This is a genomic window from Planosporangium spinosum, from assembly GCF_049999945.1.
Classification (GTDB): Bacteria; Actinomycetota; Actinomycetes; order Mycobacteriales; family Micromonosporaceae; genus Planosporangium; species Planosporangium spinosum.
The window spans coordinates 1-115,343 of record NZ_JBLYUB010000001.1 but is presented as its reverse complement, the minus strand read 5'-3'; the positions used below and the strand labels follow the sequence as shown (position 1 = coordinate 115,343).

97 protein-coding genes and 3 pseudogenes (1 of these 100 running past the window's edge) are annotated in these 115,343 nt (G+C 71.7%); 51 read left to right on the top strand and 49 right to left on the bottom strand.

The features are described 5' to 3' along the window. Positions 1-45, top strand: partial view of a hypothetical protein gene (locus ACNTMW_RS00500; RefSeq protein WP_426631275.1) — the end only. 156 nt of this gene lie to the left of the window's left edge; only the last 45 of its 201 coding nucleotides appear in the window; its start codon lies beyond the left edge, outside the window; the stop codon is at positions 43-45. 92 nt (positions 46-137) lie between these two features. Here the strand turns inward: ACNTMW_RS00500 and ACNTMW_RS00495 are convergent, their stop codons facing one another. Beyond that, the gene (locus ACNTMW_RS00495) at positions 138-1,592 is read right to left on the bottom strand and encodes an alpha/beta hydrolase (RefSeq protein WP_426631274.1); all 1,455 of its coding nucleotides are present in this window, start codon (positions 1,590-1,592) and stop codon (positions 138-140) included. A gap of 165 nt (positions 1,593-1,757) precedes the next feature. Here ACNTMW_RS00495 and ACNTMW_RS00490 point away from each other — a divergent pair, with 165 nt between their 5' ends. Then, a complete protein-coding gene (locus ACNTMW_RS00490) occupies positions 1,758-2,516 on the top strand; it encodes an SAM-dependent methyltransferase (RefSeq protein WP_426631273.1) in 759 nt (252 codons plus the stop codon). A 69-nt stretch (positions 2,517-2,585) separates the two neighbouring features. Here ACNTMW_RS00490 and ACNTMW_RS00485 read toward each other — a convergent pair whose 3' ends face one another. From ACNTMW_RS00485 to ACNTMW_RS00475, 3 genes are read right to left on the bottom strand one after another with little or no spacing between them, the layout of a single operon-like run. Further along, the gene (locus ACNTMW_RS00485) at positions 2,586-3,398 is read right to left on the bottom strand and encodes an aminoglycoside 3'-phosphotransferase (RefSeq protein WP_426631272.1); all 813 of its coding nucleotides are present in this window, start codon (positions 3,396-3,398) and stop codon (positions 2,586-2,588) included. A gap of 12 nt (positions 3,399-3,410) precedes the next feature. After that, positions 3,411-3,695, bottom strand: a complete 285-nt coding sequence (locus tag ACNTMW_RS00480) for a DUF427 domain-containing protein (RefSeq protein ID WP_426631271.1) — start codon at positions 3,693-3,695, stop codon at positions 3,411-3,413. A gap of 36 nt (positions 3,696-3,731) precedes the next feature. Beyond that, on the bottom strand, positions 3,732-5,063 hold the full coding sequence (locus tag ACNTMW_RS00475) for a cytochrome P450 (RefSeq protein ID WP_426631270.1): 1,332 nt from the start codon (positions 5,061-5,063) through the stop codon (positions 3,732-3,734). A 115-nt stretch (positions 5,064-5,178) separates the two neighbouring features. Between ACNTMW_RS00475 and hmpA the strand changes: the two genes are divergently transcribed. Continuing rightward, positions 5,179-6,417 carry an NO-inducible flavohemoprotein gene (hmpA, locus tag ACNTMW_RS00470; protein ID WP_426631269.1) on the top strand — a complete coding sequence of 413 codons (1,239 nt, stop codon included), beginning with the start codon at positions 5,179-5,181 and terminating at the stop codon, positions 6,415-6,417. 225 nt (positions 6,418-6,642) lie between these two features. On the opposite strand, the gene ACNTMW_RS00465 is transcribed toward hmpA, so the two are convergent. Next, positions 6,643-7,215, bottom strand: a complete 573-nt coding sequence (locus tag ACNTMW_RS00465; RefSeq protein ID WP_426631268.1) for a hemerythrin domain-containing protein — start codon at positions 7,213-7,215, stop codon at positions 6,643-6,645. A 137-nt stretch (positions 7,216-7,352) separates the two neighbouring features. Between ACNTMW_RS00465 and ACNTMW_RS00460 the strand changes: the two genes are divergently transcribed. Together ACNTMW_RS00460 and ACNTMW_RS00455 are read left to right on the top strand one after the other, a co-directional pair. Then, a complete protein-coding gene (locus tag ACNTMW_RS00460; protein WP_426631267.1) occupies positions 7,353-7,751 on the top strand; it encodes a ChaB family protein in 399 nt (132 codons plus the stop codon). Between the two features lie 256 nt (positions 7,752-8,007). Beyond that, on the top strand, positions 8,008-9,372 hold the full coding sequence (locus ACNTMW_RS00455; RefSeq protein ID WP_426631266.1) for a M14 family zinc carboxypeptidase: 1,365 nt from the start codon (positions 8,008-8,010) through the stop codon (positions 9,370-9,372). A gap of 6 nt (positions 9,373-9,378) precedes the next feature. Here ACNTMW_RS00455 and ACNTMW_RS00450 read toward each other — a convergent pair whose 3' ends face one another. From ACNTMW_RS00450 to ACNTMW_RS00405, 10 genes and pseudogenes are all read right to left on the bottom strand, one after another. Next, a complete protein-coding gene (locus ACNTMW_RS00450) occupies positions 9,379-9,918 on the bottom strand; it encodes a hypothetical protein (protein WP_426631265.1) in 540 nt (179 codons plus the stop codon). A gap of 94 nt (positions 9,919-10,012) precedes the next feature. Next, positions 10,013-10,240, bottom strand: a complete 228-nt coding sequence (locus tag ACNTMW_RS00445) for a preprotein translocase YidC (protein ID WP_426631264.1) — start codon at positions 10,238-10,240, stop codon at positions 10,013-10,015. 112 nt (positions 10,241-10,352) lie between these two features. Beyond that, positions 10,353-10,748, bottom strand: a pseudogene (tnpA, locus tag ACNTMW_RS00440) (IS200/IS605 family transposase); the annotation flags it as partial. 113 nt (positions 10,749-10,861) lie between these two features. After that, positions 10,862-12,094, bottom strand: coding sequence for a styrene monooxygenase/indole monooxygenase family protein (locus ACNTMW_RS00435; protein WP_426631263.1), 1,233 nt, complete (start codon positions 12,092-12,094; stop codon positions 10,862-10,864). Between the two features lie 22 nt (positions 12,095-12,116). Further along, on the bottom strand, positions 12,117-12,695 hold the full coding sequence (locus ACNTMW_RS00430) for a GTP-binding protein (protein WP_426631713.1): 579 nt from the start codon (positions 12,693-12,695) through the stop codon (positions 12,117-12,119). Positions 12,696-12,702: 7 nt separating this feature from the next. Continuing rightward, positions 12,703-13,047, bottom strand: coding sequence for a DUF742 domain-containing protein (locus ACNTMW_RS00425; RefSeq protein ID WP_426631262.1), 345 nt, complete (start codon positions 13,045-13,047; stop codon positions 12,703-12,705). Between the two features lie 27 nt (positions 13,048-13,074). After that, complete coding sequence (locus ACNTMW_RS00420) at positions 13,075-13,539, bottom strand: roadblock/LC7 domain-containing protein (protein WP_426631261.1); 465 nt, start codon at positions 13,537-13,539, stop codon at positions 13,075-13,077. Next, entirely contained in the window at positions 13,536-14,984 is a 1,449-nt protein-coding gene (locus ACNTMW_RS00415) for a sensor histidine kinase (protein WP_426631260.1), read from the bottom strand. The genes ACNTMW_RS00420 and ACNTMW_RS00415 overlap by 4 nt, the downstream gene beginning before the upstream one ends. Positions 14,985-15,270: 286 nt before the next feature. Then, positions 15,271-16,155, bottom strand: a complete 885-nt coding sequence (locus ACNTMW_RS00410) for a methyltransferase domain-containing protein (RefSeq protein ID WP_426631259.1) — start codon at positions 16,153-16,155, stop codon at positions 15,271-15,273. A 136-nt stretch (positions 16,156-16,291) separates the two neighbouring features. After that, positions 16,292-17,041 (bottom strand): TetR/AcrR family transcriptional regulator, encoded by a 750-nt coding sequence (locus ACNTMW_RS00405; RefSeq protein WP_426631258.1) that lies wholly within the window; start codon positions 17,039-17,041, stop codon positions 16,292-16,294. Between the two features lie 286 nt (positions 17,042-17,327). Between ACNTMW_RS00405 and ACNTMW_RS00400 the strand changes: the two genes are divergently transcribed. Continuing rightward, positions 17,328-18,605 (top strand): MFS transporter, encoded by a 1,278-nt coding sequence (locus tag ACNTMW_RS00400; RefSeq protein WP_426631257.1) that lies wholly within the window; start codon positions 17,328-17,330, stop codon positions 18,603-18,605. Between the two features lie 237 nt (positions 18,606-18,842). Here ACNTMW_RS00400 and ACNTMW_RS00395 read toward each other — a convergent pair whose 3' ends face one another. After that, a complete protein-coding gene (locus ACNTMW_RS00395) occupies positions 18,843-20,438 on the bottom strand; it encodes a hypothetical protein (protein ID WP_426631256.1) in 1,596 nt (531 codons plus the stop codon). A 279-nt stretch (positions 20,439-20,717) separates the two neighbouring features. On the opposite strand from ACNTMW_RS00395, the gene ACNTMW_RS00390 reads away from it, so the two are divergent. Continuing rightward, complete coding sequence (locus ACNTMW_RS00390) at positions 20,718-21,221, top strand: GNAT family N-acetyltransferase (RefSeq protein WP_426631255.1); 504 nt, start codon at positions 20,718-20,720, stop codon at positions 21,219-21,221. A gap of 61 nt (positions 21,222-21,282) precedes the next feature. Further along, a complete protein-coding gene (locus tag ACNTMW_RS00385) occupies positions 21,283-22,587 on the top strand; it encodes an NAD(P)/FAD-dependent oxidoreductase (protein WP_426631254.1) in 1,305 nt (434 codons plus the stop codon). A 19-nt stretch (positions 22,588-22,606) separates the two neighbouring features. Here the strand turns inward: ACNTMW_RS00385 and ACNTMW_RS00380 are convergent, their stop codons facing one another. Continuing rightward, positions 22,607-23,497, bottom strand: a complete 891-nt coding sequence (locus tag ACNTMW_RS00380) for an alpha/beta fold hydrolase (protein WP_426631253.1) — start codon at positions 23,495-23,497, stop codon at positions 22,607-22,609. A 97-nt stretch (positions 23,498-23,594) separates the two neighbouring features. On the opposite strand from ACNTMW_RS00380, the gene ACNTMW_RS00375 reads away from it, so the two are divergent. Beyond that, the gene (locus ACNTMW_RS00375; RefSeq protein ID WP_426631252.1) at positions 23,595-24,107 is read left to right on the top strand and encodes a MarR family transcriptional regulator; all 513 of its coding nucleotides are present in this window, start codon (positions 23,595-23,597) and stop codon (positions 24,105-24,107) included. A gap of 10 nt (positions 24,108-24,117) precedes the next feature. On the opposite strand, the gene ACNTMW_RS00370 is transcribed toward ACNTMW_RS00375, so the two are convergent. From ACNTMW_RS00370 to ACNTMW_RS00360, 3 genes and pseudogenes are all read right to left on the bottom strand, one after another. Continuing rightward, positions 24,118-24,756 (bottom strand): DnaJ C-terminal domain-containing protein, encoded by a 639-nt coding sequence (locus ACNTMW_RS00370; protein ID WP_426631251.1) that lies wholly within the window; start codon positions 24,754-24,756, stop codon positions 24,118-24,120. Positions 24,757-24,885: 129 nt separating this feature from the next. Then, positions 24,886-24,990 (bottom strand): annotated as a pseudogene (locus ACNTMW_RS00365) (MerR family transcriptional regulator); the annotation flags it as partial. Between the two features lie 159 nt (positions 24,991-25,149). Beyond that, positions 25,150-25,872: a phosphatase PAP2 family protein gene (locus tag ACNTMW_RS00360; RefSeq protein WP_426631250.1), complete on the bottom strand. Its 723-nt coding sequence runs from the start codon at positions 25,870-25,872 to the stop codon at positions 25,150-25,152. A gap of 230 nt (positions 25,873-26,102) precedes the next feature. Here ACNTMW_RS00360 and ACNTMW_RS00355 point away from each other — a divergent pair, with 230 nt between their 5' ends. From ACNTMW_RS00355 to ACNTMW_RS00345, 3 genes and pseudogenes are all read left to right on the top strand, one after another. Beyond that, positions 26,103-26,471, top strand: a complete 369-nt coding sequence (locus ACNTMW_RS00355) for a DUF6401 family natural product biosynthesis protein (protein ID WP_426631249.1) — start codon at positions 26,103-26,105, stop codon at positions 26,469-26,471. Between the two features lie 234 nt (positions 26,472-26,705). Further along, positions 26,706-28,856 (top strand): right-handed parallel beta-helix repeat-containing protein, encoded by a 2,151-nt coding sequence (locus ACNTMW_RS00350; protein ID WP_426631248.1) that lies wholly within the window; start codon positions 26,706-26,708, stop codon positions 28,854-28,856. A 278-nt stretch (positions 28,857-29,134) separates the two neighbouring features. Next, a pseudogene (locus ACNTMW_RS00345) lies at positions 29,135-30,253 on the top strand (polysaccharide pyruvyl transferase family protein); the annotation flags it as partial. A gap of 138 nt (positions 30,254-30,391) precedes the next feature. Here ACNTMW_RS00345 and ACNTMW_RS00340 read toward each other — a convergent pair. From ACNTMW_RS00340 to ACNTMW_RS00320, 5 genes are all read right to left on the bottom strand, one after another. Further along, the gene (locus ACNTMW_RS00340) at positions 30,392-32,218 is read right to left on the bottom strand and encodes a glycoside hydrolase family 3 protein (RefSeq protein ID WP_426631247.1); all 1,827 of its coding nucleotides are present in this window, start codon (positions 32,216-32,218) and stop codon (positions 30,392-30,394) included. Positions 32,219-32,422: 204 nt separating this feature from the next. Beyond that, positions 32,423-34,471 (bottom strand): glycoside hydrolase family 44 protein, encoded by a 2,049-nt coding sequence (locus ACNTMW_RS00335; protein WP_426631246.1) that lies wholly within the window; start codon positions 34,469-34,471, stop codon positions 32,423-32,425. 188 nt (positions 34,472-34,659) lie between these two features. Further along, positions 34,660-35,799, bottom strand: a complete 1,140-nt coding sequence (locus ACNTMW_RS00330) for a glycerophosphodiester phosphodiesterase (protein ID WP_426631245.1) — start codon at positions 35,797-35,799, stop codon at positions 34,660-34,662. A 297-nt stretch (positions 35,800-36,096) separates the two neighbouring features. Then, positions 36,097-36,807, bottom strand: a complete 711-nt coding sequence (locus ACNTMW_RS00325) for a dienelactone hydrolase family protein (protein WP_426631244.1) — start codon at positions 36,805-36,807, stop codon at positions 36,097-36,099. Then, positions 36,804-38,063, bottom strand: a complete 1,260-nt coding sequence (locus ACNTMW_RS00320) for a phosphoribosyltransferase (RefSeq protein WP_426631243.1) — start codon at positions 38,061-38,063, stop codon at positions 36,804-36,806. Before ACNTMW_RS00320 ends, ACNTMW_RS00325 begins: the two co-directional genes overlap by 4 nt. Before the next feature lie 185 nt (positions 38,064-38,248). On the opposite strand from ACNTMW_RS00320, the gene ACNTMW_RS00315 reads away from it, so the two are divergent. After that, a complete protein-coding gene (locus tag ACNTMW_RS00315) occupies positions 38,249-38,710 on the top strand; it encodes an SPW repeat protein (RefSeq protein ID WP_426631242.1) in 462 nt (153 codons plus the stop codon). A 112-nt stretch (positions 38,711-38,822) separates the two neighbouring features. Next, positions 38,823-39,029 (top strand): RNA-binding S4 domain-containing protein, encoded by a 207-nt coding sequence (locus ACNTMW_RS00310; RefSeq protein ID WP_426631241.1) that lies wholly within the window; start codon positions 38,823-38,825, stop codon positions 39,027-39,029. Positions 39,030-39,081: 52 nt separating this feature from the next. Here the strand turns inward: ACNTMW_RS00310 and ACNTMW_RS00305 are convergent, their stop codons facing one another. The 4 genes from ACNTMW_RS00305 to glnA form a co-directional block, all read right to left on the bottom strand. Beyond that, positions 39,082-40,182: a lytic polysaccharide monooxygenase gene (locus ACNTMW_RS00305; RefSeq protein WP_426631712.1), complete on the bottom strand. Its 1,101-nt coding sequence runs from the start codon at positions 40,180-40,182 to the stop codon at positions 39,082-39,084. Between the two features lie 413 nt (positions 40,183-40,595). Next, positions 40,596-43,532 carry a glycoside hydrolase family 48 protein gene (locus ACNTMW_RS00300; RefSeq protein ID WP_426631240.1) on the bottom strand — a complete coding sequence of 979 codons (2,937 nt, stop codon included), beginning with the start codon at positions 43,530-43,532 and terminating at the stop codon, positions 40,596-40,598. An 883-nt stretch (positions 43,533-44,415) separates the two neighbouring features. Next, entirely contained in the window at positions 44,416-45,939 is a 1,524-nt protein-coding gene (locus ACNTMW_RS00295) for a cellulose binding domain-containing protein (protein WP_426631239.1), read from the bottom strand. Positions 45,940-46,525: 586 nt separating this feature from the next. Further along, a complete protein-coding gene (gene glnA / locus ACNTMW_RS00290) occupies positions 46,526-47,950 on the bottom strand; it encodes a type I glutamate--ammonia ligase (protein WP_426631238.1) in 1,425 nt (474 codons plus the stop codon). Positions 47,951-48,159: 209 nt separating this feature from the next. On the opposite strand from glnA, the gene ACNTMW_RS00285 reads away from it, so the two are divergent. The 7 genes from ACNTMW_RS00285 (at position 48,160) to ACNTMW_RS00255 (ending at position 56,215) form a co-directional block, all read left to right on the top strand. Further along, a complete protein-coding gene (locus tag ACNTMW_RS00285) occupies positions 48,160-49,173 on the top strand; it encodes a LacI family DNA-binding transcriptional regulator (RefSeq protein WP_426631237.1) in 1,014 nt (337 codons plus the stop codon). Positions 49,174-49,571: 398 nt separating this feature from the next. Next, the gene (locus tag ACNTMW_RS00280) at positions 49,572-50,870 is read left to right on the top strand and encodes an ABC transporter substrate-binding protein (RefSeq protein WP_426631236.1); all 1,299 of its coding nucleotides are present in this window, start codon (positions 49,572-49,574) and stop codon (positions 50,868-50,870) included. A 107-nt stretch (positions 50,871-50,977) separates the two neighbouring features. Further along, entirely contained in the window at positions 50,978-51,943 is a 966-nt protein-coding gene (locus ACNTMW_RS00275) for a carbohydrate ABC transporter permease (protein ID WP_426631235.1), read from the top strand. A 10-nt stretch (positions 51,944-51,953) separates the two neighbouring features. After that, on the top strand, positions 51,954-52,796 hold the full coding sequence (locus ACNTMW_RS00270; protein ID WP_426631234.1) for a carbohydrate ABC transporter permease: 843 nt from the start codon (positions 51,954-51,956) through the stop codon (positions 52,794-52,796). Continuing rightward, a complete protein-coding gene (locus ACNTMW_RS00265; RefSeq protein ID WP_426631233.1) occupies positions 52,793-54,217 on the top strand; it encodes a GH1 family beta-glucosidase in 1,425 nt (474 codons plus the stop codon). The genes ACNTMW_RS00270 and ACNTMW_RS00265 overlap by 4 nt, the downstream gene beginning before the upstream one ends. Positions 54,218-54,338: 121 nt before the next feature. After that, positions 54,339-55,031 (top strand): lytic polysaccharide monooxygenase auxiliary activity family 9 protein, encoded by a 693-nt coding sequence (locus ACNTMW_RS00260; protein WP_483428536.1) that lies wholly within the window; start codon positions 54,339-54,341, stop codon positions 55,029-55,031. A 143-nt stretch (positions 55,032-55,174) separates the two neighbouring features. Beyond that, positions 55,175-56,215 (top strand): LacI family DNA-binding transcriptional regulator, encoded by a 1,041-nt coding sequence (locus ACNTMW_RS00255; RefSeq protein ID WP_426631232.1) that lies wholly within the window; start codon positions 55,175-55,177, stop codon positions 56,213-56,215. A 61-nt stretch (positions 56,216-56,276) separates the two neighbouring features. Here the strand turns inward: ACNTMW_RS00255 and ACNTMW_RS00250 are convergent, their stop codons facing one another. Both ACNTMW_RS00250 and ACNTMW_RS00245 read right to left on the bottom strand, forming a co-directional pair. Further along, on the bottom strand, positions 56,277-57,680 hold the full coding sequence (locus ACNTMW_RS00250; RefSeq protein ID WP_426631231.1) for a pectate lyase family protein: 1,404 nt from the start codon (positions 57,678-57,680) through the stop codon (positions 56,277-56,279). Positions 57,681-57,784: 104 nt separating this feature from the next. Beyond that, on the bottom strand, positions 57,785-58,984 hold the full coding sequence (locus ACNTMW_RS00245; RefSeq protein WP_426631230.1) for a Gfo/Idh/MocA family protein: 1,200 nt from the start codon (positions 58,982-58,984) through the stop codon (positions 57,785-57,787). Positions 58,985-59,200: 216 nt separating this feature from the next. Here ACNTMW_RS00245 and ACNTMW_RS00240 point away from each other — a divergent pair, with 216 nt between their 5' ends. From ACNTMW_RS00240 to ACNTMW_RS00220, 5 genes are read left to right on the top strand one after another with little or no spacing between them, the layout of a single operon-like run. Then, the gene (locus ACNTMW_RS00240; RefSeq protein ID WP_426631229.1) at positions 59,201-60,235 is read left to right on the top strand and encodes a LacI family DNA-binding transcriptional regulator; all 1,035 of its coding nucleotides are present in this window, start codon (positions 59,201-59,203) and stop codon (positions 60,233-60,235) included. Positions 60,236-60,263: 28 nt separating this feature from the next. Further along, complete coding sequence (locus tag ACNTMW_RS00235; RefSeq protein ID WP_426631228.1) at positions 60,264-61,592, top strand: ABC transporter substrate-binding protein; 1,329 nt, start codon at positions 60,264-60,266, stop codon at positions 61,590-61,592. Between the two features lie 22 nt (positions 61,593-61,614). Next, entirely contained in the window at positions 61,615-62,592 is a 978-nt protein-coding gene (locus ACNTMW_RS00230; RefSeq protein WP_426631227.1) for a carbohydrate ABC transporter permease, read from the top strand. Next, positions 62,589-63,455, top strand: a complete 867-nt coding sequence (locus tag ACNTMW_RS00225; protein WP_426631226.1) for a carbohydrate ABC transporter permease — start codon at positions 62,589-62,591, stop codon at positions 63,453-63,455. Before ACNTMW_RS00230 ends, ACNTMW_RS00225 begins: the two co-directional genes overlap by 4 nt. 5 nt (positions 63,456-63,460) lie before the next feature. Continuing rightward, a complete protein-coding gene (locus tag ACNTMW_RS00220) occupies positions 63,461-64,075 on the top strand; it encodes a hypothetical protein (RefSeq protein WP_426631225.1) in 615 nt (204 codons plus the stop codon). A 16-nt stretch (positions 64,076-64,091) separates the two neighbouring features. Here the strand turns inward: ACNTMW_RS00220 and ACNTMW_RS00215 are convergent, their stop codons facing one another. After that, entirely contained in the window at positions 64,092-64,964 is an 873-nt protein-coding gene (locus ACNTMW_RS00215) for a DUF6807 domain-containing protein (RefSeq protein ID WP_426631224.1), read from the bottom strand. Positions 64,965-65,549: 585 nt separating this feature from the next. Between ACNTMW_RS00215 and ACNTMW_RS00210 the strand changes: the two genes are divergently transcribed. From ACNTMW_RS00210 to ACNTMW_RS00195, 4 genes are all read left to right on the top strand, one after another. Next, positions 65,550-67,337: a glycoside hydrolase family 6 protein gene (locus ACNTMW_RS00210; RefSeq protein ID WP_426631223.1), complete on the top strand. Its 1,788-nt coding sequence runs from the start codon at positions 65,550-65,552 to the stop codon at positions 67,335-67,337. Positions 67,338-67,598: 261 nt separating this feature from the next. Further along, the gene (locus ACNTMW_RS00205; RefSeq protein WP_426631222.1) at positions 67,599-68,726 is read left to right on the top strand and encodes a pectinesterase family protein; all 1,128 of its coding nucleotides are present in this window, start codon (positions 67,599-67,601) and stop codon (positions 68,724-68,726) included. Between the two features lie 160 nt (positions 68,727-68,886). Continuing rightward, a complete protein-coding gene (locus ACNTMW_RS00200; RefSeq protein ID WP_426631221.1) occupies positions 68,887-70,542 on the top strand; it encodes a cellulase family glycosylhydrolase in 1,656 nt (551 codons plus the stop codon). Positions 70,543-70,625: 83 nt separating this feature from the next. After that, positions 70,626-73,367, top strand: coding sequence for a cellulose binding domain-containing protein (locus ACNTMW_RS00195; RefSeq protein WP_426631220.1), 2,742 nt, complete (start codon positions 70,626-70,628; stop codon positions 73,365-73,367). Positions 73,368-73,431: 64 nt separating this feature from the next. Here ACNTMW_RS00195 and ACNTMW_RS00190 read toward each other — a convergent pair whose 3' ends face one another. Next, a complete protein-coding gene (locus ACNTMW_RS00190; RefSeq protein ID WP_426631219.1) occupies positions 73,432-73,776 on the bottom strand; it encodes a DUF1330 domain-containing protein in 345 nt (114 codons plus the stop codon). 127 nt (positions 73,777-73,903) lie between these two features. Here ACNTMW_RS00190 and ACNTMW_RS00185 point away from each other — a divergent pair, with 127 nt between their 5' ends. Next, the gene (locus ACNTMW_RS00185; protein WP_426631218.1) at positions 73,904-74,578 is read left to right on the top strand and encodes a hypothetical protein; all 675 of its coding nucleotides are present in this window, start codon (positions 73,904-73,906) and stop codon (positions 74,576-74,578) included. A gap of 79 nt (positions 74,579-74,657) precedes the next feature. On the opposite strand, the gene ACNTMW_RS00180 is transcribed toward ACNTMW_RS00185, so the two are convergent. Next, entirely contained in the window at positions 74,658-76,457 is a 1,800-nt protein-coding gene (locus tag ACNTMW_RS00180) for a DEAD/DEAH box helicase (RefSeq protein WP_426631217.1), read from the bottom strand. A gap of 139 nt (positions 76,458-76,596) precedes the next feature. Between ACNTMW_RS00180 and ACNTMW_RS00175 the strand changes: the two genes are divergently transcribed. Next, positions 76,597-77,610 carry an LLM class flavin-dependent oxidoreductase gene (locus ACNTMW_RS00175; RefSeq protein ID WP_426631216.1) on the top strand — a complete coding sequence of 338 codons (1,014 nt, stop codon included), beginning with the start codon at positions 76,597-76,599 and terminating at the stop codon, positions 77,608-77,610. 292 nt (positions 77,611-77,902) lie between these two features. Then, positions 77,903-79,831, top strand: a complete 1,929-nt coding sequence (gene asnB / locus ACNTMW_RS00170; protein WP_426631215.1) for an asparagine synthase (glutamine-hydrolyzing) — start codon at positions 77,903-77,905, stop codon at positions 79,829-79,831. On the opposite strand, the gene ACNTMW_RS00165 is transcribed toward asnB, so the two are convergent. Further along, complete coding sequence (locus tag ACNTMW_RS00165) at positions 79,794-81,236, bottom strand: MFS transporter (protein WP_426631214.1); 1,443 nt, start codon at positions 81,234-81,236, stop codon at positions 79,794-79,796. The two genes, asnB and ACNTMW_RS00165, sit on opposite strands and share 38 nt — an antisense overlap. Before the next feature lie 132 nt (positions 81,237-81,368). After that, positions 81,369-82,286: a TIGR03619 family F420-dependent LLM class oxidoreductase gene (locus ACNTMW_RS00160; protein WP_426631213.1), complete on the bottom strand. Its 918-nt coding sequence runs from the start codon at positions 82,284-82,286 to the stop codon at positions 81,369-81,371. Between the two features lie 116 nt (positions 82,287-82,402). Between ACNTMW_RS00160 and ACNTMW_RS00155 the strand changes: the two genes are divergently transcribed. Beyond that, positions 82,403-83,254, top strand: coding sequence for a Rieske (2Fe-2S) protein (locus ACNTMW_RS00155; RefSeq protein ID WP_426631212.1), 852 nt, complete (start codon positions 82,403-82,405; stop codon positions 83,252-83,254). A 356-nt stretch (positions 83,255-83,610) separates the two neighbouring features. Further along, positions 83,611-83,769, top strand: coding sequence for a hypothetical protein (locus ACNTMW_RS00150; RefSeq protein ID WP_426631211.1), 159 nt, complete (start codon positions 83,611-83,613; stop codon positions 83,767-83,769). A gap of 282 nt (positions 83,770-84,051) precedes the next feature. On the opposite strand, the gene ACNTMW_RS00145 is transcribed toward ACNTMW_RS00150, so the two are convergent. Together ACNTMW_RS00145 and ACNTMW_RS00140 are read right to left on the bottom strand one after the other, a co-directional pair. Then, complete coding sequence (locus ACNTMW_RS00145; RefSeq protein ID WP_426631711.1) at positions 84,052-84,366, bottom strand: divalent metal cation transporter; 315 nt, start codon at positions 84,364-84,366, stop codon at positions 84,052-84,054. Between the two features lie 28 nt (positions 84,367-84,394). After that, positions 84,395-85,585 carry an IS110 family RNA-guided transposase gene (locus ACNTMW_RS00140; protein ID WP_426631210.1) on the bottom strand — a complete coding sequence of 397 codons (1,191 nt, stop codon included), beginning with the start codon at positions 85,583-85,585 and terminating at the stop codon, positions 84,395-84,397. Between the two features lie 501 nt (positions 85,586-86,086). Here ACNTMW_RS00140 and ACNTMW_RS00135 point away from each other — a divergent pair. From ACNTMW_RS00135 to ACNTMW_RS00120, 4 genes are all read left to right on the top strand, one after another. Beyond that, a complete protein-coding gene (locus ACNTMW_RS00135; protein ID WP_426631209.1) occupies positions 86,087-87,538 on the top strand; it encodes an MFS transporter in 1,452 nt (483 codons plus the stop codon). After that, on the top strand, positions 87,535-87,702 hold the full coding sequence (locus tag ACNTMW_RS00130) for a hypothetical protein (RefSeq protein WP_426631208.1): 168 nt from the start codon (positions 87,535-87,537) through the stop codon (positions 87,700-87,702). Before ACNTMW_RS00135 ends, ACNTMW_RS00130 begins: the two co-directional genes overlap by 4 nt. A gap of 169 nt (positions 87,703-87,871) precedes the next feature. Further along, a complete protein-coding gene (locus ACNTMW_RS00125; RefSeq protein WP_426631207.1) occupies positions 87,872-88,621 on the top strand; it encodes a class I SAM-dependent methyltransferase in 750 nt (249 codons plus the stop codon). A 276-nt stretch (positions 88,622-88,897) separates the two neighbouring features. Then, positions 88,898-89,101: a cold-shock protein gene (locus ACNTMW_RS00120; RefSeq protein ID WP_426631206.1), complete on the top strand. Its 204-nt coding sequence runs from the start codon at positions 88,898-88,900 to the stop codon at positions 89,099-89,101. A 172-nt stretch (positions 89,102-89,273) separates the two neighbouring features. Here the strand turns inward: ACNTMW_RS00120 and ACNTMW_RS00115 are convergent, their stop codons facing one another. Continuing rightward, positions 89,274-89,909: a response regulator gene (locus tag ACNTMW_RS00115; RefSeq protein WP_426631205.1), complete on the bottom strand. Its 636-nt coding sequence runs from the start codon at positions 89,907-89,909 to the stop codon at positions 89,274-89,276. Positions 89,910-90,145: 236 nt separating this feature from the next. On the opposite strand from ACNTMW_RS00115, the gene ACNTMW_RS00110 reads away from it, so the two are divergent. After that, positions 90,146-90,841, top strand: a complete 696-nt coding sequence (locus ACNTMW_RS00110) for a CBS domain-containing protein (RefSeq protein WP_426631204.1) — start codon at positions 90,146-90,148, stop codon at positions 90,839-90,841. Positions 90,842-90,870: 29 nt separating this feature from the next. Beyond that, positions 90,871-91,332 (top strand): cyclic nucleotide-binding domain-containing protein, encoded by a 462-nt coding sequence (locus ACNTMW_RS00105; RefSeq protein WP_426631203.1) that lies wholly within the window; start codon positions 90,871-90,873, stop codon positions 91,330-91,332. A 19-nt stretch (positions 91,333-91,351) separates the two neighbouring features. On the opposite strand, the gene ACNTMW_RS00100 is transcribed toward ACNTMW_RS00105, so the two are convergent. Then, entirely contained in the window at positions 91,352-92,251 is a 900-nt protein-coding gene (locus ACNTMW_RS00100; RefSeq protein ID WP_426631202.1) for a universal stress protein, read from the bottom strand. Further along, complete coding sequence (locus tag ACNTMW_RS00095) at positions 92,248-93,135, bottom strand: universal stress protein (protein ID WP_426631201.1); 888 nt, start codon at positions 93,133-93,135, stop codon at positions 92,248-92,250. The genes ACNTMW_RS00100 and ACNTMW_RS00095 overlap by 4 nt, the downstream gene beginning before the upstream one ends. A 249-nt stretch (positions 93,136-93,384) precedes the next feature. On the opposite strand from ACNTMW_RS00095, the gene ACNTMW_RS00090 reads away from it, so the two are divergent. From ACNTMW_RS00090 to ACNTMW_RS00075, 4 genes are all read left to right on the top strand, one after another. Then, positions 93,385-94,404 carry a hypothetical protein gene (locus ACNTMW_RS00090; RefSeq protein WP_426631200.1) on the top strand — a complete coding sequence of 340 codons (1,020 nt, stop codon included), beginning with the start codon at positions 93,385-93,387 and terminating at the stop codon, positions 94,402-94,404. 98 nt (positions 94,405-94,502) lie between these two features. Continuing rightward, positions 94,503-95,930, top strand: a complete 1,428-nt coding sequence (locus ACNTMW_RS00085; protein WP_426631199.1) for a GAF domain-containing protein — start codon at positions 94,503-94,505, stop codon at positions 95,928-95,930. Between the two features lie 153 nt (positions 95,931-96,083). Then, positions 96,084-96,353 carry a DUF1876 domain-containing protein gene (locus ACNTMW_RS00080; protein WP_426631198.1) on the top strand — a complete coding sequence of 90 codons (270 nt, stop codon included), beginning with the start codon at positions 96,084-96,086 and terminating at the stop codon, positions 96,351-96,353. Positions 96,354-96,469: 116 nt separating this feature from the next. After that, complete coding sequence (locus ACNTMW_RS00075; protein ID WP_426631197.1) at positions 96,470-96,952, top strand: universal stress protein; 483 nt, start codon at positions 96,470-96,472, stop codon at positions 96,950-96,952. 16 nt (positions 96,953-96,968) lie between these two features. On the opposite strand, the gene glgC is transcribed toward ACNTMW_RS00075, so the two are convergent. After that, positions 96,969-98,201, bottom strand: a complete 1,233-nt coding sequence (glgC, locus tag ACNTMW_RS00070; protein WP_426631196.1) for a glucose-1-phosphate adenylyltransferase — start codon at positions 98,199-98,201, stop codon at positions 96,969-96,971. 71 nt (positions 98,202-98,272) lie between these two features. On the opposite strand from glgC, the gene glgA reads away from it, so the two are divergent. Continuing rightward, complete coding sequence (gene glgA, locus ACNTMW_RS00065) at positions 98,273-99,484, top strand: glycogen synthase (RefSeq protein ID WP_426631195.1); 1,212 nt, start codon at positions 98,273-98,275, stop codon at positions 99,482-99,484. A gap of 3 nt (positions 99,485-99,487) precedes the next feature. Here the strand turns inward: glgA and glgB are convergent, their stop codons facing one another. From glgB to ACNTMW_RS00045, 4 genes are all read right to left on the bottom strand, one after another. Further along, on the bottom strand, positions 99,488-101,605 hold the full coding sequence (gene glgB, locus ACNTMW_RS00060) for a 1,4-alpha-glucan branching protein GlgB (protein ID WP_426631194.1): 2,118 nt from the start codon (positions 101,603-101,605) through the stop codon (positions 99,488-99,490). Positions 101,606-101,615: 10 nt separating this feature from the next. After that, the gene (locus tag ACNTMW_RS00055) at positions 101,616-103,007 is read right to left on the bottom strand and encodes a maltokinase N-terminal cap-like domain-containing protein (protein ID WP_426631192.1); all 1,392 of its coding nucleotides are present in this window, start codon (positions 103,005-103,007) and stop codon (positions 101,616-101,618) included. Further along, a complete protein-coding gene (gene treS / locus ACNTMW_RS00050) occupies positions 103,004-104,707 on the bottom strand; it encodes a maltose alpha-D-glucosyltransferase (protein WP_426631191.1) in 1,704 nt (567 codons plus the stop codon). Before treS ends, ACNTMW_RS00055 begins: the two co-directional genes overlap by 4 nt. Before the next feature lie 180 nt (positions 104,708-104,887). After that, complete coding sequence (locus ACNTMW_RS00045) at positions 104,888-106,855, bottom strand: alpha-1,4-glucan--maltose-1-phosphate maltosyltransferase (RefSeq protein WP_426631190.1); 1,968 nt, start codon at positions 106,853-106,855, stop codon at positions 104,888-104,890. Between the two features lie 134 nt (positions 106,856-106,989). On the opposite strand from ACNTMW_RS00045, the gene pgm reads away from it, so the two are divergent. Beyond that, positions 106,990-108,636 carry a phosphoglucomutase (alpha-D-glucose-1,6-bisphosphate-dependent) gene (gene pgm, locus ACNTMW_RS00040; protein WP_426631710.1) on the top strand — a complete coding sequence of 549 codons (1,647 nt, stop codon included), beginning with the start codon at positions 106,990-106,992 and terminating at the stop codon, positions 108,634-108,636. A gap of 38 nt (positions 108,637-108,674) precedes the next feature. On the opposite strand, the gene ACNTMW_RS00035 is transcribed toward pgm, so the two are convergent. Then, the gene (locus ACNTMW_RS00035; RefSeq protein ID WP_426631189.1) at positions 108,675-109,109 is read right to left on the bottom strand and encodes a hypothetical protein; all 435 of its coding nucleotides are present in this window, start codon (positions 109,107-109,109) and stop codon (positions 108,675-108,677) included. 184 nt (positions 109,110-109,293) lie between these two features. Between ACNTMW_RS00035 and ACNTMW_RS00030 the strand changes: the two genes are divergently transcribed. Together ACNTMW_RS00030 and ACNTMW_RS00025 are read left to right on the top strand one after the other, a co-directional pair. Beyond that, positions 109,294-110,082, top strand: a complete 789-nt coding sequence (locus tag ACNTMW_RS00030) for a pyrimidine reductase family protein (protein WP_426631188.1) — start codon at positions 109,294-109,296, stop codon at positions 110,080-110,082. Between the two features lie 35 nt (positions 110,083-110,117). Then, entirely contained in the window at positions 110,118-110,339 is a 222-nt protein-coding gene (locus tag ACNTMW_RS00025; protein WP_426631187.1) for a hypothetical protein, read from the top strand. Between the two features lie 15 nt (positions 110,340-110,354). Here ACNTMW_RS00025 and ACNTMW_RS00020 read toward each other — a convergent pair whose 3' ends face one another. Beyond that, on the bottom strand, positions 110,355-111,731 hold the full coding sequence (locus ACNTMW_RS00020; protein WP_426631186.1) for an NAD(P)/FAD-dependent oxidoreductase: 1,377 nt from the start codon (positions 111,729-111,731) through the stop codon (positions 110,355-110,357). Positions 111,732-112,179: 448 nt separating this feature from the next. Here ACNTMW_RS00020 and ACNTMW_RS00015 point away from each other — a divergent pair, with 448 nt between their 5' ends. Continuing rightward, a complete protein-coding gene (locus tag ACNTMW_RS00015; protein ID WP_426631185.1) occupies positions 112,180-112,911 on the top strand; it encodes a class I SAM-dependent methyltransferase in 732 nt (243 codons plus the stop codon). 34 nt (positions 112,912-112,945) lie between these two features. Here ACNTMW_RS00015 and ACNTMW_RS00010 read toward each other — a convergent pair whose 3' ends face one another. After that, positions 112,946-113,923 (bottom strand): LysR family transcriptional regulator, encoded by a 978-nt coding sequence (locus tag ACNTMW_RS00010; RefSeq protein ID WP_426631184.1) that lies wholly within the window; start codon positions 113,921-113,923, stop codon positions 112,946-112,948. 70 nt (positions 113,924-113,993) lie between these two features. On the opposite strand from ACNTMW_RS00010, the gene ACNTMW_RS00005 reads away from it, so the two are divergent. After that, the gene (locus ACNTMW_RS00005; RefSeq protein WP_426631183.1) at positions 113,994-115,073 is read left to right on the top strand and encodes a YeiH family protein; all 1,080 of its coding nucleotides are present in this window, start codon (positions 113,994-113,996) and stop codon (positions 115,071-115,073) included. Positions 115,074-115,343: the final 270 nt, after the last annotated feature.

The following is a 115,343-nucleotide window of genomic DNA, read 5'->3' as shown; positions in this document are numbered from 1 at the left end:
GAGCGGGACGGCGAGGAAGCCGGGCCACCGAAGAGTGGTCGGTGATCTGACCGTCCGACGTAGATCTTGGGGCGCCGGTACCGGGGTGCGACTCACCAAGATCTACAAAGCGCGACGGCGCCGCCGTAGGCCGCCGTCTACGCCAGGATACCGCCGACCGGTACCGCCTTCGCCGCAGCGCACCGGGCGCCTGGCGGGGGCAGGACGAGATCGATCAGGTACCGGTCGACCGCGGCGATCGTGCACCCGGTGCGCAGGTACGAGCCGTGTCCCCACCCTTCGTAGGTCACCAGTCGGCCCCGCTTACCGAGTTGCGTGGCGACGTTGGTCGCCCAGTCGTACCCGGTCCGTGGATCGTGAACCGCGTTGAGCAGGAGCAACGGGGTGCCGCCACCTGTGACGTGGTGGAGCCGGTGCGGCGGATTGTGTACCGGCGTCGGCCAGCCGAGACACGCCTGTACGGCGAACAGCCCCGCGCCGTACCGCACGTCCGGCGCGGTGGTCGCGGCCAGGCGTACCAGCCCGGCGTACTCCTGGTAATCACGCACGGGCACCGGCCAGTCGGCGCAGAAGACCGCCGAGGCCATCGGCGGAACCGTCACGTCCGGCCGGCCCCCGTCACGCAGCTTCCTGATCTCCTCCGCCAACCCGGCCCAGTTCGGCCCGCTCAGCTTGACGAGCGGTAGTGCCGCCACCTCGAATGCCGTGGTCGGCGCGTACTCGCCACGGTCCGCGCGGGCGAGCACGTCGGCCCAGGTCGCCCGGACGTCCGTGCCGTGCAGGGTGCAGTCGGTCGTGTCGTCGCACCAGGTCACGAACTCGTCGAACGAGTCCTGAAGCGTCTGCGCCTGCGTGCGGACGAATGCGGGTACGTCCAGGCTGTGGTCGAACACGCCCTCCAGCACGATCGCCCGGACCCGGCCGGGGAACCGCTCGGCGTACTGCTGGCCGAGCAACGTTCCGTACGAGCTGCCGTGGAAGGTGAGCCGCCGCTCGCCGAGGACCTGGCGCAGCGCGTCCAGGTCGTAGACGGTGCTCAGGGTGTCGGCGTGGTCGAAGACCGGGCTGGTGAGACGACAGGTCCCCCACAGTGCCCGGTTATATGCCACCGTGGCCTCGAAGTCGGCCTGGCTGGTCAGCAGCATCGACGGCTTGGGCACGCCCGGGTCGGGCGCGCATCGGGGCGCGCCGCTCCGCGCCACCCCGCGGGGATCGAAGCTGACGATGTCGAACCGGTCCAGCAGTTCGTTGCTGAACCGGTCGGCCTTGCGGACGCGTACCACGCCGGAATCGCCCGGGCCGCCCGGCCCGAACACCAGCGTGCCCACCCGCTGGTCCGAACGGCGGGCCTGGCGGTGGGCCACCGCCAGGTCGAAGCTGGCGCCGTGCGGCTCGGACCAGTCCACCGGCAGTCTCAGCGACGCACAGCGCACCACCGGGTCCACCGGAGCACTCGGGATGTCGTCGGGGCACTGCCCCCAGTTCAAGGCCGGTCGTCGACGTTCCGTCGCCGACGCTTCCGGGGACGCGGCGGTGACCAGTACTCCGGTCAGGGCGGCCGCCAGGCAGGCGGCGATGCTTCGGCGTAACACGGCGACTCCTCGGTCGAGGGAACAGCTCCCAAGGCTTGTCTATCGTGGACCGGTGCCGGTCTCAGGCGGCATCGGGAACAGCCCTGAGCCGCCCCCGAGAAACGAACGCCGGCCGGGGCGGTAAATGCCTGGCTGGTCCGGTGATGCGCCGAGATAATCGCGCGCATGCCGACATCGAGGATCACGCCGCTGTACGCCACCCTGGACTTCAACAGCCCGCTGTCCGACACCCGGCTGGCCCGGATCATCCGGACGGTGCAGCCGCTGGCCGGCGCGCGGGTCGTTGAGATCGGCTGCGGCTGGGCGGAACTGCTGCTGCGGATCGCGGCGGCGGATCCGTCGGTCCACGTCACCGGCGTCGACACCGACGAGGCCGCGATCGCGCACGGGCGGGAGAACGCCGCCGCGCGCGGGCTCGCCGACCGCGTCGACCTGCGCGTCGCGGATGCGCGGGAGTGGCGTACGCCGGACGCGGACGTGGCGATCTGTATCGGTGCGAGCCACGCCTGGGGCGGCACGGCCGAGGCGCTGGACGCGCTACGGCGGTCGGTACGCCCGGGCGGACGCGTCGTGTTCGGCGAGGGTATCTGGACGCAGGCCCCCACGGACGCGGCGACGGCCGCGCTCGGTGGCGATCCGGCCGAGTTCGGCTCCCTGGCCGACCTCGTCGACCTCGCCGTGAAGTACGGCCTGCGCCCGTTGGACGTGTCCCAGGCGTCGGACGAGGAGTGGGACACGTTCGAGTCCGGGTACGCGCTCGGCTGGGAGCGCTGGCTGCTCGACAACCCGGACGACCCGGAGGCGGAGCGGGTCCGCGCCCAGGCCGACGAACACCGTACGCGGTGGCTGCGGGGCTACCGTGGCGTGCTGGGTTTCGCCTACCTCACGCTCGTGCGGCCGGTGGAGCGCGCCACGTCGCCGTGAACCGGGCCGCGGTCGCGGTGAGCCGCGCCTGAGGGGCACCCTGATGTCCGCGGCCGGAACGCCAGCCGGTCACGACAGCTCCCACAGCAGCCGGTAGTACGCGGTCCGCTCCGGGTCCGGCGCCACGCCGTACGCGTCGAGCAGCACCTCCTGCCATCCGGGCCCGTAGTTCCAGTCGAGGCTCCAGGTGGCGACGGCCAGGTCCGCCCACCGGTCGGCGACGCCGAGCGTGCCCAGGTCGACGTGGCCGGCCCAGGTGCCGTCCTCGGTCACCAGGGTGTTGGGGGCGCAACTGTCGCCGTGGCACACCACCGGCCGGTCGACCGGCCGGACGTCGGCCAGCCGGGCGAGCGCCCGTGGCACGTCCCAGCCCGCGAGGTCGGGGTGCCAGCGCGCCGGGTTGAGGGTACCGGCGGTGGCACGCGACCGTACCCGTCCGAGCTGATCCTCGGTGCTCCACGAGAACGGGCAGTCGGCGACCGGCAGCGTGTCGTGGAGGTGGCGCAGGCCCCGCCCGATCGCGACGACCGCCGTACGCGGGTCGGCCTTCCAGCGCGCGGCCACCGCGCTGTCGCCGGGCGGTTCCGCGGTGAGCAGCCACCCGCCGGTGGCGTCCCGGCCGGTGTCGAGGACCCGCGGCACCGGCGCGAACCGGGCCGCCCAGCGCAGCCGGGCCACCTCCCGGCCGAGGTCCAGGCCGCTGCCCGCCGGTGCCCACTTGGCGAAGCACCGACCGGTGCCGGTGCCGATCTCGAACGTCAGCCCGCCCAGCTGGTTGCGCCACACCGGGCGTACGGGTCGGCCGTCGGCCAGGGCACGGACGGCCGGCGGCACCTCCTGGTCGGCCGGGGGCGGCCCGGCGAGCCGGTCCGGCTGATTCAACTCCGGTTCCGGTCAGTCGGCGACCTTGACGTCCTTCCAGAAGGCGACCCGGTCGCGCACCATCTCGGCGCGCGGCTTCGGATCGGGGTAGTACCACACCGCGTCGGCGCTGCGCGCCCCGTCGTGCTCGAGCGTGTAGTACGACGCGGTGCCCTTCCATGGGCACACGGTGTGGGTGTCGGAGGCGCGCAGCACGTCCTCGCGCAGCGCGGCGCGGGGGAAGTAGTGGTTGCCCTCGACCACCACCGTGTCGTCGCTGTCGGCGAGGACCAGGCCGTTCCAGACCGCTTTCGGCATGGCTCCATGCTATGCCGCCCAGGCCGACCCTGATGATCACCGTATGGCGGGCCGGGCGGTCCGGGCGGGCGCGACCGGTACCCGGCCCCGCCGGACCCCGGTGATCACGAAGCCACTCGCCGGTCGGGTCGGCATCCGCGTCAGCGGTACCCGCAGGTCCTGCGGGGGTACCTCGTAGCGAAGTCCGGCCAGCCACCGGACCGCGGTTACCAGCAGCGCGGTGGTCAGGCCCTCCCCGGGGCAGCGGTGGCTGGTGATCGGATCGCCGTCGCCGTGCGGCACGTAGGCGAGCGGATCCGGTGGCTGCCCGAGGAACCGGTACGGGTCGAAGCGGTCCGGCGCCGTCCAGGAGCGCGCGTCGTGGTTGGTGCCGTAGATGTCGAGCAGTACCAGGCGGCCCGGCGGGAACCGGTGGCCGTGCCACATGAACTCCCGGCGGGCCCGCGCGCCGAGGGCGGGGGCGAAGGGGTAGTACCGGCGGACCTCGTGGACGAACGCGGTCAGCGCCTCCTCGTCGCCGCCGGCCAGTCGCTGCCGCCAGTCGGGGTGGGTGTGCATCGCCAGCGCGGCGAACGCCACGAAGTAGGCGACGGCGACCGTCGGTCGCAGCACGTTGAGCAGTTCGGTCGCGGCGACCTGCCGGTCCAGGGGCCGCCCGTTCAGGTCCCGGTAGTGGGCGACGACGTCCAGCGGGGTGCCCTTCGGTGGGTGCAGCCGGCCGGCACGGACGCCGGCGACCAGCCCGCGGGCCCAGCGGTCGGACCGGATCCGCGCCAGCCGGGCCCGCAGGTGGCGCAGGCCGATGCTGCCGAACCCGTCCACGATCGTCACCAGGTCCCGCGCCCGGCGCCCGGCGTCGACGCGCTCGTACGGGATTCCGGCCCAGGCGAACACCGCCGAGCCGAGCACCTGGACGGCCTCGTCGAACAGGACGACCCGGCCGCCGCCGGTCCAGCGGTCGATGGCGGCGTCCCAGCGCCGGCCGGTGGCGGCGGCCAGCGCCGCGACGGCCTCCGGGGCGGTCAGCGTCAGGAACATCGCCCTGCGGTGGCCGTGCGCCGCGCCGCCGAGGAAGTGCAGCGCGCCCTTGCCGAACAGGGTCCGGCCGATCGGCCGGGGGACCGTCCTGGCCTGTTCGATCCGCGACCCGTCGTAGAACAGGCTGACCGCGTCCCGCCCGGCCATCACGACGGCCCGGCGGCCCAGCAGTCGCGTCTCGAACGCCCGGGTGCGCCAGCGCCGGTACCGCCGGGTCGTGAACGTGTAGCCCTCGACGAACAGCGGGACGGTCCGGTCGAGGATCGTCCGTGTCGGGATCTGTCGGAGACCGGGTAGCGGCTGCGTGTCGGGCCGGACCTGCGTCTTCACCTCGTGGCGCTACCCGCGCCGGTACCGCCGTAACGCCGGGCCCCGCCGTCTCTCCGGGCACCCGCGCCGCGGGCGGGGGCATACCGGCGCCGCTACCGGGTAGCCGTCCGCCGTTATGGCGAACGCACCGCTGAGCTCCGCCACCACCCGTACGGTCAAGTCCACGGCGCCGATCCTTCGCGAGCGCGGGCTGGAGATCTCCCGCCGGATGTACGAGATCCTGTTCCGCAACGAGGAGATCAAGAGCCTGTTCAACCAGGCGCACCACGGGCAGTCCGGCAGCCAGCCCCGTGCGCTCGCCGGCGCGGTGCACGCGTACGCCGACAACATCGACCGCCTCGACGAGTGCATCCCGATGATCGAGCGGATCGCGCAGAAGCACGTCGGCCTGGGTGTCCGCCCCGAGCACTACCCGTACGTCGGCCGCGCACTGATCGGTGCGCTGATCGACGTGTTGGAGGAGGCGGCGACGGACGACGTGATCGTCGCCTGGTCCCACGCGTACGACTACCTGGCCGGCGTCCTGATGAACCGGGAGCAGGAGATCCGCGACGCCCGGGTGCGTGCTCCCGGCGGTTGGGTCGGCTGGCGGGACTTTACGGTCAACCAGGTGGTCGCCGAGAGCGAGAGCGTGACGTCGTTCTATCTGCGCCCGGCCGACGCCGGCCCGGTGATGGCCTTCCGGCCCGGCCAGTACCTGACCGTCCGGCTGGAGGTGCCGGGGTACGGCGCCGTCGTACGCAACTACAGCATCTCCCACGCGCCGGGGCGTGGCCAGTACCGGATCTCGGTGAAGCGGGAGGGGCCGCCGCCGGAGGCGCCGTACGCCCCGCCCGGTGTGGCGTCGAACTTCCTGCACGAGGAGGTCGGCGTCGGGTCGGTGGTCCGGCTCGGCCCGCCGGCCGGGGAGTTCGTCCTCGACGAGACCTCACACCGGCCGGTGGCCCTGCTCAGCGGCGGGGTCGGGCTCACGCCGACGGTCTCCATGCTCGAGTACCTCGTCGACCGCGGCCACCCGCCCGAGACCTGGTACGTGCACGCCGTGCGGTGCGGCCGCGAGCACGCCATGAAGCAGCACGTCAGGGAACTCGCCGCCACGACCGGCGCGGTCCACGCGGTCGTGTTCTACGAGCATCCCGACCCCGCGGACGTGCCCGGCCGGGACTACGACCACCCCGGCCGGGTCACCATGGAGTGGATCAAAGGGACGCTGCCGGTGGCCGACGCCGACTTCTACTTCTGCGGGCCGAAGGGGTTCATGCGCATGCTCGCCATCGGCCTGCGCGCCCTGGACGTCCCCGACGAGCGCATCCACTTTGAGTTCTTCGGCCCGGCCGAGGCGCTGTACGCCTGAGCCGCCCCGGACACGCCGGGGCTGGTGGCCGGTGCGGCTGGGCGTGCTGGCGCTGGTCACGGTCGTGTTCACGGACCCGCTGGTGTGGCTGGTGAGCGCGTCGTTGAAGCCGCATTGACGAGGCCGCCGGATCGGGGCTGATGCCCCGGATCGGCGGCCGTCGTCGTTTCGTGGTGGGAGTGGTCTAACGGCAGGGCGATCGGGACCGCTCTGCCGGCGCGACGGTCAGGAGTCGTCGTGCGACCGGCTCCAGTCGCGTACCGCGTCGCGGATCCGGTCGAACACGGCAACCGGAGGGCCGGCGAGCATGTTGGCCGTGGCGGACTCGCCGGCGGCGGGGTGCGGCCGGGTCGGCGCCATCGCCTCCGCCGCCTTCACCGCGCCGGCCATCCGGACCAGCTTGTCGGCCGGCACGTTGCGGCGCAGGGACAGGAACTCCTCGTTCTCCTCGTGCGTGGCATGGGTGATCACATCCTGTGCCAGCATGCCCAGCCGGGTGTCGAACTCAGGGTGGTCGACGCCCAGTTCGTACAGATCGGACAGTGCCTGCTTGGCCTCGTGCTCCTCGTGCAGCCGGCTGTCCACCATCTGGTCACCACCCTCGATGGTGCGGCGGGCGGCGGGGTGCACGACCTGTTCCTCCGCGCTCTCGTGGACGGCCAGCAGCCGTACCAGGTCTTCGAACAGTTCCCGCTTGCGCGCGCCCTGCGCGGCGGCGACCTGGCTGAACAGGATCTTGATCTGGTTGTGCTGCTCGAGCAGCAGATCCACGACGTCGTGCTCGCGAACGTCCGTCACGTCGTTCACCTCCATGGCCGGGTTCAACGTCCCGGATGTTTTTCCCCGAACGTCGCCCGGTTACGCGTCAATCGGCGTGTTTAGCTGCGTCGTCGTCGGGTATCCCATACTTGATCTTGACCAGTCGGAGGTGTGACATGCCCGCGCGCAAGGAGATGCCCGGCACGCTCGAGCGTTCGCCCAAGAAGGCGCAGGACACCTGGGCGAAGACCCACGACGCCGCCGTCGAGGAGTACGGCGAAGGCGAACGCGCTCACCGCACGGCCTTCGCCTCGCTCAAGCACTCCTTCGAGAAGGTGGGTGACCACTGGGAGCCCAAGGACTCCAAGGGGCCGAGCGATCGGCAGGCGGCGAAGAAGCGGCCGGCCCACGCAGGCGAGACCGCGGAGGGCGTCAACGCGAACGCGACCAAGGCCCACCTCATGGAGGTCGCGCGCAAGCTCGACATCAGGGGCCGTTCCACCATGGCCAAGGACGAGCTGGTACAGGCGATCAAGAAGGCCAATCGCAGCGCCACCCGGCAGGCGCGCTCGTAGGGCCTGCCGCTGGGCATCAAGGAAGCGCCCCGGTCGCCGCGCCACGGCGACCGGGGCGCCGCCGGCTGCGGACGCGGCTCCGGCTTTGTCTGTCCGCGAACATCCTGCTCTGCACGCCCTTTGTGCATTTACACCGGTGCCGGTACGTGCTGTCCTCGGTGCACCGCTCCATTCGTATGCATCGATCTCACAAGGATCGGTGACGTCGATACCCCGGCCGGAGCGGTGCACGGTCTCCCGTACCGGAGGTGCTCCCATGCGTCGACGACATGTCCTGGCAACCCTGATGGCGGCGGGCACAGCCGTCGCCCTCGTGACCGGACCGGGGATGCCCGGTGCGGTCGCGGGCTCCAACCAGCTGTTCATCTACCGGGTCTCCGCGACCTCCGAGGCGGCGGCACAGCGCCTGGTCGACCACGGCTTCGACGTACTCGAGGACCGCAGCGGATCGGACCTGTACGTCCTCGGCGACGACGCGACCGCGGCCAGGCTGCGCGGTGCCGGCTTCCGGGCCTCGGTCGCCGAGCGGCTCGCCCCGGCCGGCTGGAGCGCGCCATCGACCCGGCTCGTGCCGGACGCCGCGGCGCCGGTCGCCGCACCCGTCGACGAGACGTACTACGGCGGGTACCACACCGTCCGGGCCCAGCACGCCCACCTCGACAAGGTGGCCACCGACCACCCTGACCTCGCCACCGTCGTCGACTACGGTGACTCCTACCTCAAGACCCGCAACACGGCCACCGGGTACGACCTCAAAGCCATCTGCCTGACCCGCAGGCAGAGCGGCGACTGCGCGCTGACCCCGAGCGCGCCCAAACCCCGGTTCCTGCTGATGGCCCAGATCCACGCCCGCGAGATCGTCACCGGTGACCTCGCCTGGCGGTTCATCGACCACCTCGCCGGCGGCTACGGGTCCAACGCGGAGGTGACCGCGCTGCTGGACAGCACCGAGGTGTGGGTCGTTCCGGTCGTCAACCCGGACGGGGTCGACCTGGTGCAGCAGGGCGGCAACCGCCCGTACCTGCAACGCAAGAACCTCAACGGTTCCGGCTGCGCCAGCCCGCCGACGGGCTCCAACCAGGTCGGCGTCGACCTCAACCGCAACACCGCCAGCCACTGGGGTACCTCCGGCGTCAGCACCAGCCGGTGCGCGCAGACCTATCCCGGCGCCGCCGCCGACAGCGAACCGGAGACGCAGGCGATCGAGAGCCTGTTCCGCCGGCTGTACGCCGACCAGCGCGGCCCGAACGACAGCGACGCCGCGCCGGCCACCACCCGGGGCGCGATGATCACCCTCCACTCGTACGCGGGCATGAACCTGTTCCCGTGGGGCTGGAGCACCCGCCACTCCGCCAACGACGCGCCGCTGCGGGCGATGGCGGCGAGGATGAGTCAGTACAACGGGTACCGGTACGGCCAGCCGGGCGAGATCCTCTACAACGCGTCCGGTACCAGCGACGACTGGTCCTACGGTGAACTCGGTATCGCGAGCTTCACGATCGAGCTCGCCAGTTGTGGCAGCTTCACCCCGGCGTACTCGTGCACCGGCACCGACTGGTCGAAGAACCTGCCGGCGCTGATGTACGTGGCGGGCAAGGCGAAGGCCCCGTACCAGTCCTGACCGTCCCTACCGGCCTCGGCCGCGCCCGACCGGCACCGGACCCACGTCCTGGCGCCGGCCGGGCGCCAGCAGCGCGTGCCGCTCGCCCGGACCGGGACCTTCGCGCGCGGCCAGCCGGTCGGCCACCGCACCGGTGACGAAGCCATAGACGGCCTTGTGTGACAGGTCGGTGACGAGTTCGTCGCGTGGCCAGGTCCACGGCGGGGCGCCGACGCCGGTGGCGTTCTCCAGGATCTGGTCGTTGGTCAGGCGGCAGACGGTGAACATCGCCGACGACCACGGTCCGCGCAGCCCCGCCTGGGCCATGACGCTGCGCAGGACCCCCAGCACGATCCCTTGCCCCCAGTGCATGCCGAGGTTCAACGCCGGGCGCCGGCCGTCGGCCGACGGTGGCATCCCCACGAGTCGTTGCAGGGTACGGCCCGGTACATGCGAGTCGGGCCGGCCGGTGATGCGCTGCTCCAGTTCCTCGGTGAGCGTCATCGCCGCGCAGCCGGCGGCCCCGGCCACCGCACCCTGCCACAGCGCCTGTCTCAACATCGCCATGTCCCACCCTGTCTGCGTAACGGTTGCCGGCCGCCGGGAGCCCGGTGCCGCCGTGGCTGCCCCGGTCCCGGGCAGGCCCGTGGCCTGTGCGGCGCTAGTCCGGGTCCACGGCGTCGGGATGGCCCTGCATGCCCGAGCCGCCGCCGCTGCTGCCGGAAGAGCCCCCGGCCATCCCCGCCTGATCCTCGGTGATCAGGTCGGAGTCGGGCAGCGCCTCGCGCAGCTTGCCCCCGGGCGGTCCGACGGTGTCGCCCGAGGCGGCGGGCGTGACGTCGGCGCCCTCGGGCTCCCCGTGCCGCCTGGGTTCCTGCTCCTGTGTCACGGCACAACACCCCGCCCTCACCGCGCCGGAGACGCCAGCGTGAACATAGCGCCCTACCCCCGCACGCGGCGGGCAAACGCCTGACTGCCCGGCGGATCGCGGTCAGCATTCGGTGGCCCTTCTGCTGCGCGACGTACCGCCTCACCGCCGCCAGTGGCGCACCGCCGGTGGTCGCCACGACGTACGAGTTGGTCCCCAGCGTCGGCAGCCGCGAGCGCACAGACGGGAACTCATCGCGCAGTACCCGCGGGGCGCGGCCCTTGATGGCCTTGACGAGCTCGTGGACGCCGACCTGCGGGTCGACCTCGACCAGCAGGTGGAGGTGGTCGGGCATGACTTCCAGGGCCGCCAGCCACGGCCCCTTCTCGTCGACAACGTCGCGGACGACCCGCTTGAGCCGCTCCTCGAGCCGACCGCCGAGCACACGCCGCCGGTACTTCGGGCACCACACCACGTGGAAGGCGCACGGGAAGCCGACGTCACTGTTTGATCGCAGCAGGACGGGCACGCCGGCAGTGCACAGCCCAAGCTATCTACTGCCGGCGTGGAGTTGACGCGCTGACCCCACGGCTGAAGCCGGGGGTCAGCGCGCTACGCATTTCGATCAGGCCGTGGTGCCGATCAGACTGTGGCCAGGTAGGCGGCGGCCTTGTCCGGCGTCATGAACCAGTGCTGGAAGTCGTTGGGGTCGGAGAAGCCGTTGCCGAACCGGCGGGCGATGGTCGGGTTCTCCGACGCCGCGCCCAGGATCTGCTGCACGTGCTCGGGCAGCGGCTGCAGCATCGCGTTGGTCCAGTCGGTGACCGCCCGGCCGGCGCCCTCCCAGAACAGCTCGAACGTCTGCTCCATCCAGTCCCGGTCGAACGGCTGGTCGCCACGGGCCAGGATGGACTTCAGGTACGACGCGGCGCACTTCGCGGCGGTGTTGCTGCCCTGGCCGGTGATCGGGTCGTTGGCGACCACGACGTCGGCCATGCCCAGCACGACGCCGCCGCCGGGCAGCTCGGCGACCGGACGCCGCACGGTCGGCGTGTACCGGCCGGACAGGGTCGCCCGTCCGTCGGTGAGCTCCACGTTCGCGGCCCGCTCGTACACCCACGGCGTGTACTGGCGGGTCAGGTCGAGCGTGACCTTCAGGTGCTCGGCCGGGTCGAGGCGGTCGGCGAACCGGTCGATCGGCCCGTTCGGGACGGCCTCCCAGAACAGGATGTCGCACGGTCCGCTGAGGGTGTAGCTGGGGATGACGAACAGCTCGCCGAGGCCGGGCACCGCGTTGAAGCCGACGTGCGGCACCGGCCACAGCGGGTCCGGCTCCAGGCCGTGGACGTACGCGACGGCCAGGCCGCGCTGCGGCGTGGTGTGCACCGAGCGGGCCGGGTCCCGGTCGAACGCGCTGACCAGGTCGCCCTTGCCCGCCGCCACGATGGTGAGGTCGTAGCGGCCGAGCACGGTCAGGCCGTCCAGGTCGGAGGTGGTGACGCCCTGGTAGTGGACGGTGCCGCCGCGCTGCTCGAACAGCTCCAGCCAGGCCGCCATCTTGACCCGCTGGTCGGTGCTCTGCGCGTACCCGTCGAGCGGGCAGGGGATGCGCAGCGCCCGCTCGCCGGGGGGCGCGGACAGCGACACCTGCAGGCCCTCGATCCGCGGCGTCTGGTCCTCCCAGAGGTTGAGCCCGTACGCCCGTTCGGTCTGCAGCGCGTTGTGGAACATGGCCTGCGTGCTCATCACCCAACCGCGGCGGATCTCGTCGGGGGTACGCGCGGACATGATGGTGACCTCGTACCCCTCGGCGAGCAGGCTCAGCCCGAGTTGGAGTCCGGACTGTCCGGCGCCGACGATAAGAATTCTCCGCATTCGTACCTCCTGAGGGGTTGTGCTATCGGGCGGTGAGGGCGCCCGGCACCGTGCCGGCGGCGGTGCGCTTCATCGTGTGCTCCACGACCGCCATGAGCGCTCGCGCGACCGATGCCGGATCGCGGGCGTCGCACGTGATCAGTGGGACGTCGGGGGATAGCGCGAGCGCCTCCCGGACCTCCGCCAGGTCGTGCGTCAGCACGCCGTCGAACAGGTTGAGGCAGACGACGAAGGGAACGTCGCTGTCCTGCTCGAAGTAGTTCACCGCGGCGAACGACGACTCCAGGTGGCGGGTGTCGGCCAGGACCAGCGCACCGACGGCGCCGCGGCACAGGTCGTCCCACATCGGCCAGAACCGCGCCTGGCCCGGCGTACCGAACAGGTACAGCACCAGGTCCGGCCCGATGGTCAACCGGCCGAAGTCCATCGCGACGGTCGTCGTGGTCTTGTTGATGCCCGGGTCGAGCCGGTCCACCGGCTCGCTGGCCGCGGTCATCCAGGCTTCGGTGTTGACCGGGGCGATCTCGGAGATGGACCGGACGCAGGTGGTCTTCCCGACGCCGAATCCACCGGCGATGACGATCTTCGCCGAGGTCAACATGGAGCTGTCAGGCGAGCTGACGGAGGCCGTCACGCAGTCTCTCCAGGAGGCGGAAGTCGAACGGGGAACTGTACGCATCGGCGTGGACCACCAGCCGGTCGCTGGCGGCGAGGTCGTCGACCACCACGCGGGTCACGCCCAACGACATGCCGGAGAACGCCGACAGCTCGGCGACGGATCTGGTTTCGCGGGCGTGCTCGTACAGTGACCGGGCTTCCGGCAGCAGGCCCGCCGCGAAGACCGCGTCGTAGTACGGCACCGACACCAGGGTATGGACCAGCAGGTGTTGCCGTGTTCGGGTGCGCCCCCCGGTCAGAACGTAGGGCCGCACCTTCCAGTGCGTGGTGGCCACGGTGGTTGCTCCTAGGCTCGTGTCTGCTCAGCGGGGGAGCTGGCTGGCGGTCATCCGGTGCATCTCGTGGCGCACCTGTGGGGTGAGGACGTGTCCGACGGCACCGACGAACTGTGTCATGTGGTACGCGACGACCCGCAGGTCGCATCCGGCGGCGGCGGCGACCGCCAGCCCGGCCGACTCGCCGACCCGCATGAACAGCAGGTGCCCGCGGGGTAGCCGGACCGTCAGATACTCGGACGCGCCGAGGTCGAGCAGGGCCGCGCTGCGGTCGGCCATGCTGAGCAGCCCCGCGGTGAGCGCGGCGAGCTGGTCGCCGAGGTCGCGTGGGACCATCCGGGACGCGGCGAGCTGCAGTCCGTCGAGGGACACGATCAACGCGTGGGTGACGCCCGGCACCTCGTCGGCGAACTGCCGGACGAGCCAGGCGCAGTCCTGCGGCCCACGGGCCGACGGCGGCTGAGCTGTCGTACCGGTGCTGTGTGGGATCATCGCGGCTGTCCTTCGGATGGCTCGTTGGTGGCTGTCCGCTGCTGCGCGTCGGCGCCGCCCGCGGTGAAGGTGTCACTGCCGTTCGCGGGGGAGGTACCGCTACCACCCAGGACGGGGGTGCCGCTGCCGTTCGCGGGCGAGACGTCGCTGCCGCCCGGGGCGGAGGCGGTGATGCTGCCGGTGGCGAAGGCGTCGCTGATGCCCGCGGCGAAGTCGGCGGTCTCGTCGGGCCAGGCGTCCCGGTTCGAGCCGACCTCCGGTGGCGTGCGGAACTCCGGCGAGATCCGGGACTCCGGAATGGACGGTGCGAGCGGACGCACGGTACCCGACGACTGCGCGGAGTCGCGCAGACTCTCGCGAACCCGGCGGGGCAGGGCGTTGCCGCCGCCCGTCTCCCGCCGGCCGTGTCGCCCGCCCTCTTCGGACGGCTGCCCGTTGACCAGCATGAGGTGTGAAACGGGCACTTGCGCACTCCCGTGGTACGGGTTACCCCCGCCGGACAAGCGGTGGGCGGGCGAGGTGGCCCGGGCCGAGGCACGGGGACCGGGCCCGGCGTGGTTCGCCGTCGGTACGGCGTGGTTGCCCGTCGATACGTCGGTGTGGCTCGCCGCCGGTGCGCCCGGCCGGGTGGCCGGCGCGATCTCGCACAGCAGCGCGTCCGGGACGACGACGCTCGCGGTGGTCCCTCCCGACGGCCGGTTGGTCAGGTGTACCCGCAGGTGGTGGGCGACCGCCAGACGCGCGACGACGACCAGGCCCAGGTGGGCGACCGGGTTGCCGTCGAGCGGTGGGGGCGCGTTGCCGGCGAGCATGCTGTTGAGGGGCGCCAACTGGTCGGTCTTGACGCCGACGCCCGAGTCCTCGATGCGCACCAGGACGCTGCCGTGCTCGGTGAGGTAGGCCGAGACGATCACGCTGGAGGTGGGCGGCGAGAACCGGGTCGCGTTGTCGAGCAGTTCGGTCAGGACCCGGATCACGTCGTCGGCAGCGAACGCCGTGACCGCCAGCGGGACCATCTGTCCGATCTGGACACGCGAGTAGTACTCGATCGCGGACGTGGCGGCCCGGATGACGTCGAGTAGCGGGGTGACCTGCCGGCTGGCGTCGTCGACCTTGCGGCCCAGGAGAACCTGCAGGTTCTCGGCCTGTCGCCGGATCCTGGTGTTCGCGTGGTCGATCCGGTACAGCTTCTCCAGTCGCTCGGCGTCCTGCTCGTCGGCCTCGACGGCTTCGAGTTGGGTGCCCATCTGGTACGCCGTGGCCAGGATGCGCAGCGCGAACTGCTCGCAGATGGCGGGCCAGAGGTTCTGGGCGCGCTCGTCGGAAGGAGTCGAAGGGGGAGGGGGCGGGGGTGGCGGCTCGACCGCCCGCCGTGTGGTGACCTCGACGATGGACGGATCCAGCCGCCGGGCCATCCGCTGCCGCCACGTGAGATGCCGGCTCACCGCATGACTCCGCCGTGTATTAGCCGTTGTTTCATACTGTTTCGGACCTGTACCCGATCACGTGGTCTGACACGGTGATGCAGTCAACCACTGAGCGCCGCCGATGGCAATGTCGCGTTGTCGCGCATCCGACTGCTCGCGCTGGTGAACGCGGTGCGCGCGGTGGGCGGGGCGCTGTGTCCTTTGCCATAGGGTGAAACTGTGTCCCGACGGATCGACTACCTTCGCGGGCTTTGGTATGGAGAACGGTCGCCTCGGCGGCCTTCTTGGCAGGGGTCGGCCGGTGTCACGTCCGGCAGAGGATCTCGCCATGCGGCAGGGACAGCCACCCGTCCGCGTCGGCGGCCCAGCTCCGCCAGGCGTCGGCGATGCGGTGCAGATCCTCGTCGGTCGCGGCGCCGGAGGCGAGCGCCTGTCGCGCCAGGTCCGACTTCAGGATCCGCTCGGCCCACATGCCGCCCCACCACGCCCGGTCAGCGGGGGTGGCGAAGCACCACGTCGACGATGTCGCGGTGACATCGGTCAGGCCGGCGGCGTGCGCCCACGCCAGCAACCTCCGGCCCGCGTCCGGCTCGCCGCCGTTGGCGCGGGCCACGCGCTGGTACAGCGCCATCCACTCGTCCAGCGCCGGAATCTCCGGGTACCAGGTGAAGCCGGCGTAGTCGCTGTCGCGGGCGGCCACTATGCCGCCCGGCCGGCACACCCGTCGCATCTCGCGCAGCGCCGCCACCGGATCGGCGACGTGCTGGAGCACCTGGTGGGCGTGTACGGCGTCGAAAGTGCCGGCGGGGAATCCGAGCGCGTGCACGTCGCCGACGGCGAAGTCCACGTTGGACACACCCCGGGCCGTGATCTCCGCCCGGGCCAGCGCCAGGGCGTCGGCGCTGACCTCCACCGCGGTGACCCGTCCCGGCGCGACGCGGACGGCCAGGTCGGCCGTGATGGTGCCGGGACCGCACCCCACGTCCAGCACGGACATGCCGGGCCGTAGGTGCGGCAGGAGGTGGGCCGCCGAGTTCTCCGCGGTCCGCCACCGGTGCGAGCGCAGCACCGACTCGTGGTGCCCGTGCGTGTAGACGGCCCCGTTCGTGGCCGTCTTCTGCGCGGTCGGGTCCTGCGCGGCTTTTTGGTGCCCGGTCGGGTCCTGTGCGGTGGTTTCGTGCGCGGCCATGCGGAACGCTCCCTCGTCGGCCTGATCCAACGCCCCGACGTTACGGGCATCTCCCGCTTAGTGGGATCGTTCTCTCATTATCTGGGAGTGCCCGCGATCGGTGAAGGGTTCGTGGGCTCCTGGCCCCGGACGGTCTTCACCGATCATGGGGAGGGAGTTCCGGCGGCCGGCGCAGCAGGGCGAGGAACGCCGTGAAGACTGCCGGCATGTCGATCTCGTCCGGCTGGAGCAGCCACTGCAGTCGGAGGCCGTCGAGTACCGCGACGAGCAGCGCCGACGCCTGCTCCACGGTGAGATCTTCCGATGATCGGCCGCCGAGTTGGGTGCGCAACGACCGCGCGGCGCCCTGTCGCAACTCGGTGTACCGCTGCGCGAAGAAGGTGTGTGCCGGATGGTCGTCGGTCACGCTCTCGGCGGCGAGCACGGTGAACGCGCGCAGGGCGGCCGGTCGGGTCGTGTCGTGTGCGACCAGTTCGGTCAGGTGGTCCAGTGGGACGGCGGCGTCGCCGGCGCCGACGAACATCCGCCGGATGTCCATGTCGCCGGCGACCTGGAGTGCCTCCAGCAGGAGAGCCTGCTTGCCGGGGAAGTAGTGGAGCAGGCCCTGCTGGGTGAGCCCGGCCCGTTCGGCGACGGCGGCCAGCGCGGTGCCCCGGTACCCGCGCTCGGCGAACAGGTCGAGCGCGATGCGGATGATCTCCTCCCGGCGGTTGCGCGGATGCCGGGCGCGGCGCCGGTTGTCCGTGGCCGCACCCGACCGGGCGGTGGGTGCGGTACCCGACCGGATGTCGGGAGTCCGGTCGGGGACGGCCGCGTCGACCGGGTCCGGCTGTGTCGCGTCGGAAGGGGGCGGCTGCGCGGCGTCGACCGGGTCCGGCTGCGTCATCGGGCTCCCTCAAGATCTTGGTGAACGGCCTAGGGCAGCCTAACTGGGCAATTTGGTAACGCCAAGGTAACGTTGCCGACCTATCACTCGGTAGGTTGCGCGGTAGCGTCCGCGACGCGCGGTTCCGGCCACACCCCTTGTCCCGCCTCGGCAGCGTGCCGACGGCGGGATTGCTTACCCGGGGCGGCCATGGTCGACAGGGAGGTCGGCTGTGTCAGCAAGGTCCACGACGGCTAGGGGGTCCGGGGCCATTCCCGGTCCCAGAAGGGCACCGGAGGCCGGCATCGTGACGGCAGGCCCGCCGGTACCGGCCGCGGTACCGGCGGGCCAGGACACACCCGGGACCGGTTCCACACCCCGGCGGATGCCGCTCGGCCTGACCCTCCGGTTCGGGACGGCCAGCTTCGCCACCTGGCTCGCGCTGCTCACCCCCGTCGTGGTCACCCTGGCCCTGCGCGTCCAGCAGATCGACCCGGCCAACAAGGAGCGCAGCCTGGGGCTGATCCTCGGCGTCGGTGCGTTCCTGGCCACGGTCGCCAACCCGCTGATCGGCCGGCTGTCCGACCGGACCATGTCCCGGTTCGGCCGTCGCCGGCCGTGGATGGTCGGCGGGGCCGTCGGCGGCTTCGTCGGTCTGGCGATCATCGCGACCGTGCCGTCGATTCCGGCGATCATGGTCGGTTGGGCCATCTCCCAGTTGGCCTTCAACGCTCTGCTGGCGGCGTTGACCGCGACCATCCCCGACCAGTTCCAGGTCGCGCACCGGGGCCGGGTCTCCGGACTCTTCGGGCTGACCATCCAGGGTTCGCTGATGCTCGGTGCGTTCGTCGCGGCGGCCTTCGTCGGCCGGCCGGTGCTCCAGTTCCTGGTCCCGGCCACCATCGCGATCCTCGCGGTCGGCCTGTTCTGCTTCCGGCTGCCGGACCGTCGGCTGACCCGCCGCCCGGCGCCGTTCTCGGTCCGCGAGTTCCTCGGCAGCTTCTGGGTCAACCCCAAGGCACACCCCAACTTCGGGTGGGCCTGGATGACCCGGTTCCTGGCCCTGTTCGGCACCGCGATCCCGCAGGCCTACCTGGTGTACTTCCTGCCCGACCGGCTCGGTACCAGCCCGGAGAACGTGGCCGGCCAGGCCGCTACCCTGATCATGATCTCCTCGGTGTGCACCGTGGCCATGGCCGCGCCCGGTGGCTGGCTCTCCGACCGGATGGGTCGCCGTAAGCCGTTCGTCGTCGCGGCCGCGGTACTGATCGGAATCGGGCTGTTCCTGATCGCGGTGGCGCCGACGTTCGCCGCGCTCGCGGTCGCGGAGGTCGTGTTCGGTCTCGGTAACGGCCTGTTCCTCGCGGTGGACCTGGCGCTCGTCACCCAGGTGCTACCCGACCCGGAGACGGTCGGCAAGGACCTGGGGGTCATCAACATCGCCAACGCGCTGCCGCAGTCGCTCGCCCCCGCGATCGCCCCGATGGTTCTGCTGGCCGGCGGTTATACGCTGCTGTTCGCCATCGCGGCGATGAGCCTCGTCCTCGCCGCGATTCTGGTCACCCGGATCAAGGGGGTCAGTTGACGTTCTCCCCGTCCTTTAGGGCGGGGAGAACGTCAAACCACCTGGGCGTACGAGCCCGGCGGACCGTGCAGCTCTGGGACGGCGGCTGGCGGACGGTGCCCGGCCGGTACACGGTCGAGGCGGCGCACAGCATCGCCGACCCGCGCCTCGCCGTCCAGGTCGAGCTCGACTGACCGGTTACGGAAGCGGGCCCGGGGGGGGCCCCCCCCACGGCCCGCTTCCGTAACCGTCGAGCTGTCAGGCCCCGGCGTCGTCGTCACCGGCGGCGGTGACCCGCCGGCGCCGGGAGGCGACGTAGAGGCCGGCACCGAGGACGACGAGCGCGAGCCCGACACCGCCGGCCAGGCCGGCCTGGGAGCCGGTGATCGGCAGGCCGTCACCGCTACCACCACCGGTCCCGCCCGTCGTGGGGTTGATGACGACGAGCGCCTTGTCGTTCGAGGGGTTCGCGTCGGCGGGCGGGTCCTGCGGGACGCGGTAGGGGTCGTGGAACGACACCGTGCCGGTCGCGTTCGGGATGACCTGGGTGATCTTCAGCTCGAACGGTGCGCTGATCGTGTCACCGGCGCCGAGGTAGTCGATCGTCCAGCAGCGGTAGAACGAGCCGCCGGAAGCGCCGCGCTCCACGTGCTGCAGGTCCGGCCCGTCCTCGATCACCGATTCGCAGTTGTTCGGCGCCTTGGCCACCTGGACGCCCGGCGGCGGGACGAACTGGAAGTGCGCGCCGGGCTCGCCGCCCGCGCGGCTCCAGTCGAGCGACGCCGGCCCGTTGTTCTTCTCGCCGATGGTGATCGTCACGATGTCGCCGACCTTGCCGCTGGCCGTGGCGCCGATCGTCGCGAGATCGACGGTGTTGGCCACCTCGTAGAAGCCTTCGGCGACGTTGTCCCCGGGGTTGATGTCCAGGGCCCGGGCCTGCTTCGCGGAGACGGCCTTCAGTGCGAAGCGCTTCGTGCCCGTGCCGCTCTTGGCGGACAGCTTGCCGAGCGGGGCGTCCACCTCGCCGGCGGCCTCGACCGAGAAGCCCACGCCCTTGGGACCGTAGGCGTCGGGGGCGAACCCGGCGCCGTAGCCGTCGGTCTCGGTGTCGTGCTCGTCGAGGGTCACCCAGCGGACGGTCGTGCCGGGTTCCACCGGCTGGTCGACCTTGCAGGTGGCCTGGGTTCCGTGGTTCGGCGTTTCGGCGTAGGCGCAGCCGGTGTACTCGAACGGCTGCACGCCGCGGTCGAACCAGATCGACATCGTGAAGCCGCTCGCCGGACGGTTACCGGTGTTCGCGAACACCATCGGGGTGTACCGGACGTCGCCGGGCTTCGCGTCGCCGAGCGTCTCCACCGGCTCGAGCGCGACCAGGTCGACGCCGTCGACGAGCGTCACCTTCGCGGTGACCGTCCGGACGTCGGTGTTGTTGGCCTTGGCGAGCACGGAGAACGTGCCGGTGGCGCCCGCCTTGGCGGTGGGGTGGATCAGCAGCGGCAGGGTGTCGCTGACGTTACCGCTGGGCAGTTCGCAGGTTGCCTTCGTACCGGCGGGCACGCAGGGCTTGGGGAGCTCGACGGTGCCGATCGAGCTGAGACCGGACAGGTCGAGCACCACGAGGGGCTTCTCGGCGGCGCGCCCGTACAGGCGGATCGGTACGGCGGTGCCGGTCGAGCCGGCCGCGCCCATGGTGATGTCGGGCGAGACGTCCGGCAGGAAGTACGGGGTGGTGGCGTCGGTGGCGTGCACGGCGGGCGCCGCGACCGCGCCGACGGCGAGCGCGGCCGCGGCGACGATTCCCAGCCGCGCCGTGCGGACCAGTTGCGCCGTGCGGATTCGAGAGGATGGCGACACGGAGCTTCCCTCGGTTCGGAGACGGGGCGGTCGGATCATAGAGGAGAACCGGCGACCGCTTGATCCCCGTCAATTTGTCCTGAGTGGTCGCCGCACAAGGCTTTTGCGGTCGGTTGCGGGGTACCCGATGGCATGCTTGATGGTGAACCATCCACGTTGTCCGGTCAGGTTTTTGTCCTGACTCCGGTACGTCTGCCGGGGTTGTGTGCCTTCGACCCGCCGCCGTCCGAACGTGCAGTGGATGCGAAAACGGCTGGCGGTCACTGGAACGATGGCGGAGTGACGGTTTCCTCGAACCTCGGCCGCACCTGGACCGTCGAGGTCGTACCGGTCGGCCGGGCCGACGCGGCCGACCTGCTGCGCGAGTACGTTACCGAGGTGGTGAGCCGGTACTACCACCGCCCGGCCACCGACGCCGAGGTCGACGCGGCGACGGATGGCGATCCCGGCGCCGGCCTCGCGCCACCGGGCGGACTGTTCCTGCTCGCCCGGCTCGACGGCGGTCCGGCGGGCTGTGTCGGGCTACGGCTGGTCGGTCCCGAGGTCGCCGAGATCAAGCGGCTGTACGTGCGACCGCGGACGCGCGGTCTCGGCGGGGGCGCCCTCCTGCTCGGTGCGGTCGAACGCGCCGCCCGTGACCTGGGCGCCAGCAGCGTGCGCCTCGACACCCGGCACGACCTGGTGGAGGCGCGGCGGCTGTATGCCCGGCACGGGTACGTCGAGACCGCCCCGTATTCGGACGACCCGTACGCCGACCACTGGTTCGGCAAGTGCCTCGCCTGAGTCCGTTTGTGCTCACCGCGCGGGGGTAGCGCGAGGCGGGCGACCGGTGGAAGGGGGCGGCGTGGCCAGACCCAGGATCCTGATCGTCGGGGCCGGGTTCGCGGGCTACCACGCGGCCCGCACTCTGGTGCGGCTGGCGCGCGACCGCGCCGAGGTGGTGGTCATCAATCCGACCGACTACTTCCTGTACCTGCCGCTGCTGCCGGAGGTCGCCGTCGGCCTGCTGGAGGCGCGCCGGGTGGCGGTGTCGGTACCCGAGACCCTGCCTGGCGTGCGGCTGATCCTGGGCGAGGTGTACCGCGTGGACCTCGACGCCCGCCGGGTGCGGTGGGTGAACCCGGAGGGCCGCCACGCCGAGATCGGGTACGACCGGCTGGTCCTGGCCGCCGGGAGCGTCAACAAGCTGCTACCGATCCCCGGCGTGACCGAGTACGCGCACGGTTTCCGGGGTGTGCCGGAGGCACTGTACCTGCGCGACCACCTGACCCGCCAGTTCGAACTGGCCGACGCCGGCGACGACCCGCACGAGCGCACCGCGCGCACCACGTTCGTCGTGGTCGGTGCCGGGTACACCGGCACCGAGGTCACCGCGCAGGGCGTGCTCTACACCGACGTGCTGCACGCCCGCCACCCCCGGCTGGCGCAGTGGCGGCCACGCTGGCTGCTGCTGGACGTGGCGCCCCGGGTCCTGCCCGAGCTCGACGAGCGGCTGTCCCGTACCGCCGACCGGGTGTTGCGCCGGCGCGGCGTGGACGTGCGGACGGGCGTGTCGGTGGCCGAGGCGACGCACGAGGGGGTACGGCTCACCGACGGGAGTTTCGTGGCCACCCGTTCGCTGATCTGGTGTGTCGGGGTACGGCCGGACCCGCTCGTCGACGCGATCGGCCTGGAGACGGTGAAGGGCCGGTTGCTGGTCGACGAGTACCTCAACGTGCCCGGCCATCCGGAGGTGTACGCCTGCGGTGATGTCGCGGCCGTTCCGGACCTGACCCGGCCGGGGCAGCTCACGGCGATGACGGCGCAGCACGCGCAGCGGCAGGGCAGGCGGGTCGCGCACAACATCGCGGCGTCGTACGGCGCGGGGCACCGCAAGCCGTACCGGCACCGTGAGCTCGGTTTCGTGGTGGACCTGGGCGGCATGCAGGCGGCCGCGAACCCGATGGGGGTGCCGCTGTCGGGCCTGCCCGCCAAGGCGGTGACCCGTGGCTACCACCTGCTCGCGTTGCCGGGCAACCGTACCCGTACCGCCGCCGACTGGACGCTCAACGTGCTGCTGCCACGCCAGACCGCGCAGCTGGGCCTGGTCCGGTCGCCCGCGGTACCGCTCGAGGCGGCGACGCCGGAGGTGGTGGCCGGGGCCGGTTGACGACCGGGCGGCCACGGTTTTAGGAGAAGAAGGCCACCAGTTCCCGGTTCAGCGGTCCCGCGGGGGCCATCGGGAGGGTGTGGTGGGTCGCGCCGGGCAGCGTCGTGATGGTGGAGTGCGGCATCATCCGGCGCGCGTTGGCCGCCACCGACCGGATGTCGTGCGCCTTGCTGTTCTCGGCCAGCACGATCAGGGTGGGCGCGGTACAGGCGCGCAGTTGCCCGGCCGTGGGGTGGCGCGGCAGGACGATCCTCGACGAGGGGAACCGGGTCCCGAGTTCCGCCATCCTCATCCAGGCGGGGTCGAGGGCCGCGCCGCCGGTCTCCCAGGCGAAGTACCACCGTAGCCAGCCCGGGGTGGGCCGGATGAACATCGGCACGGCGCGTAGCCGGTAGGCCATTCCGAGGCGGGCGAAACAGTCGGTCGGGTCGAGCAGGGCGATCCTGCCGACCCGTCCCGGTGCGTGCAGGGCATAGCCGAGCGACAGCCAGGCGCCGTACGAGTGGCCGCACAGGTCGGCGCGCGCGATGCCGAGGCCCGCGAACACGGTGTCCAGCCAGTCCATCAGGTCGGCCGGCGTGCGTACCGGCCGGCCGTCGTGGACGCTGCGGCCGGTGAAGCCGATGGTGTCGACCGCGTACACCCGGTGGGTGCGGCTCAGTTCGCCGACGTTGGCGAACCAGACCGTCGAGGTGGCCCCGCCGCTGGGCAGCAGTACGAGCGGCGGCGCGTCCGCCGGCCCGCAGACGTTGACGCGCGTGGTGCCGTACGCCGATGGCAGGTCGACGGCCTCGGGAGTGACCGGCCACCGGGCGAGGGCGGCGTCGTAGGCGGCGAAGAAGCGGGCACCATCCGCAGTGGACGCGAAGGCGGGCGCGGACAGGGGGCGCGACAAGGGATCATCGGTCATGCGTCACCTCGTGGTTGCCGGTTAGGTAACCGATAAATATTCTCGACGATCGAGATACTAGCTGGGTTAGTGAGACTGATCAATGGATGTTGCGGACGTGGTAGATGACCGGCAACCGGGCATGCGGATGGTCCACCTGCTCCGGGCGATCACGGTGGACCTCGACCTCTCCGGCGCCGAGTTCGCCCGCGTGCACGGACTGCACCCCACCGACCTGCGGGCGCTCATCCATCTGATCGACGCCGCCCGGTCGGACCTCCCCGCGACCCCCGGCTGGCTCGGCCGGCAGATCGGGCTGAACTCCGCCGCCGTCACCGCGCTGGTCGACCGACTGGAACGGCTCGGTCACGTCCGCCGCGAGCGGGACACCCGCGACCGCCGCCGGGTGCGGCTCGTCGTCTCGTCGAAGGCCATGGACCTGGGCTGGTCCTTCTTCGGCCCACTGATCAGCGGGATGGTGGGCGCGATGCGGTCGTTCGACGAGGCGGAACTGGCGACGGTCGAGCGGTTCCTGCGCGCCATGAACGACGTGGTCGCCACCGTCCGGCGGGCCGGGGCGGAGGGGGTCCGCGAAGCACCGCGGTCGGTCGCCCCGGATCCGACCCGCTGACGGGCGGCGGTCAACGGCTGCCGGACGGTGGCCGCGCGGACCGGGGGTCGAAGGACGACAGCTCGGCCAGCCGGGCGAACAGGGCGCGTTCGGCCGCCGTCGGGGCGTCCGGCACGACCACCTCGATCTCGGCGTACAGGTCGCCCGGGGCTCCCCGGGGATCGGGCAGACCGAGTCCGGGCAGCCGGAGCCGCCGCCCACTCGACGCGCCGGCCGGAACCCGTACCGGGACCGGTCCCGCCGGGGTCGGTGCCGCCACGGTGGCGCCCAGCGCGGCCTCCCACGGCGCGACGGGCACGACGACGGTCACGTCGCGCCCGTCGACCCGGCAGCGGGCGCCCGGCACGAGGTGTACCACGAGAACCAGGTCGCCCGGCGGCCCCCCGCCGACGCCGGGTCCGCCCCGGCCGATCATCCGCAGGCGGTACCCGTCGGTCACCCCGGCCGGGATGGTGACGCCGTAGTCGCGGGTACCGGTCGTGGTCTCCAGGGCGACCCGGCAGCGCCCGCCGGTGTACGCCTCCGCGACGCTCACCTCGATCTCGGCCTCGATGTCGCGGCCGCGGGTCGCGCGCGGGCGGAACCGGCCCCACCGTCCCGGTGGAGGCGGCTCCCCGTTGCGGTCGGGGACGTCCCGTCTCGCGGCCACGTCCGCTCCTACCCGCGCTGTCCGCTCCTACCCGCGCTCGGCTCTCCTACCCGCGGTCGGTCCCGGCTCGCGCGGCCGCGAGATCTCGGCCCGCAGCCCGGCGAGTTCCTCCTCGAGTTCCATGATGCGGCGAATGCCGGCGAGGTTGACCCCGTAGCCGGTCAGCGCGGTGATCCGGCGTAGTCGGACGAGGTCGTTGTCGCTGTACCGCCGGGAACCGCCGTCCGTGCGCGCCGGTGCGACGAGCGCCGCGTCGCCGGCGGCGGGCCGTGGTCACGGCGGGAGCGTGCGGGTCGCCGGCGGCGGGCCGTGGTCACGGCGGGAGCGTGCGGGTCGCCGGCGGCGGGCCGTGGTCACCGCGGGAGCGCGCGGGTCACGGCGGGAGCGCGCGGGTCACCGCAGGAGCACGAAGGTCACCGCGGCGAACGGGACGCCGAGCAGGGCACCGGCGACGACCTGCCCGGCGGTGTGGTCCCGCAATCGGACCCGCGACCAGCCGATCAGCGCCACGAGGACCCCGGTGGCCAGCAGGGCCGGGCCGAAGACCAGGACCAGGACGGTGGCCGAACCGGAGGCCACGGCGGCGTGCGCCGACAACTTCCAGGCCAGGTTGACCGCGCCGATACCGACCAGGACCACCAGCATCACCACCACCATCGCGATGAGTTCGCGGGGCGCGTGCAGCGCGGCGAGGATGGCGAGGCCGATGAGCACCGATCCGACCGCGAACAGCAACGGGATCCGGCGCTGTTCGCGTACCCCGATGTGATGGTCGGTGATCTTGCCGAGGCGCATGCCGATGCGGACGATCGCGTACGGGACGACAGCGGAGAACAGCAGGGCGAGCGCGGCCCAACCGAGGCCCGCCGGCACGGTCGGTGCGGCGTGCACCCCGATTACCACAGGCATGGTCGCGGCCAGCACGGCCGGCGCGAACACCTCCGTGACGACCCGGGCCAACCGTTCGGCCGGGGTGGGCGCGGCCCCGGTCTGGGTGTCCGCGGCCTCGGTCGGGGTGTCCGCGGCCCCGGTCGGGGTGGGCGCGGCCCCGGTCGGGGTAGGCGCGGGAACGGCACCGTCCGGCATGCGTGCCGGGGAGACGTCGACCGGATCCATGTCGTCCTCCAGTGGTTCGTGCGGGTCGCCGCCCGCACGGTGGTCGCGGCGATGGTACCCGTCGCGTCGGAGCGGCGGCGTGTGTGCGACGGTGACGAGCCCGCGCCGCCAACCGTCCGACATGGATGGACGAGCGCCGTGGTCGAGGGCGCGGTGCGGTCGTGGTGGTGGGGGGTAGCGAGCCAGTTGCGTCGCCCGTTTCGCGCTCATTATGTCCATATGGTGGTCTCATGGAGACGTTGCTCGTCACCGCCGATCCCGCTCGGGAGGAGGCCCGCGTCGCGCGGTCGCGCGCGTTCCTCGACGAGCTGATGGCGCGCGTCGGGGTCGACGGACTGGTGGCCACGCTGCGGTCGCCGTCGCTGGGGACGGCCGTGGCCGACCACGCGGCCGTGGTACGCGACAACGTGGCACTGGACGCCACCGGTATCGAGCCGGTCGAGCTGGCCGACTACGCGGCCGTGGTGCTCGCCGACGCCCAGCGCGCCGCCCACCTGCTGCCCACCGACCCGGGTGCGGTCGACTGGGAACGGGCGGACTGGTACCTGCTGCGGCTGCTCGCCGTCTGCGCCGTCGCGGTGGAGTCGGACTGCCTGTAAGCCCCCGTGCTTCCCCGTGCGGCGGGTGGCTGCCGAGAACCACCCCGCTGACCCACCCCAGGACCCACCCCAGGACCCACGCAATGTCGCCGACATTGCGGCATCCGCGCGAACCGTGGCAGCACAGTTTGCGACATTGCGCGGATCTTGGGTGGGTCAGCGGGGAGGGGCTCGGCGGCCGCGTTTGGTCGCCGGCACGCGGGGAATTGCACCGGTGACGTGGGAGGCTGGCCGATGCGTCTGCTCGAGGGCCTGCAGACGGTCGTGGTGACCGGACGGTACGTGCGCCCGGACGGGCGGCCCTGCCGCGGCAGCATTCTCATCGAGCCGGAGCCCGCCCAGCTCACCAGCGCCGACCGGGGGATCGCCGTGGTGGGCCGGGCCGAGGCACAACTCGACGAGTCCGGCCGGTTCACCCTTGAACTGCTCGCGACGGATGCGGCGGGGATCAGCCCCTCCGGCTGGCGGTACCGGGTGACCGAGCGGTGGTCGGACGCGCCGGGACGGACCTACACGATGGCCCTGCCCGCCTCGGAGCCCACGGTCAACCTGCCCGCGGTGATCCCGCCGCCGGCGCCCCGGGAACGCCCGGTGTCCCGGGAACGCCCGGCGGCCGAGGAACGCCCGGTGTCCCGGGAACGCCCGGCCGCGCGTCGGGCGGCGACGGACGCAGGCGCCGGGTGGACAGAGCCGCCGCCGACCGACGACGCCGGCGCGGACGGCTTGGTGTACAACGCCCGCGAGCACGGCCTTGCCGGGGACGGGACGACCAACGACCAGCCGGCGCTGCAGGCGCTGGTGGACACGCTCGGTGGCGCGTGCGCCGCCGACGGCCTACGCCGGGTGGTCTACTGCCCGCCCGGCGTGTACTCGATCCGCGACGCCGGTACCGTCTGGCGCAGCGGGGTGTCGCTGGTCGGCGCCGGGCCGGGCGCGACCCGGTTCGTCCTGTCGAACGCCGGGAACCGGGCCGACCCGACGCCGCTGGCCTTCTTCACCGCCATCGAGCACGGCGCCGGTCGCGACAACCACCTGGCCGACTGCACCTTCGCCCGGTTCGAGATCGACGGTTCGGGAGTCGTGCTGTCGCGATACCACGTGCTGGCCAAGGGGCTGGGCCTGCAGTACATGGTGCGGGGGCGGTTCCGGGACCTGTACATCCATGACACCGCCGCCACCGGGCTGGGCTGCGACTTCCTCCAGGACACCTTGATCGAGGGCGTGGTCGCGCGGCGCTGCGGGCGGCTCGACAGCGGTGTGCAGATGGGCGGAGCCGGCATCGGTATCGGTATCGGCGGCTGGGGCGCGATCGAGCGGCTCACGATCACTGACTGCATCGTCACCGGCAACGGCACCAACGGGATCTTCCTGGAGTTGCAGGAGGACATGTGGCCACCGCCGCGCGGGATCCGCATCATCGGCTGCCACACCGAGGACAACCGGTACGGCATCTCCGACTGGGGTGCCGAGGGGCTGATCGTCTCGGCCTGCACGATGATCGGCAATCACGAGGCCGGGTTCGACATCTCCGGCCTCGGCACGGCGTCGATCGCGGGGCGCGGCGGCATCGTGACCAACTGCGTGATCGACCGCAACATCGGCGACGGGCTGGGAATCGGCAACACCCCGGGCCCGTACACGTTCACCGCCAACCGGATCAGCGGCAACGGGCGGTACGGATACCGGCAGCACAACATCGGGCGGGGCAACCAGCAGCCTACCGGCGACATCGCCCTGAACGGCAACGAGATCTGGGCCAACGCGCTGGACGGCATCCGCGTCGACGCCGACCTCACCGACGCGGCCCTGGTCGACAACCGGGTCCGCAACAACGGTCGGTGCTGCGCACCCGGGGCCTCCGGGGGAGGCGACGGGGTCAGCTACACGGCCCTGACCCTGTCCGACCGCGGCGCCGACTGGCCTCCGGATGGGCACCTCGGCAAGTTGCTCACCGTCGGCGCCGAGCACGTGCTGGTCACCGGCAACACCGCCACCGAGCTGCGGCTCGGGCCACGTCGGCCCGGCGCGACGACCGCGTGGGACGGCGGCACCCCGCCCGACGGGACCCCGTACGAGCTGCCGGACGCGCCGGAGCCCCGGGCGGGTGTCACGGTGGACGCGGTCGCGCGCCGGTTGACCGTGCGGGGCAACCGGATCTGGGACAACCAGGATCCCGGTACCCAGACGTACGGCCTCTGGATCACCGAGCGGGGTAGCTGCGTGTCGGGTTGGGTGGAGGACAACAACCTGGTCGGCAACGCGGTCGACGGCGTCCGGTTCGACACCCCGCCGGCCGGTGGCTGCTGGCGCGACAACCACGGCGTCGACAACCACGGCGTCGACGACCAGGGCGTCGACAGACACGGCACCGGCGACCGCCGCTGACCGGCGGCGCCAGCTGTACCGGCCGCGCCTGGCGTACCGTGCGGAGTCCGCGTGTCTCGCCGCGGCCGCGTTTTGCGCCCGTGGGTTGCGGGTAGTCGGCACGCCGGGAGCAGCACAAGACCACGCCGGGCGAGGCGGGTGCTGCCGACCCTCATACGAGCTGCGTGGACCTGCCGTTTACGGGCCTGCCCGCACGCACCGCCACGGCGGTGGGGTGCGGCAGGAGTACGAGTGGGCAGCCGGTCGTGGGGCAGCGCCTGATGCCAGGGGGTCCGGTGATGGCAACTGAACGCGTCCTCACCGTCGGGGTGCTCGGCTCGTACGGCGGGCGGAACCTCGGTGACGAGGCGATCCTGACCAGTCTCCTCGGTGACCTGCGCCGGCGCCGGCCGGACGTGCGGGTCCTGGTCTTCTCACGTGACCCCGAGTACACCCGGTGGGCCTTCCCCGACGTGGAGGCCATGGGCTGGCACGGGGTCAACCGGGAGCGGATGGCGGGCGTCCTGCGTGGGCTGGACCTGCTGATCCTCGGCGGCGGCGGCATCCTGTACGACACCGAGGCCCGCCGGTACCTGCGCCTGGTCGGCATCGCGCAGGAGTGCGGGGTGCCGGTGTTCACGTACGCGCTGGGCGCCGGCCCGCTGACCGAGGACCTCGACTGCGCGATGGTGCGCGAGATCCTGCCCGGCTGCGTCGAGGTGACCGTGCGCGACGAGGAGTCCAAGCTGGCCCTGGAGGAGGCGGGGCTCGGCTGCCCGGTGACGGTCACCGCCGACCCGGCGCTGCTGCTGGAGCCGGAGGAGTTCGCCGGCGACGCGGCGCAGAGCGAGTGGGTGGTGCCCAACGGCAAGCGCTGGATCGGCATGAGCGTGCGCGAGCCCGGGCGCGCCGCCCAGCAGCTCGACGTGGACTCGTACCACCAGCTGCTGGCCCACGTGGGTGACTTCATGGTGCACCGGCTGGACGCGCACGTGCTGTTCATCCCGATGGAGCGGAAGGACATCGGGCACGCGCACGCCGTGCTGTCGTACATGACGGCGGTGGACCAGTGCCGGGTCCTGCACGGCAGCTACCGCCCCCGCCAGATCCTCGGCCTGATGCGCCACATCGACCTGGCGGTCGGGATGCGCCTGCATTTTCTCATCTTCGCCGCGATGTCGGGCGTACCGGTGCTGCCGTTGCCGTACGCCGGCAAGGTGTTCGACTTCGCCCAGCAGATCGGGGCGCCCGCGCTGCGGGGAGTGGTACGGGAGGCGTGCGGGCCGCTGATGGCCGAGGTGGACCGGCTGTGGGACGAGCGGCCGTTGCGGGCCGGCGACGCGGCGGCCAGGCTGGCGGCGCTACGCGACCGGGCCGCCCTGACCGGTGAGCGCCTCGGCGCCCACCTCGACCGGATCTTCCCGCCCCGGCGCCCGGTGGAGGCGGGCGCCGGGGCCGATCGGGTGCCGTTCCCGGTGCCCGGGGCGGTGCTGGCGGCCGGCTGCGTCTACCCGATGGTGCAGGCGATGAGCCGGTAGCCGCCCGGTCGCACGACCTCAGGCGGGGTAGGCCAGGCCGTGGCCGAACGGGTACAGCGTGGTGCCCGCCGCGTCCGCCGCCGGGATGGTGACCGGGAGGCGGCCGGCCGGGGCCACCTCGCCGAACAGCACCCGGGTCAGCGACTCCAGCGCGATGGCGGTGTAGCTGTAGGTGGCCAGGTACGCCGGCACGGTCGGCACGTACGCGATGTCGTACGGCTCGGCGACGGCCGCCACGACCAGCGGGACGCCGGTGGCCTGGAGCGCCTCGACCAGTCGCCGCTGCTGCGGGTTGGCGCGCAGCCCGTTGGTGGTGACGACGGTCAGGTCGTGGGTACCGGAGGCGGCGACCGCGGCGTCGATCTGCGCCTGGGTCGGTGCGGCGCCGGTCGTGAGCGTGTCCGTGACCTGGCCGCGGCGGCCGAGGTCGGCCGCGAGGGTGGCGGTGGTGGCCACCCCCCAGCCGGTGACCAGGACCTTGCGGCCCGGCTGTGCCGGCAGCGGCAGCGTCGCGCGGTCGTTGCGGACCAGGGTCGTGGTCCGGTCGGTGATCGCCTGGGCGGTCGCCAGGTGGTCGGCGGTGCCGACCGTCGCCGGGAGCCGGGAGGCGTCGACGTACGGGTTGCGCACCAGGCCGCGGCGGAACTTCAACCGCAGGATGCGCTGGACCGACTCGTCGATGCGGCGCTCGGTCAGCTCCCCGTCGCGGACGGCGGCCAGCACCGACCGGTACGCCAGGTCCAGGTCCGGCGGCATGAGCAACTGGTCCACGCCGGCCTTGAGTGCCAGTACCGGCACCCGGCCGTCGCCGTACTTCTGCCGCACCCCGGCCATCCCCAGCGAGTCGGTGATCACCACGCCGTCGTAGCCCAGTTCCTTGCGCAGGATGCCGGTGACGATCGGTTGCGACAGCGTGGCCGGGTCGCCGGACGGGTCCAGGGCCGGCACCACGATGTGGGCGGTCATGATGGCGTCGACGTGCGCGGCGACCGCGGCGGCGAAGGGCGGGCGGTCGAGCTGTTCCCACTGCTGCCGGGTGTGCCCGATGACGGGTATCCCGGTGTGGCTGTCGACGTTGGTGTCGCCGTGGCCGGGGAAGTGCTTGGCGGTCGCGGCGACGTTTTCGCGCTGGTAGCCGGTCACCGCCTCGCGGGTGAGCGTGGCGGCGAGGGTGGGGTCGGAGCTGAACGACCGGACGCCGATCACCGGGTTGGCCGGGTTGGTGTTGACGTCGGCGTCGGGGGCGTAGTCCTGGTTGACCCCCATCGCGTGCAGCTCGGCGGCGGTGATGGACGCGGCGGTACGGGTGTCGGCGGTGCGGCGGTCGGCGCCGAGCGCCATGTTGCCGGGGAACTGGGTGGCCGGCGGGCCGATCCGGGTCACGATGCCCTGCTCCTGGTCGGTGCCGATGAGCAGGGGCACCGGTATCCGGGTCCGGGCGGCGGCGCGCTGGACACCGTTGGACAGCGCGGCGATCTGGTCGGGGCTGTTGACGTTGTGTGACCAGGCGAAGTAGATGATGCCGCCGAGCCGGTACCGGTCGATGAGCTGGGCGGCGTTGTCCACGCCGTACAGCTCCCGGTTGGCCGCGACGTCGTCCGGGTCGGTGGTGTCGGCCGCGGTGCCGTAGGCGTACGTGACGAACAGCTGGCCGACCTTCTCCTCGAGGGTCATCCGCCGGGCCGTGGCCCAGGCCCAGGTGCACGCCGCCACGTCGGCGGGCCGGCAGGACGGTAGCGGCGGCCGGTCCGCGGCGGCTGCGGCGGTCGGCTCGACCACGCCCGACAGCATCGTGACGGTGGTCAGCGCGCCGATGGCGGCGGACAGGCGGGTGCGCGTGGACATACAGACCTCCCGGCGCGGCGGACTGGCATCGACCATTATCTACACCAGATCCGGAAAAAAGTACCCGTCCGCGGATCGAAGCCGTGGAAATTCTCCAACGTCGACCGTTTCTGTGATCGCGGGCCGCCGCTACGCATGCTCACGGAGGATTTTCCGTGCGCCGACCCGGAAAATTCTCCGTGAGCATGGGGGGGGAGGGGAGCGTCAGCGGGGCGGGGTCGTCACCGCTACCGGCCGCGACGGGGCACCGACGTTGCCGGCCGCGTCGCGGGCGCGCACCCAGAACGTGTACCGCTGCCGGGGCGCCAGCCCCGTCACCGTCAGCCGGGTCGACGTCGTGGTGCCGGCCCGGACGATGCGGTCGCCGTGCTGCTGCCACACGTCGTACCCGGCGACGCCGACGTTGTCGGTGGCCGCCGGCCACGACAGGGTCACGCCGGTCGCGGTCGGCCGGCCGGCGACCGGTGTACCGGGGGCGCCGGGCGCGACCGTGTCGGCGACGACCAGGGCGGTGACGGATTCCGCCGGGAACGTCGCCGACAGCGTGCCGGCGGCGTCGAACGTCGCGTCCGGCGCGTGCGCGATCGCGGCCAGGTTCGTGCCGCTGTACCGGTACACCTGGGCGGTCCGGCCGGGTAGCTTCCCGGTGACCGTGAGCGGGGCCGCCAGGTCGGTGCCGGTCTTGTTGACCACCATCAGCGTCAGCGCACCGTCGGCGGTGCGGCGGGCGCCGTAGACGGCCAGCCGGCCCTGGTCGCCGCTGGTCGCCGACACCGAGACGTCGCCGAACGCGCCGCCGTTGCCGTCGTAGTTGCGGTACATCCGGAAGGCGTACGCGCCGGGGTCGGTCGCCGACGGCGGTGCCCACAGGGTGGCCAGGTCGGCGCCCTCCCGGCCGAGGATGCCCAGCACGTCGGCCTGGGCGAGGGCGCCGTTGAGCGAGCCCAGCGCGCCGAAGTTGTACTCGGTGACCGCGACCTTCGTGCCCGGGTAGTTGTCGGCCACCATCTTCTTCATCCGGGGGATGAGGGCCACCGGCTGGTTGATCCAGCTCTCGTCGGTGTAGCTCGGGTCCCACAGCGTGCGGGTCTCGCGCAGTCGCAGCGCCTGGGTGGCCGCGTCGCCCGGGTCGTTGCTGGTGACCCCGCTGCCCTGGGGGTACCAGTGGTTGTCGTAGTAGTCGAGGATGCGGGTGCCGTGCGCGTCCTGGTACGCCTTCATCTGCCGCAGGTACCACTCGCCGAACCCGACGCCGCCGTGCGCGGCGTAGTCCGGCGGGTTGCTCCAGCAGTTGGGCGGTGGCGTGGGTAGGCCGCAGGCCTGCTGGTCGTACCCGGAGCGGGTCAGCGAGGACCAGCCCCAGCCGACCGGGCCCATCGTCTGCGCGCCGGGGTCGGCGGCCTTCACTGCGCCGGCGATGGCGTACGTGCGGTCGCGCATCTCGTCGTACGTGGCGCCGACCGGCGCGACGTCGCGGTGCGTGGCGAACCAGATGTCGGGCTCGTTGTCGAGGTTGTAGAACTTCACCCCGCCGTGCGCGGCGTCGCCGTACTTCGTCGCCAGGTGGCCCAGCCAGCCCTTGATGTAGTCCGGTCCGATCTCGACGCTGGTGTCGTGCGGGTCGTTGCCGGTGATCTGGGTGCCGTCCGGCCGTACCCCGTTGCCGCAGTCCGGGGCCCACGGGTCGGTGCTCTGCTGCGGCCCGTACTTCGCCACGCTGAAGCCGCACGCCTTCTCGCGCGCCTTCGGCGCCCAGCCGATGAGCGGCACGGTCAGGATGGTGTCGGTACCGGTACGCACGTCCTGGTCGGTGAACCGGTCGGTCTCCGAGCCGTCCGGCAGTTTCGACGGGTCCGGGTTGTCGCCCGGGATGTTCTCGAAGTACCAGTCGGACGCGCGGTTGGTGGTGTCCAGCAGGTAGTTGTAGCGGGTCGTGGCGTTGCCACCCCACCGGCGTACCGGTAGGCGCAGTTCGGCGGCCAGCGCCTCGTCGGCGAAGTTCATCCCGTAGATGTACGGGCTGATCGGGTGGGTCGGCGCGGTCAGGTCGACGGTCAGGGCCGGGCCGGTCTCGGCGGCGTGTGCGACGCCGCCACCGGCCAAGGCCGTGGTGGCCACGACGAGGGCGGCGACCACGGCGATCCTGGTGGACGAGGGGGCGACGCCGGCCGTTGCCGTCGTCGGGGCACCGGCGGCGCCGGCGAGCGGGCCGATGCGGAGGGCGGAGGGTCGGCGGGTACGGGGAGGTGGCATGGCGGAGCCTCCTTGCGGCGGTGGGCCTCGGATGGACGGGAGCGCTCCCACCGGGAACCGTAGGTCATTCATTCACTACCGTCAATCAACCGTGCGGGGTCGACCCGAGCACCGCCTACCGCGTGCCCGCCCGCGGTGATGCGTCGGCCGGCGGCGCCGGGCGAGGGGCGCCGCCGGGCCGGGCCGGATCACGACCCCCGGTGCAGTTTCCGGGCGAGCACGCCGATGTCGGCCTGGTCGGTGAAGACACCGTCGACCCCGGCACGCAGGAAGGCGAGCTGCTCGTCGATGGCCCGGCCGTACGCCGTCGCGTCGGTACCCGTCCGCAGGTCGGCCGGCAGGAACGTGTTCTCGGCGCGCAGCGTGTACGGGTGCACCACCAGACCGGCCGCGTGCGCGTCGGCCACCAGCGACGACGGTGCGCCCAGGGAGCCGTCCGCCCGGCGGGGGATGACCTGGTTCTTGTCCGGGCCGATGCCGGCCACGTACCGCGACAGCTCGCGCAGCCCGGCGGGCGTGAGGTAGTCGGCGTACCCGCGCGGGTCGCCGAACGGGGACCCCGACCCGCTGGTGAGAAACACCTTCGGGGTGCGCAGCCCGTACGTCGAGTGCAGCATCCGCAGGTTGGTCGCCTCGAACGACTGGACGAACGCCGGGGCGTCCCGCCGGTCCAGCCCGTACCGGCGCAGCAGCCGCACCAGCGGCTCCTCCAGCGGCTTGCCGTGGATGCGGAAGTACGTGGGGTGCTTGGTCTCCGGGTAGACGCCGATCTCGCGTCCCAGCTCCGTGGACAGTCGCGCCCGCAGGTCGAGGACCTCGGCGAAGGTCGGCACCTCGAACAGCCCGTTGTAGAGGGTGTTGCGTTGGCGTACCTCGGGCAGCCGCTCCACCGCGCGCAGCGTCTTCAGCTCGGCGAGGGTGAAGTCCTCGACGAACCAGCCGGTGGTCGGCACACCGTCGAGCGACTTGGTGGTCCGGCGGCCGGCGAACTCCGGCCGGGACGCGACGTCCGTGGTCCCGCCGATCTCCGGTTCGTGCCGGGTGACGAGCGCCCCGTCGGAGGTGATGACCAGGTCGGGCTCGATGAAGTCGGCGCCCATCCGGGCGGCCAGCTCGTACGAGGCGAGGGTGTGCTCGGGCCGGTACCCGGACGCGCCGCGGTGACCGATGACCAGCGGCCGGCCGTGCCGGCGGCGCCCGTCCGGTGCCTCGGTACCCGCTGTGGCGGCGGATGCCGGAGCGGCCAGCGACCCAGCGGCGACCAGGGCCGGCGCCGCGACACCCGCGACCAGCGCGCCGACGTGCAGGACGGCTCGACGACGTGCCACGTCTCCTCCACGGAGCCGTGACGGCGCCCCTCGCCGGCCGGCTCCGACGACAGAGTCGAGCCGACGAAGGCGTACGGACGACGACGATCACGTGGCGACCTGAGAAATATCAGGTCATCAATGATTGCGTGACCGGGAGCCCCGCGCCCGGCAGCAGGCGCTCGCGTCGCATGCCGAGAATGACCTGACCGGCATCAGCTGCTCAAGCGACCTGCCGTTGGCCGTCCGGGGACGGCGAGCAGGGCGTCGACCGGGGAGCACCGCGTCGGTGGTGACGCTGGCGACCCGGTGCGGTCGTCACCGCGACCGGCGTTCGCCGTGGTGGACCGGTACCGGCCGCAGGCGCTCGGTGAACCAGTCCCGGGCCAGCCGGGCCACCTCTTCCAGGGCGCCCGGCTCCTCGAACAGGTGCGTGGCACCCGGAACGATCTCCAGTCGGGTCTCTCCGGCGAGTTCCCGCAGCGCCTCCTGGTTGAGGTCGATGACGACCGGATCCTCCCCGCCGACGATGAGCAGCACCGGCTGTTGCACCAGGCGCAGGTACTCGCCGGCCAGGTCCGGCCGGCCGCCCCGGGACACGACCGCCTGCACGACGGCGGGCCGCGCGGCCGCCGCGATCAGCGCCGCCGCCGCTCCGGTACTGGCGCCGAACACCCCCGTCCCCAGGCCGGCGGTGCTCTCGTTGTCGGCCAGCCAGTCGGTCAGACCGGCCAGCCGCGTGGCCAGCAGGCCGACGTCGAACCGCAGTTCGGCGGTGCGTGCGTCGATCCGCTCCTCCTCCAGGGTGAGCAGGTCGGCCAGTACGGTCGCCAGCCCGGCGGCGTTGAGCTGGCTGGCCACGTACCGGTTGCGGGGGCTGTGCCGGCTGCTGCCGCTGCCGTGGGCGAACAGGACCAGTCCGGGCGCCCGCTCGGGTACCTCGATGTCGGCCTCCAGCACGACGCCCGCGACGGGGATCCGGGCGCTCTGGTGCGCGACGTCCACGGTGTCCTCCCGGTGCTGTCTCACACGGTGAACGGATAGGTCTCGGGTACCTCACCACGTACCCAGGCCGCGGTGCGCTCCAGCGGCTCGACCGCCCGCGTCTCGTCGATGTGGATCAGCGCGTCGAACTGGTCGGCCGCCCGTACGTGGACGTAGTGGCTCTGCCGCTCGGTGTCGGGGCGGTAGATGACGCCGATGGCCTGCTCCAGCCGCGTCGCGCGCAGCGCTTCGGTGGCCCGCGCCGCGGGCGGGAGGGCAAGGACGAACTCCTTCTCGCCCGCCTCGTGGAACAGCTCCTCGACGCTGTCGGCCAGCGCCGGCCGCACCCACTTCCGGTCGGCGGGCGAACCCCAGTCGTCGGCGGCGGTCACCGTGCCCGTGTACGTCGTGAAGCCGATCAGACGGCAGTCGCCGCCGTGCCGCTCCCGGACGAGCTGGCCGACGTCGAGCTCGCCCTCGCTGCCCAGCTCGGTGGCCCGGGCGTCGCCGATCAGCCGCCGGGTCATCTCGGCGCGGGCCGCGTAGAACTCGTGGGTACCGTGGGATGCTCCGCCGATCAACACGAAGTGCGCGTCGCCGACCAGGTCTAACAGCGCCTCGTCGGTCGGGCCCTGCCCGCCGGCGGTTACCCGGCTCGTCGCCGCCGCGCGCAGCAGGTTGCGCACCTCCTCGTCGGTGGTCTGGGTGAAATCCCGGTACGAGGCGCTGACGGCGAAGAACGGCGACGGCGTGACGGCGCACACGACCTCGTTGACCACGGCGGCCAGCTCCCGGCAGGTGGACGCCGGCGCCGCCGGTACGGCGGTCACGATCTTGGCAGGCCGGTGCTGCCTGAGCGCCTGGATCGCGGCGCGCATGCTCGCGCCGGTCGCGAGGCCGTCGTCGACGAGGATGACGGTCCTGCCGGCGATGTCCGGCGGTGGCCGCCCCTCGCGGTACGCCTGCTCCCGGCGCAGCAGCACGCGGCCCTCCTGTTCGGCCACGCACCGGATGGCCTCCGGCGTGACACCCAGCCCCCGGACGACGTCGTCGTTGAGCACGACCACGCCGCCGCTGGCGATCGCGCCCATCGCCAGTTCCTCGCAGCCGGGAACGCCCAGCTTGCGGACTCCGAAGACATCGAGCGGGGCGCCGAGGGCCGTCGCCACCTCGTACCCCACGGGTACGCCGCCCCGGGGCAGGGCCAGCACCAGTACGTCGGTCTGGCCGCGATAGTGGTCGAGGGGCCCCGCCAGTACCCGGCCGGCATCCCCTCGGTCGCGGAACAGGCGCTCGGCCATGCCTGTCCTCCCCGGTGACGCGGTACGGATCGCGTACCGGATCCGGCCTACCCGGCCGCCGGTGGACAAACCTCTCCGCGGCGGTGCGGGTGCGTGGCGGTGGCCAATCTCTCCCCGGTGGGTAGGTTAGTTGATCTTCAGTACGGCAAGGCGAACGGGGAAGGTCGCGGAAGGAGGTTGCCGCCATGGTACGACCGACCGTGTCGATCGAGGATCACCCGGAAATAGCTGAACTGCGTGAACGCTTCGACCGGGTCGCCGAGACGCCGACCGCCAAGTCGATCGATGGCCTCGCGCTGCTGTCCGGCGTCTACCTCGCCATCTCACCGTGGGTGATCGGGTTCCACACCGTCGCCCCGGGTCTTATGATCAACAACTTGATCTGCGGGATCGCCGTGGCGATCCTGGCCCTGGCGTTCGCCACCGCATGGGGCCGTACCCACGGCCTCTCCTGGGTCGTCCCGGTCCTCGGCGTGTGGGCCATTGTGTCCCCCTGGCTGGTCAGGGCGTCCCACGGCGCCGCGCTGGACGGCGGCATGATCGCGAACAACGTGATCACCGGCCTGGTGATCCTCGCGCTGGGGCTGGCTGCGACCACGATGGCCCGGACCCGGCGGGGCCCGGCGCCCACCGGCGGCCGCCACTGACGGCTCCGGTCGGGCCGGGCGGTGCGGGCACGCCCCGCCTCCAGGCCAGGCGATCCGCGCTGGTGGCCGGGTCGGTACGCCGTGGTGATCGGCCGCGGCGGATGATGGGCCGATGCGAGACGTGGCGATCCGCGAGGACACGATCCGGTTGGGCCAGTTCCTGAAGCTGGCCGGAGCCATCGACTCCGGCGGTGAGACGAAGGAGCGCATCGCCGCCGGTGAGGTGACGGTCAACGGCGAGGTGGACACCCGCCGTGGCCGACAGTTGCACCGGGGCGACGTGGTGACGGTGGACGGCGAGGACATCCGGGTGTCCTGACCGGACCGGGTCCGGCCGCGCGACGCGGCCGGGCCCGGTCACGGGAGGGGCGTTACGGGCTCGTACAGGTCAGGTTGTTGAGGCTCGAACTGGCGGTGCCACTGCCGAGGAAGCCGAACGTGGTCGTGGCGCCGGCCCCGACGGACCCGTTGTAGCTGCTGTTCTTCACGGTCACCTGGGCTCCGCTCTGGGTGTAGCTGCCGTTCCACATCTGGGCGATCGTCTGGGAGCCGGGGAACGACCATTTCACCGTCCAGCCGTTGAGGGCAGCCGAGCCGGAGTTACGGACGGTCAGGTCGGCCTGGAACCCGCCGGTCCAGGAACTGGTGACGGTGTACGAGGCGGAGCAGCCGCTCCCACCCGGCTGGGTGGGCGTGCTCGTCGGGGTCGCGGTCGGCGACGTGGTCGGCCGCGCGGTCGGCGAGGTGGTCGGGGACGGCGACGGGCCGGGGCCACCGCTGCCGGGACCGACGCCGGTCACCTGGCCGTTGCCGCCGTCGAAGACGATGTCCGAGCAGCCGTAGAACGTCTCCTGGCTGTCCGAGCGGGCCCACACCGAGTAGATGAGGTGCCGGCCGCTCTTGCCGGACGGCAGTTTGGCGTTCCAGTAGTAGTGGCCGTCATTGGTGCCCGGGCCGCCGATGGCTGGTGGGTTGGTCACCTGGTCGAACGGCGTCGACTCCAGGTCGCTCCAGGCCAACGGCCGGGTGGGACTCCAACTGTCCTTGGTGATGTACAGCGAGAACGTGCCCGGGTGGGCCGCCCAGTTGCTGTAGTCGACCTCGATGGTGGCGCCCGAGGTCAGGTGGGTCACCGGCCAGTCGTTACGGGCCAGGTTGAATCCGGTGAAGTCGTACGGGCCGCCGGTGCCGCCGCTGCAGAGCTGGCCGTCGGGGATGAACCCTGCCATCCGGCCGGCTCCGTTGGAGCGCAGCACGGCGAACCAGTTGTACAGCGAGTTGGGCCCGCTCTGGGCCACCGCGGCCGCACAGGCCGGGTTGTTGGGCACGATGCCACCCTGCGGGCTGAGCCCGTCCTGCCAGCACAGGTAGGTGCGGCTGCCGGGCTTCATCATCGCGCCGTGGGCGGACGCGCCGCCGGGCAGGACGAGCGCGCCGCCGGCCACCGCGAGGGCGAGCGCGGTGGCGAACATAATGATCTTGCGTCTGATGTGCACAACGTTCTCCTTGGCGTTGCCACGTGTCGCTGTGCGCAGAGCCGGGCTGGCCGTACGGTGACGGGGCGCCTCCGGTCGTACGGTGACGGGGCGCCTCCGGCCGTACGGTGACGGGGGCGTCGTCGGCCGCGCGATGGCCGTTGCGGCACAGGACAGGTGTCGATGGGTGCAGGGGTAGCAGCATCGGGTACGTGCCGCGTCCGGCGAGGGCCGTCAGCCCTCGCGCCGCTCCTCGACCGGCAACCGGTGCGGCGGGAAGCCCGCGGTCGCGCCGCAACCGGTACCGGTATCGTGCCACGCCCCGCGGTCGTCAACAATAGGAATGGGTCTATATAAATCATGCGGTGGGCGGGGCCGGCCGGCCCCGCCCACCTCGCTTTACGCGGCGATCAGCCGTTGGGGAACAGTCGGGCGAAGTCGGCGAAGCCGGTGGCCACGTCGACCTGGGCCCAGAACCGGTGGTAGTTGAACACCGGCGCGGCGCCGCCGTTCAGGTAAGACTGGACCTTGGGCCAGTCCGGGTCGTTCTTGTAGAACGACCGGATGTCCAGGAACGAGACACCGGGCTTGATGACGTCGCCGTTGGGCATCTTGCCGCTCCACCCCGACGGGATGTACACGCCGTCACCGGTGCTGGCGTTGTACGGGTCGTCGAGCCGGTTGTAGTCGGCCCTGGTCTCCGGCACCGACACGCCCTTGCTGTCCTTGTGCAGCCAGATGCCGTCGAGCAGCCCCTTGGCGAGCGTCTTGGCCTGCGTGTTGCCGGACTTGGCCGCGTAGTAGGCGAGCAGCTTCGCGTACGAGCCGGCCACACCCACGTCGTTGGTGTAGTCCTTGATCGACACGTGCAGGCCGGTGTTGGCCGCGGGGCTGCTCGGGTTCCACGTGGCGGGCGCGCCCGACCAGGTCAGCGTCGACGGGATCTGGTAGTCGCCGTTCGCGCTGATCGTGGTGTTGGCCATCGCCCAGGCGGTCCACTTGTCGAGGATCGCCTTGGCCTTGGCGTCACCGCTGGCGTAGTAGTACTCCGCCACCCGCTCCAGCGACCAGGCCTGGAAGCCGAACCACTGGTTGGACGGCGGGTCGTGGTAGACCGGCTGCCAGTCGTACGCCAGGCCGTAGAAGGTCGGCGTGCCGGCCGGCGGGGCGGCGTAGTGGCCGTCCCAGCTGTTCGTCGCGCCACCGGCGATCGCGCCCTCGGCGGACTGCAGCCACGTGTAGAACTCGATCTGGCGGTTCAGGCTGGTCTGCCAGTCGGACTTGCCGGTCGCCGACTTCGGCGCCAGCGCGGCCACGTTGGACAGCGCCCACGCCGCCATCGGGTTCTGGTAGCCCTGGTGGTCGTGGCTGGAGCCGATGCGCCACGCCCAGCCGGCGCTACTGTCCATCGCGCCGCCCCAGGCGTAGTACCACGACAGCAGGTAGCTCGAGCTGCTCTTGCCGCTGCCCGCCGGGCAGGACGGCGTGGTGCAGCCGGGGTTCTTGAAGTACTTGTCGAAGAACGAGTACCTCAGGTAGTCGCCCATCTTGGCGGCGTTGGCCACCGCTCCTGACACCTGTGAACCCTTACCCTGGGCGTTGGCCCAGGTGTACGCCCAGTACGCGGCCTGCACGGCGCGCGCGTCCGCGTCCGGGGCGTTGGTGTACTTCCACTGCTTGGCGTACGAACTGTCCTTGACGAACAGGTCCAGGTACCCGTTCGGACCGCCCGAGGTGAACGTGTCACACGAGGGCTGCGGCACGGTCTCGAACACCGACTCCTGCGGGCCGCGCTGGTAGGTGTTGATGTACGCCACCCGCGAGGTCTTGTCACCGCAGTGGCCGAAGCCGTACGTGTTGTCCACGTCCAGCAGCCAGTGCATGCCGTAGATGTCGTCGGTGCCGTACGCGCTCTTCAGCTCGGCCGCGATCGGGTCCTGGCCCGGCGTGACGCCGGTGTCCAGGGCCGACGGGTACTGGCTGGGCTGCGGCCACTCCGGCGCGTACGTCGCCGGCTTGCTCGGGCCGTAGAAACTGTTCGTCGGCTGGTCGGCGTGCGACGGGATGATGTACTTCTCCATCGTCTGCCACGCCGTGTTGAACGGAGCCCAGTCGCCGGTCACCTGACCGTGTTCGGCCTCCAGCCACAGCCAGTAGCTGAACGCCTCGGACGTGGTCTCGTGACCCTGGTCCGGCGCCTCGACCATGAACGTCTCGATCGAGTGGTAGGGCACACCCTCCGGGCTGAAGTACCCGTTCGACGGGCTCTTGATCATGGTGTACATCTGGGTGAACCGGTCGTCCCCACCGCCCGGCGAGGTCACCGTCGCGGTCACGTTCGCCGAGCCGACGCCCGTTCCGCTGACCGTGAACGTCGCCGAGGAGTTGGCCGTGGCGGCCGCCGTGGCGGAGACCGTCACCGTCTGCGGGGTGTTCCAGTTCGCCGTGGTGAACGCCAGCGTCGCCGGGCTCGCCGAGAGCGAGGTGGCGCCCGCGGTGCGGGCCACGGTGACCGACGTGTTGGCCGACGGCTGCTTGGACAGTGACACCTTGAACGTCGCCGAGCCGCCCGGCTGCAGCGTCACCGCGGTCGTGTCGGTGACCACGGCCGGTCCGGTACTGGCGTCGACGAAGACCGGTACGTCGGCGGTGCTGCTCTTCACGCCCGCCGAGTCGTACGAGATCGCCTGCAGGTGGTACGCGGCCGTCTGGGCGGGCACGCCGGTCCAGCTGTACGTGTAGGGCGCCGTTGTGTCGGTGCCCAGCAGCAGGCCGTCATGGTAGAACTCGACCTTGCTGATCGTGTTGCCGGAAGCCGCGCTGGCTGACGCCGCGATCGGGATCGTGGCCGGTGCGGTGAAGCGCGTGTTCGCCGCCGGGCTGGTGATCTGCACCGTGGGCGCCGCGGCGGAGCCGTTGCAGGCGGTGCCGTTGAGGGTGAAGGCGGTGGGTACGGGGTTGGCTGAGCCGAAGGTGCCGTTGAAGCCGGGGTTGACGGTGGCTCCTGCGGCGAGGTTGCCGTTCCAGCTCATGTTGGTGACGGTGACGTGCTTGCCGCTCTGCGTGAAGGTGCCGTTCCAGCCCTGGCTGACCTTCTGGGCGGCGTCGGGGAAGTCGTACTCGAGCTTCCAACTGGTGAGGGGGTCACCGAGATTGGTGATGCTGATGTCACCGGTGAAGCCGCCGGGCCACTGGCTCGGCACGGTGTAGACCACCTTGCAGCCGGCGGCGGCCAGCGCCGGGGGAGCGGCGACGGCGATGAGCCCGCAGCCGAGGGTCAGCGCGCCGGCCGCGGCTATCGCGCGGCGTCCTCGCGACCGTCTGGCGCGAAGCGATGGGAATCTCATGTGGAGGTACTCCTCGGGCATCGGTGTCGGCGCTTGCGGGTGCGCGCCGACGGGCATTCGGGGTTTCCCGCGTCGGGGTGTGCCCGGGTCGGGCGACCGTGACGGGGTGTGACCCGCGTCGGGTGCTCACCACGGCGGGTGGGGGTGTGGGTCGCCGCTGCCGTTTCCGGTTGCCCCCGGCGACTGCTGGTATGGCCTGCTCCGCTGCACGAGGTGCCGCCATCATGGCATGGGAGCGCTTCCATTACAACAAGAGATCAATGGCGTTAACTTCGGATGCATCGAAATTTCTCGAACTCAGAAGCCCCCGACCTCTTCCCTTGGGCGGCGGGTCGGCCGTAGCGTAGGCAGCTACCTGGGAGCGTTCCCACCGACGGGTCACCGTCGATGCTCCCGTCCGGCGCGCCGGGTCGTCGACCGCTTCCGTCGGCCCGACGCGCCGCGTCCCGTACCCACGCCAGGAGGTGAGCCGCCCGGTCCGCGTTCTGCAAGCCCGCACGCACGAGGGACAGGCGTTGGCGAGACGGCATGCCCTCCGTCTCGCCAACGCGACCGAGCAGGCCGCACCTCCACACACGCTTCCACGCACGCCTCCGCTCTGCGCGCGCGATGTGCAGAGCCGAAGCGCCGCACACGGACCGCCGCGCCTCCCATGATCCCGAAACGTTTGTGGGCCTATGTCCCACGAAGTCTTCGGGATCATGGGAGGCGCATGGCGTCGCCGGGCGCGTGGTATCAGCGGGGTCCGCGCGAGGCGCGTGGTATCACGGGGCGATTGTGGGAGGTGCGAGGTGTCGCGGGCGGCGGGTGCGCGTCGGCGTGGGCGGTGGACCGACGCGGCCGATGGTGCGCCGGTCGGCATGCCGGCCGGCGCACCGGTGGATCAGGACGATACTTTCGCCAGGCGGTCTTTCAGGCCCTGGCCGAAGGCGGTCGCGGTGCCGTTGTAGCCGGAGATGAGGGAGGGGCCGCTGGAGCAGTTCCAGGTGTTCCAGGTCCACCCGAGGTACCCGACACTGTGCGCGTCGGCCCAGTTCATCAGTGTGTCGATGAAGCTGTGCGCGCAGTCGTTCTCGCCGATCTCGGTCAGCGTCAGCGGTACCTGGGCCGCGACCGGGCCGAGCTGGCTGTCCCAGCACGAGGTGTTGGCGCAACTGTTGAAGTTGTAGATGTGCGCGAACGCGGCCAGGTTGTTGCGGGAGTCGGTCGGCTTGTACTGCAGCCACTGGGTCAGGTCGTTGGAGTACGCCAGGCCACCGATCATGATGACGTTGGTGGCGCCGGTCGCCCGTACCGTGTCGACGAGTCTCTGGAAGCCGGCCACCTGGTAAGAGATGCCGGGGCAGGTGCCACCGTCACGCCAGCACTTCCAGCCCGAGGTGGTGTCGCCGGTGGCCCGCTCCGGGTACGGCTCGTTGAACAGGTCGAGGATGACGGCGTCGTTACCCTTGAACGCGTTCGCCACGCCGGTCCAGAATGCCGGTGCGTACTGCGCGTCCGGCATCGGCTTCTGACACGTCGCCTTCACGTCCGAGCAGCCGGCCGACGGCCCGGTGTACTGGCCGTAGTTCCAGTGCATCTCCACGATGGGCGTGATGCCGTTCGTCACGAGCAGGTTGACATAGGACTTGACGGCGTTCTGGTAGGTCGTACCGCCGTACTGCGCGGGTACGTCGGCCGTGCCGAGCCAGCACTCCTCGTTGAGCGGGACGCGGACGGCGCGGACCTTCCACGAGCGCATCGCCGTCACCGAGGCCTGGTCCATGGGGCCGTCCCAGATGCCGTTGCCCTGGATGCAGGCGAACTCACCGCCGGAGCGGTTCACCCCGTACAACCGGTACGTGGCGCCGCTGGACGTGACGAGCTTGTTGCCGGATACGCGCAGCGCCGGCGCGGCTCCCGTGGGCGGCGGGGTCGTCGGCGGCGGTGAGGAGGGTGGCGTGGTGGTCGGTGGGGTCGTGGGTGGTGCGGTCGTCGGGGAGGGCCCCGGGCCGGTGCCGCCGTTGCAGGCGGCGCCGTTGAGGGTGAAGGCGGTGGGTGCGGGGTTGGTGGAGCCGTAGGTGCCGTTGAAGCCGGGGTTGACGGTGGCTCCGGTGGCGAGGTTGCCGTTCCAGGCGGTGTTGGTGATGGTGACGTGTTTGCCGCTCTGGGTGAAGGTGCCGTTCCAGCCCTGGCCGGCTTTCTGGTTGGCGTCGGGGAAGTCGTACTCGAGTTTCCAGCTGGTCAGTGGGTCGCCGAGGTTGGTGATGCTGATGTTGGCGCTGAAGCCGCCGGGCCACTGGCTCTGTACGGTGTAGGCCACCGTGCAACCGGTCGCGGCCTGCGCCATGGCGGGGAGGAGAACCGCGGTGGACAGGCCCATCACCGCGGTCGATGTAACCGCGATGATGGTGGAGCGTTTTCTCATCGACACTCCTTTGATAGACACAAGCCGATGGAAGCGCTCCCATTGTCACGCGCCTGACAAGGTTGTCAATAGTGGGGAAGCGGGAGCCGCCGAGCGCGTGGCGAGCGGCGTGGATCCATGGCGCGACCCACCTGGCCGCGCCGCCGTCGCCGCTCAGGAACGCCCGGCGGGCAGGGCTTTACCCTGGTCGGCAGTGGTCGGCCCGGCGGGGACGCGGTCGGTCCGGCTCGCCCGGCCGGGCAGTGGTCGATCCGGATGGGTCGGCCGGGTAGTGGTCGGTCCGGCTGGGGTGCCGGTTTCGGTTGTGGCCGGGAGCGGGGTCCTGCGGAGGGCGCCCCTGGCGGTAGCCCTATGCCGGATGGTCATCCGCAGCGGTGGCCCTGCACCGGAGGGGCACCCCGCTTCGGTGGGGGCGGGTGTGGGCGCTCAGCCACTGTGGGGTGCCGGCACGGGTGCACGTACCGGGGCGGCTGCGGGCAGTTGCCCTGCTTCCCGGTGCCGTCCCCGCGCACCCGGGGTTCTCTGGGCCGGTCGAGGACGGGTACCTCGTACCGGGTACGGACCTGGCCGAATCGGCGCGGGACGTTCACGCGTCGTAGTACAGGGCGAACTCGTGCGGTGTCGGGCGCAGTCGGACCGGGTCGATCTCATTGGCGCGCTTCCACGAGACCCAGGTCTCGATCAGGTCCGGGGTGAAGACGCCGCCGTCGAGCAGGTACTCGTGGTCGGACTCGAGTGCGTCGAGCACCTCGGGCAGCGATCCCGGCGTCTGCTTGACGCTGGCGAACTCGTCCGGCGGCAGGTCGTACAGGTCCTTGTCGATCGGCTCCGGCGGCTCGGTCTTGCTCCTGATGCCGTCGAGCCCGGCCATCAGCATGGCCGAGAACGCCAGGTACGGGTTGGCCGACGGGTCGGGTACCCGGAACTCCACCCGCTTGGCCTTCGGGTTGGTGCCGGTCACCGGGATCCGGGCGCACGCCGACCGGTTGCGTTGGGAGTACACCAGGTTGACCGGCGCCTCGAAGCCCGGCACCAGGCGGCGGTACGAGTTGACGGTCGGGTTGGTGAACGCGCAGATGCTCGGCGCGTGGCGGAGCAGGCCGCCGATGTACCAGCGGGCGGTGTCCGACAGCCCGGCGTACCCGGTCTCGTCGTAGAACAGCGGCTCGCCGTTCAGCCACAGGCTCTGGTGGGTGTGCATGCCGGAGCCGTTGTCGCCGAACAGCGGCTTGGGCATGAACGTCGCGGTCTTCCCGGCCGCCCAGGCCGTGTTCTTCACGATGTACTTGTACAACTGCAGGTTGTCCGCGCAGTGCAGCAGCGACGCGAAGTTGAAGTTGATCTCCGCCTGGCCGGCGGTGCCGACCTCGTGGTGCGCCTTCTCCACCGTGAATCCGGCGTCGAGGAGGTGGCGGACCATCTTGTCGCGCAGGTCGGCGTAGTGGTCGACCGGCGGGACCGGGAAGTACCCGCCCTTGTACGGGGTCTTGTAGCCGCGGTTGCCGCCCGGTTCGTCCCGGCCGGAGTTCCACCAGCCCTCGACCGAGTCGATGTGGTAGAAGGCCTCGTTCGTGGCTGTTTTGTGGCGGATTGAGTCGAAGACGTAGAACTCGGCCTCGGGGCCGAAGTACGCCGTGTCGGCGATGCCGGTCGCCGTCAGGTACGCCTCGGCCTTCTTCGCGACGTTACGCGGGTCGCGGCTGTACGGCTCGCGGGTGAATGGATCGTGTACGAAGAAGTTCAGCGCGACGGTCTTCTCGGCGCGGAAAGGATCGACGAAGGCGGTAGCCTGATCCGGCAGCAGCAGCATGTCGGACTCGTGGATCTCCTGGAAGCCGCGGATAGACGAGCCGTCGAAGGCCACACCGTCGCTGAACATGCTCTCGTCGAAGGACCGCGCCGGCACCGTGAAATGCTGCATGACGCCGAGCAGGTCGCAGAAGCGGACGTCGACGAAACGGACATCCTCGCTGTCGAGGTAGCGCAGGAATTCGGCAGGATTGGCGAACACACGTCCTCCCGGAGTTGGCACGCGATGGCAGCAACTGGTCGGCTCGTGGCGGGGTACAGGCCCCGTCAGCGGTGACGCTACGGCCGCGGCGTTGCCCGCGCGTGTCCCGCCGGTTTCGGGCCTGTTTCGCGCCGTGCGGGTACCGGTCGGGGACGCGTCCACCGGGCTCGGGCGGGCGACAGTACGCTGTCGATCAGAAGGGAGGCGCCATGACGTCCGAGCGCAACCGGTCGACAGGGCGGCCGACCCTGGATCAGGTCGCTTCGCGCGCCGGGGTGGGCCGCGGCACGGTATCCCGGGTGGTCAACGGATCCGATCAGGTCAGCAGGCGGGCCCGGCAGGCCGTCGAGCAGGCCATCGCCGAGCTGGGGTACGTGCCCAACCGGGCCGCGCGGGCGCTCGTGACGCAGCGGACCGACTCGATCGCCCTGGTGGTGCCGGAGCCGGGAGAGCGGTTCTTCAGCGAGCCGTTCTTCGGCCGCATGGTGCAGGCCATCGCCGGTGGGCTGGCCGGCAGCGACCTGCAGATGCTGCTGATGATCGCCCAGTCGCCGGAAGAGCGGCACCGCCTGGAGGGGTACCTGACCCGCCAGCACGTCGATGGCGCGCTGCTGCTGTCCCTGCACGGCGGGGACGACCTGCTCCCGGTACGGCTGGAGGAGCGCGGCGTGGCGACGGTCCGGGTCAGCCGCCCGACCCATCCCGGGCCGGCGTGCTACGTCGACGCCGACAACCGCGGTGGTGCCCGCAAGGCGGTGTCCTACCTGGTCGAGCGCGGCCGGGAACGGATCGCCACGATCGCGGGACCGCTCGACATGGCGGTGGGGATGGACCGGCTCGACGGGTACCGTGACGTGCTCGGCGGCGGCCCGGTCGCGGTCGGCGACTTCAGCGAGGAGAGCGGCGCGGCGGCGATGCAGTGGCTGCTGGAGCGCCACCCCAACCTCGACGCGGTCTTCGCCGCCTCGGACACCATGGCCGCCGGCGCCATGCGGGTCATCAAGGACAGCGGTCGCCGGGTGCCCGACGATGTCGCCGTCATCGGGTTCGACGACTCGGTCATCGCCCGGCACACCGATCCGCAGCTGACCACCGTGTATCAGCCGATCGAGGCGATGGGGCAGGAGATGGTGCGCCTGCTCCTGGCCAAGATGGGCGACGAGACGCTGGACAGTTACGAGGTCGTCCTGGAGACCCACCTGGTCGAGCGCGACTCCGCGTGACCCGGTAACCGTTCCGCCCGGCCGGTCGGCGAGGGCCGGCTTTCGGTCCGTCGTCAGTATCGATTGCCGGCGACCGCGGGGTCGCGGTCGGTTCGTTTCGGCCGATATCTGTCGCCCGTCGCGGCACACCGCCGAATCGGCGGCTGCCGACCACGCGATCGCCGTGCGACGTCCGGTTCCGTGACGCGCGGTATTTGGATCCGTGACGCGCGACGTCCGGTTCCGTGACGCGCGGTATTCGGATCCGTGAACGGCCCGCGCCCCGTGCGCATCCGCCGGCCCGACATCGATGGTTGGCCACCTGTCTATTGACAGGAGATGACGCAGGCGAAACGATGTGGAAACGCTCCCATGTGGAAGCGCTCCCAAATTTGTCTCCTACCCGAGAGGGCCCCGGGATGAACGTCCCCTCGAGCCGGCTGCGTAACGCCACGGTGGTCGCCCTTGCCGCGGTCACCGTCTTAGGCATGGCCGCCGGCTGCAGCAAGAAGAACGATGCGGAAGCCTCCGGCGGCAAGATCAAGCTGGTTGTCGACACGTTCGGCGAGTTCGGCTACGAAGACCTCTACAAGCAGTACGAGAGCACACACTCCAACATCAAGATCGAGTCGCGGGTCATCAACAAGCTCGACGACCATAAGGCCAACCTGCTCAAGAACCTGGCGGCCGGATCGGGCGCGGGCGACGTCGTCGCGCTCGAGGAAGGCATCATCGGCGAGTTCAAGCAGCAGATGCAGAACTTCGTCGACCTCAAGCAGTACGGCGCCGACGGGCTGTCCGCCGACTACCTGAAGTGGAAGTTCGACCAGGCCCGGACCAAGGACGGCCAGATCGTCGGTCTGCCGACCGACGTCGGCGGCCTCGCCGTCTGCTACCGGCGTGACCTGTTCGAGAAGGCCAAACTGCCGACCGACCGCCAGGCCGTCTCCGGCTCGTGGAAGACCTGGGACGACTTCATCGCCACCGGTGAGAAGTTCAAGGCCGCCAACACCGGCGGCGCGTTCCTCGACACCGCCACGACGGCCTTCAGCGCGGTCCTCTTCCAGGCCGGTTCGTCCAACTTCTACGACGACAGCGACAAGCTGATCGCCGACACCAGCTCGACGGTGAAGAAGTCCTGGGACACCTCCATGGCGATCGACAACAAGGGCCTCACTGCGAAGATCTCGACCTGGAGCGACCCGTGGAGCGCCGGTTTCAAGAACGGCTCCTTCGCGGTGACGTTCTGCCCGTCGTGGATGCGCGGCATCATCCAGACCAACTCCGGTCCGGAGAACGCCGGTAAGTGGGACGTCGCCAGCGTGCCCGGCGGCGGTGGCAACTGGGGCGGCTCGTGGCTGGCGGTGACGAAGCAGAGCAAGCACCCCAAGGAGGCGTACGAGCTGGCCAAGTTCCTGACCAGCAAGGAAGGCCAGATCGCGGCGTTCAACGCCAAGGGCCCGCTGCCGACCAACCTGGCGGCGCTCGACGACTCGGCCGTCACGGGCAAGACCGACCCGTACTTCAACAACGCCCCCGTCGGCCAGATCTACGCGACCGGCGCCAAGTCCCTCCAGCAGATTCACCTCGGCCCGCGTCACCAGGCGATCAAGGAGCACGCCTTCGAGCCCGCGATCCAGAGCGTGGAGCAGGGCAAGGCCACGCCCGACGAGGCGTGGAAGAACGCCCAGGAAGCGGCGAAGAAGGAAGCCAAGTAGCCGCCAGAGTCCGAGGCAGTAGGCACGCCGGTGGTACCTGAGTCGAGCTCGGTGCCACCGGCGCACTCTGCCGCCGGGCACTGCGCCGCAGCTGGAAGGAAACCCGCATGAGTATTCGGACCGCCCCGCCGGTCGGGCCTCCGGCCACCCGGGTACGCGTCTCGACCGTGTCCCACCGCCGGTCGCGGTACCGGCTGACCCGCTGGGACGTGAAGTACTCGCCGTACCTGTACGTCGCGCCGTTCTTCGTGGTGTTCGGGGTGTTCGGCGCCTACCCGCTCCTGTACAACGCGTGGGTGTCGCTGCACGACTGGAACCTGATCGGCGACCACACGTTCGTGGGGCTCAGGAACTACGGCGACCTCATCGTCGACGACGACTTCTGGAACTCCGTCGTCAACACGATAGGCATCTTCGTCGTGGCGACGGTGCCCCAGATGGTGCTCGCACTGCTGCTGGCCAACATCCTCAACCGGAACCTGCGCGGCCGCACCGTGTTCCGGATGGGTGTGCTGGTGCCGAACATCACCTCGGTGGCCGCGGTCGCGATCGTGTTCGGGCAGATGTTCGCCCGCGACTTCGGCATGGTGAACTACGTCCTGCACTTCTTCGGCGTCGGTAGGACCGACTGGCAGGCCGACAAGTGGTCGTCGTGGATCGCGATCTCCACCATGGTCGACTGGCGGTGGACCGGCTACAACGCGCTGATCTTCCTGGCCGCTATGCAGGCGATCCCGCGTGACCTCTACGAGGCGGCGGCGATCGACGGCGCGTCGCGGATGCGGCAGTTCTGGAGCATCACCGTACCGATGCTGAGACCGACCATCATCTTCGCCGTGATCATCTCGACAATCGGGGGATTGCAGCTGTTCACCGAACCACTGCTGTTCGGGTACGGCAGGATGCAGGGCGGCTCGCAGCGGCAGTTCCAGACGGTCACCATGTACATGTACGAGAACGCCTTCCAGCGATTCCACTACGGGTACGGAGCGGCGATCGCCTGGCTGCTGTTCCTGCTGATCGCGGTGGTCTGTGTCGTCAACTATCTGATCGTGCGGCGCACGGCGCGGTGAGGAGACAGTGATGATTTCCCGATCGCGTCGGCTGTGGCAGACCAGTCCACTCACCTACCTCGCGTTGGTGATGGCGCTCGCCCTGTCGGTTTTCCCGATCTACTGGATGTTCACGATCGCGACGCGTACCAACGACAGCATCAACGACGTACCGCCGCACCTGCTGCCCGGAGCCAACTTCGGCGCCAACACCGGGCGGGTCTTCGCCAACGACCACGCGGCTTTCCTCTACGGACTGATGAACTCGATCATCGTCGCCGGCGCGGTCACCGTGTCGGTGGTGTTCTTCTCGTCGCTGGCCGGGTTCGCTTTCGCCAAGCTGAAGTTCCGCGGGCGCAACGCCATGCTTATGATCATCATTGGTACCATGATGGTGCCGGTCCAGCTCGGACTGATCCCGCTGTACATGATGATGGTCAAGTTCGGCTGGAACGGCGAGCTCAAGTCGGTCATCGTGCCGTTCATGGTCACCGGGTTCGGCGTGTTCATGATGCGCCAGTACGCCGGGCAGGCCATCTCCGACGAGCTGATCGAGGCGGCCCGCGTCGACGGGTCCTCGACGTTCCGCATCTACTGGAGCGTGGTGATGCCGGTCCTGCGGCCGGCCGCGGCCGTTCTCGGCCTGCTGACGTTCATGCAGAACTGGAACGAGTTCCTCATTCCGTTCACCCTGCTCAACCAGGACACACCGACGGTGCAGTTGTCGCTGAGCCTGCTCGCCACGGCCTACTACACCGACTACGCGCAGGTGTTCGCCGGTACGGCGATCGCGACGTTGCCGCTGTTGGTTGTCTTCATCGTATTCGGCCGCCAGATCATCAGCGGCATCATGGAAGGTGCAGTGAAGTCGTGACCGCTTACCCGCAGTCCGAACAGGACACCACGTTGCGATTCCCGTCCGACTTCCGCTGGGGTGCGGCCACCGCCGCGTACCAGGTCGAAGGCGCTGCCCGGATCGACGGCCGAGGCCCGTCCATCTGGGACACCTTCTCCCACACCCCGGGCCTTGTGCTGGGCGGTGACACCGGCGACGACGCGATCGACCACTACCACCGCTACCGCGAGGACGTCGCGCTGATGGCCGCTCTCGGCCTGACCGCCTACCGGTTCTCGGTCTCCTGGCCGCGGGTCCAGCCGACCGGTCGGGGGTCGGCCAACCGTGCCGGCCTGGACTTCTACCAGCGGCTCGTCGACGATTTGCTGGCGCACGACATCGAGCCGTGGTTGACGCTGTACCACTGGGACCTGCCACAGGAGCTCGAGGACGCGGGTGGCTGGCCGGCGCGGGACACGGCCGCCCGTTTCGCCGAGTACGCCCAGATCGTGCACGGCGCGCTCGGCGACCGGGTCAGGCACTGGACGACGATGAACGAGCCCTGGTGCTCGGCGTTCCTCGGGTACACGGCCGGGGTGCACGCGCCGGGCCGCCGGGAGCGCGCCGCCGGCGTGGTGGCCGCCCACCATCTGCTGCTCGGTCACGGCCTGGCCGCCCAGGCGATCCGCGCGGCCGACCCGGACGCCCAGGTCGGGATCACGCTGAACCTGTACGCGATGACCACGGCGACCGACTCGGCGGCCGATCGGGACGCCGCCCGCCGTATCGACGGGCTGCAGAACCGGTTCTTCCTCGACCCGGTGCTGCGTGGGCGCTACCCGGCCGACGTGATGGCCGATCTGGCCGGCGTCACCGACTTCGGTCACGTACGCGACGGCGACCTGGCGACCATCGCGGCCCCGCTGTCGATGTTGGGCGTCAACTACTACACCCGGTACGTGGTGACCGCGGCCGAGAGCCACGCCAACCTCGACGGGCACAGCGGCGGCGCCGCGTCGGGGGACTCTCCATGGCCGGGCAGCGAACACGTCGCCTTCGTGCACCGCGGCCTGCCGGTGACCCACATGGGCTGGGAGATCGACGCGCCGGGCCTGGGGGAGGTGCTGCGCCGGTTGGCCGCAGAGTACCCGGCGGTGCCGCTGTACGTCACCGAGAACGGGGCGGCGTTCGTCGACGAGCCGGGGCCGGACGGGACGGTGGACGATCCCGACCGGGTCGCCTATTTCGACGACCATCTGCGGGCGTGCGCCGAGGCGATCGCGGACGGCGTGCCGCTGGGTGGGTACTTCGCCTGGTCGTTGTTCGACAACTTCGAGTGGAGCTGGGGGTACTCGCGCCGGTTCGGTCTGGTCCACGTCGACTACGCGACCCAACGGCGCACGCCGAAGACCAGTGCGCAGTGGTACGCCGACATGATCCGGCGGGCTACCGGGAGGTAGTCCGCCGGACGCGGAGATGATCACAACGGCGCGGGTTGGCCCTATCTGAGCTGGTATGGTCCGCGGGAGCGCTCCCAACTAATATAGATGTTCATCACTATTATTCCCACCTGGAGGTGTCATGTCCTCTCCCGCGTCACGTCACCGCCCGCTGGTGCGCCGCGCGCTGACCGTCGCGGTCGCCGCGATGGTGCTCCTCGCGACCGCCGTAACCGACGCCGCCTTCGCCCACGGCTCGGCCACCGACCCACCGTCGCGCAACTACGGTTGCTGGCAGCGCTGGGGCAGCAAGTTCCAGGACCCGTCGATGGCCACCCAGGACCCGATGTGCTGGCAGGCCTGGCAGGCCGACCCGAACGCGATGTGGAACTGGAACGGGCTGTACCGCGAGAACGTCAAGGGCAACCACCAGGCCGCCATCCCCGACGGTCAGCTCTGCAGCGCCGGCCGCACGCAGGGCGGCCGCTACGCCGCGATGGACGCGGTCGGCAACTGGCAGGCCGCCCCGAAGAGCCGCAACTTCGCCGTGACCGTGTTCGACCAGGCCAGGCACGGGGCCGACTACATCCGGGTCTACGTCACCAAGCAGGGCTTCAACCCGCTGACCCAGCCCCTGCGCTGGAGTGACCTGGAGCTGGTCAACCAGATCGGCAACACGCCCGCCGCGCAGTGGCAGCAGGGCGCCAACGGGGTGACCATCTCGATCCCGGCCAACGCGGCGGGGCGTACCGGCCGCCACATCGTGTACACGATCTGGCAGGCCAGCCACATGGACCAGTCCTACTACTTCTGCAGTGACGTGACCTTCTCCTGACGACTCCCTCCTGATCGTGAGGGGTTTGTGGTAGTTGACCCCACAAACCCCTCACGATCATGGGAGGGACATGTCTCCGCCGATGCACCTACACTGGTGCGGTCGAGCGCGGCGGACGCGTGCTCGCTGATGCGGAGGAAGGCATGGCTGCGCGGCAGGGCAACCCGGCCACGGTCACGCTGGCCGACGTGGCCCGGCGGGCCGGCGTCTCACCCGCGACCGCATCCCGCGTGATCAACGGCAGCAGCAAGCCGGTCAACGAGGACCTGCGCGTGCGGGTGCTGCGGGCGGTCGCCGATCTGCGGTACGTGCCCAACGTCCACGCCCAGAATCTCGCCCGGTCCCAACGGTCGGCGGTCGGTGTCATCGTCCACGACGTCTCCGACCCGTACTTCGCCGAGCTGACCCGTGGTCTGCAACGGGTCGCCACCGCCCGCGACCAGCTCCTGGTCATCTGCAACAGCTACCGCGATCCGGAGCGGGAGCTGGCGTACGTGGAACTGCTACGCGCCCAGCAGGTCAACGCGCTCGTCCTGGCCGGCTCGGGTTACCACGACGCCGCGTTCACCAACGACCTCAACGCCCGGCTGCGGGCGTACGTCGAGGGTGGCGGTCGGGTGAGCGTCATCGGCCGGCACAAGCTGGTCGGCAGCGCGGTGCTGCCGGCCAACGAGGCCGGTGCGCACCTGCTCGGCGACGCGCTCTACGGGCTGGGCCATCACCGGATCGGGGTGATCGCCGGCCCGCGGGTGCTGACCACGACGTCCGACCGGCTGGCCGGGCTGCGCCGCGCCGCCCGCGACCATGGGCGCAGCATGCCGGCGCGGCGCATCCGGTACGCGGACTTCACCCGCGACGGCGGTGCGGCGGCCGCGGCGGACCTGCTCGACGCCGAACCGTCGTTGACCGCCGTGGTGGCACTCAACGACGCGATGGCCGTCGGGGCGCTCGCGACCCTGCGCCAACGCGGGGTACGGGTGCCCGAGGACCTGTCGGTCGTCGGGTTCGACGACATGCCGGTGGCCCGCGACGTGTGGCCCGCGCTCACCACCATCCGGCTACCGCTGGTGGAGATGGGGGAGCGGGCGATGACGCTGGCCCTCGACGACGAGGGCAAGACCACCGTCGAGATGGCGCCGGCGTCGCTGGTGTGGCGCGACAGTTGCGGCCCGCCCCGGTCCTGACCGTCCATTCCCATTGGTCAGGACCGGGCTGTCCCCGCCGATCGGCGGCCGTCCGGCACGGTCAGTGGTCCCCGCCCAGCGGCCGGGCGCCGGCCGACCCGCGGACCCGCTCGGCGGCCGCGACGGCGGGCTCGACCGGGCCGGGCTGGGTCGGGGTCCAGCCGGCGTCGCCCGCGAGGTCCGGGTCGTGGGTGGCGTTGTAGGCGTCCCGCAGGCTCATCGGGGTGGGGTGACCGCGGCCGGTGCGGACGACCGTTCCGGTTTCGAAGAGGGCCGTGCCGCCCCAGTCCTTGACCAGCCGGTCGGGTGCGACGTCCGCGGCGAGCTGGAAGTAGTTGTTCTCGGCGTAGATGTGCGACTGGACGCCAACGCCCCACGAGTACCCGTAGTCCGCGCCGGACGGCACCTCGTAGAGGTTGTCGTAGACGTGCACCTGACCGTAGCGCACGCGCGGTGCCCGCTGGCCGAGGTCGGTGAACCGGTTGTGGTGGATGGTGACGCGCAGCCGGCCCACGTCGTTGCCGGGCTTGTCCGACGAGCCGATCAGCATCGTCTTGTCATGGTCGCGCAGGTGGTTGTACGACACGGTGACCAGGTCCGACGCTTTGGTGATGTCCAGTTCGCCGTCGTGTACCTGGTACGGGCGGCCGAAGTGCAGCGGCTGGCCGCTGTCCGGGTTGGCGCCGTCGGTGAAGGTGTTGTGGTCGATCCACACGTGTGTCGCGCCGGTGAGGCTGACGTTGTCGTACAGCGAGTTCCAGTTGCCGGTGGCGCCGTCGGTCGGGTCCCAGGACGGGAAGCAGTCGTGCGCGTCCTCGAAGGTCAGGTTGCGGATGACGACGTTGTCGACCTTGTCCAGGACCAGGTTCGCGCCGAGGATCCGGGCGTGCGGGCCGACCCCGACGATCGTCGTGTTCGACCCGACGGTGATCTTCACCCGCCGGCCCTGGTTGCCGGCCGACCGGACCCGGGCGTCCTCCAGCGGGCCGGCCGGAACCGCGCTGGTGCCCCACGTAGCGGGGTCGTACGCGGTGAGGTAGGCCGGCAGGCTGTAGGCAGGGTCGGCGTAGTCGGCGCAGGTCAGCGTCCGGCCGGCGTCATCGACGTTGCCGTCGATGGTGCCCGCCACGACGATGATCTTCGGGGTCGCGTTCGCGCCGTTGGTGGCGTTGTCGCCGCCCAGCGCCCGGACCAGTCCGGCCCGGTCGCGCACCACGGAGATCTGGTCGGGGCCCGCGCTCGCGCCGCCGCTGGTGCCACCGGACTCGGCCGCCCAGCCGTCGGCGGTGGTCGCCCACCCGCCGACGGCGCTCCGTCCGGCGGCGGCCGGCAGGAGACGGGCGAGCGCCGTGGCAGCGGCGTCTGATGTGGATGATGGCGCCCCGGCCGAGGTCGGGGTGGCGGCGGTGAGCGGGGCGGCGGCCACGACGCTGGCGACGAGGGCACCTGTGAGGGCGAGGCGCATCGGTACTCCTACCGGGAACGTGCGGGGGAGCGGGCTGCCCGGTGCTGTGGAAAGCGCTTTCCGTCGTGACCATAGCACCGGCGCCCGTCATGTCAAGATGAGCATCAATGCCCTGCGGCGGCAGGGTCGACCGGCTGTTCCGTGGCGGTGGGATCGACCGGGGCGGCGTGCGGGCCGGCGACCGCCCACGCCGCCCCGAGTTCGGAGAAGGTGGCGCCGGTCCGTCCGGCCGCCTCGACGGCGTCGTTGACGCCGCTGAGTACGACCCGGCGGGAGCCGCCCTCCGGTACCGCGCGCAGGTACGCCTCGTCCACCGCGACGGGGTCGGGTGAGCGCAGCACCGCCTCCAGGACGGCGGTGAACGGCGCCACCCGTGCCAGTGGCGCCAGCAGCGGTACCCCCGCCGGGTCCGCCCGGTGGGCGACGAGGTTGGCCAGCAGCGGTACCCGGTCGGGCACCGGGCGCGGGTCGACGTCGCCGGGCAGCCACAGCCGGTCGTCGGCGTAGTCGAGGACCGCCCGGCCCCGGGTGCCGGTCACGACCACGCGGGGCGGGGCGAACTTCTCCGCGCACAGCGTCACGGCAACCAGGAACCCGGGGCCCCGGGACGTGGTCACCCGCAGGCAGGACGTGTCGTCGGTCGCGATCGGCCGGCAGCGGTACAGTTCGGTCTCCACCCGTACCGGAGTGGTTCCCGGGTCGGCCGCCGCGGCCACCGCGAGGCAGTTCATGACGGCGTGCGCGAACGGGTTGGTCAGCGCCCCGTCGGCGACGACACGGCCGTCCAGGTGGCGGTGGCCGGCCCAGCGCGCCCGGGCGTAGTACGCGTCGTCGCGGATCCAGGCGGCGGTCGCGGTGATCCGGGTCAACGTGCCCAGCCCGCCGGCGGCGACAGCGTCCAGCAGCGCCGCCAGGGCGCCGGAGCCGAGGCTCTGGAACCCGACCTGGCAGCGGCGACCGGTCGCGGCCAGGGCCTGCGCCAGTACCCGCTGCTCGGCCAGCGCGACCACGGGCGGCTTCTCCAGCAGCAGGTCACTGCCGGCGCGGGCAGCGTCCAGCGCGATCGGCAGGTGCGTGTGCGGCGGAGTGCAGACGATCGTCACGTCGGGGCGCGCGCCGGCGAGCATCTCGCGGTGGTCGGTGTAGCCGACGGCGTCCGCCGGTACCTGGTCGGCGGGGATCGGGCGTACGTCGCAGAGCGCCACCGTCCGGGCCACGCCGGCCGTCCGCAGCGCCTCGAGCGTGCGCAGATGGGCCACGCCGTGCCCGTGTACGCCGATCAGCGCCACCCGCGCCGGTGTCATCGCACACCCCGCCTCTCCGCTGGCAAACGTTTGCCGGCCCGACTATCCGCCCGTCGATCGGTTCCCGTCAACGTCACGATCCGGTCACGCGAAGGCCGCGGGTATGCGCTTTCCTATGGCGAATTTCCGGCCAGCGGGACATTGACACATGGACAAGCGTTTGTATTAATGGGCGTCCATCGGACAGCCGGCGGCGACAGACGGGTCGTGGGAGCGATGCCAGTAACCATCCGGGACGTCGCCAAGGCGTCGGGTGTACACATTTCGACGGTTTCGCGCACCTTCACCGCACCGCACCTGGTGCGCGAGGAGACGCGGGCCCGGGTGCTCGCGGTCGCCGAGCGGATGGGGTACCGGCCGGACCGCGCGGCCCGGTCGCTCATCACCGGGCGCACCCAGAACCTCGGGCTGATCGTGGCGGACCTGGCCAACCCGTTCTTCCCGCCGCTGATCAAGGCGGCGGCCCGGCAGGCCGGTACCCGCGACTACCACGTCTTCGTCGCCGACACCGACGAGGACCCGGCGGTCGAGGAGGAACTGGTCCGGACCCTGGCCAAGCAGGTCGACGGGATCCTGCTGTGCAGTCCCCGGATGACCAACGACCAGATCCAGCGGCTCAGCCAGCTGGTACCGCTGGTGGTGATAAACCGCCGGCTGGAGGGCCTGGCGACGGTCGTCATGGACGTCGGACACGGCGCCCGGCTCGCCGTCGAGCACCTCACCTGCCTGGGACACCGGGACCTCGCGATGCTCGGCGGCCCACGGCGGTCGTGGACCAACCGCGAGATCCGGCGCTCAGCCACGGCGGCGGCCCGCGCCGCCGGCGTGAAGCTCACCCTGCTCGGCCCGTACCGGCCGACCCAGGAGTCGGGGGAGCGGGCGGCGGGCCAGGTCGCCGCCGCCGGCGCCACGGCGGTCCTCGCCTACAACGACCTGATGGCCATCGGCCTGCTGGACGGCCTGACCAAGCTCGGCCTCCGGGTGCCGGAGGACATCAGCATCGTCGGTGTGGACGACATCGGGCCCAGCCGGTGCACCAGTCCGAAACTCACCACGGTCGCCAACCCCACCGTCGCGGCCGGCCGGACGGCCGTGGACATGCTGCTCAATCTCGATGACCCGATGGCCACGACGGCCCAGGTGGTCCTCCACACCACCCTCGTCGTGCGCCAGTCGACCGGTCGGGGGCCCCACGTTCCGGCACCCGGCGTTTCCGCGCACCACCCCTCACCCCGCACCGTCGCCTCGTAGGCGACTCCTGGAGCACAGGAGGACCTTCGTGAACATCCGATCCCCGCACGTACCCGAACCGCCGCGACGGCGGTCCCGCCTGCTGCGCGGCTTAGCCGTCGCGGCCCTCGCCCTGCCCCTGGCCGCCGTCGGCGCCTGCGGCGGCGGCTCCGGCTCCGCCAAGAGCGACCAGAAGGTCGAGCTGTCCGTGTTCTGGTGGGGCGGCCCCGAGCGGGCCAAGGTCACCGAGCAGGCCCTCGACCTGTACACCAGCAAGCACCCCAACGTGACGTTCAAGAAGGAGTGGCAGGGCAACGCCGGCTACTTCGAGAAGCTGTCGACCCGGGTCGCCGGCGGCAGTGGCGGGCCGGACATCTTCCAGATCGACGACAACGCCATCACCGAGTACGCCAGCCGCGGCATCACGCTCGACCTGTCGTCGTACGTGAAGAACAAGACCATCGACGTCAGCAAGTTCCCCAAGAGCCTCGTCGACTACGGCGTGGTCAAGGGCAAGACGGCCGGCATCGCGGCGGCCGAGAACACGCCGGCGATGTACTACGACAAGACCGTCGCCGAAAGCCTCGGCCTGCCGGAGCCCAAGACCGGCATGACGTGGGAGGAGCTCATCTCCTGGGGCGAGCAGGTGACCGCCAGGAGCGGCGGCAGGACCTGGGGCACGATGGACCCGAGCGCCGACTACAAGGCGCTGTGGGTGTGGCTGCGCCAGCAGGGCAAGGAGTTCTACGACAACGACAAGCTCGGCTTCACCGCCGCCGACGTCACCCGGTGGTTCGAGCTGTGGGCCGACGCCCGCAAGCGCGGTGCGGCCCCGCCCGCGGACATCATCCACACCGCCAACGACGGCAGCGTCACCAAGCAGCTGGTCGTCACCAGGACCGGCGCGACCTCGTTCATGTGGTCCAACCAGATGCCGGAGCTGCAGAAGGGCACGCAGAACAAGCTCGGCCTGATGGCCTACCCGGGTGACCCGAAGGGACAGTGGGCGCGGGCGTCGATGTACTGGTCGGGCTTCCGCGGCACCAAGCACCCCAAGGAGGTCGCCAACGTCATCAACTTCCTGGTCAACGACCCGGAGGCGGCCAAGATTCTGGGTACCGACCGGGGCCTGTACTCCAACCTCGACATCCGTCGCGGACTGGCCGGCACCCTGGCTCCGGAGATGCAGGCCACGGTCGCGCTCGAGGACGAGCTCACGCCGAAGTTCGGCCCGGCGCCCACGCCGCCGCCGAAGGGTCACTCGAAGATCAAGACCCAGCTGGTCGGATCGGCGGAGGCGGTGCAGTACGGCAAGGCCACCCCGCAACAGGCCGCCGAGCAGTTCGTCAGCCAGGCCGCCGAAGCCCTCAAGGGCTGACCGCGTCGAGAGGAGCCCGGACGTGGCAACCACCACGGCACCGGCTACCGGCACCGACGCCCGAGGCTCGGTACGGCCTCCCGCCACGCGGGGGGCCGTACCGGCCCGACGGCGCGAAGGTGTCGCCGGATACGTGTTTCTGTCGCCGTTCCTGGTCGGCCTGATGACCATCACGGCGATCCCGATGCTGTACTCGCTGTACCTGAGCTTCACCAACTACGACGTGCTCTCGCCGGAGCACGACTGGGTCGGCCTGGACAACTACGTCCGGATGTTCACCCGCGACCCGCACTACTGGCACTCGGTCCGGGTCACCGTCGTGTTCGCGCTGGTCGCGGTGCCGCTCAAGCTCGCTGCGGCGCTCGGGGTGGCACTGCTGCTGGCCCGGGCGCGGCGGGGTGTCGGCGTGTTCCGCGCGCTTTTCTACCTGCCGTCGCTGCTCGGCGGCAGCGTCGGGCTGGCCATCATCTGGCAGGCCATGTTCAGCCGGGACGGTTCGGTCAACGCGCTGCTGCGGTTGGTCGGTATCACGGGCAGGCCGTGGGTCAACGATCCCGACTTCGCCCTCGGCACGCTGATCCTGCTGGGCATGTGGCAGTTCGGCGCGCCGATGGTGATCTTCCTGGCCGGGCTCAAGCAGATCCCGGCCGAACTGTACGAGGCGGCGGCGGTCGACGGCGCCGGCCCGTACCGGACGTTCCTGCGGATCACGCTGCCGATGCTGTCCCCGGTGATCTTCTTCAACCTGGTCCTGGAGACCATCCACGGGTTCCAGGGGTTCACCGGCGCCTTCGTGCTCAGCAACGGCACCGGCGGTCCGGCGGACTCGCTGCTGATGTACACGGTGAACCTGTACCTGCGTGGGTTCGGCGACTTCGAGATGGGTTACGCCTCGGCGATGGCCTGGGTCTTCCTGGCCACGATCGGACTGGTCACGGCGGTGCTGTTCAGCACCGGCCGGATGTGGGTGCACTACGGCGACGGAGGTGACCGACGGTGACCGTCGTCCACGCGCGGGCCGTGCCCGCTCCCGCGCGGCTGCGCGGCGCGCTGCGCCTGCTGGCGTTGCTGGCGCTGCTCGCGGCCGTGCTGTACCCGGTGGTCTGGATGGTGGGTACGTCGCTGAAGTCACCCGCGGAGGTCAACAACAACCTCTCCATCCTGCCCGCGCACGTCACCTGGGCCAACTACCCCGACGGCTGGTCGGCCCTGCCCGACGTCACGTTCGGCCGGTTCTTCGTCAACAGCACGCTGCTGGCGCTCGCGACCGTGCTGGCCAACTGCGCCTCGTGCCTGGTGACCGCGTACGCGTTCGCCCGGCTGCGGTTCCGGCTGCGGCGGCTGTGGTTCGCCTTGATGATCGGTACCCTGCTGCTGCCCGGGCACGTGCTGGTGATCCCGCACTACGTGCTGTTCCAGAAGCTCGGCTGGATCGGCACCCCACTGCCGCTGATCGTGCCGAAGCTGCTCGCCACCGAGGCGTTCTTCATCTTCCTCATGGTGCAGTTCATGCGCGGCATCCCGGCCGAACTCGACGAGGCGGCCACGATGGACGGTTGCGGTCCGTACGGGGTGTTCCGGCACGTCATCGCGCCGCTGAGCCGGCCGGCCATCGTGACGACGGCGATCTTCTCGTTCATCTGGACCTGGAACGACTTCTTCACCCAGCTGGTGTACATCAACGACTCGGCCAGCTACACCGTGCCGATCGGGCTGCGGACGTTCATGGACTCCGGCGGGCAGAACGCGATCGGGCCGATGTTCGCGATGTCGGCACTGTCGCTGCTGCCGGTGTTCCTGTTCTTCCTCGCGTTCCAGAAGATGCTGGTCGAGGGGATCAACACTAGCGGGCTGAAGGGGTGAGCAGGGTGCCCGGTCCGGTGGGCGGAGTGGGCGCGGTACCCGGTCCGGTACCGCGCCCCGACTGGCGGGACCACCTGCGTGACGCCACCGACGTTGCGCTCGTCGGGTTCGCCGTGACGGTCGCGGCGCTGCCGGTGCTGACGGCACCCGCGGCGGTGGCGGCCGGCTCGGCCGCACTGGCGTACCGGCTCGACCGGGACCGGCTGCCGACCGCGCGGCAGGCCGGCGGCTGGTTCGTGCGTGCCCTGCTTCCCGGTGTCGCCGCGTGCGGTGTCGCCGCGGTGGCCGCCCTGCTGGTCGCCCTCGACGTGGCGGCGGTCCGGACCGGCCGGGTGCCCGGGGGAGCGCCGGTCCTGGTGGCCACGGCCCTCGCCGCGGCGGCCGGGGTCGGTGTCGCCGCGCTGACCGTGGTGGCGGTGGGGCGGACGAGGTGCCGGGGCTGGTGGGCGGCGCTGCGCGGGGCGGTCGCGACGACGGCCGCCCGCCCGGCGGCGCCCGCGGCGGCCGCCGGGACCGTGGCGCTGGCCGCGCTGCTGGCCTGGCTGCTGCCGGCGACCACCCCGCTCGTCGTGGGATTCGGGCTGTTCGGCCTGCACGTGGTGGCCCGCCGCCTGGCCTGACGCCGTGCCGGCCGGCTCAGTCCAGGGCCGTGACCAGGGCCGCCACGTCGTGCTCGTCGCGCGTACCGTCGGCGACCACGACCCGGTACCGGCGGCGCAGCGTCGCGCCCGGCTCGAGCGGCAGCGGGTCGGTGAAGGCCAGCGCCGCGCACACGCCCGGGTACCCGGCTGACCGGACGAACCAGCGGTCGGCGCCGGACAGGCCGGTGAAGACGAGCGTGTACCGGCCGGTGCCGGGGTCGACGTCCGCGGGTACCCGGGCGGTGAGGGCCAGCCACGGCGCGTCCGAGCCGTTGACCCGGTCCTCACCGGACGCGGTGGCGGTGAACACCCGCGGCGGGGCGTCCGCCACGGCGCGCCAGAAGAACCCGCCGTAGCCGGCGCCGCCGGGTCGGCCGTTGGTCGCCGGGCTGCCGAGCGCGACCGTCTGGTGGGTCGGGTTGGTCAGCTCGGTGCTGAACGAGAGCAGCCACGCGTCCTCCGAACCGGGTACCACCCGGGCGGTGACCGTGCGCTCCTCGGTGAGCAGCAGGCGGCCGCCGGCCGCGTACCACCCGAGACGGTGGGCGAAGCCGCCGCCGTCGCGCGAGTCCCAGTCCAGGTGGACGATGCGGCCGTGGTCGGCGCGCCAGGTGTAGCCGAGGTCGCGCAGGTACGTCCGGCCGCCCCACAGGTTGCTGCCGGCCACGTCCGGTACCGCAAGTCCGGCGCCGAGGTGCCAGCGGTGGTCTTCCGGCAGCGCGTCGGTGACCGGGGTTCCGCCGAGGGTCCGTACCGGGTGCAGGAAGGGGCGCGGTGACAGCGTGTCGGCCAGTACCGGGTGGGTCACGTAGTGGGCGACCTCCCGGTCGTGGACCCGCAGGGTGACGATCGGCTCCGCGATGTTCACGCCGGCTCCCGTGTCGCTTGACTGTTGACTGTGGACATCCGAATGGGGTGGACCGACGGTGGCAAGCGGTTTCCGAATTGTCAAGCGGTCCGCGGCGCCATCGTCGCGCGGTGAGGTGGCGTCCGGGTGGTCGGCGCCGGCGCACCGCGGCGGCCGGCACTGTCGCGCCGCCCAGTTGATCGCGAAGCGTTCCATCCGGCGGGCCGATGTGGCTGCTCGCCACGTGCACGACCAGCTAATCTGCTCGCCCACTTTACTTTGGGAGCGTTTCCATGCCACGATGGCCATCGATGTGAACGGCGGGGTGAGCCCGGACATTTCAGGCCACCAACGCGCCGAGGCCAGCCGGACCGTGGTACCTGGAACGCCCGCCCGCCAGCTCGCCCCGTCGTTCACACCTCGCCGGTCGGGGAGCCGTTCGAATGCCCCAGCTCGCCGACCGGCGAGCCGTTCCGATGTCCCACCACGCCCCACCGATGCTCCACCCTCTCCTCGCCGGTTGTGTCGGCGAGGCGCTCCGCTCACCCACACCCCATGCCAACCGCTCGTCAGCGGGGACGCACGCATCCCAAGGAGTGCCCCTCCATGAGATTGAGCCTCTTGCCCGGCGGTCGACGATCCCGTGCCGTGCGGGGTCTGGCCGCAACCGGTGCGGTGCTCGCCGGGCTCGGCCTGGTCACCGTCGCCGCCACCCGCGCGAACGCCGCCGCCGGTTGTACGGTCAAGTACACCGCCAACCAGTGGAGCAACGGCTTCACCGCGGACGTCGCCATCACCAACCTGGGCGACCCCCTCAGCAGCTGGACGCTGGAGTGGGACTACGCCGGCAACCAGCAGATCACATCGAGCTGGAACAGCACGTACACCCAGAGTGGCCAGCATGTCACGCTCAAGAACGCGGCCTGGAACGGCAGCCTCGGCACCAACGCCACGGTGACCCCCGGCTTCCAGGCCTCGTACTCGGGAACCAACACCACCCCGACGACCTTCAAGCTCAACGGCACCACCTGCAACGGCGGCACCACACCGCCGACGAGCGCGCCGCCGACGACCACCCGGCCGCCGACGAGCCCGCCGCCGACGACCACGCCGCCGACGACGCAGCCTCCCACCAGCCCGCCGCCCGGTGGCGGTACCCACGTGGACAACCCGTACGTGGGCGCCAAGGGCTACGTGAACCCGGAGTGGAAGGCCAAGGCCGACGCCGAGCCGGGTGGTAGCCGGGTCTCCAACAACCCGACCGGCGTCTGGCTGGACCGGATCGCGGCGATCAACGGCGTCAACGGCGGCATGGGCGTACGGGCGCACCTCGACGCCGCGCTGGCCCAGGGGGCGGGCTACATCCAGTTCGTCATCTACGACCTGCCCGGCCGTGACTGCTCCGCGCTGGCGTCCAACGGCGAGCTGGGCCCGACCGAGATCGGCCGCTACCAGACCGAGTACATCGACCCGATCGCGGCGATCCAGGCCGACTCCAAGTACCGCAACCTGCGCATCGTCAACATCATCGAGATCGACTCGCTGCCGAACCTGGTGACCAACGTCAGCGGCGCCGGTGCGACCACGATGTGCCAGACGATGTCGCAGAACGGCAACTACCAGAAGGGCATCGCGTACGCGCTGGGCAAGTTCCACGCGATCTCGAACGTCTACAACTACATCGACGCCGGCCACCACGGCTGGCTCGGCTGGGACACCAACTTCGGGCCGTCGGCCGACCTGTTCGCCACCGTGGCCAAGTCGGCCACCGGTGGGGTCAGCACCGTGGACGGCTTCATCACCGACACGGCGAACTACTCGGCGCTGACCGAGCCGTACTTCACCATCAACACCACGGTGGGCGGCACCTCGGTGCGCCAGTCCAAGTGGGTCGACTGGAACCAGTACGTCGACGAGCTGTCGTTCGCCCAGGCGTTCCGGCAGAAGCTGGTCTCGGTGGGCTTCAACTCCAACATCGGCATGCTGATCGACACCTCCCGTAACGGGTGGGGCGGTGCGAACCGGCCCAAGGGTCCCAGTACGGCGACCAACGTGGACGACTTCGTCAACCAGTCGCGCATCGACCGCCGGATCCACGCCGGCAACTGGTGCAACCAGAGCGGTGCGGGCCTCGGCGAGCGTCCGAAGGCCGCTCCGGCCGCCGGGATCGACGCCTACGTCTGGATCAAGCCGCCGGGCGAGTCCGACGGTGCCAGCAAGGCGATCCCGAACGATCAGGGCAAGGGCTTCGACCAGATGTGCGACCCGGCCTACACGGGCAACGCCCGCAACGGCAACAGCCCGAGTGGTGCCCTGCCCAACGCGCCGCTGTCCGGCGACTGGTTCTCCGCCCAGTTCCAGGAGCTCATGCGCAACGCGTACCCGGCGCTGTAGCGGGTAGCGGATCGTCCTTCCTCCCTCTGCGGGCCCGGTCGTGACCGTTCATCCCCGGTCACGACCGGGCCCGCCCCTGTCCGGCGGACCGGGTGCGACCGCCGCGCCGACGCCACGCGCCTGCGTGATCGTGACGGGTTCCCGGCCGTTGGCCCACGACGGCTTCACGATCACGGGAGATGACCAGGGTGGCGCCAGGTTGACGAGCAATAGACGCGCACCTATGTTCTAGGCAAGCGCTTTCCTTCGGGAGGAGCAGCCATGAACCGATCGGTACGCCTCGCCGTCGCCGCCGTCGCGGCGGCCGTCGCCACGACGCTCGTCCTGCCGGCGGGTACCGCGGCGGCCGGCGTCACACCGTCGGGTGCCGGCCGCACGGCCGGCGCCACGCGTCCGGAGGCCGACCGTCCGGCCGGTGCCGGCGTCGAGGTGACGGTGGCGGGCGACGGTACCGGCGACTATGTCACCGTGCAGGCCGCGATCGACGCCGTGCCCACCGGAAATCCGGGGCGTGTCACCATCCGGATCGCCCCCGGTGTCTACCGTGGGCCGGTATCGGTCCCGGCCGACAAGCCGTACCTGACCCTGCGCGGGCAGGGGAGCGGCCCGTCCGACGTCGTCATCACCGACGACCGCGCGTCGGGTACGCCGAAGCCCGGCGGTGGCACGTACGGCACGTCCGGCAGCGCGTCGGTGACGATCGACGGGCGCGACTTCACCGCCCGCAACCTCACCTTCGCCAACTCCTTCGACGAGGCCGCGCACCCGGAGATCACCAATCGGCAGGCCGTCGCGGTGCTGACCCGGGCCGACCGGCTGTTCTTCGACCGTGTCCGGTTCCTCGGCAATCAGGACACCCTCTACGTCAACAGTCCCGACGTCGCCACCCCGGCGCGGGCCTACTTCCGCGGGTGCTACGTGGAGGGCGACGTCGATTTCATCTTCGGTCGCGGTACCGCCGTCTTCGACCGCTGCGAGATCCGGTCGCTCGACCGGGGTTCGGACACCAACAACGGGTACGTCACGGCCGCCAGTACCACCGACACCAACCCGTACGGGTTCCTGTTCGTCCACTGTGCCCTGACCGGGGACGCGCCGGCGAAGACCGTGTACCTGGGGCGGCCGTGGCACCCGAGTGGGGATCCGCACGCGATCGGTCAGGTGGTGTTCCGGGACAGTTGGCTCGGCGCACACGTCAAGGACGAGCCGTGGACCGACATGTCCGGCTACTCGTGGCGGGACGCCCGGTTCTCCGAGTACCGCACCGTCGGTCCCGGCGCCGCGGCCGGTCCGCAGCGCCCCCGGCTGACCGGGGAACAGGCCCGGGCGTACACCCCGCGGGCGTACCTGGTCGGCGCGGACGGCTGGCGGCCCGACCGGGAGGGGTGACCGCCCGGGGAGTTCCGGGTCCGTCGGAGAAGCCGTATTCCTTCCATCGTAATTAATCGATACCATGTGCAGGTCCTGGGAGCGCTCCCAGGAGCGCTCGTCGGACGGTCCGCCCAGGCCGTCCGCGAGGCCGACACCCCACCTCCCCCCGGGAGAGCCCATGAACAGCAGTCAACGCGGTATCGCCGCACGCATCGGCGGCGCGGTCACCGCCGCGGCCCTGGTGGCGGCCGCCGTCGCCACCGTCGGCCTGTCCAGTGGCGTGGCGGCGGGCCAGACCGCCGGTGCCACCGGCGTCGCCGCGGCGGCCACCGGTGGCACCGGTACCGGCTACCTCAGCGCCCGTGGATCCCAACTCGTCGACGCCGCCGGCAACCCGGTCCGGTTGACCGGCATCAACTGGTTCGGAATGGAGACCGACAACAAGACCTTCCACGGCCTCTGGTCGCGCGGGTACAAGGACATGCTCGACCAGATGGCCAGCCTCGGCTACAACACCCTGCGGGTGCCGTTCTCCAACGACGCGCTCAAGCCCGGCGCCACGGCGACCAGTGTGGACGCGGTCTCCAACCCCGACCTGGTCGGACTGTCACCGCTACAGATCCTGGACAAGGTGGTCGGGTACGCCGGCAGCAAGGGCATGCGGGTCCTGCTCGACCGGCACCGGCCGACCAGCGCCGGGCAGACCGCGTTGTGGTACACCTCGTCCACACCCGAGAGCACCTGGATCAGCGACTGGCAGATGCTGGCGCAGCACTACAAGGGCAACACCACGGTCATCGGCGCGGACCTGCACAACGAGCCGCACGCCGACGGCACCGACCCGAGCGCGACCGGGGCCTGCTGGGGCTGCGGCGACCAGGCGCGGGACTGGCGGCTGGCGGCCGAGCGCGCCGGCAACGCGATCCTGTCGGCCAACCCGGACTGGCTGATCGTCGTCGAGGGCGTGACCTGTGCCAGCGGCGGCAACCCCAACACCTGGGACAACGTGCCGGACACCGAGCACTGTGGCTGGTGGGGCGGCAACCTGTCGCGGGCGGGGCAGTACCCGGTCCGCCTGAACAAGACCGGAAAGCTGGTCTACTCCGCCCACGAGTACGGCCTGTCGGTGTACCACCAGCCCTGGTTCGACGACCCCTCGTTCCCGGCGAACCTGCCGGCCATCTGGGACCAGCAGTTCGGTTACCTGGACAAGCAGAACATCGCCCCGGTCCTCCTCGGCGAGTTCGGCACCACCCTGGCCGACCCGAAGGACAAGGTGTGGCTGCAGGAGCTGATGAAGTACACCGGCACCGGCACCAGCGGGATGGACTTCACGTACTGGTCGTGGAACCCCAACTCCGGTGACACCGGCGGCATCGTCGGCGACGACTGGAAGACCGTCAACCAGGCCAAGCAGTCGATCCTCCAGCCGTACCTGATCCCGCCGGTGGGCGGCAGCGGCGGGCCGACCACGCCGCCGACCGGCACCCCGACAGCCACCCCGACCGGCGGTACCCCGAGCGGCGGCTGCACGGCGACTGTGAAGATCGACAACTCCTGGCAGGGCGGCTACCAGGCGACCGTCACGGTGAAGAACACCGGTACCGGGACGGTGAACCCCTGGCGGGTCACCTGGACCGTACCGGCCGGCGTGACCCTCGGCAGCGGCTGGAACGCGACCGTCACCCAGAGCGGGACCACCATCACCGCCGCCGCGCCCAGTTGGAGCCCGTCGCTCGCCGCCGGCGCTTCCGTGTCGATCGGGTTCACCGCCAACGGGCCGTCGAGCCCGCCGCCCAGCGCCGTCGCGCTGAACGGCACCGCCTGCGGCTGACACGCCGCACCCCCCGACCGGCCGGCCGGCCGCTGCGTACGCGGCCGGTGGCCGGCCGGCACCCGTCCCCAAAGGAGGCGCACATGCGCAACCGACTGGCGGCCGTTCTCGCGACCACACTGGTCGCGGGGGTGATGGCCGTGGTCACGCACACCGCCACCGGCCCGGCCACCGCCGCGGCGGCCGAACCGTACTCGTGGCGCAACGCCGAGATCGCCGGTGGTGGCTTCGTGCCGGGGATCATCTTCAACCAGAGCAAGAAGGACCTCGTCTACGCGCGTACCGACATCGGCGGCGCCTACCGGTGGAACCCGGCCACCGGCCGGTGGATCCCGCTGCTGGACTGGGTCGGCCAGGACAACTGGGGCTGGAACGGAGTGGCCAGCCTCGCCACCGACCCGGTCGACCCCAACCGGGTGTACGTGGCCGCCGGCATGTACACGAACTCGTGGGACCCCAACAACGGTGCCATCCTGCGCTCGACCGACCAGGGCGCCACCTGGCAGGCCACCCCGCTGCCGTTCAAGCTCGGCGGCAACATGCCCGGCCGGGGGATGGGTGAACGGCTCGCCATCGACCCGAACCGCAACAGCGTGCTGTACTTCGGTGCGCCCAGTGGCAAGGGGCTGTGGCGCAGCACCGACTACGGCGTCACCTGGGCGCAGGTGACCAACTTCCCCAACCCCGGCAACTACGTGCAGGACCCGGCCAACGAGTACACCGCCGACAACCAGGGCGTCGTCTGGGTGGCGTTCGACAAGTCGACGGGCACCGCGGGGACCGCCACCAAGGGCATCTACGTCGGTGTGGCGGACAAGAACAACACCGTCTACCGCAGTACCGACGGCGGCGCCACCTGGCAGGCGATCCCCGGCGCGCCGACCGGGTACCTCGCCCACAAGGGCGTGCTCGACCCGGTCAACCACTACCTGTACATCGCGACCAGCGACACCGGCGGCCCGTACGACGGCGGCAAGGGCGACGTGTGGAAGTACAGCACCACGACCGGGGCGTGGACCCGGATCAGCCCCATCCCGTCGACCAGTTCCGACGACTACTTCGGGTACAGCGGTCTGACGATCGACCGCCAGCACCCGAACACGCTGATGGTCGCCACCCAGGTCTCCTGGTGGCCCGACATCATCATCTTCCGCACCACCGACGGCGGCGCCACCTGGACCCGGATCTGGGACTTCACCGGCTATCCCAACCGGTCCAACCGGTACACCCAGGACATCTCGTCGGCGCCGTGGCTGACCTTCGGCGCCAACCCGTCGCCGCCGGAGACCGCGCCGAAGCTCGGATGGATGACCGAGTCGTTGGAGATCGACCCGTTCAACTCCGACCGGATGATGTACGGCACCGGCGCCACGATCTACGGCACCACCGACCTCACCAAGTGGGACTCCGGCGGTCAGATCACCATCAGGCCGATGGTGGCAGGGCTGGAGGAGACGGCCGTCCTCGACCTGATCAGCCCGCCGACCGGGGCGCCGCTGATCAGCGCGCTCGGCGACATCGGCGGCTTCCGCCACACCGACCTGACGAAGGTGCCGGCGATGATGTTCACCTCGCCGGTCTTCACCAGCACGACCAGCCTGGACTACGCCGAGACCAACCCGTCGTACCTGGTGCGCGTCGGTGACCTCGACAAGTCCGCGCGGCCGAACGACAACCGGGTCGCGTTCTCCACCGACGGCGGCGCGAACTGGTTCCAGGGTACGGAGCCCGGTGGCGTCACCGGCGGGGGCACGGTCGCCGCCGCGGCCGACGGCAGCCGTTTCGTGTGGGCACCCAAGGGCGCCGCCGTGTCGTACTCCGTCGGGTTCGGCACCTCGTGGGCCACCTCGACCGGCATCCCGAACGAGGCCCGCGTCGAGTCCGACCGGGTCAACCCGAAGAAGTTCTACGGCGTCTCGGGCGGGAGGTTCTACCGCAGCACCGACGGCGGGGCGACGTTCACCGCGACCGCCGCGACCGGCCTGCCCACCGGTACGCCCAGGTTCGGGGCGGTGCCGGGCCGGGAGGGCGACATCTGGCTCGCCGGCGGCGCGAACGGCCTGCTGCACTCCACCGACTCCGGCGCCACGTTCACCAAGGTGTCGAGCGTCGGCTCGGCGATCAACATCGGCTTCGGCAAGGCGGCGCCCGGTCAGAGCTACCAGGCGCTGTACCTCGTCGGAACCGTGGACGGGGTCACCGGCGTGTTCCGGTCCGACAACGCCGGCACCGGCTGGGTGCGCATCAACGACTCCCAGCACCAGTACGGCAACGCCGGGGAGGCGATCACCGGGGACCCGCGGGTGTACGGCCGGGTCTACCTCGGTACCAACGGCCGGGGCGTGCTGTACGCCGACCGGCTGGGCGGGTCCACGACCCCGCCCACGACTCCGCCGCCCACGACTCCGCCGCCCACGACGGCGCCGCCGACCACGGCACCGCCCACGACGGCTCCGCCCACGACCAGGCCGCCGACGACTCCGCCGACCACGCCGCCGGCGACCGGCGGATGCTCGGTCCGGTACAGCGTGGTCAACGAGTGGTCCAACGGCTTCCAGGCCGACGTGCGCATCACGAACAAGGGCGCGCAGGGCGTCAACGGCTGGTCGCTGGGGTGGGCGTTCCCGAGCGGTCAGCAGATCACCCAACTGTGGAACGGCGCGTACACCCAGACGGGTGCCAACGTGACCGTCCGCAACGCCGACTACAACGCCGCCATCCCCGCCGGCGGCTCGGTCAGCTTCGGGTTCAACGCCAGCAAGACGGCGGCGAACGCCCGTCCGTCCGGGTACACCCTCAACGGCGCGTCCTGCGCGGTCGAGTGACCGGTCGACGCGCGGCCGGCCCGGTCACCGCGGCTCCCGCGATGACCGGGCCGGGCACGGTCGGTTACGCGCCGAGCTGCTCGCGCATGGTCGCGGCCCGCACGGCCGGGTCGTACCCGGACTCGACGCCCTCGACGAGGATCGCCTCCCCGTCGATGTTGCGCGTCCGCAGCGGCAGGATCTCCTGGTACCCCGGGGACTCGTACCACGACCGGGCCTCCGCCATGCCGGGGAACTCGATGATGACGATCGTCCCCGGCCAGTCGCCCTCCAGGACCTCCACTCCTGCCCCGTGCACGAGGAACCGGCCGCGGTACGGGTTCAGGGTGGCCTGGATCCGCTCCAGGTACTCGACGATCTCCGGGTGCGGCCGGGGATTGCGCAGGTGCGCGATGGCGTAGGCGGGCATGGTTCCTCCGGTACGGCGGGACTGGCCGGTCGATGTGGCGGGACCGAGTCTGCCGCTACCCCCGACGCGCGTCGATTACCTCCCGGGTAATGGGCGGGCGCCCGGCCGCGGCCTACAGTCGGAAACCATGAGGGGAGCGCGCGCCGGACGGAGCGGTAGCCTGCTGCTGGCCGGCTTCGCCGTGGCCCTCGTCGTGCTGGTCGCCGTGGTCGCGGTCATCCAGCTCACCCACTCCCGCGGCGCACCGCGGGGCGCTCCGCCGCCCGCCCCCGGGGCCGGCGCCCCGGCTCCGGCGCCGGGGGCGCTGCGGGCGACCCCGGTCACCGGCCGCGTCACCGGCCAGGTGCCCGCGGACTGCCACCAGCGCACGGCCGGTAACGGGCAGCCGCTGCCCGACCCGGTCTGCACGCCCGGCGTGGTCAGCACCGCCGTGACCCAGGACAACCTGGCGTCGACGATCTGCCGGCCGGGCTACACCCAGACCATCCGGCCGCCGTCGTCGGACACCGGCGCGTACAAGCGGAAGGCCATGGCGGCCTACCACGACTCCCGGCCGCCGTCCGACTACGAGTTCGACCACCTGGTCAGCCTGGAGTTGGGCGGGAGCAACGACATCGGCAACCTGTGGCCCGAATTCAACGACCACCCGCCGGACGGGGCCGCCAACAGCAAGGACCCGGTCGAGAACGCGCTGAACCGGGCGGTCTGCGCGCACAAGGTCACCCTTGTCGCCGCGCAGAAGGCGATCGCGACGGACTGGACGACCGCGCTGGCGACGCTCGGACTGCCGCCGGTGCGCTGAGCCGGAGGCCGCTTCATGATCGCGGGACCTCGTCCGTGCGGGGGCACGGGCAGAGTTCCGTGATCATGAGAGGGGGTGGTCAGCGGTCGCCGCGTTCCCGCCGTACGGTCGCCTTCCGGCCCTTGATCGTGCTGCCGCGCAGGGCGGCGATCACGTCGCTGGCGGCGTCGTCCGGCACCTCGACCAGCGAGAACCGGTCGGCGATCTCGATCGACCCGATGTCGCGGCCGGTGAGGCCGGACTCGCCGGTGATCGCGCCGACCAGGTCCTGCGGGCGGATCCCGGCGCTGCGGCCGGCGCTGACGAACAGGCGCGTCATCCCAGCCGAGGGGGCGCGGCCGCGCCGCTCCTCGTGCCGGCCACCGGCCCGGGCACCGGTCCGGCCGCCGGCTTCCCGGCCCCGGCCCTCGCGCGCTGGCCGGGGGACGACCTCGGGGATCTCCTCCTCGTCGACGGCGGCCCCGCCGGCCTCGTGCGCGAGCTTCACCGCGGCGAGCGCGACGTCCATCACGTCGAACTGGTCGGTGAGGGTCTCCACCACGACGCGGAAGCGCTCCAGGTCGTCACCGAGCAGGCTCTCCTCCAGCGCGGCGCGGGTCAGTTCCAGCCGCCGGGCCTTCAGGTCGGCGATGGTCGGCACCTTCTCCACCGGGATCCGGCGCTTGGTGACCCGCTCGATGGTCTGCAGCATCCGGTGCTCGCGCGGCTCGGCCAGGGTGATCGCCACGCCCTCGCGGCCGGCCCGGCCCACCCGGCCGACCCGGTGGACGTACGACTCGGGCGCGGACGGCACGTCGTAGTTGACCACGTGGGTGAGGTGCTCGATGTCGAGCCCGCGGGCCGCCACGTCGGTGGCCACGAGCAGGTCGGCGGTACCGCTGCGCAGCCGCCCCATCACCCGGTCGCGCTGTTCCTGGCCCATCCCGCCGTGCAGCGCCTCGGCCCGGTACCCGCGCCCGTTGAGCGTCTCGGTGAGGTGGTCGACCTCCTCACGGGTACGGCAGAACACGATGGCCGCCCCCGGCGCCTCCACATCGAGGATCCGGCTGAGCGCGGCGGGCTTGTGCGACCGGGGAACCGTGTAGGCGACCTGGCGTACCCGCGGGGTCTCGCCGGGCGCGGTCGGCGCCCGGCCGATCTGGATCCGGACCGGGTCGTGCAGGTGCTGGCGGGCGATGCCCTCGATGCGCGGCGGCATCGTGGCCGAGAACAGCAGCGTCTGCCGCTCGGTCGGCGCGTCCTGCAGGATCGCGTCGATGTCCTCGGCGAACCCCATGTCGAGCATCTCGTCGGCCTCGTCGAGGACGACCATCTCCACCTCGTCCAGGCGCAGGGTCCGCCGACTGATGTGGTCCAGGGCCCGTCCGGGGGTGGCGACCACCACGTCGACGCCCCGGTCGAGCTCGCGCAGCTGCCGGCCGATGGGCTGCCCGCCGTAGATCGGCAGGACGCGGGTACCCAGGTCGTGGCCGTAGCGGTGGATCGCCTCCGAGACCTGCATCGCCAGCTCCCGCGTCGGCACCAGGATCAGCGCCTTGGGGTTGGTGCCCTCGCCGTTCGGCTCCATCCGCTGCAGCACCGGCAGCGCGAACGCGGCGGTCTTGCCGGTACCCGTGGCGGCCTGACCGAGCAGGTCGCGGCCTTCCAGCACGGCCGGGATGGCCTCCCGCTGGATCGGGGTGGGCTCCTCGTAGCCCAGCTCCGCGAGTGCACGCAGGAGTTCGGGGCGCAGCGCGAGGTCGGCGAAGCTGGTCCCGCCGTCGGTCGTGAGGTCGACGGTCGCGGCGGCTGCGGTGGCCGTGCCCGCGGCGGTCGCGCGGGCGGCGGGCTCGGCTGCCGTACCGGTCTCGGGCTCGGCGGTGGCTCCGTGCGGGTTCATGATCGGGCTCCTCGTTCCGGGACGGATGGGCGCCCCACCCACCTTCAACACTTCCACTCCGGGCGCCCGGTTGCTGCTGCCCGGCCAGTGACCCGGTTGGCCGCGGAAGAAATCGCGGCCGGACACCGTTGAAGATCTTGTGATCAATGTACCCCTGTCCGTTCTCGACCTCGCGCCGGTGGCGGCCGGCGCCACCGCCGGGAATGCCCTTCGTCACACCACCGAGCTGGCCCGCCGCACCGAACAACTGGGCTACCGCCGGTTCTGGGTGGCCGAGCACCACAACATGCCCGGCATCGCCAGCTCCGCGCCGGCCGTCCTGATCGCACACCTCGCCGCGGCCACGTCGACGATCCGTGTGGGATCCGGCGGGGTCATGCTGCCCAACCATGCGCCGCTGGTGGTCGCCGAGCAGTTCGGCACCCTGGAGGCGTTGCATCCGGGCCGGATCGACCTGGGGATCGGGCGGGCGCCCGGCACCGACCAGATGACCGCCCTCGCACTGCGCCGGACCATGGAGGGCCTGTCGGCGGAGGACTTCCCGCAGGAGCTCCAGCAGCTGATGGGTTACTTCCGCGGCGACGAGCGCCTGCGGATCACGGCGACCCCGGGTCGCGGTGAGTCGCCGGCGATCTGGCTGCTGGGCTCCAGCGGCTTCAGCGCCCAGCTCGCCGGGCTGCTCGGCCTGCCGTTCTCGTTCGCCCACCACTTCAGCGCCGCGAACACCGACGCCGCGCTGGCGCTGTACCGCGAGAACTTCCGGCCCTCCCAATGGCTGGACAATCCGTACGTCATGGTGGCGGTCAACGCGATCTGCGCCGACACCGACGAGCGGGCGGAGGAGCTGTCGTGGCCGGGCGTACTGTCGTTCCTGCGACTGCGCCAGGGCCGGCCGGGGCCGCTGCCGACCCCCGAAGAGGCGGCGGAGTACCCGTACAGCGAGCTGGAGCTGGAGTTCGCCCGCGAGCGGCGGGTCGGCCAGGCCATGGGCTCGCCGGAGACGGTCCGCCGGCAGTTGACCGAGCTGCTCGACCGGACCGGCGCCGACGAGCTGATGCTCACCACCCTGGTGTACGACATCGCCGACCGGGTCCGGTCGTTCGAGCTGGTCGCCGAGAAGGTGGCCGGCGGCCTGCACCGCGCCGCGTCCTGACCGTCGTCCCTTGATCGTCACAACTCCGGGGATGTCGTGGTCGCCGGTCCCGCCGTGACCACGACATCCCGGAAGTTGTGGCGGGGGAGGGCGTCTGGCCGCCGCGACGCCGGGTATTGCCGCATTGCGCAGCCGGCGGGTCCCGACACCACGCTTAGCATTGCTAATTGATCTGCCCGGCTGGTATGCAGGGAAAGCGATCTTCTTCTCTTTCCTCCGGTAATCTGGGCGATCTGGGGCGTTCGAGATGTGCGGCATCGTTGGTTGGGTCGACTTCCACCGTTCGTTGGCCATGGAGCAGGCCGCCCTGCGGACCATGACGGCGACCATGTCGCTGCGTGGACCGGACGCCGAGGGCCTGTGGGCCGACGAGCACGTCGCGCTGGGCCACCGCCGGCTGGCGATCATCGACCTGCCCGGCGGTGCCCAGCCGATGACCGTGGAGCACGACGGCACCACCGGCTTCGCCGGGGCCACCCGCGGGCAGGGCGCGGTCACCCGTGAGGAGACCGGCCGCGCCGGACCGGTACGCGCGGTGCTCACCTACAGCGGCGAGGTGTACAACTTCCGCGAGCTGCGTGCGGAACTGCGCGGCCACGGGCACGACTTCCGCACCTCCAGCGACACCGAGGTGGTGCTGCGGGCGTACCTGCAGTGGGGCGACCGGTTCGTCGACCGGCTCAACGGCATGTTCGCCTTCGGCCTGTGGGACGCCCACCGGCAGCGGCTCCTCCTGGTCCGCGACCGGATGGGGATCAAACCGCTCTACTACCACCCCACCCGTGACGGGGTGCTGTTCGCCTCCGAACCCAAGGGCATCCTGGCCCACCCGGAGGTCGACGCCGTCGTCGACACCGACGGCCTGCGCGAACTGCTGTCGTTCGTCAAGACGCCCGGGCACGGCATCTACCGGGGCGTCCACGAGGTGCGCCCGGGCCACCTGGTCGTCGTCGACGCCCACGGCGCCCGCGAGCGCCGGTACTGGGGCCTGACCGCCCGGCCGCACCGCGACGACCTGGACACGACCGTGCACACCGTGCGCGAACTCCTCGAAGACATCGTCGCCCGGCAGCTGATCACCGACGTGCCGCTGTGCACGCTGCTCTCCGGCGGCCTGGACTCGTCGGCGATCACCGCCCTGGCCGCCGCCGCGTTGCGTCGGAGCGGAGGCGGGCCGGTCCGCTCGTTCGCGGTCGACTTCGTCGGACAGACCGAGCACTTCCGCCCCGACGACCTGCGCGGTACACCCGACACCCCGTACGTGCACGAGGTCGCCGCGCACGTGGGCGCGGCGCACACCGACATCGTCCTCGACACGGCCGCGCTGACCGACCCGCTCTACCGGACCGGCGTCCTGCACGCCAGCGACCAACCCAATGCCCTCGGCGACATGTACACGTCGCTGTACCTGCTGTTCCGGGCGGTCCGGCAGCACTCCACCGTCGCACTGTCCGGGGAGTCCGCCGACGAGGTGTTCGGCGGGTACGCCTGGTTCCACGACGAGCGGGCGGTCGGCACCGACACGTTCCCCTGGCTGGCCGCGCTGCGCGACCGGATCGCCGGCGATCCCACCGCGGCCGGTGGCGCGGCCACCGACCTGCTCGACCCCGACCTGGTCGCCGCGCTCGACCTCGGCGCGTACCGCGACCGCGCGTACCGGCAGGCGCTGGCCGAGGTGGACCACCTGCCCGGCGAGGATGCCCGGGAACGTCGCATGCGCGAGGTGTCGTACCTGCACCTGACCCGGTTCGTGCAGATCCTGCTCGACCGCAAGGACCGGATGAGCATGGCCCACGGCCTCGAGGTGCGGGTACCGTTCTGCGACCACCGCCTGGTCGACTACGTCTACAACACCCCATGGTCGATGAAGACCTTCGACGGCCGGGAGAAGAGCCTGCTCCGCGCGGCCGTCGCCGACCTGCTGCCCGCGTCCGTGCTGCAGCGGCGCAAGAGCCCGTACCCGTCGACCCAGGATCCCCGGTACGAGCGGGTCCTGCGCCAGCAGCTCGCCAACGTGGTCGACGACCCGCTGGCCCCGGTGGCCGGGCTGCTCAACCGCACGCGGGTGCACGAGCTGCTGGACGCACCGACCGACAGTACCGGCTTCGGCGCCGCCCGCCGCGTCGTCGAGCTCGCGCTCGGCCTCGACCGGTGGCTGCGCCGCTACCCGGTCCGGCTCGCGGTCACCGGGGTGCCGATCCGGGTCGGGGTCGCCGGCTGACGAACACGTCGGCGAGCGCCGTGGCGAGCGCGACCACGATCAGCGCGATCGCCACGAGCAGAGCCAGCCGGAACGCCCGGGCCCAGTGGCCGCCGGTGGCGGCCAGGTCGGCGAAGAAGACCGAACCGACGGTCGCGATCCCGATGGCGGCGCCGACCCGCTGCCCGGTCTGGATCACCCCGCCCGCACTGCCACCCTTGCTGGGCGGTACCTGCGACAGGGTGATCGTCTGGTTGGGGGTGATGACCAGGCCGCTGCCCAGGCCGGCGAGCAGCAGGGGAGCGGCGGTCGCGAGCGGCGCGGCGCGCCCCGGCGCGACGTGTACCGCGAGGACGGTGGCGGCGAGACCGGCCGCGACCATCCCGAGCCCGATGGCCACCAGGGGGCGGCCGTACCGGTTGACGATCCGGCCCCCGACCGCCGCGGACCCGGCCGAGCCGAGGGCGAACGGCGTCATCGCCAGGCCGGCGAGCAGCGCGCTGTAGCGCAGGCCGCTCTGCAGATACAGCGTGTAGATGAAGAAGATCGCGGTGAATCCGGCGAAGTAGAGCAGGCCGATCAGCGCGCCGAGGGTGTACGAGCGCAGCCGGAACAGGTCGAGGTCGACGAGCGGATCGCTGTGCCGGGCGTACCGCCGCTCCCAGCCGGCGAAGCCCGCCAGTACCACCGCCGCGACCACCAGCAGCAGCCACTTCGCCCGGCCGTGCCACTGCCGCTCCTGTACCAGTGGCAACAGCACCAGCACGACGCCGGTGCCGAGCAGCGCCACCCCCACCGGGTCGAGGCTCTCGGATCGGCGCCCCCCGCGCGGGTGCGCCGGGATCAGCCGCCAGCCCAGGACGATGGCGGCGACGCCGACCGGGACGTTGACGTAGAACACCCACCGCCAGCCCTCGCTCGCGCCGCCGAGCGCGATCAGTATGCCGCCCAGCAGCGGGCCGACCGCGGTGGAGATACCGACGGTGGCGCCCAGCAACCCGAAGGGCCGGCCCCGCTCGGCCGGCGGGAACAGGTCCTGGATCAGCGCGACCACCTGCGGGTTGACGACCCCGGCGGCCGCGCCCTGAACCAGTCGGGCGGCGACCAGGAACCCGGCGTCCCGGGCCAACCCGGCGGCCGCACTGGACAGGGTGAACACGGCCAGCCCGGCGATGAACACGTCACGGCGGCCGCGGGCGTCGCCGTAGCGACCGGCCGGCACCAGCGCCAGCCCGAAGGTCAGCGCGTACCCCGACAGCACCCACTGCAGGTCGCTCTCGGTGGCGTGCAGGCCGGAGCGGATCGACGGCAGCGCGACGTTCACGATGCTCACATCGAGCAGCGTCATGAACGCCGTGACCAGGCAGACGGAGAACGCGCGCCAGCGCCGACGTTCGGCCTCGTCGGCCGAGGCGCCAGTACTCATCGACTCCCTTGCCCGCCGGTACGGGCGGTGGTTCCCACCACCCGTACCGGCGTACCCCGCAGCGGTCACGGCAAACGACGGCCGGTCGGCGCCCGGCGTGCGGTCGGTCGACGGCCAGCGCCCCGGCGCTGCTCAGCCGACGGCCGGTGCCAGCGCCTCCATGATCTCCTCAGCCCGGCGCACCGCCGACTCCCGATCGACGTCCGGCGAGCCGACCAGCGGGTCCCAGTTCAGGTCGTAGAACACCTCGGTGACGCCCGCGTCGCCGAGGCGGTCGACATCGGCGCGGATCTGCTCGTACGACCCGGACAGTGGCTGGCGTCCGTCGCCGGTGGCCGGCTCGCCGACCCGTACCACGCCACGGGACACCACGCGGACCGTCGCCGGGTCCCGGCCGGCCTCCCGCGCCGCCTCGCGGACCACGGCGACGCTCTCGGCGATCCGGGCCAGGTCGGCGGTGCTGCCGCTGACCCAGCCGTCGGCGGACCGCACGGCCCGGCGCAGCGCGCCACGGGTACCGCCGCCGAGCAGCACCGGCGGGCCCGGCCGCTGGACCGGCTTGGGCGCGAACCGGCTGGGCGGGACGGTGTAGAACTCCCCGTCGAACCGGCTCACCTCGTCGGCCCACAGGGTGCGCAGTACCGCGAGGTACTCCTCGACCCGGGCACCGCGCCGCTCCATCGACGTACCGGTGGCGGCGAACTCCACCGGTGACCAGCCGGCACCGAGACCGAGGTCGAGCCGGCCGCCGGAGATGAGGTCGAGGGTCGCCGCCTGCTTGGCGAGGTACACCGGCGGGACGAACGGGGCGTTGACCACCGCCACGCAGAGCCGGATCCGCGTGGTGTGCGCGGCCGCGTACGACAGCGACACCAACGGATCCAGCACGCTCCGGTACACCGGGGCCAGATCCTGGTCGGCGCCGACCAGCAGCCGCTGGAAGGTCCACAGTGACCGGTAGCCCAGCTGCTCGGCCCGTGCGGCGAACCGGGCGATGGTGTCCGCCGCGGCCCACGCGCCGGCCACCGGCAGCCCGAATCCGATCCGCATGCCGTCCACCGTAGGCGATCGGCCGGTGCGGGTCCTGCTGATGCACCCGATCGCCGGTGACGCCCGGGGCGTCGGATGATCGGTTTGGCCGCGGCCGCTTCGGGCATCACGGCGGCATGGGCAGACTCGTGGCCAGGCTGGAGCGGCTGACCGCCCTCGATGACATCGCCGACCGGACCCGGAAGCTGGTGCGCGTCGCGTTCGGCTCGCAGCGGGTACGCGATGCGCTGCACGGGGTGTGGCTGGGTCACCCCCTGCACCCGGCGCTGGTGCCCGTACCGGTGGGTGCCTGGATGGGCGCCGCCGTTCTGGACGCGTTACCCGGCCAGGAGACCGCCGCCACCACGCTCGTCGCGGTCGGTACCGCCAGTGCCCTGCCCGCGGCGATGGCCGGAGCGAACGACTGGGCCTCGCTGTCGCGTGAGCAGCGCCGGGTCGGCTTCGTCCACGCCGTCGCGAACACCGTCGCGCTGGGCCTGTACGGCGCGTCGCTGGCCGCGCGGCTGCGTGGCCGGTACGGCGCCGGTCGCGGCCTCGGGTACCTGGGCCTCGCGGTGGCCGGGGCGGGCGCCTACCTCGGCGGGCACCTGTCGTACGCCCTCGGCGCCGGGGTCAACCAGGCCGTACCGGGGCTGTGGCTGATGCGGGGAACCTGGCAACGGGTCGGTCCGGTCGACGAGTTCGCCGATGGCCAACTCGCCGTCCGCAAGCTCGGTGGCACGGGGGTGCTGGTGTACCGGCAGGCCGACCGGTTCACCGTCATGCTGGAGCGCTGCGCCCACCACAACGGCCCGCTCAGCGACGGTGAGATCGTCGAGGAGGGCGGCTACCCGTGCGTGGTGTGCCCGTGGCACGGCAGCACGTACCGGCTGACCGACGGCGTGGTCGTCCATGGCCCGGCCGCCAACGACCAGATCACGCTGCGTACCCGGATCGTCGACGGCCATCTGGAGGCGTCGCCCACCTGAGTTCCCGCTGGCGCGGCACCGGTGAGGGGCCACGATTCGCGCGCCGCGCCGCGCGAGCCGACAATGGGTCCACACCGCCGGTGACGCCGTCCGGCCGTCACCGGCGTGCCGGCGGGGGTGACGGCCGGCGACGGAACCGGTGATGGGGGCCGGCGTGCCGCGCGGGGGCGCCGCGTTCTTTCGGATGCCGTGGGAATGGCCGCCCATGCGGCCGTATGAGGGTGCGGCCGGGATTGCTGCCCGGCCGTCCGACCGTATCGGCGGTCCGTCGGACCGCCGATCCACACCAGTCGAATCGATGTGACGAGCGGGCTTGCGGCAGGGTGCCAACCGGGCCGTGGGGAGGGGAGCCGGAGATGGCCAAGAAAGCACTCACCTGGATTGTCATCGCGTTCGTCGTGCTCTTCGTCGCCTTCAACCCGGGCACCGCCGCCAAGGTCACCGAGTCGCTGGGGGCGCTGGTCGTCAACATCGGCAAGGGCTTCGGCGACTTCTTCACCCGGCTGGCCACCTGACGCTCCGGCGGGGTGAGCCCGGCGCCGGCCGTCCTCAACGGACGGTCAAGCTGACCACGGCGGTGCGCGCCATGACGGCGGCGGCGAGAGCCATGACGGCGGCGGTGCGCGCCATGACGGCGGCGGTGAGTCGGCGGACCGTGGCGGCGAGCCGTCCGTTGGCGTGCTAGCCCATGGTCGTGCGGTCGCCGGCGATGAGCATCGCCGGGACCAGGAACGGCGCGGCAGCGACGCCGTTGCTGAAGGCGCTGATGACGGGCAGTTGGACCGGGTCCACGCCGGTCAGGGGCAGCGCCGTGCCGCCGACCGTGCCCAGGGTGACCAGGCCGTAGCAGACGAGCGCCTGGCGGGGCGACCGGGAGAACCCGAACTTCTTGCCGAGCGGGCCGGCCAGGCCGGCGACCCGGAGCCGGCGAGGACCGGGATGGCGAGCATGCCGGAGCCGATGAACCCGAGGGCGAACAGTGGCCCGGCCCATCGCCCGGCCCATCGCCCGGCCGCGGGGCCGAGGGCCCTCGCCGCGTCGGCGACGCTGTTGAGGTCGTGGTGCCCGTCGGCGTGCAGCGTACTGGCGGTCGCGACGATGATCGAGAACATCACGCGGGGGGTGTCCCTATGGGTTTGGTCAAGCGGCGACGGGGCGGGGCTGGTAGGTGGTCTTGTCGCGGAGCATGGCGTGTAGGACGTCGATGCGGCGTCGGGCCAGGCAGATGAGGGCGGCGTTGTGTTTCTTGCCTTGGGCGCGTTTGCGGTCGTAGTAGGCCCGGGACTCGGGGTTGGCCAGGGCGGCGAACGCGGCCAGGAAGAACGCGCGTTTGAGCTGTTTGTTGCCGCCCTTGGGTGGGTGTTCACCGCGCACCGAGCTGCCGGACTGGCGGGTGGTCGGGGCCAGCCCGGCGTAGGCGGCCAGGTGTCCCGGAGTGGCGAAGGACGTGCCGTCGCCGACTTCGAGCAGGATGCGGGCGCCGGTCCTGACGCCGATGCCGGGCATCGAGGTCAGGACCCCGGCAAGAGGGTGTGCATCGAGCATCCTTTCCACCTCGGCGGCGATCTGGTCGCGGTGGTGCATGATGTCGCGCAGGGAGTCGGCCAGGCGGGGCAGGATCGTTTCGCCCGCGGTGGTGCCGGGGACGGTGACGGTCTGCTCGTCGAGGGCGGCCAGCACGGCGTCGACGAGGCGTTCGCCCATGCGTGGCGCGCGGGCTTTGGCGATTTCGACGAGTTTGCTGCGTCCGGCCTGGCGCAGTCCGGCCGGGCCGCCGCAGCGCGTGAGGAGTTCCAGCACGGCGGGATGGGTCACTTTCGGGCCGAGGACGCGTTCGAGGGCGGGGTGGATCTGGGTGAGCAGGCCGCGGATGCGGTTGGAGGTGCGGGTGGCCTCGCCGGCGAGGTCGTCGTCGTAGCCGACCAGCATTTCCAGCTCGGCTAGGGTCTCGTCGCCGGTGTCGACCCGGCGCAGGGTGTGGGGCAAGGTGCGGGCGGCGTCGGCGATGACGAACGCGTCGCGGGCGTCGGTCTTGGCCTTGCCCGGGTGCAGGTCGGCCAGCCGGCGCATGGCCAGGCCGGGCAGGTAGGCCACCTGATGGCCGCCGGCGCGGGCGACCGCCACCGGCAGCGCGCCGATGGAGGCGGGCTGATCGACCACCGCCAGGATCGTGCCGTGGCGGGCGAGCTTGTCCAACAGTCTGCGCAGTCCGGTCTCGGTGTTGGGCAACGGGGCGTCGTGCAGCCGCCTGCCATCTCGGGCCAGCCCGACCGCGTGATGCTTGCCCTTGCCGACGTCCAAGCCGAGGAAGACGTCGTAGTCGCCGTGCACGCCTCGCCTCCTTGCTGCGCACCAACTCTCGGCCACCGGTGTGAGCGTCGGACTGCCAGCAGCCACGTTACGAAGAGACCTGTCCCGACGCCCGGGAGGCCGTGTCCCTATCAGCGGTCCGCCGACGCCACCCGGCCCGGCGACAACACCCCCCGGATCATCGGTGCTACAGGGGCAGTAAGTCATACCGGGCCGAGCGACCGAGCAGTCCCCGGCTGGGGACGATCAAAAAGGTAACGGGGCAGTATCCCCAGGTCGACGTGGCTGCTGGCCTGACCGGCCGACGGTGTGTCGCCGGCCGACGACGCGCCCAGGACCCCGGCGGATTGTCGATCATCACTCACGATCCCGGCGTACCCGAGCAGGGAAAAGTATTGACGATCGATGGGTAGGAGGTCGCTCGACCGATGGGCCGGAGGTCGCTCCGGTAACCCGCCGGGAGGAAAGAAGTTAGTTATGCGATGCTAATAGTTATGTCCGCGCAAGTATCCGGAGTTCCGCGTGCCTGAACTCGATCGCCGCGGGCGGTTGCTCGTCCTGTTCATCTGCTGCATGAGTCTGTTGATCGTGGGGCTGGACAACACGATTGTGAACGTGGCACTGCCGTCCATCGGCCGTGAGCTGCACACGTCGATGTCCGGCCTGCAGTGGACCGTCGACGCGTACACGCTCGTCCTGGCCAGCCTGCTGATCCTGGCCGGTTCGACGGCGGACCGTGTCGGCCGGCGTCGGACGTTCCAGACGGGCCTGGTCGTGTTCATCGTCGGCTCACTGCTGTGCAGCCTCGCACCGAGCCTGGGCTGGCTCGTCGCGGCCCGGATGGTGCAGGCGGTCGGCGGGTCCATGCTCAACCCGGTGGCGATGTCGATCATCACGAACACGTTCACCGACCCGAGGGAGCGCGCCCGTGCGATCGGCGTCTGGGGCGGTGTCGTCGGCATCAGCATGGCCCTCGGTCCGGTCGTCGGTGGCATGCTGGTCGCGTCGACCGGGTGGCGATCGATCTTCTGGATCAACATCCCGGTCGGGCTGCTGGCTCTGCTGTTGACCGCGCGATACGTGCCGGAGTCGCGGGCGCCGCACCCGCGCCGGGTCGACCCGCTGGGCCAGGCGCTCGTCCTGACCGTGCTGGCGTCGTTGACCTACGCCATCATCGAGGGGCCGAACGCCGGCTGGTCGTCGCGGGAGATCCTCGGGTTCTTCACGCTCGCGGCCGCCGCTCTCGCCGGCCTGCTCGGCTACGAGTCGCGCCGCCGGGAGCCGCTGCTGGACCTCCGGTTCTTCCGCAGCGCCCCGTTCTCCGGCGCGACCGTGATCGCGGTCAGCGCGTTCGGCGCGCTGGGCGGGTTCCTGCTGCTCAACACGCTGTACCTGCAGGAGGTGCGCGGGCTGTCGGCGCTGCACGCCGGCCTGTACACACTGCCGATGGCGGCGATGACCGTGGTGTTCGCGCCGCTGTCGGGCCGGCTGGTCGGCAGCCTCGGGCCGCGCCTGCCGCTGCTGCTCGCGGGCGCCGCGATGGCCCTGAGCATCCTGCCGTTCACCCTGCTGTCCGCGCACACGTCGCCGGCCTGGCTGATCGCGAGTTACGCCGGGTTCGGGTTCGGCTTCGGCATGGTCAACGCCCCGATCACCAACACCGCGGTCTCCGGCATGCCCCGGTCGCAGGCGGGTGTCGCGGCGGCGATCGCCTCGACCAGCCGCCAGGTCGGCCAGTCGCTCGGAGTCGCGGTCATCGGGTCGGTGGTGACCTCGGGCGTACACGGGTCGATGGCGACCCACTTCGCGCCGGCCAGTCACGTGGGATGGTGGATCGTCGTGGGCTGCGGGGTGTCCGTGTTCGTCCTCGGTCTCGTCACCACCGGGCGCTGGGCGAGGCGGACCGCGGCCGACACCGCCGCGCGCATCGCCCCGGTCCGCGCCGCGACCCCGGTCGGTGCACGCTCGGCATGAGGTCCGTGCGGGTCAGGGCGCTGTGTGCGCTGGCTGCCGGCGCCGAAGCGGCGGAGCTGGCCGAGCGGATCCGCACCCGGCCGCCGGAGCCGGTACGCGATCTCGGCAGTGGGGACCTGGCCGAACTGGACCACCTGGTGACGAAACTTCCCGGCGCGGGCTGACAGCGGCGATTCCGGGGCGTACAACTACAGGGAGGGCGTGGAGGCCAGGGGAAGGCAGCCACGCCCCACTCATACGTCGGGGCGCCGGGAATCCCGTGATCACGGGATTCCGGGCCGATATGCGGCCCGTGGTCACACGGCCGGGGCCTACCTGAGCCATGCTTGGCGGGTGACGAACGGCGCGGAGTCCGAGCTGTCGCATCTGGAACGCACCCTCCGGGACGACCCGGCCACCGCCGGTGCCGCCGGGTTCGACCGGCTGCGCCTGGCCGACGTGCCGTTCGTACCCGAGGTGCGGCTCCATCTCGCCGTGGACCCCATCGTCTGGGAGGCGCGGCTGCAGGCCGAGACGGGAACCGCGGTGGCACCGCCGTTCTGGGCCTCCGCCTGGGCCGGCGGTCAGGCCGTCGCGCGGTACGTCCTCGACCACCCGGACGTGGTCACCGGGCGCAGGGTGCTCGACCTGGCCTCCGGCGGCGGGATCGTGGCCATCTCGGCGGCCCTCGCCGGCGCGGCGTCCGTGACCGCCAACGACATCGACCCGTACGCCCTGGCCGCGCTGACGCTGAACGCCCGGGCCAACGGCGTGGTCGTCCACGGGTACCGGGGTGATCTGCTCGCGGGCGACGCCGACGGCGCCGACGTGGTGCTCGCCGGAGACGTCTTCTACTCCCGCCCGCTGGCCGACCGGGTCATGGCGTTCATCGAGCGGGTCGCGGCCCGGGGCGCGCTGGTCCTGGTCGGCGACCCCGGCCGCGCGTACCTGCCGCACCACCGGCTGGAGATCGTCGCGAGCTACCCGGTGTCGCGGATCGGGCCGCCGGAGGACGCCGAGATCACCCGGGTGCACGTCCTCCGGCCGCGGCCCCGGCCGCGCGGTGCGCCGCCGGCGCCGCCCGCATCCACGCCGAGATCTTGAGCGAATCGGGTGCGCGCGGTCGGGAGACGTGGTTGAGTCAGATCGACCGATCTGGCAGTGCGGGTCGGCACCCGCCACGCGTGCGATCAGCCCACGCGTGTACTCCGAAAATCTGGGTAGACGGACGGCTCGTACCAGCCGGCCCATCCCGCACCGGCGGGCTGTCCCGATGGCGCCCGCGTCACCGGGGCGGCGGTCGGGCGGTGTGGGGCCGCAGGCCAGAGCGGCTCCAGATCTGCATTCGCAGGTCATCGGGCCTGACAAGGGAGAACGGCAATGGCACAGGGCACGGTGAAGTGGTTCAACGCCGACAAGGGGTTCGGCTTTATCAGCCAGGACGGGGGCGGCCCCGACGTTTTCGTTCACTTCTCCGCCATCCAGTCCAGCGGTTACCGCTCGCTCGAGGAGAACCAGCGGGTCGAGTTCGAGGTCACGCAGGGCCAGAAGGGTCCCCAGGCGGAGCAGGTTCGCCCCATCTGAATCGGTAGTCGCCAGCGGGAAGATCGGTTGTGCCGGGGTGGTTGACCGGCACAACCGGCGCGTCCCGACCGGCCCGGTCCGCCGCATTTCGATCCGCCTCGTTATCCACGTCCGCCGGTGGCGTTACCTCGGCGGCGGAGGCGGGTCCCCTGGTCGGTCCGAAGCGGCGCGGTCAACGCCGGTCGAGCAGCCGGGCGGCGAACACGGCGGCCTGGGTGCGCCGTTCCAGGCCGAGCTTGGCCAGCAGGCTGGACACGTAGTTCTTGACCGTCTTCTCCGACAGGAACATCCGCTGGGCGATCTCCCGGTTGGTCAGCCCCTCGGCGACCAGGCTCAGGATGCGTCGTTCCTGGTCGGTGAGGTTGCGCAGTTCGTCGGGCTGCTCCGGGCCGCGGCGGATGCGCTCCAGGACCCGGGCGGTGACGGCCGGGTCGAGCAGGGACTGGCCGGCGGCGACCCGGCGCACGGCGTCGACGAGGTCGGTGCCCCGGATCTGTTTGAGGACGTACCCGGCGGCGCCGGCCATGATCGCGGCGAACAGGGCCTCGTCGTCTTCGTACGAGGTCAGGATGAGTGCCTGGATGGCGGGGTCGACCGAGCGGACGTCGCGGCAGACGTCGATGCCGCTGCCGTCGGGTAGCCGGGCGTCGAGGACGGCGACGTCGGGGCGCAGGGCGGGGATGCGGTGCGCGGCGTCGACGGCGGAGGCGGACTCGCCGACGACCTCGATGTCGTCCTCGGCTTCGAGCAGGTCGTGCAGGCCGCGCCGGACGACCTCGTGGTCGTCGAGAAGATACACCCGGATCACGTCCCGGTTCTACCGGCCCGCGTGGCGGCCGCGGTAGGGACCGCGGTCCCGCCGACACCAGGCCCAATGGCCCTGCGCCGGGACGCGCCGCCGGACGCACAGTAGACCCAGCGTCGACGTCACGACACCGACCGTGACGCGAGCACGAACCCGGGCACCGCCGTGGCGGGACCGAGGCCCGGGCACCGGCCCCTCGGGCCGGCTGGCCACAGTGGACAGGATTCGAGGTGCCGGCGGTGGAGCTGACCAAGGTACGGGACGTCATGACCAGCATGGTGGTGGCCGTGCGGCAGCGGGCCGACTACAAGGAGATCGTGGACGCGCTCGCCGGGTACGGCGTGAGTGCCGTGCCGGTACTCGACGACGAGGACCGGGTGGTCGGCGTGGTGTCCGAGGCCGATCTGCTGCCGAAGCTGGAGTACGCCGGAGACGACCCCCGGGCACGGCGGCTCATCGGCACCGGGCACCGGGCGGCGCGGGCCAAGGCCGCCGGCTGTACCGCCGCGGAACTGATGAGCGCCCCGGCCCGGACCATCGACCCGGACGCCACGATCGCCGAGGCGGCGCGGACGATGGAGCGCGAGTCGGTCAAGCGCCTGCCGGTGGTCGGCGGCGGCGGCCGACTCGCCGGGATCGTCACCCGGCGGGACCTGCTGCGGGTGTACCTGCGGCCGGACGCGGCCATCGCCGACGACGTGGCGGCCGAGGTCGTCGACAGGGCGCTGGGGCTCGGGCCCGCCCAGGTCCGGGTCGAGGTCACCGACGGTGTCGTGACGCTGGCCGGTGCGGTCGAGCGGCACAGTACCGCCCGACTCGCCGTCCGGCTGACCCGCACGGTACCCGGCGTGGTCGACGTGGTCGACCGGCTGGCCTACCGCGTCGACGACCGGGTCGGCCGGGACAGCCGGTACGTCTTCGAGTCCGGTGTGTGAGCACCGGCCGGGCGGGGAGAGGGCACGTCATGGAGACCGCGTACGACCTGTTGGCCGCCCAGCCGTTCCTGGCCGGGCTGTCGGAGAAACACCTGCGCCAGTTGTCGTACGCGGCCAGTCGGGCCGTGCTGCCGGCCGGCGGCCGGGTGTTTCCCGAAGGCGGCCGCGCCGACCGGTTCTGGCTGATCAACCGGGGCCACGTCGACCTGGTCACCGCCGTACCCGGCCGGGGCGAGGTGGTCGTGGAGACGCTGGGCCCCGGCGCGGTGCTCGGCTGGTCCTGGCTGTTTCCGCCGTACCGCTGGCACTTCGGCGCGTACGCGGTCGAGACGACGTTCGCGCTGCGCCTGGACGCGTTCGAGGTGCGCCGGCTCTGCGACGCCGACCACGAGGTCGGCTACCAGTTGACCCGGCGGTTCATGCAGGTGGTCGTGGACCGGTTGCAGGCCACCCGGATGCGCCTGCTCGACCCGGACGCGGTGCGGTCGTAGCGGACCTGCTCCGGCGGCATCAGTGGTGGATCACCGCCACCGGGCAGGCCGCGTGGTGGATCGCCGCCTGGCTGACCGATCCGAGCAGGAGCGCCGCGAAGCCGCTCCGGCCGCGCGAGCCGACGACCAGCAGTTCCGCTCCGCCCGACTCGTGCAGCAGCGCGGCGGCCGGGGAGACGGCCGGTACGGAAAGCGGCCGCACCGGTACCCGCGGATAGCGCTCCCGCAGCGGCGTGAGCGCCTCGTCGAGCACCTCGTTTCCGTCCAGGCGTGGGTCGAGCCGCTCGAAACCGGCGATGATCAGGTCACCGCTGCTCGTCGCGAGCGGGTAGTACCACGTGTGCACCGCGGTGAGGCCGACGCCGCGCAGCGCCGCCTCCTCGAAGGCGAACCTCAGGGCCGCGCGGGACGGGTCACCGCCGTCCACCCCGACGACGACCCGGCCGACTCCGTGACGCGGATCGACGAGGTCGCCGACCGGTTCCCGGCGTGGCCGGACCACGACCAGCGGGCAGCGGGCGTGCGCGGCCACCCGGGCCCCGGGCGAGCCGTTGAACAGCCGGCGCAGGGCGCCGCACGGCCGGCTGCCGAGCACGACGACGGCGGCCCGGCGGGACTCGTCGACCAGGCAGTCGTCCACCCGACCGGAGCGGGTCGCGGCGCTCACGTCGAGGTCGGTGAGGCAGCCGAGGGCGTACGCGGCCGCGTTGTCGGCGATCTCGTCGGCCGCGCCGGCCGGCCCGCACCCGACCGTCGGCCGGTACGGGTCGTCCGCACCGGCCGCCCGTTCGACGACGTGGACCAGGCGTAGCGCCGTCCCGCGCCGCCACGCCTCGGCGACGCCCCAGCCGACCGCGGTGTACGAGGCCAGGGAGCCGTCCACCCCCACGACGACCGGCCGGTCGGGCGGCGTGGTCATGGCAGCGGCCGCCCGTCAGGGAAGCGGGCGATCAGTACCGGGCACTCGGCGTGATGGATCATCTGCAGGCCGACCGAGCCGATCAGCGGACCCGGCGGAGTCCCGCCGCGCCCGCGACTGCCGACGACCGCCAGTTGCGCGTGCCGGGACCATCCCGCCAGCACCGCGCCGGGGCTGCCCCGCCCGATGACGTACTCGGCGGGTACGTCGGGGAACCGGTCGCGCCATGCGGCGACGTGGCCGACCAGCGCGGCCTGCAACTCGACCTGGATCTCGGTGATGTCGTACGCCACCGGGGGCGGCCCCATGGCCCACAGCGGCATGGAGAGGTTGTAGGCCAGGACGGCCAGCAGCGGGCAGTCGCGCCGGGCTGCCTCCTCGAACGCGACTCCGGTGGCGACGTCGGACGACGCGGAACCGTCCACGCCGACGACCACCGGGTCGCTCTCGTTGTCGTCGCGACCCCGGACCACCGCCACCGGACACGGCGCCCGGGTGGCGACCTGCACGCTCACCGACCCGGCCAACAGTTTCGCGAACCCGCCGCCGCCCCGGGAACCGACCACCAGCATCTGCGCGCCGTCGGCGGCGTCGACCAGGACCTGAGCGGGGTCACCGCACCTCGCCGTACCGCCGACGTCGGCCTGCGGGGCGATACTGCGCGCCTCCCCGCACGCCGCGTCGACGACCGCCATCGCGAGGTCACGCACGTACTCCTCGAAGGCGGCGTCGATCGGCAGGCGCGCGGCCGGGGTCCGGCAGTTGTACGCCACCAGGACACCGAGCGAAGCGCCGCGGCGTTGGGCCTCCCGTGCCGCCCAGCACAGAGCCCGGACACTCGGCGGAGAACCGTCGACCCCCACGACGATCTTCGCTGTCGGCATGTAGCCCCCTCAGGTACCGGGGAGTTCCCGCACCACTCAGCGTCCACCCGGCGCGACGCGGGCGACCGTGCCGTTGGACCCGACCGGGGCGGTCGTTGGTCACCGTACCGGGCGGACGACCACCGCCGGCCGGGGCGAAGGTCCCGACCGGGGCGGTCGGTATGTCCCTGTACCCGTATGGCGGTGCGGCGCACCCTGGGAAGGTGAGGCCTCGGGGAGGGCTGAGCGGATGGGTACGGAGGCGGAGCAATGAGCGCCCGCTGGTTTGCCGGTAGTGCGCTGGCGAGGGTGCTGCCCACCCGCCGATTGGGCGCAGCGGGCGCGCGGGAGCTGGCGGCGAGCTCGTCACCGGCCGAGGCGGTACGGGCGCTGGCGTGCTCGCCCTACGGGCGGTTCGTGCGCGCCACCGACTCGCCGGCCGTCGCGCGCCGCGGCATCGCCGAGACCCTGCTGTGGCACCTGCGGGTGCTCGCCGGCTGGTTGCCGGGTGACGGGGTACGTGTGCTGCGGCTGCTGGCCGGGTGGTTCGAGCTGGCCAACGTCGACGACCGGGTCCGGGACCTGACCGGGGCCGACCAGCCGGCCTGGGCGCCGTTCCGGCTCGGCACCCTCGCCACCGCCTGGCCGCGGCTCGCCCGCACGAACTCCCTGCCCCGGCTGCTGGCCGCGCTCGCCGACTCGGCCTGGGGAGACCCGGGCGGGATCCGCCCGCACGACATCTCGCTGGGCCTGCGGTTGCGGTGGGCCGAGCGGGTGGCGGCCGGCGTGGTGCCGGCCCGGCCGTGGGCCGCCGGCGCCGTCGCCCTGCTCGTCGCCCGTGACCCGACGGTCCGGGCCGAGCGGCTGTCCACGCCGCTCGCGGTGCGGGTCGACCACGTCCTCGGCCCGGGCTGGTCCCGGGCGGCGTGCGTGGCGGAGTTGCCAATGGCCGTCCCGGAGGCTGCCTGGGCCCTGCGCGGGGTGGGCGACCCGGAGCAGCTGTGGCGGGCCGAGGCGCGGTGGTGGGCGCGGCTGCGCACCGACGGCGCGGAGCTGCTGGCCGCCCGGGGATGCGGGCCGGACACCGCGGTCGGCGCGGCGGCGCTGCTGGCCGTCGACGCCTGGCTGGCGGGCACGGCGCTGGACGTGGCGGCGGGCACGGCACTGGACGTGGCGGCGGGCACGGCGCTGGACGTGGCGGCGAGCGACGGCCACCGGCCCGGCGGCACCGACGCCGTGGTCGAGAGTCCGGACCCGGGCGCCGCCGAGGTGCTGTACGCGTTGGCGTGACCGTCCGGCCTGGTAGTGGCCGCGGTGGGGGGCCAGGGTGAACAGTGGAGGAGGTAGCTGCCACTCAGCCGTGGGTCGACCGGAGGGGGGTGGCCTACGTGAACGGGGACCGCCCGCCCCCTGCTGACCGCCGCCGAGGGCCGCCCGAGGCCGCCCTGACCGCCGTGCCGGGCTGTCCGGGCGTGTCCGCCGGCGGACCGGAGACGGCCGCTGGGGGCACGGGCGCCGGTGGCCCGGCGTTCCTCCAGGTGGCCGGACTGGAACCGGACGAGCTGGTGGACCGGTTGGCGGCCAGGGTCCACGGCGGGCAGGGCGCCCAGGCTCGGCTGCGCTGCCTGTTGCGGGCGACCGTGGCGGTGGCCCACAGCGTCGACCTGGAGGACGTGCTGCGCCGGCTCGCGGACGCCGCGCGCGGGCTGGTACGCGCCCGCTACGCCGCTGTCGGGATGGTCCAGGACGGCCGCCTGGTCCGGTTCGTCCATGCCGGCGTGGACCGCGCGACCGCTGAGCGGATCGGTCACCTCCCGGAAGGCAGGGGACTGCTGGGACAGCTGATCGACCAGCCGCTGCGGCTGCGGTTGAGCGACCTCGCCGAGCATGCCCGTGCGGCCGGGTTTCCCGAGGGCCATCCGCCGATGCGCTCGTTCCTCGGCGTGCCGCTGCGGGTCCGTGACCGCGTGTTCGGAGTCCTGTACCTGGCGGACAAACAGGATGCCGACGAGTTCACCGCCGAGGACGAGGACCTGGTCGGAGCGCTGGCCGCGGCGGCCGGGGTCGCCATCGAGAACGCCAACCTGTTCGCCGAGAGCCGGCGCCGGCAGCAGTGGCAGGCCGCCCTGGTCGAGATCACCACCCAGTTGCTGACCGGTACCGACCCGGCCCAGACGCTGCGGCAGATGGTGCGGCACGCCCGGTGCGCCAGTGGCGCGGACGCCGCCGGCGTGACCGTACCCACCGACGACCCCGCCCTGCTCCGGGTCGCGGTGGCCGAGGGCAGGTACGCCTCGTGGGAGGGCGCGATGTTCCTCCGGGAGGGGTCGGCGTCGGCGATCGCGATGGCCGGGCGGCGACCGGTACTGGTGGCCGACCTGGGCACCGATCCGCGGGTCCGGCCGACCGAGGGCCGCCCGGTCGAGATCGGCCCGACGGTGGTCGCCCCGATCGCCAGCGACCAGGGCGTCATCGGGGTGCTGGTCGTGTCGAAGTCCCGGGTGAAGTGCACCTTCGACCGCTCCGACCTGGACATGATCGGCAGCTTCGCCACGCAGGCCGCGCTGGCGCTGGAGCTGGCCGAGACGCGCCGGGACCACGAGCGGTTGCAGCTGTTGGAAGACCGCGAGCGGATCGGCGCGGACCTGCAGCACAGCGTGATCCAGCGGCTGTTCGCCCTCGGCCTGTCGATCCAGGCGATCGCGGTACGGGTCGGCGACGCCGAGGTGAAGCGGCTCATCACCGACCGGGTGGAGGACATCGACGACATCATCAGCGACATTCGGGCGACCGTGTTCGCGCTGCGTACGTCGTGAGGAGCGGATCGCCGTGGGCACGTCGCATCCGAAGACCGGAACGGGACGCTCGGCCCGGCACGGTCCGACCGGCCCGCTCCACGGTGGAGCTTGGAGAAGTCGGCGGCAGCAGGCCGCCGAGGAGATGGCGGCCCGGCCGCCGGGAGGTAGATCATGGTTACGGTGAAGCGGTGGACGGTGGACGTCATCGTCAACGATGACAAGGGGCGCACCTACGCCGAAGCATCCCTACAGAGCGGCGAGGACACCCGGCTGGTCGGCGTCGGCCGGGCCAAGCTGAACCCGGCCGACCGGGACATCCCGGAGATCGGTGACGAGCTGGCCGCCGCGCGGGCCCTGTGCGACCTCGGGCAGCGCCTGCTCGTGGCGGCGGCCAACGACATCGAGGCGGTGACCCACGAGCCGGTACGTCTACAGCGGTGACCGCGCCGGACGCGGCCCGGCGGTGACCGTTCCTACCTGACCGGCCCATGGCAGCGGGACCTTGGTCCCTGTATCCCCCCGCCCGCTCCGGGAACGGTGGAGACGAGGGAGGGGCGATGGACCGCACACCGGCACAGGCCTCGATCGTCGTCGGGCTCGGCGGGTACCCGCACGACCGGAACGTGCTGACCGCGGCGCTGCGCCAGGCCGCGTACAGCGGGGCGCGCCTGCACGTCGTGCGCGCGCTGGGCCTGTTCGGCGTGCTGGAGGACACGGAGCCCGAGGTGCCCCTGCGCGAGCAGCCGGCGGCGGGCACGGCCGACGCGGTCGCCGTCCGGCGGCGGGTGCAGTGGCAGGTCGAACAGGTCGCCGCCGTCGTCGCCCCGGGCGTCGAGGTCGACTACGAGGTCCGCCGCGGCGACCCGGCCACGAACCTGCTGGCCGCCGCCGCGGACGGCGGCACGATGATCGTCCTCGGTACCCGCAACGACGATTCGATGCCGGCGCTCATGCTCGGCAAGGTCAGCCAGGACGTCGCGGTCCACGCCGACTGCCTGGTGCTGCTGGTACCCCCGCCGGAACGGCCCCGGCGGGGGTGACGGCCGGGCCGCACGGTCACTCCTTGACGGTCTGGCCCTTGCCGATGACCACGATGCCGTTGTCGGAGACCGTGAACCGGCTGCGGTCGCGCTCCAGGTCGACACCGATCTCGAAACCCTCGGGGATCACGACGTTCTTGTCGATGATCGCGTTGCGGATCACGGCGTGCCGGCCCACGTCGACCCCCTCCATCAACACCGCCCCCTCGACGTGCGCCCAGGAGTGCACGTGCACGTTCGGGGACACGATCGAGTTCTCCACCAGCGAGCCGGAGATGACCGCGCCGGGGGACACCATGGAGCCGATTGCCCGCCCCAGCCGCTCCTGCCAGCCGTGCACGAACTTCGCCGGCGGCCAGGGCCGGTTCTCGGTGTAGATGGGCCACTCGTAGTTGTAAAGGTTGAACACCGGATGGATCGCGATCAGATCCATGTGCGCGTCGTAGAAGGAGTCCAGCGTCCCCACGTCCCGCCAGTAGCCCCGGTCCCGGTCGGTGCTGCCGGGCACATGGTTGTCGCGGAAGTCGTACACGTTGGCGTCGCCGCGCTCCACGAACATCGGGATGATGTTGCCGCCCATGTCGTGCTTGCTGCTGAGATCCTGGGCGTCCCGGGTGAGCGCGTCGATCAACGCCTGCCGGGTGAAGACGTAGTTGCCCATGGACGCGTAGACCTTGTCGGGGGAGTCGGGCAGCCCCTGGGCGTCCGTGGGCTTCTCGCGGAACGCCCGGATCCGCCGGCCGTCGGAGGCCACGTCGATGACGCCGAGCTGGTCGGCCATCGACAGCGGCTGGCGGATCGCCGCCACGGTGACTCCGGCGCCGGAGGCGATGTGCGCCTCGAGCATCTGCCGCGGGTCCATCCGATAGATGTGGTCGGCGCCGAACACGATCACGTAGTCCGGGCACTCGTCGTAGATGAGGTTGAGGTTCTGGTAGATCGCGTCGGCGGAGCCGGCGAACCAGCGCGGCCCGAGCCGTTGCTGCGCGGGTACCGGGGTGACGTAGTTGCCCAGCAGGTTCGACATCCGCCAGGTCCGGGTGATGTGCCGGTCCAGCGAGTGGGACTTGTACTGGGTGAGCACGACGATCTGCAGGTAGCCGCCGTTCACGAGGTTGGACAGCGCGAAATCGACCATGCGGTAGATGCCGCCGAACGGTACGGCGGGCTTCGCCCGGTCTGCGGTCAGCGGCATCAGACGCTTGCCTTCGCCGCCGGCGAGGACGATAGCGAGGACTTTCGCAGCCATACGTCCGACGTTAACGATCAAAGTGGCCGGGCACCAGCCGACAGGGACGGTTGTCAGGCTATGGTGCGGTGGTGACCGACACATCAGCGCGGGCCGGCCGGCTACGGGTGGATCTCCTGACCCGGGAGTACCCGCCGGAGGTCTACGGCGGCGCCGGCGTCCACGTCGAGTACCTCGCCCGCGAGCTGCGTCGCCTCGCCGATCTGCGGGTGCACTGCTTCGGTGCCCCCCGCCACGAGGGCGGCGTCACGGCGTACGTCGATCCGCCCGGCCTGGCCGGCGCCAACCCGGCGCTGCGCACGATGGGCGTCGACCTGGAGATGGCGGCCGGGTGCGCCGGCGCCGACGTCGTGCACAGTCACACCTGGTACGCCAACCTCGGCGGGCACGTGGCCAAGCTGCTGTACGGGGTGCCGCACGTGGTCACCACGCACAGTCTGGAGCCGCTGCGGCCGTGGAAGGCCGAGCAGCTCGGCGGCGGGTACGCGCTGTCGTCGTGGGTCGAACGCACCGCGATCGAGGCCGCCGACGCGGTGATCGCCGTGTCCGAGGGCATGAAGCGCGACGTGCTGGCCGCCTACCCGGCGGTGGACCCGGGAAAGGTCCGCGTCGTGCACAACGGCATCGACACGCAGGAGTACTCCCCGGACCGGGCCACCGACGTGCTGGAGCGGCTCGGGATCGACCCGGGCAAGCCCAGCGTGGTCTACGTCGGCCGGATCACCCGCCAGAAGGGCCTGCCGTACCTGCTGCGCGCGGCGCGGTCGCTGCCCCCGGACGCGCAGCTGGTCCTGCTGGCCGGCGCCCCCGACACGCCTGAGATCCTCGCCGAGGTGGAGCAGCTCGTCGCCGAGCTGCGCGGACGGCGCGAGGGCGTGGTCTGGGTACAGGCGATGCTGCCCAAGGACGAGGTCATCGGAGTCCTCACGCACGCCACCGTGTTCGTCTGCCCGTCGATCTACGAGCCGATGGGCATCGTCAATCTGGAGGCGATGGCGTGCGAGACCGCCGTCGTGGCCACCGCGACCGGCGGTATCCCGGAGGTGGTCTCCGACGGCGTCACCGGGCTGCTGGTCGCGATAGAACAGGCCGCCGACGGCACCCCGGTGCACCCGGAGGACTTCGTCGCCGGGCTGGCCGAGGCGATCAACCGGCTGCTCGCCGACCCGGAGCGGGCCGCCGAGATGGGGCGGGCCGGCCGCCGCCGGGCCGTCGAGCACTTCTCCTGGGCGTCCATCGCCGAGCGGACCATGGAGGTGTATCGCTCGGTCGTCAACCGCTGACGGCTATTCGGCGGGGCGCAGCCACAGCGCGCCGAGCGGCGGCAGCCGCAGCGACGCCGAGGCCGGCAGGTTGTGCCACGGTACGGCCTCCGCCTCGACCCGGCCGAGGTTGCCCACCCCGGATCCGCCGTACACGTCGGCGTCGGTGTTGACGACCTCCGCCCAGGAGCCCGCGCGGGGCAGCCCGATGCGGTAGCCCTCGTGCGGCGCCGCCGCGAAGTTGACCACGCATACCAGCGGCGACCCGTCCGGGGCGAGCCGCACGAACGAGAACACGTTGTTCGCCGAGTCCTCCGCGCTGATCCAGCGGAACCCGGTGGGGCTGGTGTCCTGTGTCCACAGTGCCGGCGTGGCGCGGTAGACGGTGTTGAGGTCGCGGACCAACCGCTGAATGCCGGCGCGGGCGGGGTCGTCGAGCAGGCCCCAGTCCAGCCCCCGCTCCTCGCTCCACTCCCGGTCGTCGCCGAGTTCGGAACCCATGAACAGCAGTTGCTTGCCGGGGTGCGCCCACATGAAGGCCAGCAGGGCGCGGGTGTTGGCCAGCTTCTGCCACAGGTCGCCGGGCATCTTGCCGACCAGCGACCCCTTCCCGTGCACCACCTCGTCGTGGCTGATCGGCAGGACGTAGTTCTCGCTCCAGGCGTAGACGGTCGAGAACGTCATCTGGTGGTGGTGCCACTGCCGGTGGACCGGGTCCTTGGCCAGGTACGACAGGGTGTCGTTCATCCAGCCCATGTTCCACTTGAGCCCGAACCCCAGCCCCTGCAGGTGGGTCGGCCGGGTCACGCCCGGCCAGGCGGTGGACTCCTCGGCGATCGTCGTGACGCCGGGGTGGTGCTTGTACACGGTCGCGTTCATCTCCTGGAGGAACTCGATCGCGTCGAGGTTCTCCCGGCCGCCGAACCTGTTGGGTACCCACTGGCCGGAATCCCGGGAGTAGTCCAGGTAGAGCATCGAGGCGACGGCGTCCACCCGCAGCCCGTCGACGTGGAACTCCTCGCACCAGTACAGCGCGTTGGCGACCAGGAAGTTGCGCACCTCCCGGCGGCCGAAGTCGAAGATGTAGGTGCCCCAGTCCGGGTGCTCGCCGCGGCGCGGGTCGGCGTGCTCGTACAGCGGGGTGCCGTCGAACCGGGCCAGGGCCCACTCGTCCTTGGGGAAGTGCGCCGGCACCCAGTCGACGATGACCCCGATACCGGCGGCGTGCAGCCGGTCGACCAGGTACCGGAACTCGTCGGGGTCGCCGAAGCGGGCGGTGGGCGCGTAGTAGCCGGTGACCTGGTAGCCCCAGGAGCCGCCGAAGGGGTGCTCCATCACCGGCAGGAACTCGACGTGGGTGAAGCCCATCCCGGTGACGTAGTCGGCGAGCTGGTCGGCCAACTCGGGGTAGGACAGCCCCGGCCGCCACGAGCCCAGGTGCACCTCGTAGATGCTCATCGGTTCCTGGTGCAGGTGGCTCTTCGCCCGCCTGGCGAGCCAGTCTGCGTCCTTCCACTCATAGTCGGAGGACCAGATGACTGACGCGGTGCGCGGCGGCACCTCGGTGCGCTGGGCCAGCGGGTCGGCCTTCTCCCGCCAGCCGCCGTCAGGCCCCAGGATGCGGTACTTGTACCGCTGTCCGACCGCTGCCTCCGGTACGAAGATCTCCCAGACGCCGCTGCCGCCCATGGACCGCATCGGCCAGCCGTCGTCCGGGCCCCAGCCGGTGAAATCGCCGACCACGCGGACCCCGCGGGCGTTCGGCGCCCACACCGCGAACGCGACACCTCCGTCCTTCGGGTGCGCGCCGAGCACCTCCCACAGGCGCTCGTGCCGGCCCTCGCCGATCAGGTGCAGGTCGAGGTCGCCGAGGGTGGGAGGGTACCGGTACGGGTCGTCGTGGGCGACGCCGTCGACCTCGACCCGGTAGTCCGGCACCCAGCCCGGCACGGTGGCCTCGAAGACCCCCGCGCGGTGGCATCGCCTCATCGGGTGCCGCGTGACGCCGTCCGCGGTGTCCACGACCAGTTCGACGACGGTGGCGCCGCGCCGCAACGTGCGGATCACGGTGTGGTCGTCGGTCGGGTGCGCGCCGAGCACGGCGTGCGGGTCGGGCGTCTCACCGCTGATCAGCTGGTCCATTCCACGTCCTTCACGGGGCGGCCGGGTGTGGGTGGCGCGGCGCCGGTGCCGTCGCCCCGACGATCCGCTCGATCGACTGCAACGGTATCCGCAGCCACGCCGGCCGGTGACGGGCCTCGTAGGCAACCTCGTACACGGCCTTATCGAGCTCGTACGCGCACAGCAGATCGGCGTGGTCGCGTGGATCGGAGCCGGCCGCGGCGGCGTACCCGTCGCAGAACGCCGTCCGGTTGCGTTCGATCCACTCCCGCGCCCGGTGTGCCAGCTGCGCGTTGTCCGGCTCCTCGACCAGCATCTGGTAGGCGGCGTACTCGTAGGAGCGCAGCATCCCGGCGACGTCGCGCAGCGGGGAGTCGGGGCGGCGGCGCTGCTCGAGCGGCACGCCCGGCTCGCCCTCGAAGTCGATCAGCAGCCAGGCCTGCGGGGTGCGCAGGACCTGCCCCAGGTGCAGGTCGCCGTGGATGCGCTGCACGGCGACGTCCCGGTCGCCCAGCTCGCGGAACGTGGTGGCGATCGCGTGCACGTACGGGGTCAGCTCCGGCACCGTGCCGGCCGCGTCGGTGAGCCGTTCGATCATGCTGTCGGTCGGCGGGGGAGCGGTGCCGCTGCCCAGCTCCTTGGCGAGCGTGCGGTGCACCGTGGCGACCGCCTCGCCCAGGCGGTAGGACTCGGCCGCGAAGTCGCCACCGACCTCGTCGGCGTGCAGGTCGCCCTCCGCGAACAGGTCGCGGGTACTGGCGGTGGCCATCGCCCAGCCGTCGGCGGAGTTCTCGGCGTACTCGGTCACCATGCCGAGCGACACCGGTTGCCCCCCGGCGTCGACGGTCTCGATCGCGCCCAGCAGCCGGGCCACGTGCGGGCAGTCGGCGCGCGCGAGGGCACGGTTGAGCTCTAGGTCGGGGTTGATCCCGGACGACACCCGGCGGAACGCCTTGAGGATCGCCGAGGTGTCGTAGACGACGCTGGTGTTGGTCTGCTCGGCCTCGGCCACCCGGGCCGGCGCGTCCAGCGGCAACTGCGCGCCCGGCTCTCCGACGAAGCGCAGGTCGTCCACGACCGCGTCCACGGCGATCATGGCCAGCAGCCGGCGGGCGCTGGCATCGTCGTAGAGCGCGTCGTAGGCGGTCCGGTCGCTGTGCACGCCGATCGTCGCCACCTGGGTGAACTCGACCGGCGGTATCCGGTCCCAGCCCACGAACACCTGGTAGCGCTCGGTTGCGCCGTCGGTGTACGACACGTCGAGCAGGACGTGGTCGAGGTCGCCGTGCAGCGGCGTCACCGCGGCCGGCCGCACGCCGGCGAGTGTCCGGTTGCGTCCGGCGTACCAGCGTTGACGCTGGAGCCAGTCGGCGTAGGGGAGGGCCGTGGTGGCCTGGGTCGCGGTCTCCTCGGGGGGAGTCATTCGTTCTCCTCCGGGCGGCAGAGTTGGAACCAGTAGAAGCCGTGCCCGGGCAGCGTCAACAGGTACGGAAGCTGTCCGATCGGCGGGAACGGCACCCGCCCGGTCAGCTCGATCGGCCGGTACCCGGCCCAGTGCTGCAGGTTCAGCTCGAGGGGCTGCGGGAAGCGGGACAGGTTGTTGACGCACAGCACCACGTCGTCGTCGTGCTGGCGCAGGAACGCGAGCACCGTCGGGTTGGAGCCACCAAGGTCGTGGAACGTGCCGACGGCGAACGCTTCGTGGCGGCGGCGTACCGCCAGCATGGTGCGGGTCCAGTTGAGCACCGAGGTGGAGCTGTCCCGCTGGGCCTCGACGTTGACGGCCTGGTGGCCGTAGAGCGGGTCCTGGTTGATCGGCAGGTACAGCCGGCCGGGGTTGGCCCGGGAGAACCCGGCGTTGCGGTCGGGCGTCCACTGCATCGGGGTGCGTACGCCGTCGCGGTCGCCGAGCCAGATGTTGTCACCCATGCCGATCTCGTCGCCGTAGTACAGCACCGGCGATCCGGGCAGCGACAGCAGCAGCGCGGTGAACAGCTCGATCTGGTTGCGGTCGTTCTCCAGCAGGGGTGCCAGCCGCCGGCGGATACCGACGTTGGCCTTCATCCGCGGGTCCTTGGCGTACTCGGAGTACATGTAGTCGCGCTCTTCGTCGGTGACCATCTCCAGCGTCAGCTCGTCGTGGTTGCGCAGGAAGATGCCCCACTGGCAGTTCTCCGGGATCGCCGGCGTCTGGGCCAGGATCTCCGAGATCGGGAAGCGCGACTCCCGGCGGACGGCCATGAAGATGCGCGGCATCAGCGGGAAGTGGAACGCCATGTGGCACTCGTCGCCGCCGCCTGTCGGGTCGCCGAAGTACTCGACCACGTCGGCCGGCCACTGGTTCGCCTCGGCGAGCAGCACCCGGCCCGGGTACTCGTCGTCGATGACCTTCCGGCAGTGCTTGAGGAACTCGTGCGTGGCCGGCAGGTTCTCGCAGTTGGTCCCCTCGGCCTCGAACAGGTACGGGACCGCGTCGAGGCGGAACCCGTCGATGCCCAGGTCGAGCCAGAACCGCAGGACGTTGAGCATCTCCTGCTGGACGGCCGGGTTGTCGTAGTTGAGGTCGGGCTGGTGGGAGAAGAACCGGTGCCAGTAGAACTGGCGGCGTACCGGGTCGAAGGTCCAGTTGGACTCCTCGGTGTCGACGAAGATCACCCGGGCGTCCCGGTACTGGTCGTCGGTGTCGCTCCACACGTAGTAGTCGCCGTACGGGCCGGTCGGGTCGCGGCGTGACTCCTGGAACCACGGGTGGGAGTCGGAGGTGTGGTTCATGACCAGGTCGGTGATCACCCGGATGCCGCGCCGGTGCGCGGCGTCCAGCAGCGCCACGAAGTCATCGACGGTGCCGAACTCCGGCAGCACCTTGTAGAAGTCGCGGATGTCGTAGCCGCCGTCGCGCAGCGGCGAGTCGTAGAACGGCGGCAGCCAGACGCAGTCGACGCCGAGCCACTGCAGGTAGTCCAGGCGGTCGATCAGGCCGCGCAGGTCGCCCAGGCCGTCGGCGTTGGAGTCGTAGAAGGCGCGGACCAGCACCTCGTAGAAGACCGCCCGCTGGAACCAGGTCGGGTCGGTGGGCAGGATCCTGGCCTGGCCGAAGTCACTGGCGGTGGGATGCTCCACCATTCCGTCGGAGGCGACGTGGCTTCCTTCAGTCGAATCGGTGGGCTGCGACGTCGCTTCCATATGGTTTTACCTACCCGCTGTGCTCGGCGCGTTAAACGTGGACGCCCACGACGCGTGGGACGGGGATACCCACGCGTGTGGGGTCGATACCCACGAGGCGCGACGCCCTAACGTGATCCACTACACCCGCCGGTGCACCGTGAAGATGTGCGCCGGCTGGAGGTACGGGTCGAGCCGGACCGCGTTGTGCTGCCCCCAGTCGTACTCGGTGCCGGTCAGCTCGTCACGGACGGTGAACCGCTCCGGCCAGTCCAGGCCGAGAGCGGGCATGTCGAGGGTGGTGTTGCCCCACTGCACGTTGGCGGCGTCGAAGCTGCACAGGACCAGCACCGTGTTGCCGGAGTCCGGGTCGCGCTTGGACCAGCAGAGCATGGCCTCGGTGTCGATGTCGTGGAAGTGCAGGTTACGCAGCCAGTGCAGGGCGGGGTTGGCCCGGCGGATCTCGTTGAGCCGCGCGATGAACGGGGCCAACGACCGGCCTGAGGCCTCGGCGCCGGCCCAGTCCCGCGGCCGCAGCTGGTACTTCTCGTTGTCCAGGTACTCCTCGGCGCCCGGGCGCGCCACGTGCTCGAACAGCTCGTAGCCGGCGTACATGCCCCACGACGGTGACAGCATGCTGGCCAGGATCGCCCGGATCTTGAACATCGGCGGGCCGCCGTGCTGGAGGGTCTCGTGCAGGATGTCCGGGGTGTTGGGCCAGAAGTTCGGCCGCATGTGGTCGGCGGACGCGACCAGCTCCTCGCAGTACTCCCGCATCTCCCGCGCCGTCGTGCGCCACGTGAAGTAGGTGTACGACTGGGTGAAGCCGATCTTGCCCAGGCCGTGCATGACGGCCGGCCGGGTGAACGCCTCGGCCAGGAACAGCACGTCCGGATCGGTCTCCTTGACCGTCCAGATCAGCCAGTGCCAGAAGTCGAACGGCTTGGTGTGCGGATTGTCGACCCGGAAGATCTTGACGCCCTGCTTGACCCAGTGCCGCACCACCCGCAGCACCTCCGCGCGGATGGCTTGCGGGTCGTTGTCGAAGTTGAGCGGGTAGATGTCCTGGTACTTTTTCGGCGGGTTCTCCGCGTACGCGATCGTCCCGTCCGGCTTGGTGGTGAACCACTCCGGATGCGCGGTGACCCACGGGTGGTCGGGCGCCGTCTGCAACGCCAGGTCCATCGCCACCTCCAGGCCGACCTTGCCGGCGGCCTTGACGAACCGGCGGAAGTCGGCGAGCGTGCCCAGCTCCGGGTGGATCGCGTCGTGGCCGCCCTCTCCCGAGCCGATGGCCCACGGCGAGCCCACGTCGCCCTCGTCGGCGGTCAGGGCGTTGTTGCGGCCCTTGCGGTTGACCCGGCCGATCGGGTGGATCGGCGGCAGGTAGAGCACGTCGAAGCCCATCTTCGCGACGCCGGCCAGCCGCTCGGTGGCGGTCGCGAACGTGCCGTGGCGCACCGGACGGCCGGCCTCGTCCACCACCGCGCCCTCCGAGCGCGGGAAGAACTCGTACCACGACGAGAACAGCGCCCGCTGCCGGTCGGCCCAGATCCGGTACGGGTCGCTCGCGGTGACCAGGTCCCGCACCGGGTACTGCCAGAGCAGGTCGGCCAGGCCCAGCGCGGGGGAGACCCGCTCGTACAGCGACGGGGTGCCGTCGCGCAGCGCCGCCACCGCCTCCAGGACCTGCGTCTGCGACTCGGCAGGTACGAGCTTCGCGGCCCGCTCCAGGATGTCGGCGCCCTCGGCGAGGTCGTTGGCGAGGTCCTCGACGCCCTGGCCTGCGTCGATCTTCTTGAGGACCGAGTCGCGCCAGTACAGGTACGGGTCGCCCCACGCCTCGACGGTGAAGGTCCAGTCACCGACCGCGTCGGGGCGGATCGTCGCGTGCCACCGGTCGGTGCCGTCGTTCGTCGGCGTCATCCGGGTGAACGGGCCTTCCTGCCCGTCCGGGCCACGCCAGACGACGTTGCACCCCAGCGCCTGGTGGCCCTCGCGGTACGCCCGGGCCGACAACGGCACCAACTCGCCCACGACCGCCTTGGCGGGGTAGCGCCCGCACGCCACGGACGGTGTGACGTCCTCGATCAAAAACCGACCGGTCATGATTGTTACGTTAGTCAGCCAGGAACGAATCGGCGCGGCCGGAGGCGGAATCGTCTTGGTCACGTTCGATTCGCCCAGATCTTGGGAACGTGACCCCTGCGATTGTCCAGATCCCGGCCGAGGAGGCCCCGCCCATGTCGCTGCACCCCCGTGCCGGCCAGCGCCCCGAGCCGGCCGACCTCGTCGACGTACCCCGGCTCATCACGGCGTACTACGCCGAGCATCCCGACCCGGCCGAACCCGCCCAGCAGGTGGCGTTCGGCACCTCCGGCCACCGCGGATCGAGCCTCAAGGCGGCCTTCAACGAAGACCACATCGTCGCGATCAGCCAGGCGATCTGTGAGTACCGCGCCGCGCAGGGCACCGACGGGCCACTGTTCCTCGGCCGCGACACCCACGCGCTGAGTGAGCCGGCGACCGTCAGCGCGCTGGAGGTCTTCGCCGCCAACGGGGTGGACGTGCTCGTCGACCGCGCCGGCGGGTACACGCCCACGCCCGCGGTGTCGCACGCGATCCTCACGTGGAACCGGGGCCGGACGTCCGGCCTGGCCGACGGGGTCGTCGTCACGCCGTCGCACAACCCGCCCGCCGACGGAGGCTTCAAGTACAACCCGCCGCACGGCGGGCCGGCCGACACCGACGCCACCCGTTGGATCCAGGACCGGGCCAACGTGCTGATCGCCGACGGCCTCAAGGGGGTCCGGCGGATCCCGTACGCCCGGGCCCGGACCGCCGACACCACGCGAGGCTACGACTTCCTCGGCCGCTACGTCGACGACCTGCCGTCGGTGGTCGACCTCGACGCGATCCGGTCGGCCGGCGTCCGCATCGGCGCCGACCCGCTCGGCGGCGCCAGCGTGGCGTACTGGGCGGAGATCGCCTCCCGGCACCGGCTCGACCTGACCGTCGTCAACCCGGAGGTCGACCCGACGTTCCGGTTCATGACCCGGGACTGGGACGGCAAGATCCGCATGGACTGCTCGTCGCCGTACGCGATGGCGTCGCTGATCGACCGGCGTTCGGAGTACCAGGTGGCGACCGGAAACGATGCCGACGCCGACCGGCACGGCATCGTCACCCCGGACGGCGGCCTGATGAACCCCAATCACTACCTGGCCGTCGCCATCGACTACCTGTACCGCAACCGCGCCGACTGGCCCGCCGGCGCCGCGGTCGGCAAGACCCTGGTCTCCTCGTCCATGATCGACCGGGTGGCCGCCGACCTCGGCCGGCCGCTGCTGGAGGTGCCGGTCGGGTTCAAGTGGTTCGTGCCCGGACTGCTGGACGGGGCGGTCGCGTTCGGTGGCGAGGAGAGCGCCGGTGCGTCGTTCCTGCGCCGGGACGCCCGTGTCTGGACCACCGACAAGGATGGCATCATCCTGGCCCTGCTCGCCTCCGAGATCATCGCGGTCACCGGGCGTACGCCCAGCGAGCACTACACCGGCCTGGTGGGACGCTTCGGCGACCCGGCGTACGCCCGGATCGACGCCCCGGCGACCAGGGAGGAGAAGGCGGTGCTCGGCCGGTTGTCACCGGACCAGGTGAGCGCGACGACCCTGGCCGGCGAGCCGATCACCGCGACGCTGACGACCGCCCCGGGCAACGGCGCGGCCATCGGCGGGTTGAAGGTCGCCACCGAATCGGGGTGGTTCGCCGCGCGCCCGTCGGGCACCGAGGACGTGTACAAGATCTACGCCGAGTCGTTCCGGGGCCCCGAGCACCTGGCGCGGATCCAGGAGGAGGCCCGCGACCTCGTGTCGGCGGCCCTGCGCGCGGCGTGACTTCCTCTCCCGTGAACCTCGGTGCGGCGGGCAGCGGGTCAGCGGTCCGGGCGGCGCAGCGTACTGAGCGCTTCCCGGGTCAGGTCGGCCGTCGCGGGCAGCGCCTGGACGATCCGCTGGGCGATCTGCGCGACCACCCTCTCCGCGTCGTCCTCGGTCTTCGCGCAGGTCACCGCGTCCTTCACGGTCTGGTCGGTGGCCACCTTCGCGGCTTCATCCTGCGCCGAGTCCTTGACGTTCTTCACCGCGTCGGCCACCAGTTGCAGGGTGACGCCGTCCTTGCCGAACGCCAGGGACGAGGGCCGCAGGTCGAGCAGGCCCATTCCGGTCATGATGACCCCGACCACGAACATGCCGCCGACGCCGACCGAGTTGACAGCCCGGCCGGCCAGCGTCGCCCAGAACGTCAGCACGCACGCCGCGACGATCAGCACGATCCCCAGCAGCGCTCCCACCACCCGACCGATACTCATGCCGGCCTCCTCGCCCGTGTCGGGCGTCGATTATCGGCGATCGATGGGGAGGGCGCGGTCGGCTTAAGGTGACGATCAGGTGACGGATTGGCGACAGTCCACCACCGGAGCGGTCACCGGCCCGCCGCGGGGCACCGTGATCATGAAGACTTCGTGGGGTCATGGGGGAAGGATCGAGCCGCGCATGCGACTGTTGATGAACGACCTGGGCGCCACGATCGAGGCCGGACCGGGCGAGCCGCTGGACCGGGCCGCGCTGTCGCGCCTGTACGCCTATCCGGCCGGTGCGGGCGACCGCCCCTGGGTACGCGCGAACTTCGTGTCGACCCTCGACGGCGCGGTGGCCGGTGCCGACGGCAGGACGGGATCGATCAACACGGGCGCCGACCACGAGGTGTTCACGCTGCTGCGGGCCCTCGCCGACGTCATCGTGGTAGGGGCCGGCACCGCGCGGGTCGAGGGCTACCGCCGGCCGGTGGCCGCCGAGCGGTGGCGGGGGCTGGGGCTGCGGCGTGGCCGGCCCGACCATCCGGCGCTGGTCGTCGTCAGCCGGTCCGCGGTCCTGCCCGAGACGCTGTACGAGACCAGCGGCGAGTCCGGCGAGGTCCTGCTGGCGACCTGCGCGGCGGCGGGGACCGACGCGATCCGGCGGGCCGCGCGGCACCTGGGCGCCGACCGCGTCATCGTCCAGGGCGGCCCGGGTGTGGACGTCGCCGCCGCGCTCGACGACCTGGCCGGCCAGGGGCTGACACGGATCCTGTGTGAGGGCGGCCCCCGGCTGCTCCACGACGTCGTCGCCGCGGACCGGCTCGACGAGCTGTGCCTGACGGTCACACCGGAGATGGTCGCCGGGACCCAGCCCCGGATCCTGGTGGGCCCGGATCTGCGCGCACCGCTGGTGCCGCGCCTGCTGATCGAATCCGACGGGACGCTGCTGGGCCGGTGGATCCGGCCCGGCGAGAGTACGTCCTGACGCTTTCACCACCATCGCCGTCGACAGGAGACACCGTGCACCTCGCCCGCGCCGATGATCTCGTCCTGACCGTCCGGGACGGCGGCGCCGTCCCGCCCGCCGATGACCCGGCCCACCGGTACCTGTTCGCCGTACACGCGCTGGACACCGACGATCTCGGCCTGGACACCGGCGCCAGCGCCGGACAGGCCGGGTTCGCGCTCACCGCGCACACGCTGGCCCGCGGGGTACTGCGCCCGACGTACCGCCGGGGCTGACGGGACGCCGCGTCACTACGGCGCGCCGGCTCCGACCTTGCTGTTCTCCTCGTCGTTCACCCTGCGCAGGACGGTACGCGCGAGAACCTGCTGGAGCGTGGTGGTGCGCTGGGACCGGCCCCGGCCGATGAAGCTGACGAACCAGTGCAGCACGGCGGTGACCCGGTTCTTGAAGCCGACCAGGTACAGCAGGTGGACGGCGAGCCAGAGCAGCCAGCCGATGAACCCGGACAGGCGCATCTTGCCGATGCTGGCGACGGCCGAGAACCGGGAGATCGTCGCCATGCTGCCCTTGTCGAAGTAGTGGAAGGGCTGCCCGGTGGGCTTGCCGTGCAGCCGGCGGATGATCTGGCCCGCGGCGTGCTGTCCACTCTGGATGGCGACCTGCGCCACACCGGGCAGCCGGTTGAGGCTCATCATGTCGCCGACGACGAACACCTCCGGGTGCCCGGGCAGCGAGCAGTTCGGTTCGACCATGACCCGGCCGGCGCGGTCGGTCTCCGCGCCGGATGCCCGGGCCAGCATCGGGCCGAGCGGGGACGCGGCGACACCGGCGGCCCAGATCTTGGTCATGGCCTCGATGCGGCGGCGGTTACCGGCCGAGTCGACGACCTCGATACCGGTTTCGTCGACGCCGACCACGGTGGTCCGCAGTTCGACCTCGATGCCGAGGCGGTGGAGCTGGCGCAGCGCCCGGGTGGACAGGTGGTCGCCGAACGAGGGCAGGACCGCCGGCGCGCCGTCCAGCAGCAGGATCCGCGCCTTGCGCGGATCGATGTGGCGGAAGTCCCTGGTCAGGGTGCGGTGGGCCAGCTCGGCGATCTGCCCGGCCATCTCCACGCCGGTGGGGCCGGCGCCCACCACGACGAAGGTCATCCAGCGCTCGATGGCGGCCGGGTCGGTCTCCAGCTCGGCCAGCTCGAACGCGCCGAAGATCCGTCCGCGCAGCTCCAGGGCGTCGTCGATGCTCTTCATGCCGGGGGCGTGCTCGGCGAACTCGTCGTGGCCGAAGTACGACTGGGTGGCGCCGGCGGCGACGATCAGGCTGTCGTAGCCGACGGTGTAGGTGGTACCGGGGGCGGTGGCGGTGACGGTACGGGCGTTGAGGTCGACGTCGATGACCTCGCCGAGCAGTACCCGTGCGTTGTGCTGGCGGCGCAGGATCTCGCGGGTCGCGGGGGCGATCTCGCCCTCGGACAGGATGCCGGTGGCGACCTGGTACAGCAGGGGCTGGAACAGGTGGTGGCTGGTCCGTGCGATGATCGTCACATCGACGTTCTCCCGGCGCAGCTTCTTGGCCGAGAAGAGCCCACCGAAGCCCGAACCGATGACCAGCACACGGTGGCGCTGTTCGTGGTGGCCGTCACCGACCCGTGCCGTCATGTCGTCCATCGCTGTTCTCCTGTCTGCACTCAGACCGATACCACCGGGTTACCCCGTACGCCGGTGTTCCATGAATGTCCGGTGGGTGACATCACCGTGGCTCGGGACGGCGGTGACCTGCCACCGCGCCGGACAGCGGTGATGGGTCGTGGGTGGATGGCGGGCGGGGTGGCATGACGACCGCGGCGGTGACCGCGACCGACGGTGGGTATGGATCGGGACTTGTCGACGTCTTCGTCGGCCCGGTCCGCGACCGCGCGATCACCTGTGTACTCCCGCGCCCGCCGGGTCGACCGTTGCCGGATCTCCCGACACGCTGGGACGGTGTACCCGCGGCGGCGGTGCCAACTATGGCACACAGCATCCGTTCGGCCCCTTGACGGCCGCGGGGATGTGGGCGCGCACACAGCCCGCCTTTCCGTACCGGCTCTCATGATCATGGAGTGTTCGTGGGGCCGTGGCCCGCCACGTCTCCGGGATCCTGGAACAGCGGGGCGACGGGCTGCGCGCGGACCGGCGGTGTGTGAGCCTGGAGTGGATGCGGCCCCGGATCTCACACCCGATCTTCGCTCGGGTCTTCGAGCGGCTCGCCGTGCGGCTGGACGCCGCCGGCGGGGCGGCGCACCGGCATCGACTGGTGGCCGGCCTGTCCGGTCGGGTGATCGAGGTGGGTGCCGGCAGTGGCCGCAACTTCGCCCACTACCCGCCGGAGGTCAGCGCGGTACTGGCGGTGGAGCCGGAGCCCCGGCTACGGGCCGCCGCCCGGCGCGCCGCCGCTGCCGCGCCGGTACCGGTCACCGTGGTCGACGGCGTGGCCGACGACCTCCCGGCGGCCGACGCGACGTTCGACGCGGCAGTGTTCTCCCTGGTGTTGTGTTCGGTACCCGACCAGCTGGCGGCCCTCGCGGAGACGCGTCGGGTGCTCCGCCCGGGTGGGCGGCTCCGGTTCTACGAACACGTCGCCGCCGAGCGTCCGGGGGCACTGCGCCGGGTGCAGCGGTTCGTCGACGCCACCATCTGGCCGGCGCTGTGCGGAGGCTGCCACACCAGCCGGGACACGGTGGCGGCGATCCACGCCGCCGGGTTCGTGATCACCGAGGTGGACCGGTTCCGGTTCCCGGACCTGCCGGTGGCGCTCGCCGCCGCGCCGCACGTGCTCGGCAGCGCCACCCGGCCGGCCGGCGGATAGCGGGGCGGCGCCGGAATCAGCGGTCCGTTGCGATTCAGGTGGCGGAGGTGGGCGCCGTGCCGGAGGCGGGTCCGGTGGCGGAAGCGGGTCCGGTGCCGGAGGTGGGTCCGGTGCCGGAGGCGGTCGCGCCGACCGCACGGACGAACGCCGACGCGAGGGGGCCTAGCCGGCCGGGCAGCCAGATGGCGCGCAGGTCGCGCCGCAGGTCCAGGCCGGCCACCGGGACCTCGACGAGGTGTCCGGCGGCCAGGTCGGCGGCCACGGTCAGGCGGCTTAGCACGGTGGCGCCGACCCCGGCACGGACGGCGGCCTTGAGCGCCTCGGTGGAGCTGAGCACGCCGAGCGGCGGCGCCGGGGCCAGGCCGGCCGTGGCGACGGCCCGTTCATAGGTGCGCCGGGTACCCGATGCCGGCTCCCGGAGCAGGAGCGGCGTACCCGCCAGCGTCGCGGCCGGCAGGGCGGTGGGCAGGCCGGCCCAGGGATGGCTCGGGGCGACGATCACGACCAGCTCGTCGTGGCCCACCCGGCGTACCCGCAGCCCGGTGGCGTCGAGGGGGCCTTCGACGAAGCCGACGTCGGCCTCGTGGGCGCGCACCCGGGCGACGGCCTCCTCGGAGTTGACCACCGACAGGGCGACGGTCAGGTCTCCGGCCCGGGGCAGCCGGGCCGGCAGCAGGTACTCGGCGATGGTGTAGCTGGCGGCGACGCGTACCTCGTGGCGTTCGGCCGCGGCCAGGGCGGCGGCCTCGGCGGCCACGGCGTCGAGGGCGGTCAGGGCCTGCCGGGCCAGTACCACCAGGCGTTGGGCGGCGGCGGTCGGCCGCGAGCCCTGCGGCGTACGGACCAGCAGGGCGAGCCCGAGGCGGCGCTCCAACCGGTGGAGCGCCTCGCTGGCCGAGGGCTGGGCGACCCGGGCGGCCCGGGCGGCCGCCGACACGCTGCCGGTGTCGACAGTGTCGACCAGCAGCCGTAGCGCGGTCACGTCGGAGCTGGACATACGCGGTGGTGCCATAGGAGAACCCTATGTCGCGATATAGATCGAACCGGTACCGGGTGCGCCGGGGTGCGCCGAGACTGGACCGGTGACGCGATCATTGACCCGGGTGCCGGCCGTCGTGGGCGTCCGGCGGCCTCCGGCCCCGCCCCTCCTGCCCGGTCTGGCCCTGTCCGGCGTGATCGGCGCCGCCGCCACCGGCCTGGGGCGGCTGGCGCCGGTCGTGGGCGCCCCGGTGCTCGCGATCGTGCTCGCGACCCTGGTCGCGCCGATCGCCCGGCGCGCCGGCTGGCGGGTAGCGGCCGGTTGCCGGGCGGCCGGCCGGTACGTGTTGCAGGGCGCGATCGTGCTGTCCGGTACCGGCCTGTCGGTGGCCTCGGTGCTGCGCGTCGGCGCATCGTCGGTACCCGTCATGCTCGGTACGCTCGCCGCGTGCGCCGGCATGGCCTGGCTGGCCGGCCGGCTGCTGCACGTCGACGGCGACCTGCGCACCCTGATCGCCGCCGGTACCGGCATCTGCGGCGCCTCGGCGATCGGGGCGGTGGCGCCGGTCATCGCCGCGAGCGAGGCCGCCGTCGGGTACGCGATGTCGACGATCTTCGTGTTCAATGTCGTCGCCGTGCTCGCCTTTCCCGCGCTCGGGCACCTGCTCGGCCTCGACGCCCACCACTTCGGCCTGTGGGTCGGCACCGCCGTCAACGACACCTCGAGCGTGACCGCCGCCGGGTACGCGTACGGCCGGGCGGCGGGCGACCATGCGGTCGTCGTCAAGCTCTGCCGGGCACTGATGATCATCCCGCTGGTCCTGGCCGTGGCGGCGGGACGCGCGTCGACGGCCGGGGCCGTGCCGACGCCCGGGGCCGCGCCGGCGCCCGGGGCCGCGCCGGCGGCGGACCGGCCGCGGATCCCTGGTCTGGTGCCGGCGTTCCTGCCACTGTTCCTGCTGGCCGCGGTGGCCAACAGTGCGGGACTGGTGCCGCGCGGCGCGCATCCGGCGCTCTCCGGACTGGCCGGCCTGGGGATCGCGGTCGCGATGGCCGGAGTCGGCCTGGGCATCCACCCGGCCGACCTGCGCCGCGTCGGTCCGCGCCCGCTGTTGTTCGGAGCCGTCCTGTCGGTCACCGTCGCCGGGACCGGGCTGGGCCTACAGGCACTGGTGAGCCGGTGACGGACCTACCGGCACCGCCGGTCGGGTGACTCCGCCCCGGTGTCGTCTCGGGGTCGCGGCCACACCGCCTGGGCGCCAGAACCACACCGCCCCGTTGTCAGGACCACACCGCCCCGTTGTCAGGACCACACCGCCCCGTTGCCTGAAGTTCCCCCCGGGATGTGGACACCGGGTTATGCCGCGATCTGCTGGACGGTAGTGGATCCGAGACGTTGTTCGTAGTCGGCGGGACTGAGGTAGCCGAGCGCGGAGTGGCGCCGGCGGTGGTTG

Bases quoted from the DNA above. Each gene is read 5' to 3' on its own strand.
- ACNTMW_RS00490 (WP_426631273.1), top strand. From the start codon at position 1,758: ATGCCGACATCGAGGATCACGCCGCTGTACGCCACCCTGGACTTCAAC.
- ACNTMW_RS00480 (WP_426631271.1), bottom strand. From the start codon at position 3,695: ATGCCGAAAGCGGTCTGGAACGGCCTGGTCCTCGCCGACAGCGACGAC.
- hmpA (WP_426631269.1), top strand. From the start codon at position 5,179: ATGGCGAACGCACCGCTGAGCTCCGCCACCACCCGTACGGTCAAGTCC.
- ACNTMW_RS00460 (WP_426631267.1), top strand. From the start codon at position 7,353: ATGCCCGCGCGCAAGGAGATGCCCGGCACGCTCGAGCGTTCGCCCAAG.
- ACNTMW_RS00455 (WP_426631266.1), top strand. From the start codon at position 8,008: ATGCGTCGACGACATGTCCTGGCAACCCTGATGGCGGCGGGCACAGCC.
- ACNTMW_RS00450 (WP_426631265.1), bottom strand. From the start codon at position 9,918: ATGGCGATGTTGAGACAGGCGCTGTGGCAGGGTGCGGTGGCCGGGGCC.
- ACNTMW_RS00435 (WP_426631263.1), bottom strand. From the start codon at position 12,094: ATGCGGAGAATTCTTATCGTCGGCGCCGGACAGTCCGGACTCCAACTC.
- ACNTMW_RS00430 (WP_426631713.1), bottom strand. From the start codon at position 12,695: ATGTTGACCTCGGCGAAGATCGTCATCGCCGGTGGATTCGGCGTCGGG.
- ACNTMW_RS00420 (WP_426631261.1), bottom strand. From the start codon at position 13,539: ATGATCCCACACAGCACCGGTACGACAGCTCAGCCGCCGTCGGCCCGT.
- ACNTMW_RS00410 (WP_426631259.1), bottom strand. From the start codon at position 16,155: ATGGCCGCGCACGAAACCACCGCACAGGACCCGACCGGGCACCAAAAA.
- ACNTMW_RS00405 (WP_426631258.1), bottom strand. From the start codon at position 17,041: ATGACGCAGCCGGACCCGGTCGACGCCGCGCAGCCGCCCCCTTCCGAC.
- ACNTMW_RS00380 (WP_426631253.1), bottom strand. From the start codon at position 23,497: ATGACCGATGATCCCTTGTCGCGCCCCCTGTCCGCGCCCGCCTTCGCG.
- ACNTMW_RS00360 (WP_426631250.1), bottom strand. From the start codon at position 25,872: ATGGATCCGGTCGACGTCTCCCCGGCACGCATGCCGGACGGTGCCGTT.
- ACNTMW_RS00355 (WP_426631249.1), top strand. From the start codon at position 26,103: ATGGAGACGTTGCTCGTCACCGCCGATCCCGCTCGGGAGGAGGCCCGC.
- ACNTMW_RS00350 (WP_426631248.1), top strand. From the start codon at position 26,706: ATGCGTCTGCTCGAGGGCCTGCAGACGGTCGTGGTGACCGGACGGTAC.
- ACNTMW_RS00340 (WP_426631247.1), bottom strand. From the start codon at position 32,218: ATGTCCACGCGCACCCGCCTGTCCGCCGCCATCGGCGCGCTGACCACC.
- ACNTMW_RS00335 (WP_426631246.1), bottom strand. From the start codon at position 34,471: ATGCCACCTCCCCGTACCCGCCGACCCTCCGCCCTCCGCATCGGCCCG.
- ACNTMW_RS00320 (WP_426631243.1), bottom strand. From the start codon at position 38,063: ATGGCCGAGCGCCTGTTCCGCGACCGAGGGGATGCCGGCCGGGTACTG.
- ACNTMW_RS00315 (WP_426631242.1), top strand. From the start codon at position 38,249: ATGGTACGACCGACCGTGTCGATCGAGGATCACCCGGAAATAGCTGAA.
- ACNTMW_RS00310 (WP_426631241.1), top strand. From the start codon at position 38,823: ATGCGAGACGTGGCGATCCGCGAGGACACGATCCGGTTGGGCCAGTTC.
- ACNTMW_RS00305 (WP_426631712.1), bottom strand. From the start codon at position 40,182: ATGTTCGCCACCGCGCTCGCCCTCGCGGTGGCCGGCGGCGCGCTCGTC.
- ACNTMW_RS00300 (WP_426631240.1), bottom strand. From the start codon at position 43,532: ATGAGATTCCCATCGCTTCGCGCCAGACGGTCGCGAGGACGCCGCGCG.
- ACNTMW_RS00295 (WP_426631239.1), bottom strand. From the start codon at position 45,939: ATGAGAAAACGCTCCACCATCATCGCGGTTACATCGACCGCGGTGATG.
- ACNTMW_RS00285 (WP_426631237.1), top strand. From the start codon at position 48,160: ATGACGTCCGAGCGCAACCGGTCGACAGGGCGGCCGACCCTGGATCAG.
- ACNTMW_RS00280 (WP_426631236.1), top strand. From the start codon at position 49,572: ATGAACGTCCCCTCGAGCCGGCTGCGTAACGCCACGGTGGTCGCCCTT.
- ACNTMW_RS00275 (WP_426631235.1), top strand. From the start codon at position 50,978: ATGAGTATTCGGACCGCCCCGCCGGTCGGGCCTCCGGCCACCCGGGTA.
- ACNTMW_RS00270 (WP_426631234.1), top strand. From the start codon at position 51,954: ATGATTTCCCGATCGCGTCGGCTGTGGCAGACCAGTCCACTCACCTAC.
- ACNTMW_RS00260 (WP_483428536.1), top strand. From the start codon at position 54,339: ATGTCCTCTCCCGCGTCACGTCACCGCCCGCTGGTGCGCCGCGCGCTG.
- ACNTMW_RS00255 (WP_426631232.1), top strand. From the start codon at position 55,175: ATGGCTGCGCGGCAGGGCAACCCGGCCACGGTCACGCTGGCCGACGTG.
- ACNTMW_RS00250 (WP_426631231.1), bottom strand. From the start codon at position 57,680: ATGCGCCTCGCCCTCACAGGTGCCCTCGTCGCCAGCGTCGTGGCCGCC.
- ACNTMW_RS00245 (WP_426631230.1), bottom strand. From the start codon at position 58,984: ATGACACCGGCGCGGGTGGCGCTGATCGGCGTACACGGGCACGGCGTG.
- ACNTMW_RS00240 (WP_426631229.1), top strand. From the start codon at position 59,201: ATGCCAGTAACCATCCGGGACGTCGCCAAGGCGTCGGGTGTACACATT.
- ACNTMW_RS00210 (WP_426631223.1), top strand. From the start codon at position 65,550: ATGAGATTGAGCCTCTTGCCCGGCGGTCGACGATCCCGTGCCGTGCGG.
- ACNTMW_RS00205 (WP_426631222.1), top strand. From the start codon at position 67,599: ATGAACCGATCGGTACGCCTCGCCGTCGCCGCCGTCGCGGCGGCCGTC.
- ACNTMW_RS00200 (WP_426631221.1), top strand. From the start codon at position 68,887: ATGAACAGCAGTCAACGCGGTATCGCCGCACGCATCGGCGGCGCGGTC.
- ACNTMW_RS00195 (WP_426631220.1), top strand. From the start codon at position 70,626: ATGCGCAACCGACTGGCGGCCGTTCTCGCGACCACACTGGTCGCGGGG.
- ACNTMW_RS00190 (WP_426631219.1), bottom strand. From the start codon at position 73,776: ATGCCCGCCTACGCCATCGCGCACCTGCGCAATCCCCGGCCGCACCCG.
- ACNTMW_RS00185 (WP_426631218.1), top strand. From the start codon at position 73,904: ATGAGGGGAGCGCGCGCCGGACGGAGCGGTAGCCTGCTGCTGGCCGGC.
- ACNTMW_RS00180 (WP_426631217.1), bottom strand. From the start codon at position 76,457: ATGAACCCGCACGGAGCCACCGCCGAGCCCGAGACCGGTACGGCAGCC.
- asnB (WP_426631215.1), top strand. From the start codon at position 77,903: ATGGAGCAGGCCGCCCTGCGGACCATGACGGCGACCATGTCGCTGCGT.
- ACNTMW_RS00165 (WP_426631214.1), bottom strand. From the start codon at position 81,236: ATGAGTACTGGCGCCTCGGCCGACGAGGCCGAACGTCGGCGCTGGCGC.
- ACNTMW_RS00160 (WP_426631213.1), bottom strand. From the start codon at position 82,286: ATGCGGATCGGATTCGGGCTGCCGGTGGCCGGCGCGTGGGCCGCGGCG.
- ACNTMW_RS00155 (WP_426631212.1), top strand. From the start codon at position 82,403: ATGGGCAGACTCGTGGCCAGGCTGGAGCGGCTGACCGCCCTCGATGAC.
- ACNTMW_RS00150 (WP_426631211.1), top strand. From the start codon at position 83,611: ATGGCCAAGAAAGCACTCACCTGGATTGTCATCGCGTTCGTCGTGCTC.
- ACNTMW_RS00145 (WP_426631711.1), bottom strand. From the start codon at position 84,366: ATGTTCTCGATCATCGTCGCGACCGCCAGTACGCTGCACGCCGACGGG.
- ACNTMW_RS00130 (WP_426631208.1), top strand. From the start codon at position 87,535: ATGAGGTCCGTGCGGGTCAGGGCGCTGTGTGCGCTGGCTGCCGGCGCC.
- ACNTMW_RS00120 (WP_426631206.1), top strand. From the start codon at position 88,898: ATGGCACAGGGCACGGTGAAGTGGTTCAACGCCGACAAGGGGTTCGGC.
- ACNTMW_RS00105 (WP_426631203.1), top strand. From the start codon at position 90,871: ATGGAGACCGCGTACGACCTGTTGGCCGCCCAGCCGTTCCTGGCCGGG.
- ACNTMW_RS00100 (WP_426631202.1), bottom strand. From the start codon at position 92,251: ATGACCACGCCGCCCGACCGGCCGGTCGTCGTGGGGGTGGACGGCTCC.
- ACNTMW_RS00095 (WP_426631201.1), bottom strand. From the start codon at position 93,135: ATGCCGACAGCGAAGATCGTCGTGGGGGTCGACGGTTCTCCGCCGAGT.
- ACNTMW_RS00090 (WP_426631200.1), top strand. From the start codon at position 93,385: ATGAGCGCCCGCTGGTTTGCCGGTAGTGCGCTGGCGAGGGTGCTGCCC.
- ACNTMW_RS00080 (WP_426631198.1), top strand. From the start codon at position 96,084: ATGGTTACGGTGAAGCGGTGGACGGTGGACGTCATCGTCAACGATGAC.
- ACNTMW_RS00075 (WP_426631197.1), top strand. From the start codon at position 96,470: ATGGACCGCACACCGGCACAGGCCTCGATCGTCGTCGGGCTCGGCGGG.
- glgC (WP_426631196.1), bottom strand. From the start codon at position 98,201: ATGGCTGCGAAAGTCCTCGCTATCGTCCTCGCCGGCGGCGAAGGCAAG.
- glgB (WP_426631194.1), bottom strand. From the start codon at position 101,605: ATGGACCAGCTGATCAGCGGTGAGACGCCCGACCCGCACGCCGTGCTC.
- ACNTMW_RS00055 (WP_426631192.1), bottom strand. From the start codon at position 103,007: ATGACTCCCCCCGAGGAGACCGCGACCCAGGCCACCACGGCCCTCCCC.
- treS (WP_426631191.1), bottom strand. From the start codon at position 104,707: ATGGTGGAGCATCCCACCGCCAGTGACTTCGGCCAGGCCAGGATCCTG.
- ACNTMW_RS00045 (WP_426631190.1), bottom strand. From the start codon at position 106,855: ATGACCGGTCGGTTTTTGATCGAGGACGTCACACCGTCCGTGGCGTGC.
- pgm (WP_426631710.1), top strand. From the start codon at position 106,990: ATGTCGCTGCACCCCCGTGCCGGCCAGCGCCCCGAGCCGGCCGACCTC.
- ACNTMW_RS00035 (WP_426631189.1), bottom strand. From the start codon at position 109,109: ATGAGTATCGGTCGGGTGGTGGGAGCGCTGCTGGGGATCGTGCTGATC.
- ACNTMW_RS00030 (WP_426631188.1), top strand. From the start codon at position 109,294: ATGCGACTGTTGATGAACGACCTGGGCGCCACGATCGAGGCCGGACCG.
- ACNTMW_RS00020 (WP_426631186.1), bottom strand. From the start codon at position 111,731: ATGGACGACATGACGGCACGGGTCGGTGACGGCCACCACGAACAGCGC.
- ACNTMW_RS00010 (WP_426631184.1), bottom strand. From the start codon at position 113,923: ATGGCACCACCGCGTATGTCCAGCTCCGACGTGACCGCGCTACGGCTG.